General features: G+C 39.9%; 90 protein-coding genes, 3 tRNA genes and 2 riboswitches (1 of these 95 running past the window's edge). Of the genes, 70 read left to right on the top strand and 23 right to left on the bottom strand.

Features of this window, described 5'->3' with window-relative positions; all coding sequences use genetic code 11:
- Nucleotides 1-736, bottom strand: partial view of a glycosyltransferase family A protein gene (locus BMX21_RS10375; protein WP_092044013.1) — the 5' end (the start) only. 860 nt of this gene lie to the left of the window's left edge; 736 of the gene's 1,596 nt are visible here — the first part of the coding sequence; its start codon is at nucleotides 734-736; its stop codon lies off the left edge, out of view.
- A 467-nt stretch (nucleotides 737-1,203) separates the two neighbouring features.
- Here BMX21_RS10375 and BMX21_RS10370 point away from each other — a divergent pair, with 467 nt between their 5' ends.
- The 20 genes from BMX21_RS10370 (at nucleotide 1,204) to BMX21_RS10275 (ending at nucleotide 26,693) form a co-directional block, all read left to right on the top strand.
- Nucleotides 1,204-2,379, top strand: a complete 1,176-nt coding sequence (locus BMX21_RS10370) for a hypothetical protein (protein WP_092044010.1) — start codon at nucleotides 1,204-1,206, stop codon at nucleotides 2,377-2,379.
- Nucleotides 2,380-2,581: 202 nt separating this feature from the next.
- Nucleotides 2,582-3,409, top strand: a complete 828-nt coding sequence (locus BMX21_RS10365) for a transporter substrate-binding domain-containing protein (protein ID WP_092044007.1) — start codon at nucleotides 2,582-2,584, stop codon at nucleotides 3,407-3,409.
- Between the two features lie 10 nt (nucleotides 3,410-3,419).
- The gene (locus tag BMX21_RS10360; RefSeq protein ID WP_022754190.1) at nucleotides 3,420-4,076 is read left to right on the top strand and encodes an amino acid ABC transporter permease; all 657 of its coding nucleotides are present in this window, start codon (nucleotides 3,420-3,422) and stop codon (nucleotides 4,074-4,076) included.
- A gap of 114 nt (nucleotides 4,077-4,190) precedes the next feature.
- Nucleotides 4,191-4,943, top strand: a complete 753-nt coding sequence (locus BMX21_RS10355; RefSeq protein ID WP_027207151.1) for an amino acid ABC transporter ATP-binding protein — start codon at nucleotides 4,191-4,193, stop codon at nucleotides 4,941-4,943.
- A 533-nt stretch (nucleotides 4,944-5,476) separates the two neighbouring features.
- The gene (recQ, locus tag BMX21_RS10350; protein ID WP_092044037.1) at nucleotides 5,477-7,765 is read left to right on the top strand and encodes a DNA helicase RecQ; all 2,289 of its coding nucleotides are present in this window, start codon (nucleotides 5,477-5,479) and stop codon (nucleotides 7,763-7,765) included.
- A 61-nt stretch (nucleotides 7,766-7,826) separates the two neighbouring features.
- A riboswitch (cobalamin riboswitch) is annotated at nucleotides 7,827-8,089 on the top strand.
- 132 nt (nucleotides 8,090-8,221) lie between these two features.
- Nucleotides 8,222-9,862: a sirohydrochlorin cobaltochelatase gene (locus tag BMX21_RS10345; protein WP_242830956.1), complete on the top strand. Its 1,641-nt coding sequence runs from the start codon at nucleotides 8,222-8,224 to the stop codon at nucleotides 9,860-9,862.
- A gap of 9 nt (nucleotides 9,863-9,871) precedes the next feature.
- Nucleotides 9,872-11,422, top strand: a complete 1,551-nt coding sequence (locus tag BMX21_RS10340) for an ABC transporter substrate-binding protein (RefSeq protein ID WP_143057241.1) — start codon at nucleotides 9,872-9,874, stop codon at nucleotides 11,420-11,422.
- Nucleotides 11,423-11,468: 46 nt separating this feature from the next.
- Nucleotides 11,469-13,010, top strand: a complete 1,542-nt coding sequence (locus BMX21_RS10335) for a cobyric acid synthase (RefSeq protein WP_092044000.1) — start codon at nucleotides 11,469-11,471, stop codon at nucleotides 13,008-13,010.
- An 85-nt stretch (nucleotides 13,011-13,095) separates the two neighbouring features.
- Complete coding sequence (locus BMX21_RS10330; RefSeq protein WP_022754196.1) at nucleotides 13,096-13,725, top strand: precorrin-8X methylmutase; 630 nt, start codon at nucleotides 13,096-13,098, stop codon at nucleotides 13,723-13,725.
- Between the two features lie 58 nt (nucleotides 13,726-13,783).
- On the top strand, nucleotides 13,784-14,920 hold the full coding sequence (cbiD, locus tag BMX21_RS10325; RefSeq protein ID WP_092043997.1) for a cobalt-precorrin-5B (C(1))-methyltransferase CbiD: 1,137 nt from the start codon (nucleotides 13,784-13,786) through the stop codon (nucleotides 14,918-14,920).
- A gap of 97 nt (nucleotides 14,921-15,017) precedes the next feature.
- Nucleotides 15,018-15,788: a precorrin-4 C(11)-methyltransferase gene (gene cobM / locus BMX21_RS10320; RefSeq protein ID WP_022754198.1), complete on the top strand. Its 771-nt coding sequence runs from the start codon at nucleotides 15,018-15,020 to the stop codon at nucleotides 15,786-15,788.
- On the top strand, nucleotides 15,772-16,869 hold the full coding sequence (locus tag BMX21_RS10315) for a FecCD family ABC transporter permease (protein WP_242952906.1): 1,098 nt from the start codon (nucleotides 15,772-15,774) through the stop codon (nucleotides 16,867-16,869). Before cobM ends, BMX21_RS10315 begins: the two co-directional genes overlap by 17 nt.
- 1 nt (nucleotide 16,870) lies before the next feature.
- On the top strand, nucleotides 16,871-17,623 hold the full coding sequence (locus tag BMX21_RS10310; protein ID WP_051199263.1) for an ABC transporter ATP-binding protein: 753 nt from the start codon (nucleotides 16,871-16,873) through the stop codon (nucleotides 17,621-17,623).
- A 29-nt stretch (nucleotides 17,624-17,652) separates the two neighbouring features.
- Entirely contained in the window at nucleotides 17,653-18,645 is a 993-nt protein-coding gene (locus BMX21_RS10305) for a cobalt-precorrin 5A hydrolase (RefSeq protein WP_092043994.1), read from the top strand.
- 15 nt (nucleotides 18,646-18,660) lie between these two features.
- Nucleotides 18,661-19,416, top strand: a complete 756-nt coding sequence (gene cobJ / locus BMX21_RS10300; RefSeq protein WP_034488996.1) for a precorrin-3B C(17)-methyltransferase — start codon at nucleotides 18,661-18,663, stop codon at nucleotides 19,414-19,416.
- Nucleotides 19,406-21,655 carry a precorrin-6A reductase gene (gene cobK, locus BMX21_RS10295; protein ID WP_092043991.1) on the top strand — a complete coding sequence of 750 codons (2,250 nt, stop codon included), beginning with the start codon at nucleotides 19,406-19,408 and terminating at the stop codon, nucleotides 21,653-21,655. Before cobJ ends, cobK begins: the two co-directional genes overlap by 11 nt.
- 2 nt (nucleotides 21,656-21,657) lie before the next feature.
- The gene (locus BMX21_RS10290; RefSeq protein WP_034488994.1) at nucleotides 21,658-23,040 is read left to right on the top strand and encodes a cobyrinate a,c-diamide synthase; all 1,383 of its coding nucleotides are present in this window, start codon (nucleotides 21,658-21,660) and stop codon (nucleotides 23,038-23,040) included.
- Nucleotides 23,041-23,270: 230 nt separating this feature from the next.
- Nucleotides 23,271-23,834, top strand: coding sequence for an RNA polymerase sigma factor (locus BMX21_RS10285; RefSeq protein ID WP_027203179.1), 564 nt, complete (start codon nucleotides 23,271-23,273; stop codon nucleotides 23,832-23,834).
- The gene (locus BMX21_RS10280; RefSeq protein WP_092043986.1) at nucleotides 23,831-25,171 is read left to right on the top strand and encodes a DUF4179 domain-containing protein; all 1,341 of its coding nucleotides are present in this window, start codon (nucleotides 23,831-23,833) and stop codon (nucleotides 25,169-25,171) included. The genes BMX21_RS10285 and BMX21_RS10280 overlap by 4 nt, the downstream gene beginning before the upstream one ends.
- Nucleotides 25,172-25,274: 103 nt before the next feature.
- Nucleotides 25,275-26,693 carry a GGDEF domain-containing protein gene (locus BMX21_RS10275; RefSeq protein ID WP_092043983.1) on the top strand — a complete coding sequence of 473 codons (1,419 nt, stop codon included), beginning with the start codon at nucleotides 25,275-25,277 and terminating at the stop codon, nucleotides 26,691-26,693.
- Between the two features lie 39 nt (nucleotides 26,694-26,732).
- On the opposite strand, the gene BMX21_RS10270 is transcribed toward BMX21_RS10275, so the two are convergent.
- Complete coding sequence (locus tag BMX21_RS10270) at nucleotides 26,733-27,923, bottom strand: SLC13 family permease (RefSeq protein ID WP_092043980.1); 1,191 nt, start codon at nucleotides 27,921-27,923, stop codon at nucleotides 26,733-26,735.
- A gap of 530 nt (nucleotides 27,924-28,453) precedes the next feature.
- Here BMX21_RS10270 and BMX21_RS10265 point away from each other — a divergent pair.
- The gene (locus BMX21_RS10265; protein WP_092043977.1) at nucleotides 28,454-29,185 is read left to right on the top strand and encodes an IspD/TarI family cytidylyltransferase; all 732 of its coding nucleotides are present in this window, start codon (nucleotides 28,454-28,456) and stop codon (nucleotides 29,183-29,185) included.
- A gap of 17 nt (nucleotides 29,186-29,202) precedes the next feature.
- On the opposite strand, the gene BMX21_RS10260 is transcribed toward BMX21_RS10265, so the two are convergent.
- Entirely contained in the window at nucleotides 29,203-30,495 is a 1,293-nt protein-coding gene (locus BMX21_RS10260; protein ID WP_092043974.1) for an ATP-binding protein, read from the bottom strand.
- Nucleotides 30,496-31,033: 538 nt separating this feature from the next.
- On the opposite strand from BMX21_RS10260, the gene BMX21_RS10255 reads away from it, so the two are divergent.
- Complete coding sequence (locus BMX21_RS10255; protein WP_092043971.1) at nucleotides 31,034-31,489, top strand: hypothetical protein; 456 nt, start codon at nucleotides 31,034-31,036, stop codon at nucleotides 31,487-31,489.
- 475 nt (nucleotides 31,490-31,964) lie between these two features.
- Nucleotides 31,965-32,222 (top strand): hypothetical protein, encoded by a 258-nt coding sequence (locus tag BMX21_RS10250; RefSeq protein WP_092043968.1) that lies wholly within the window; start codon nucleotides 31,965-31,967, stop codon nucleotides 32,220-32,222.
- Nucleotides 32,223-32,350: 128 nt separating this feature from the next.
- Here the strand turns inward: BMX21_RS10250 and BMX21_RS10245 are convergent, their stop codons facing one another.
- Nucleotides 32,351-34,459, bottom strand: a complete 2,109-nt coding sequence (locus BMX21_RS10245; protein ID WP_022755945.1) for a GGDEF domain-containing phosphodiesterase — start codon at nucleotides 34,457-34,459, stop codon at nucleotides 32,351-32,353.
- 174 nt (nucleotides 34,460-34,633) lie between these two features.
- On the opposite strand from BMX21_RS10245, the gene BMX21_RS10240 reads away from it, so the two are divergent.
- From BMX21_RS10240 to BMX21_RS10210, 7 genes are all read left to right on the top strand, one after another.
- A complete protein-coding gene (locus BMX21_RS10240; protein ID WP_022755946.1) occupies nucleotides 34,634-35,506 on the top strand; it encodes a class I SAM-dependent DNA methyltransferase in 873 nt (290 codons plus the stop codon).
- A gap of 33 nt (nucleotides 35,507-35,539) precedes the next feature.
- Nucleotides 35,540-36,406 (top strand): Hsp33 family molecular chaperone HslO, encoded by an 867-nt coding sequence (hslO, locus tag BMX21_RS10235; RefSeq protein WP_034464675.1) that lies wholly within the window; start codon nucleotides 35,540-35,542, stop codon nucleotides 36,404-36,406.
- Between the two features lie 284 nt (nucleotides 36,407-36,690).
- Nucleotides 36,691-38,718 (top strand): methyl-accepting chemotaxis protein, encoded by a 2,028-nt coding sequence (locus BMX21_RS10230; protein WP_092043965.1) that lies wholly within the window; start codon nucleotides 36,691-36,693, stop codon nucleotides 38,716-38,718.
- A 198-nt stretch (nucleotides 38,719-38,916) separates the two neighbouring features.
- Nucleotides 38,917-39,780: a diaminopimelate epimerase gene (dapF, locus tag BMX21_RS10225; protein WP_092044031.1), complete on the top strand. Its 864-nt coding sequence runs from the start codon at nucleotides 38,917-38,919 to the stop codon at nucleotides 39,778-39,780.
- A 639-nt stretch (nucleotides 39,781-40,419) separates the two neighbouring features.
- Nucleotides 40,420-40,875 (top strand): ACT domain-containing protein, encoded by a 456-nt coding sequence (locus tag BMX21_RS10220; RefSeq protein ID WP_022755950.1) that lies wholly within the window; start codon nucleotides 40,420-40,422, stop codon nucleotides 40,873-40,875.
- 147 nt (nucleotides 40,876-41,022) lie between these two features.
- Entirely contained in the window at nucleotides 41,023-42,231 is a 1,209-nt protein-coding gene (locus BMX21_RS10215) for a homoserine dehydrogenase (RefSeq protein ID WP_092043962.1), read from the top strand.
- Nucleotides 42,232-42,245: 14 nt separating this feature from the next.
- Entirely contained in the window at nucleotides 42,246-43,565 is a 1,320-nt protein-coding gene (locus tag BMX21_RS10210; protein WP_022755952.1) for an aspartate kinase, read from the top strand.
- A gap of 220 nt (nucleotides 43,566-43,785) precedes the next feature.
- Here BMX21_RS10210 and BMX21_RS10205 read toward each other — a convergent pair whose 3' ends face one another.
- A complete protein-coding gene (locus tag BMX21_RS10205; protein ID WP_092043961.1) occupies nucleotides 43,786-44,688 on the bottom strand; it encodes a hypothetical protein in 903 nt (300 codons plus the stop codon).
- 718 nt (nucleotides 44,689-45,406) lie between these two features.
- Here BMX21_RS10205 and BMX21_RS10200 point away from each other — a divergent pair.
- The 4 genes from BMX21_RS10200 (at nucleotide 45,407) to BMX21_RS10185 (ending at nucleotide 50,304) form a co-directional block, all read left to right on the top strand.
- Nucleotides 45,407-45,925 (top strand): DUF6106 family protein, encoded by a 519-nt coding sequence (locus tag BMX21_RS10200; RefSeq protein ID WP_022754956.1) that lies wholly within the window; start codon nucleotides 45,407-45,409, stop codon nucleotides 45,923-45,925.
- 95 nt (nucleotides 45,926-46,020) lie between these two features.
- Nucleotides 46,021-47,478 carry an IMP dehydrogenase gene (gene guaB / locus BMX21_RS10195; RefSeq protein WP_022754957.1) on the top strand — a complete coding sequence of 486 codons (1,458 nt, stop codon included), beginning with the start codon at nucleotides 46,021-46,023 and terminating at the stop codon, nucleotides 47,476-47,478.
- Nucleotides 47,479-47,728: 250 nt separating this feature from the next.
- Nucleotides 47,729-49,423 carry a glutamine--tRNA ligase/YqeY domain fusion protein gene (locus BMX21_RS10190; RefSeq protein ID WP_027203168.1) on the top strand — a complete coding sequence of 565 codons (1,695 nt, stop codon included), beginning with the start codon at nucleotides 47,729-47,731 and terminating at the stop codon, nucleotides 49,421-49,423.
- Nucleotides 49,424-49,437: 14 nt separating this feature from the next.
- Nucleotides 49,438-50,304 (top strand): DUF2225 domain-containing protein, encoded by an 867-nt coding sequence (locus tag BMX21_RS10185; protein WP_092043958.1) that lies wholly within the window; start codon nucleotides 49,438-49,440, stop codon nucleotides 50,302-50,304.
- Nucleotides 50,305-50,613: 309 nt separating this feature from the next.
- Here the strand turns inward: BMX21_RS10185 and BMX21_RS10180 are convergent, their stop codons facing one another.
- Entirely contained in the window at nucleotides 50,614-50,901 is a 288-nt protein-coding gene (locus BMX21_RS10180; RefSeq protein ID WP_022754960.1) for a hypothetical protein, read from the bottom strand.
- A gap of 159 nt (nucleotides 50,902-51,060) precedes the next feature.
- Between BMX21_RS10180 and BMX21_RS10175 the strand changes: the two genes are divergently transcribed.
- The 11 genes from BMX21_RS10175 to BMX21_RS10125 all read left to right on the top strand — a co-directional run bounded on the left by BMX21_RS10175 (nucleotide 51,061) and on the right by BMX21_RS10125 (nucleotide 63,224).
- A complete protein-coding gene (locus BMX21_RS10175) occupies nucleotides 51,061-51,660 on the top strand; it encodes a TetR/AcrR family transcriptional regulator (RefSeq protein ID WP_022756995.1) in 600 nt (199 codons plus the stop codon).
- A gap of 60 nt (nucleotides 51,661-51,720) precedes the next feature.
- A complete protein-coding gene (locus tag BMX21_RS10170; protein ID WP_092043956.1) occupies nucleotides 51,721-52,671 on the top strand; it encodes a carbohydrate kinase family protein in 951 nt (316 codons plus the stop codon).
- An 88-nt stretch (nucleotides 52,672-52,759) separates the two neighbouring features.
- A complete protein-coding gene (gene malQ, locus BMX21_RS10165) occupies nucleotides 52,760-54,298 on the top strand; it encodes a 4-alpha-glucanotransferase (protein ID WP_022756993.1) in 1,539 nt (512 codons plus the stop codon).
- Nucleotides 54,299-54,573: 275 nt separating this feature from the next.
- Entirely contained in the window at nucleotides 54,574-55,113 is a 540-nt protein-coding gene (locus tag BMX21_RS10160; RefSeq protein ID WP_330369408.1) for a CYTH domain-containing protein, read from the top strand.
- Between the two features lie 76 nt (nucleotides 55,114-55,189).
- Nucleotides 55,190-56,644: a trigger factor gene (gene tig, locus BMX21_RS10155; protein WP_092043953.1), complete on the top strand. Its 1,455-nt coding sequence runs from the start codon at nucleotides 55,190-55,192 to the stop codon at nucleotides 56,642-56,644.
- Nucleotides 56,645-57,008: 364 nt separating this feature from the next.
- Nucleotides 57,009-57,629, top strand: a complete 621-nt coding sequence (gene clpP / locus BMX21_RS10150; protein WP_022754966.1) for an ATP-dependent Clp endopeptidase proteolytic subunit ClpP — start codon at nucleotides 57,009-57,011, stop codon at nucleotides 57,627-57,629.
- A 25-nt stretch (nucleotides 57,630-57,654) separates the two neighbouring features.
- The gene (gene clpX / locus BMX21_RS10145) at nucleotides 57,655-58,920 is read left to right on the top strand and encodes an ATP-dependent Clp protease ATP-binding subunit ClpX (protein WP_022754967.1); all 1,266 of its coding nucleotides are present in this window, start codon (nucleotides 57,655-57,657) and stop codon (nucleotides 58,918-58,920) included.
- Nucleotides 58,921-59,019: 99 nt separating this feature from the next.
- Nucleotides 59,020-59,607 (top strand): ribosome biogenesis GTP-binding protein YihA/YsxC, encoded by a 588-nt coding sequence (gene yihA / locus BMX21_RS10140; protein ID WP_022754968.1) that lies wholly within the window; start codon nucleotides 59,020-59,022, stop codon nucleotides 59,605-59,607.
- An 88-nt stretch (nucleotides 59,608-59,695) separates the two neighbouring features.
- Entirely contained in the window at nucleotides 59,696-59,989 is a 294-nt protein-coding gene (locus BMX21_RS10135) for a hypothetical protein (protein ID WP_027203161.1), read from the top strand.
- A gap of 273 nt (nucleotides 59,990-60,262) precedes the next feature.
- On the top strand, nucleotides 60,263-62,851 hold the full coding sequence (gene clpB, locus BMX21_RS10130) for an ATP-dependent chaperone ClpB (RefSeq protein ID WP_092043950.1): 2,589 nt from the start codon (nucleotides 60,263-60,265) through the stop codon (nucleotides 62,849-62,851).
- A 178-nt stretch (nucleotides 62,852-63,029) separates the two neighbouring features.
- Nucleotides 63,030-63,224: a DUF4250 domain-containing protein gene (locus tag BMX21_RS10125; protein ID WP_074758059.1), complete on the top strand. Its 195-nt coding sequence runs from the start codon at nucleotides 63,030-63,032 to the stop codon at nucleotides 63,222-63,224.
- A 339-nt stretch (nucleotides 63,225-63,563) separates the two neighbouring features.
- Here BMX21_RS10125 and BMX21_RS10120 read toward each other — a convergent pair whose 3' ends face one another.
- Both BMX21_RS10120 and BMX21_RS10115 read right to left on the bottom strand, forming a co-directional pair.
- A complete protein-coding gene (locus BMX21_RS10120) occupies nucleotides 63,564-64,319 on the bottom strand; it encodes a response regulator (RefSeq protein ID WP_092043947.1) in 756 nt (251 codons plus the stop codon).
- 101 nt (nucleotides 64,320-64,420) lie between these two features.
- Complete coding sequence (locus BMX21_RS10115; protein ID WP_092043945.1) at nucleotides 64,421-67,600, bottom strand: response regulator; 3,180 nt, start codon at nucleotides 67,598-67,600, stop codon at nucleotides 64,421-64,423.
- Nucleotides 67,601-67,741: 141 nt separating this feature from the next.
- On the opposite strand from BMX21_RS10115, the gene glmM reads away from it, so the two are divergent.
- The 4 genes from glmM to BMX21_RS10095 all read left to right on the top strand — a co-directional run bounded on the left by glmM (nucleotide 67,742) and on the right by BMX21_RS10095 (nucleotide 71,593).
- Nucleotides 67,742-69,130, top strand: a complete 1,389-nt coding sequence (gene glmM / locus BMX21_RS10110) for a phosphoglucosamine mutase (protein WP_092043942.1) — start codon at nucleotides 67,742-67,744, stop codon at nucleotides 69,128-69,130.
- Between the two features lie 209 nt (nucleotides 69,131-69,339).
- Nucleotides 69,340-70,710, top strand: coding sequence for a replication-associated recombination protein A (locus BMX21_RS10105; protein WP_092043940.1), 1,371 nt, complete (start codon nucleotides 69,340-69,342; stop codon nucleotides 70,708-70,710).
- Between the two features lie 94 nt (nucleotides 70,711-70,804).
- Nucleotides 70,805-71,332 carry a DUF4364 family protein gene (locus BMX21_RS10100; RefSeq protein WP_022754975.1) on the top strand — a complete coding sequence of 176 codons (528 nt, stop codon included), beginning with the start codon at nucleotides 70,805-70,807 and terminating at the stop codon, nucleotides 71,330-71,332.
- 188 nt (nucleotides 71,333-71,520) lie between these two features.
- Nucleotides 71,521-71,593 (top strand) — tRNA-Thr (locus BMX21_RS10095).
- Between the two features lie 144 nt (nucleotides 71,594-71,737).
- Here BMX21_RS10095 and BMX21_RS10090 read toward each other — a convergent pair.
- The gene (locus BMX21_RS10090; RefSeq protein WP_092043938.1) at nucleotides 71,738-74,488 is read right to left on the bottom strand and encodes a transglycosylase domain-containing protein; all 2,751 of its coding nucleotides are present in this window, start codon (nucleotides 74,486-74,488) and stop codon (nucleotides 71,738-71,740) included.
- Between the two features lie 137 nt (nucleotides 74,489-74,625).
- On the opposite strand from BMX21_RS10090, the gene BMX21_RS10085 reads away from it, so the two are divergent.
- Nucleotides 74,626-75,303: a YigZ family protein gene (locus BMX21_RS10085; RefSeq protein WP_092043936.1), complete on the top strand. Its 678-nt coding sequence runs from the start codon at nucleotides 74,626-74,628 to the stop codon at nucleotides 75,301-75,303.
- A 440-nt stretch (nucleotides 75,304-75,743) separates the two neighbouring features.
- Here BMX21_RS10085 and typA read toward each other — a convergent pair whose 3' ends face one another.
- Both typA and BMX21_RS10075 read right to left on the bottom strand, forming a co-directional pair.
- On the bottom strand, nucleotides 75,744-77,594 hold the full coding sequence (typA, locus tag BMX21_RS10080) for a translational GTPase TypA (protein ID WP_022754979.1): 1,851 nt from the start codon (nucleotides 77,592-77,594) through the stop codon (nucleotides 75,744-75,746).
- A gap of 409 nt (nucleotides 77,595-78,003) precedes the next feature.
- Nucleotides 78,004-79,188: a polysaccharide pyruvyl transferase family protein gene (locus BMX21_RS10075; RefSeq protein WP_092043934.1), complete on the bottom strand. Its 1,185-nt coding sequence runs from the start codon at nucleotides 79,186-79,188 to the stop codon at nucleotides 78,004-78,006.
- Between the two features lie 625 nt (nucleotides 79,189-79,813).
- Nucleotides 79,814-79,990, top strand: a riboswitch (Lysine riboswitch).
- A 110-nt stretch (nucleotides 79,991-80,100) separates the two neighbouring features.
- On the opposite strand from BMX21_RS10075, the gene dapA reads away from it, so the two are divergent.
- The 3 genes from dapA (at nucleotide 80,101) to hisA (ending at nucleotide 82,671) form a co-directional block, all read left to right on the top strand.
- Nucleotides 80,101-80,985: a 4-hydroxy-tetrahydrodipicolinate synthase gene (gene dapA, locus BMX21_RS10065; RefSeq protein ID WP_092043929.1), complete on the top strand. Its 885-nt coding sequence runs from the start codon at nucleotides 80,101-80,103 to the stop codon at nucleotides 80,983-80,985.
- Nucleotides 80,986-81,119: 134 nt separating this feature from the next.
- Nucleotides 81,120-81,881 (top strand): 4-hydroxy-tetrahydrodipicolinate reductase, encoded by a 762-nt coding sequence (gene dapB / locus BMX21_RS10060; protein ID WP_027203154.1) that lies wholly within the window; start codon nucleotides 81,120-81,122, stop codon nucleotides 81,879-81,881.
- Nucleotides 81,882-81,897: 16 nt separating this feature from the next.
- Nucleotides 81,898-82,671, top strand: coding sequence for a phosphoribosylformimino-5-aminoimidazole carboxamide ribotide isomerase (gene hisA, locus BMX21_RS10055; RefSeq protein ID WP_092043926.1), 774 nt, complete (start codon nucleotides 81,898-81,900; stop codon nucleotides 82,669-82,671).
- A 243-nt stretch (nucleotides 82,672-82,914) separates the two neighbouring features.
- On the opposite strand, the gene BMX21_RS10050 is transcribed toward hisA, so the two are convergent.
- A complete protein-coding gene (locus BMX21_RS10050) occupies nucleotides 82,915-83,115 on the bottom strand; it encodes a cold-shock protein (RefSeq protein WP_022755461.1) in 201 nt (66 codons plus the stop codon).
- A 281-nt stretch (nucleotides 83,116-83,396) separates the two neighbouring features.
- Between BMX21_RS10050 and BMX21_RS10045 the strand changes: the two genes are divergently transcribed.
- A complete protein-coding gene (locus BMX21_RS10045; protein WP_022755462.1) occupies nucleotides 83,397-83,681 on the top strand; it encodes a YerC/YecD family TrpR-related protein in 285 nt (94 codons plus the stop codon).
- Nucleotides 83,682-83,839: 158 nt separating this feature from the next.
- On the opposite strand, the gene BMX21_RS10040 is transcribed toward BMX21_RS10045, so the two are convergent.
- Both BMX21_RS10040 and BMX21_RS10035 read right to left on the bottom strand, forming a co-directional pair.
- Complete coding sequence (locus BMX21_RS10040; RefSeq protein ID WP_092043923.1) at nucleotides 83,840-84,277, bottom strand: bactofilin family protein; 438 nt, start codon at nucleotides 84,275-84,277, stop codon at nucleotides 83,840-83,842.
- A 43-nt stretch (nucleotides 84,278-84,320) separates the two neighbouring features.
- Nucleotides 84,321-85,115 (bottom strand): murein hydrolase activator EnvC family protein, encoded by a 795-nt coding sequence (locus BMX21_RS10035; RefSeq protein ID WP_022755464.1) that lies wholly within the window; start codon nucleotides 85,113-85,115, stop codon nucleotides 84,321-84,323.
- A gap of 251 nt (nucleotides 85,116-85,366) precedes the next feature.
- Here BMX21_RS10035 and BMX21_RS10030 point away from each other — a divergent pair, with 251 nt between their 5' ends.
- From BMX21_RS10030 to BMX21_RS10020, 3 genes are all read left to right on the top strand, one after another.
- Nucleotides 85,367-85,879, top strand: a complete 513-nt coding sequence (locus BMX21_RS10030) for an SEC-C metal-binding domain-containing protein (protein ID WP_022755465.1) — start codon at nucleotides 85,367-85,369, stop codon at nucleotides 85,877-85,879.
- Between the two features lie 446 nt (nucleotides 85,880-86,325).
- On the top strand, nucleotides 86,326-88,164 hold the full coding sequence (gene thrS, locus BMX21_RS10025; protein ID WP_027203152.1) for a threonine--tRNA ligase: 1,839 nt from the start codon (nucleotides 86,326-86,328) through the stop codon (nucleotides 88,162-88,164).
- 307 nt (nucleotides 88,165-88,471) lie between these two features.
- Nucleotides 88,472-90,532 carry a beta-galactosidase gene (locus BMX21_RS10020; RefSeq protein WP_092043921.1) on the top strand — a complete coding sequence of 687 codons (2,061 nt, stop codon included), beginning with the start codon at nucleotides 88,472-88,474 and terminating at the stop codon, nucleotides 90,530-90,532.
- A gap of 49 nt (nucleotides 90,533-90,581) precedes the next feature.
- Here the strand turns inward: BMX21_RS10020 and BMX21_RS10015 are convergent, their stop codons facing one another.
- From BMX21_RS10015 to BMX21_RS10000, 4 genes are all read right to left on the bottom strand, one after another.
- Nucleotides 90,582-91,103, bottom strand: a complete 522-nt coding sequence (locus BMX21_RS10015; protein ID WP_092043919.1) for a flavodoxin family protein — start codon at nucleotides 91,101-91,103, stop codon at nucleotides 90,582-90,584.
- Between the two features lie 150 nt (nucleotides 91,104-91,253).
- Nucleotides 91,254-91,952, bottom strand: a complete 699-nt coding sequence (locus BMX21_RS10010) for a J domain-containing protein (RefSeq protein ID WP_092043914.1) — start codon at nucleotides 91,950-91,952, stop codon at nucleotides 91,254-91,256.
- A 52-nt stretch (nucleotides 91,953-92,004) separates the two neighbouring features.
- A complete protein-coding gene (locus BMX21_RS10005) occupies nucleotides 92,005-92,853 on the bottom strand; it encodes a DUF5685 family protein (RefSeq protein WP_092043909.1) in 849 nt (282 codons plus the stop codon).
- Nucleotides 92,854-92,870: 17 nt separating this feature from the next.
- Nucleotides 92,871-93,302, bottom strand: a complete 432-nt coding sequence (locus BMX21_RS10000) for a zinc ribbon domain-containing protein (RefSeq protein ID WP_022755471.1) — start codon at nucleotides 93,300-93,302, stop codon at nucleotides 92,871-92,873.
- Nucleotides 93,303-93,573: 271 nt separating this feature from the next.
- On the opposite strand from BMX21_RS10000, the gene trkA reads away from it, so the two are divergent.
- Nucleotides 93,574-94,938: a Trk system potassium transporter TrkA gene (trkA, locus tag BMX21_RS09995; RefSeq protein WP_092043904.1), complete on the top strand. Its 1,365-nt coding sequence runs from the start codon at nucleotides 93,574-93,576 to the stop codon at nucleotides 94,936-94,938.
- Between the two features lie 119 nt (nucleotides 94,939-95,057).
- Entirely contained in the window at nucleotides 95,058-96,509 is a 1,452-nt protein-coding gene (locus BMX21_RS09990) for a TrkH family potassium uptake protein (protein ID WP_330390197.1), read from the top strand.
- Between the two features lie 66 nt (nucleotides 96,510-96,575).
- Here the strand turns inward: BMX21_RS09990 and BMX21_RS09985 are convergent, their stop codons facing one another.
- Nucleotides 96,576-97,442, bottom strand: coding sequence for a TraX family protein (locus BMX21_RS09985; RefSeq protein WP_092043899.1), 867 nt, complete (start codon nucleotides 97,440-97,442; stop codon nucleotides 96,576-96,578).
- Nucleotides 97,443-97,543: 101 nt separating this feature from the next.
- On the opposite strand from BMX21_RS09985, the gene BMX21_RS09980 reads away from it, so the two are divergent.
- Nucleotides 97,544-98,413: an SEC-C metal-binding domain-containing protein gene (locus tag BMX21_RS09980; RefSeq protein WP_092043896.1), complete on the top strand. Its 870-nt coding sequence runs from the start codon at nucleotides 97,544-97,546 to the stop codon at nucleotides 98,411-98,413.
- Here the strand turns inward: BMX21_RS09980 and BMX21_RS09975 are convergent.
- Nucleotides 98,391-99,041: a trimeric intracellular cation channel family protein gene (locus BMX21_RS09975; protein WP_092043893.1), complete on the bottom strand. Its 651-nt coding sequence runs from the start codon at nucleotides 99,039-99,041 to the stop codon at nucleotides 98,391-98,393. The genes BMX21_RS09980 and BMX21_RS09975 overlap by 23 nt on opposite strands.
- A gap of 261 nt (nucleotides 99,042-99,302) precedes the next feature.
- Between BMX21_RS09975 and BMX21_RS09970 the strand changes: the two genes are divergently transcribed.
- From BMX21_RS09970 to BMX21_RS09950, 5 genes are all read left to right on the top strand, one after another.
- Complete coding sequence (locus tag BMX21_RS09970; RefSeq protein WP_092043891.1) at nucleotides 99,303-99,929, top strand: cyclodeaminase/cyclohydrolase family protein; 627 nt, start codon at nucleotides 99,303-99,305, stop codon at nucleotides 99,927-99,929.
- Between the two features lie 21 nt (nucleotides 99,930-99,950).
- Nucleotides 99,951-100,805 carry a bifunctional 5,10-methylenetetrahydrofolate dehydrogenase/5,10-methenyltetrahydrofolate cyclohydrolase gene (locus BMX21_RS09965; RefSeq protein ID WP_092043888.1) on the top strand — a complete coding sequence of 285 codons (855 nt, stop codon included), beginning with the start codon at nucleotides 99,951-99,953 and terminating at the stop codon, nucleotides 100,803-100,805.
- Nucleotides 100,806-100,976: 171 nt separating this feature from the next.
- Nucleotides 100,977-102,404, top strand: coding sequence for a pyruvate kinase (gene pyk, locus BMX21_RS09960; RefSeq protein ID WP_022755479.1), 1,428 nt, complete (start codon nucleotides 100,977-100,979; stop codon nucleotides 102,402-102,404).
- 239 nt (nucleotides 102,405-102,643) lie between these two features.
- Nucleotides 102,644-103,858, top strand: coding sequence for an EAL domain-containing protein (locus BMX21_RS09955; RefSeq protein WP_177173996.1), 1,215 nt, complete (start codon nucleotides 102,644-102,646; stop codon nucleotides 103,856-103,858).
- A gap of 80 nt (nucleotides 103,859-103,938) precedes the next feature.
- On the top strand, nucleotides 103,939-105,030 hold the full coding sequence (locus BMX21_RS09950; RefSeq protein WP_092043883.1) for an endonuclease/exonuclease/phosphatase family protein: 1,092 nt from the start codon (nucleotides 103,939-103,941) through the stop codon (nucleotides 105,028-105,030).
- A gap of 95 nt (nucleotides 105,031-105,125) precedes the next feature.
- Here BMX21_RS09950 and BMX21_RS09945 read toward each other — a convergent pair.
- Nucleotides 105,126-105,198, bottom strand: a tRNA-Gly gene (locus BMX21_RS09945).
- Between the two features lie 43 nt (nucleotides 105,199-105,241).
- Nucleotides 105,242-105,314, bottom strand: a tRNA-Gly gene (locus tag BMX21_RS09940).
- 243 nt (nucleotides 105,315-105,557) lie between these two features.
- On the opposite strand from BMX21_RS09940, the gene BMX21_RS09935 reads away from it, so the two are divergent.
- From BMX21_RS09935 to BMX21_RS09915, 5 genes are all read left to right on the top strand, one after another.
- Entirely contained in the window at nucleotides 105,558-107,159 is a 1,602-nt protein-coding gene (locus BMX21_RS09935; RefSeq protein ID WP_092043880.1) for an MBL fold metallo-hydrolase RNA specificity domain-containing protein, read from the top strand.
- Nucleotides 107,160-107,390: 231 nt separating this feature from the next.
- Nucleotides 107,391-108,428 carry a thymidylate synthase gene (thyA, locus tag BMX21_RS09930; RefSeq protein ID WP_022756030.1) on the top strand — a complete coding sequence of 346 codons (1,038 nt, stop codon included), beginning with the start codon at nucleotides 107,391-107,393 and terminating at the stop codon, nucleotides 108,426-108,428.
- Between the two features lie 33 nt (nucleotides 108,429-108,461).
- Nucleotides 108,462-110,957 (top strand): EAL domain-containing protein, encoded by a 2,496-nt coding sequence (locus BMX21_RS09925; protein WP_092043877.1) that lies wholly within the window; start codon nucleotides 108,462-108,464, stop codon nucleotides 110,955-110,957.
- Nucleotides 110,958-111,056: 99 nt separating this feature from the next.
- A complete protein-coding gene (locus BMX21_RS09920) occupies nucleotides 111,057-111,560 on the top strand; it encodes a dihydrofolate reductase (protein ID WP_092043874.1) in 504 nt (167 codons plus the stop codon).
- 344 nt (nucleotides 111,561-111,904) lie between these two features.
- Nucleotides 111,905-113,383: a S1C family serine protease gene (locus BMX21_RS09915; protein ID WP_092043871.1), complete on the top strand. Its 1,479-nt coding sequence runs from the start codon at nucleotides 111,905-111,907 to the stop codon at nucleotides 113,381-113,383.
- 444 nt (nucleotides 113,384-113,827) lie between these two features.
- On the opposite strand, the gene BMX21_RS09910 is transcribed toward BMX21_RS09915, so the two are convergent.
- Entirely contained in the window at nucleotides 113,828-114,628 is an 801-nt protein-coding gene (locus BMX21_RS09910; protein ID WP_330390195.1) for a class I SAM-dependent methyltransferase, read from the bottom strand.
- Between the last annotated feature and the right edge of the window lie 715 nt (nucleotides 114,629-115,343).

Genomic DNA, 115,343 nt, shown 5'->3' with positions numbered 1-115,343 from the left:
TATCAAAATCAGAACATGTCTGAATACTTAGATGATTAAGAATTCGTTCAAGGTAGAAGGCGTGGTTGCAGGTAGGTATAGCAACTGTAAGGCGCTCACTTTTTATCTTACGTCCCAGCTTTCTGAATAGGCATTCATCATGTCTTAGCTTAGTCAGTGAATCAGAACTCTTGGCAAAGCTGCTTTTTTCTCTGAAGAAAAAACAGTTCTTGCTGGTGACACAGGTGTAGCCAAAACGCTGGATAGAGAGGGCAAGATCTGCCCCCTGATATAGACCGGACTGGAGTTTGGTGCATACACCTGTTGCTGTTCCGAAGAGCTTCTTGCGAAGAGATCCTCTAACAAGAACACAGTAATCATGGAAAAAGCGAACATCTGTCAGACAGTCTCCTTCTGATATCCCAAGAAAACCTGCGTATTCAGCGCACTCTGCGAACAGCTTATTAGTGGGTTCACATTCAAGAGACCTCATTACGTAGCTTGTCTGAGGCTGAACTGCTCCTATGAAATACGATGAATATAAAATGTTTTGAAGTCTTAGAAGATTTGAAGGCTCAAGAATAATATCCGGATCAATGATAAGAAGATCATTGTCAGGATGGGTATCATCTTCAAGATTATCAATAACATCAGTAATCTGCGGGATATCGCAGACGAGTTTCAGAGATTTTTGGTATGCCGGAATGTCAAATTTTTTGCCGCTTGGCCACTTGAGAAGAATTGAGATGCCATTCATAAATGCTCCCCCACACAGATGTAATCAGTTCAAACTTCTCTGGCTGACATTGTGTTGTACTTAGAGGATTTATATTCTGTCAGCCCAAAGCTGCCTACCTCTGTAAATCCCTTTAGGATATTGCGGTGTCAGTAAGAGAAATCTGCACTATTAATAATTATGTCAACAGGTATATCTATTACATGAAAAAAATGCGAAAGGTGTATAAACAACTGAATCCCCTAAAGAAATAATTAACACAAAAGCATCAATCTGATTATTATTTTAACACATATTTGCAGACGGTGGCATCTGCTATAGATAATAAATATCGGAAAGAAGTGAGGCATGGGAGCCGAACGGCGATATTTATGTGCATGACAGGATGTCATTATAATAAATATCGGAGAAAAGTGAGGCATGGAAGCCGAACGCCGATATTTATGTTATACTTTAGCTCTAAGTATAATTTTTTGAAGAGGTGTTGTATGACGAGATTATTAAATAAAAAAATTATTACAAAAAGCATAGGAGTTGTATTAGCAGTAGGTATTACCGGATGCAGCTCTCCTGATATTGGATCAAAGTCAGAAAGCGTCAATGATTCAAGCACACAGGAAATTTCCGTAGTAGATACGGCAAATGAGGAAATCTCAGAAGATAGTAACAGCGCTGCAACTGCAAGCACAGACGAATCTGAACAGACCAAGGGATCAGAGGAGCTGTATGAAGAATTTATAAATGGAGATATCAGTGCTACATGCATTTATGAAGGTACTGAAAGTCAGATATGGTTCAAAGACCTTCCTCAGGATCCCGAAGAGTGGGATAGCTACAGCGTTAGCGATGAGAAAGTTGATCTTGATAATGACGGCGAAGATGAACTTATATTAAATGGACCATATGGTGGAATGTATCTTGATGCCAGGGACGGACAAGTCTATGTACTGGCTCAGGGTGAGGGAACTGCCGGAGAACTCAGCTATATAGAGTATGAAGATAGTATATATATCATTCATAGGGATACATCTCATGGGGGACGCAAGATATACAGATTTGATCTTTATGACGGAAGCGGCGAAGCAGTCGAGTCATTTGACTTGTCAGCTGAGTACTGGGATGCAGAATATGACATGTATGACAGCGATAGTGATTTTACCTTTAAAGGCGAATCAATAACTATGGAAGAATATGAGAAGCTCATGAAGGATATATTCGATATACCAACAAAGATCGAATATGGAGCCCAACTTGCTTCTTTGGAATTCCAGTATGATGATGACAGTGAGAAAATAATTAATGATGGCAGTGATACTTTCTATGATGCAATGGAAGCTTTTTATGCAGAAGAGTATACATATAAGCAGTCAACTGACGGACTTGACGGAACATTAAGTATCATTCAGGAGCCTGATAACAGTAGAGAATACAGCATAGATGACAATAACAGCAATGGGTACAGATTCATGGCTCTTGGAAGTAATGTTGAGTACATTAAGGGTGACAGATTGTATCTGAAGTATCCTGAGACTGTATATGAAGACGGAACAGCTGTATATACATACTATATAATAGCGCATCATGGCGGCTATATATTCTTGTTCGAGACCGATGAAAACTATGAGAATCCGGAATATATCTATACAGCATGGTACAAGTACTGATTGTGATGGTGTATTAAGGAAAAGTGCGAAGTTAGAATAAATAATTAGTTGAAATTTACAGGCGGGAAGAGATTCCCGTCTTTTTGTATGTAGGCGTAGGTAATAGAAAGCTCTTTACACATTTGATTTAGTATGGTACAGTGGTAAATAACTAATTAATGAAAGTGTACGATCAAAGAAATCAATCGGAGGATATAAATTTATGAAAAAGAAAATCTTAGCACTTATCACAGCAATGACAATGGCCACTTGCATGAGCGCTTGTGCGGGTTCTAATAGTTCAGGTAATGATAATACCGGTAATGTCAGCTCAGAAGATATTGTGAGTGATGTAGAGTATATCAAAGACAAGGGTACACTCATTGTCGGAATAACTGATTTTGCACCTATGGATTATAAGGATGACAACGGTAACTGGATTGGCTTTGATGCTGATATGGCAACTAAGGTTGCACAGTCTCTTGGAGTAGAGGTTCAGTTCGTTGAGATAGACTGGGATAACAAGATATTAGAGCTTGAGAATAAGTCCATAGATGTTGTATGGAATGGAATGACTCTTACAAACGAAGTTACAAATGCTATGGAGTGTACCAATGCTTATCTTAATAATGCTCAGGTAGTTGTTGTATCTAAAGACAAAGCTGATCAGTGCAAGACACTGGATGATGTATCAGGCTTTAGCTTTGCCGTAGAGTCAGGATCAGCCGGAGAGCAGGCTGCTATTGATAATGGTTTTGAATATACTTCCCTTACATCACAGGCTGATGCTGTTATGGAAGTTGCAGCCGGCACATCCGATGCCTGCATCATAGACCTTCTTATGGCAGGAGCTATGGTAGGAGAAGGAACAAGCTATGAGAATCTGACATACACAGTAGAACTTACAACAGAAGAATATGGTATCGGATGCCGTAAAGGCTCTGACCTTGCTTCATATATTAATGAACAGCTCAAGACTTATTATGCTGATGGCTCTATGGAGACAGTTGCCAAGCAGTACGGCGTTCAGGAAGCGATCATAGCACAATAAGGAGTAAGGGATGTTTTTAACAGTAACATTATCCCTTCTTGAGGGATTTCTTGGGACAATTAAATTATTTGCCTTAACGCTTCTTTTTTCATTGCCACTTGGCCTGTTTATATGCTTTGGTTCTATGAGCAAAGTTTCAGTTGTAAGGCTCCCGATCCGCTTCCTTATCTGGGTGATAAGAGGGACACCTCTTATGCTGCAGCTCCTTATCATCTACTATGGGCCTGGTATATTTATGGGTATCAACATCTGGGGAAGTAGTACAGACGGAAGATTTATAGCAGCTCTTGTAGCTTTTGTTATCAACTATGCATGCTATTTTTCAGAGATCTACAGAGGTGGGATCCAGTCTATACCTTATGGTCAGTACGAAGCCGGAATGGTTTTGGGACTTACTAAAAGGCAGATATTTAATAAGATCATCCTTCTTCAGCTTATTAAGCGTATAGTTCCGCCTATCTCCAATGAGATAATAACTCTTGTCAAGGATACTTCGCTTGCCAGAGTCATAGCAGTGTACGAGATCATCTGGAATGGTCAGGCCTTTATCAAAAGTAGTGGAATAATCTGGCCGCTATTTTATACAGGAGCGTTCTACCTTGCATTTAGCGGACTCCTTACATGGCTGTTTGGATATATTGAGAAAAAACTGGGATATTTCAAATAAACAGTCGTTAGTTTCAAAAGGGACTTTTGGAACTGGTGTGCTGACTCGTACATATTTGATCAAATATGAATGAGTCAGTATACCAGCCTAATATCATCATTATAGGAAAAATATATGCCAATTTTAGAAGTTAAAGATTTAAAAAAGAAATTTGAAAACACACAGGTCTTAAAGGGAATAGATTTTGAACTTGAAAAAGGCCAGACTATATCTATAATAGGATCTTCAGGAAGTGGCAAGACAACACTTCTTAGATGCCTCAACTTCCTTGAGACAGCTGATGAAGGTACGATATCAGTAAATGGTAAGATTATATTCGACGGAAGAAATCCTGTTACAGATCCCAAAGAGCTTAGGAAGATGAGACTTCACTTCGGACTTGTTTTCCAGCAGTTCAATCTTTTCCCGCAGTATACAGCACTGGAAAATGTAACATTGGCGCCGCTACTTGGCGCTGATACAGCAGACAAAGATGCCATCATAGAACATGGTAAAGAGCTTCTTGACCAGATGGGACTCTCAGATAGGATGAGCAATTATCCACATCAGCTATCTGGCGGGCAGCAGCAAAGAGTTGCCATAGCAAGAGCTCTTGCTCTAAAGCCTGACATACTGTGCTTTGATGAGCCTACATCAGCACTTGACCCTGAACTTACAGGCGAAGTCCTTAAAGTTATAAGAGGCCTTGCAGACAAGAAGACGACCATGATAATCGTAACCCACGAGATGGCATTTGCCAGAGATGTGGCAGATACAGCTATCTTCATGGACGATGGCATCATATTAGAACAAGGCCCTGCAAGAGACCTCATCGATAACCCTAAGAAAGAACGAACTAAGCAGTTTCTTTCAAGCCTCTCAAAATGACACCCCAGGGACAGAGACAATGTCATTTAGATAAGAGTTCACTATCTCCACCTAACATTTAAAATTAAATATTTTCCCGAAATCAGAGGTGAAATACCCTCTGATTTTTTTTACATTTTTCTGCGAAAAATGCTTGACAAGTCAGCCCAAAAATGTTGCCGCGCCTTGATTATAAGACATTTTTATGGAGGTGCTGACATGTCATTTACAGTTGCTGAAATACGCAAAAATCTTGTCTTTGTCCCTGGGGGCATTTTGAGATATTTACTCGCACATACAATAGAACTTGTTGTATTATAATTGGAGTGTAATTGAAGGAGAATTATTTGGTATGAAAAAAGTAATAGCTGAAATACTACTTGGATCATTGCTGTTATCAGGATGTTGTATATGATGTTGATGGTAATGAACTGGTATTCACAATTCTCCCTGATATGACTATCTTTAATATCATGATTGATTACAAGAACTAAAGGATGAGGACAATATCACATGTTTCTCAGGAACCAAAAAAGGATTTTAAGATAAAAACTATGGATGCAAAAGAAGTATTAAAAACATATTTTGGATATGACTCATTTAAAAAGGGTCAGGATGAGATAATAGAAGCTATATTGTCAGGCCGGGATGTACTGGCAATCATGCCTACAGGTGCCGGTAAGTCTATCTGTTATCAGGTTCCTGCACTTATCATGCCGGGGATAACGATTGTAATCTCACCCCTCATATCCCTAATGCAGGATCAGGTCAAGTCACTTAATGATGCAGGAATCCATGCGGGATTCATCAACTCGTCACTTACAGACAGGCAGATTCAACTTGTATATTCAAGAGCAAGTGAAGGCGCTTATAAAATACTGTACGTAGCACCGGAACGACTTGAGAGCAGTGATTTTATCGAGTTCGCCAGTAAGACAAAGATATCAATGGTCACTGTGGATGAAGCTCACTGTATATCCCAGTGGGGGCAGGATTTTAGACCCAGCTATCTTGGGATAGTGAATTTCATAGATCGCCTTCCCAAAAGACCTGTTGTAAGTGCGTTCACGGCTACTGCTACAATGGAAGTCAAGGAAGACATCTCCTGCATATTAAAGCTTCAGGATCCTAAGATAGTTATCACAGGCTTTGACAGAGAGAATCTATACTTTGATGTTGAGATTACTAAGCAAAAAGATGATTATGTCCTTGACTATATCAAAAAACATCCTGATGAAAGCGGCATAATATACTGCGCGACCAGAAATAGCGTAGATACTTTGTATGAACTACTGTCAAAAGAAGGAGTGCCGGTGGCAAGATATCATGCAGGGATGACTAATCAAAGCAGAAAAGAAAGCCAGGATGATTTTATCTATGACAGATGCCCCGTGATCATAGCAACCAACGCATTCGGAATGGGTATCGACAAATCCAACGTAAGATTCGTCATTCATTACAATATGCCCCAGAGCATGGAGAACTACTATCAGGAGGCTGGTCGTGCCGGCAGAGACGGCGAGTCTTCAAGGTGTATACTTCTTTTTTCTCCAAAAGATATAATCATTAACAAATTCCTGTTAGAACATAAAGACTTTACAGATATACCGAGTGAAGACGTTATTCTTATCAAGGAAAGAGATATGAGAAGGCTCAATGTCATGGAGGGGTATTGTAAGACGACAGGATGCCTTAGGAATTATATACTTGAATATTTTGGAGAAAAAAATACAGAGCCCTGTGATAATTGTGGTAACTGCCATAAACATTTTATTGAAGAAGACAGAACAGAAGATGCCAAAAAAGTAATAAACTGCGTATTCGAGACAAGAGGAAGGTACGGCCTTAATATCATATTAGGGACACTTCTTGGTGCTAACAGAGCAAGACTCAAAGAACTTGGCATCGTGAATTACAGAACTTATGGCACACTTAAAGACAGGTCAGAAGCTGATCTTAGGATTCTTATAAATCAGCTTATCCTGGACGGGTATCTGTGCCAGACTGCTGACAAATACAGTGTGATCCAGTTGGGTGACATAACCCCGTTAAAAGATCCGGCTACCCGTGTCATAGTCAGGACCACGCAGGCTAAGGAACCTGATAGTAATAAAATAAGACAGATCAAGAAGAAAACAGATAGTCTTACCAAAGCTGGTTACGATCTTTTTGATATACTTAAAGCACTTAGAACTCAGATTGCCAGAGAAGAAGGCATGCCGCCATATATCGTCTTTAGTGATAAGACTCTCATCGATATGAGCGCCAAGACTCCTCTTGACAGGGCATCAATGCTAAATGTATCAGGTGTAGGCGAGATGAAATATGACAAGTATGGTCAGAGATTCATAAACGCTATAAGTTCATATTTAGATGAACATGAGGGAGTAGTAACCGCTATAACAGATAGCCAGGACGAAGCTGCAGATAATACTAAGGATGCAGCACCAGCACCTGCTAAAACTAAGGCCAAAGGTTCAAAAGGTTCAACAGCTCCAAAGGGGCATAAAGTCCCCTTTTATCTAAATCCTGAAGATGAAGATAAATATGAGTCCAAAGACCTGTGCCTTGTATCTGAGATCAAAGATGAGCTTAACAGGATATCAACAGCAGACAATGCCAAGAATATATTCGGTACAGATATAACGAAATTCCTTACAGAAATGGGTTATATCGCAGAGAAAAATATAGGCGGAAGATTTATGATGGCTCAGACTGATGAAGGCCTTTCTAAAGGTATAGTTACTACTGAGAAAGTCAGTCAAAAAGGCAATACCTATCCGGTTCTGCTATACCCAAAGCAGGTTCAGATGGAGATAGTAAGGCATTATGTGAAGTTTTAGTAAAATAACTGATGATAAGAATCTTTGCCCTTATCTATTACTTATGTTATTATATCCATGAAAATTTAATGAGACGGAAGGTGTTTACGGGTAGCTATACTTGCTACTGCGTAAGTGAAAAGGGAAGCGGGTGCAAATCCCGCACGATCTCGTCACCGTGTTTTGTCTGGAATATATGCGTTCTTGCAAGTTGATCTTATATTGATGAACCTGCGTATAGGACTGCATAGCATCCAAGTCTCTTTCAATATGCCACTGGATAACCGGGAAGGCGAAAGAGACCATGCAATCAGCCGGGAGACCTGCCTGTCGTCGTACAAGGGTAACCAAGTCACGAGGAATTGACTGTACGAAGCTTTATGGTAAATGCTATTTTGACATTTGCTTTAATCTTGTGTGCAAAAAAGTCTTCGCTTCTTGGTGAAGGCTTTATTTTTTTATCTAGGAGGAAATATTATGAAGAAAAAATTTCTGGCAGTACTTCTGACTGCAGCGATGTCATTTACAGCTGTTGCCTGCGGACAGAATAGTTCAGGACAAGATGAAACTGCTTCTAATGAAGCATCTGTAGAAAACACTGCACAGGCAGATGAAAATGCTGATGCTACTCAGGCAGAAACAGCTGCGGCAGATGCTGATGAAAAAGAAGGCGTTTTGGAAGACGGAACATATCAGGCTACATTTACTACAGACAGCACCATGTTCCATGTTAATGAAGCATATGATAATAAAGGAATCCTTACCGTAGAAGACGGCGAGATGACTATCCATATCACACTTCCATCCAAGAATATAGTAAATCTATTCCCTGGAAGCGCTGAGGATGCTCAGAAAGAGGGTGCAGAGCTTCTCGAGCCTACAATAGATACTGTAACATATGCAGATGGAACTACAGAAGAAGTTAACGGTTTTGATGTTCCTGTACCATACCTTGATGAGAGCTTTGCACTTGCACTTATAGGAACTAAGGAAGTATGGTATGACCATCAGGTAACAGTATCTGATCCGGTACCTTACGAAGGAGATGAAGATCAAATGGCAGCAGATAAGGTGGCTGATCTTATAGATTCTATCTATGTTCAGGAATATACAGATGATACATATGAAAACTGCGAGAAAGCCAAAGAAGCCTGGGACGCTCTTACAGATACTCAGAAAGAGCTTGTAGAAGGCGAGTATGCTGATCCTGATTACTTCGGAAGAGATACAGGAGATGCTTCCAAGGACGATCCGCTCAACGGCGATGATATAGGAGATAACGAGATCCTTGTAGTTAGCTTTGGTACATCCTTCAATGATAGCAGAGTCAAGGATATAGGCGGAATTGAGAAGGCTCTTCAGGAGGCATATCCTGACTACTCAGTAAGAAGAGCATTTACAGCTCAGATCATCATCAACCATATCTATGCAAGAGATGGTGAGAAGATCGACAATGTAGACCAGGCACTCCAAAGAGCAGTAGATAATAATGTTAAGAATCTGATAGTTCAGCCTACACACCTGATGCACGGCGCTGAGTATGACGAGCTTGTTGAAACTCTCGCCCAGTATGAAGATAAATTCGAATCAGTAGCTGTAGCACAGCCCCTTCTTGGAGAAGTTGGTGATGATGCAACAGTTATCAATGAAGACAAGGAAGCTGTAGCCAAGGCTATAACAGCTGAAGCTGTAAAAGAGGCAGGATATGCAGACCTTGACGAAGCTAAGGAAGATGGAGTTGCTTTCGTATTCATGGGACACGGAACATCACATACAGCTAAGGTTACATACAGCCAGATGCAGACTCAGATGGATGAACTTGGCTATGACAACGTATTCATCGGAACTGTAGAAGGTGAGCCTGAAGAAACAGAGCTTTCAAACATAATCGAAGCTGTTAAAGCTGCAGGTTATACTAAAGTAGTTCTTCGCCCTCTTATGGTCGTAGCAGGTGATCATGCTAACAATGACATGGCAGGCGATGAAGAGGATTCATGGAAGAGCGGCTTTGAAGCAGATGGAAGCTTTGAAGAAGTAAGCTGCCAGATCCTTGGACTTGGCGGCATCAAGGAAGTTGAAGATATCTATGTTGAGCACACAGGTGCAGTTATAAAATAATAAAACTTTATGGGAAAAAAACTAAAGCATTTATTTGAAATAACAAAATGGTTGTTTCTGATCATCTTTTCCCTATGTCTGGTTGGATGCGGTGGGATTTCCGATGGGGAATACACCGCATCTGTTGTAATGACAGGCGGAAGCGGGAAAGCGTATATAGAAAGCCCTTGCAAGGTTACTGTCACAGATGGACAAGCGACGGCACACCTTGTATGGAGTAGCCCAAACTATGACTATATGATAGTGGATGGCGATACATATTATCCTGTTAATAAGGAGGGTAACTCTGAATTCGATATACCTGTGTCTTTGGGCAAAGAGATGAAGGTTCAGGCAGATACTACTGCCATGAGTACCCCTCATCTTATTGAATATACCCTTCTCATAACCCTTGATGACAGCGTTTCTGATGAAACTATGGATTCATATAGTGAGAGCGCAGATGGTACAGATAGTGATAGTCAGATCATAAAGACTTCCATGGATCCTCCTAATATAGAAGGACTGACCTATATAGAAACAGATAAGAATGCTTATGCCACCTGCTTTAAGATCCATAGATATGAAGACGGGTATCTTGTCATAAGTATAGATGATGGAAGGCATTACCTTCTTATACCTGAGGGGAAAGATATTCCTGATGATATATCTGCAGACATTAGCATGGGATCTTCAGATTCACAGGAACGGATAATCCCTCTATATATGCCACTTGACAGTATATATCTTGCAGCATCGGGAGCTATGTGTCATTTTGACTCCATAGGAGCAGTCAGTGCTATAACAATGTCAGGAATAGAAGCAGATGACTGGTATATAGACAGCGCAAGAGAAGCGATGAACAGTGGAAGCATAGTATACGGTGGTAAGTACAGCGCTCCTGACTATGAACAGATTGTGATGTCGGATATAGATCTTGCAATTGAGAATACCATGATACTACATGTTCCCAAAGTTCAGGAGAAACTCGAACAGCTTATGATACCTGTATTTATAGACAGATCAAGCTATGAAGAAGATCCTCTTGGAAGATGTGAATGGATCAAGGTATATGGAACCATGACCGGACTTGAAGATGAAGCAAGTTTGTTTTTTGATAAGCAGGTTCAGAGCGTAGAAAGCCTTGATCTTGATAATATTAATGGCAAAAAAGTTGCTATCTTCTCTATAAACTCTAATCATCAGATAGTTACAAGAAGCAGCGAAGACTATTTTGCCAAAATGGTTGAAATGGCAGGTGGAACATATCTTGGTCCTGAATCTGAGATGAATAGTACATCACAGATGACCATAAGCATAGAGGCTTTCTATGAATACGCACTTGATGCAGATATTCTTATATATAATCAGGCGATCGAAGATGCGCCGTCTTCACTTGAAGAGCTTATAAAGACAGATGCCACATTTGCGGACTTTAAAGCAGTGAGTACAGGTGATGTCTGGTGTACATATAAGTCAATATATCAAAGCTCTGACAAGACAGGAACGATTATTGAAGATTTATACGCAATTATCATGGACCAAAAAGAAGAAACAGATTTTTTCTATATGCTGAAATGATATCGTAGCAACAAAACTTGAACTATAAAAATACAGGAGTGACACGTTGGCCAAGAATTTGATGATCCAGGGCACTATGTCCGGAGTAGGCAAGAGCATATTGACAGCAGGAATACTTAGAGTTTTGAAACAGGATGGATATAAGGTTGCCCCCTTTAAGTCGCAGAATATGGCTCTTAATTCGTATGTGACAAAAGAAGGAAGGGAGATAGGGCGGGCGCAGGCTCTTCAGGCACAGGCTTGTGGACTTGACCCATCATCAGATATGAATCCTATCCTTATAAAACCCATGGGAGATACTACGTCTCAGATAATCGTGAACGGACTTCCCCTTGGCAATATGAAAGCAAGAGACTATTTTAAAAATAAAAAAAGTCTTATTCCTGATATACAGGCTGCATATGACAGGTTGTCTAAGGATGCCGATATCATAGTGATAGAAGGAGCAGGGAGCCCTGTAGAGATCAATCTAAGAGACAATGATATAGTCAATATGGGACTTGCTCAGATACTTGATGCACCCGTACTTCTTGCAGGAGACATAGATCCCGGCGGAGTATTTGCCCAGCTCCTTGGAACAGTCAGCCTTATGTCACCGGAAGAAAGAAATAGAGTCAAGGGACTTATCATTAATAAGTTCAGGGGAGATGTAACTTTATTAGAACCCGGGCTTTCAATGTTCAAGAAATATTGCGACATCCCTTTTGCAGGAATTGTTCCTTATACGAAGCTGTCGCTTGATGAAGAAGACTCAGTCTCCCAAAGACTTACTGTAAATAATAAGTTCAAAAATAAAAACTTAGTGATAAATACATATAGCCGCGTTATAAACAAAAGTATTACTGACAGAGATGATAATACAAGGAATCTTATCATAGCAGTAATAAGACTTCCCTATATCAGTAATTACACGGATTTTACCATATTTGAAAATATTGACGGAGTAGATCTTTATTATATAGATGATCCGGATAGCCTTGATAAAGCAGATCTTGTCATAATACCAGGGACCAAGAATACTATAGAAGACCTTGAATGGCTTAGAAAAAAAGGCTTGTCTGATAAAATACAGGAGCTTTCCTGTAAGGAAGTTCCTATCATCGGTATCTGCGGCGGATTTCAGATGCTTGGAAAGAGCATAGCAGATACAAGCGGCGTAGAAGGCGGCGGAGTAGTCAAGGGACTTGGACTTCTTCCTATAGAAACAGAATTTACAAGTTACAAGAACCTAAGACAGGTAAGTGCTATAACGCCTAAGTTAAGCGGATTCTATGAGCCTGTCTCAGATACTCCCATATCAGGATATGAGATTCATATGGGAAGCAGCATTTTGGATGATAGTACTGATCACGAAGACTGCGTTATAACCCGCAAAAATGTACTTGGAACCTACATCCACGGAATCTTTGATACGCCTTCATTTACACAAAAGCTAATAAAGCTATTATATGAAAAAAATGGAATAGATAGAGATATCCCTGTCGTAGAAGAACTATCTGTAACGCAGGACAGAGAACTTGACAGACTGGCAGATGTATTAAGGCAGAGTCTTGATCTTGAAATGATATACAGGATTATAGGCTTATAGGATATCCACTATCTTTAGATGAAAAGAAACTTATCGATTCTACGAAATTGATTTTGAAATGGATCATGAATTTTAGAGGACCATTATGGAATTAAAGCATATACTTCCTTCTGATATAGAGAAGGAGAGTTTTAGAATTATAAAACAAGAGCTTGATATCATGGGTAAGAGTATATCAGGCGATCTTGAACCTACGGTTATCAGGGCTATACATACAACAGCAGATTTTGACTATGCTGATACGCTTGTCTTTTCTGATAATGTTATAGACAAGGCCAAAGCTGCAATACGAAATGGAGCTCATATAGTAACAGATACCAACATGACTCTTGCAGGTATCAATAAAAAGACACTGTCAAGATATGGCGGAGAAGTTCACTGCTTTATGGCTGATGAAGATGTAAGTATGATGGCCAGGCAGATGCAGGTCACAAGAGCTGTTGTCAGCATGGACAAGGCGCTTAAGATAGATGCTCCGCTTATCTTTGCAATTGGAAATGCACCAACTGCTCTTATAAGACTAAGAGAACTGATCGATGAAAAGAAGCTTCGTCCGGAGCTTATAATAGGCGTACCTGTTGGATTTGTAAATGTGGTAGAGGCCAAGGAACTGATTCTTGAAACAGATATCCCTTACATTATAAATAGAGGCAGAAAAGGCGGAAGCACAGTTGCTGCAGCTATATGTAACTCAATCTTGTACAACATGACGTAAGAGCCCCAAAACCTTTACAGGGCAGGCAGTATATAAAGGCTTTTTGGAAAAAACTACTATGAACGATCATTATATAGAAAAATCCGGCAAAAAGTTAAGATACGGTTTTACTACAGGAAGCTGCGCAGCAGCTGCCTCCAAGGCTGCTCTTATCATGCTTATCACAGGCAGTGATATTCATACTGCCTGTATCTCTACGCCGGGAGGCATTAACTTTAATGCAGAGATAATAGATATACATAGAGAAGAAGACTATGTAAGCTGCGCTGTAGTCAAAGACGGCGGAGATGACCCTGACGTGACTACAGGATCAAAGGTATGCGTAAGGCTTAAGCTTACTGATACTAAAGGTATATTTATAGACGGCGGAGAGGGTGTTGGAAGAGTTACAAAGCCAGGTCTTGATCAGCCTATAGGTAATGCTGCCATTAACTCTGTTCCAAGGAAGATGATAAAAGAAAATCTTGAAAATATACTTATAGAATATGGCATTGAGGATAAAGGAGTATCCGTTATCATAAGCGTTCCAAATGGAGAAGTGCTTGCCGAAAAGACTTTCAATCCAAAGCTTGGAATAGTGGGAGGTATATCCATCCTAGGAACTACCGGAATAGTCGAACCTATGAGCGATAGGGCTGTAATTGATACGATCCGTGTTGAGACCAAGGTAAGAAAAGCTCAAGGAAGTGACATACTAATGGTAGCTCCCGGCAATTATGGACTGTCATTTCTAAGTGAAGTTTACAAGATAGATGCTACAGATGTAGTCCTTTGCTCTAATTTTGTCTATGACGCTGTTAATATCGCTGCAGATGAGGGCTTTTCCAGACTTCTTTTTGCAGGTCATATAGGTAAGCTTGTCAAGGTTGCAGGAGGCATCAAAAATACTCACTCCATGTATGGAGATCACAGGATGGAGATTCTATCTGATATTTGCAAGAAGCTCCTTGATGCACAAACATATGAGTCTATAAAAGCTGATCTTATGGAATGCGTCATGACAGGTGAAGCTGTGAGGATCATAAATACAACAGGTAAAGGCGATATTATTTTTGACAATATGGCACAGTCTATCAAAGATCATATGCAAAAATGGTCAGGTGATACTCTGGAAGTTGAAGTAATAGTCTTTGCCTGTGAAAATGAAGAACTTGTTGCAACAAGCCATGCACATGAATGGATAAAGGAATGTTAAGTTTGAAAGTGTTCCACTTTCAAACCCAAATTGATGTCGCGAGCTCCATCAATTTGAACCATTAGTCACTCGCTTTGCTCGCGATATGAGGTTAAATATGGTACATTTTGTAGGAGCTGGCCCCGGAGCCGCTGATCTTATAACCATCAGAGGAAAAGAGCTTATAGAAAAAGCTGATGTAATAATATATGCAGGATCTCTTGTAAATCCCAAGCTTTTGGATTATGCCCAAAAAGGCTGCGAGATCCATGACAGCAGCAGACTGGATCTTGATGAAGTAATAAATATTATACTTAAAGCTGAGCAAGATAATAAAACAACAGTCAGACTCCATACAGGTGATAGCAGTATCTACGGTGCCACAAGAGAGCAGATGGATATCCTTGATAGAAAAGGGATTGAATATGATACAACTCCCGGTGTCAGCTCCTTTTGCGGAGCGGCAGCAGCTCTTAACATGGAATATACACTTCCGGGGATAAGTCAGAGCGTTATCATTACAAGAATTGACGGAAGGACAGGCGTTCCTGAAAGGGAATCTGTAGAAGCTCTTTCGAGTCATGGTGCGACTATGGTATTTTTCCTTTCTGCAGGTCAGACGAAGAGGTTATCAGACAGGCTTATAAGTGCAGGAGTTTCCAAGGATACACCATGTGCTCTTGTCTATAGAGCAACCTGGCCTGATGAGCAGAAATATGTATGCACACTTGAACAGCTCCCCCAGGTCGCCAAAGAACACAACATAGACAGACAGGCACTTATCATAGTAGGACAGGCCGTAGCCCAGAGCGGATATGAGCTGTCAAAGCTGTATGCACCTTCATTTACTACCGGCTATAGAAAAGGTAAAGATGTTTATGAAAAGTGAGCTTAATAAAAGAGATCCTAACAAAAGTAAACCTAATAAAAGTGAGTATGATAAAAGTAACCGGATAAGTAGTGATCAAAGGATCATATTAGTATTTATATTTTTGGTATTGGCGGCTTTTGCTGCTTTTGTACTTAATCTTTTCATAGGCAATGTGAGTATCGGTATAGATGATATGATAAGGATACTGACAGGTATCTCCAGAGATACAAAGAAGGTAAATATCATAATGAATATAAGGCTTCCCAGAACCATTATGGCATTTATACTTGGGGGAGCTCTTGCTGTGGCAGGTTTTCTGCTTCAGACCTATTTTTCCAATCCAATAGCAGGGCCATATATCCTTGGAATATCCTCCGGAGCTAAGATGGTAGTTGCTATTCTTCTTATAGTTGTAGCAAGGACAGGCTTTTATGTCAGAGGGTATATGCTGGTACTGTCAGCATTTGTAGGTGCGGTCATAGCTACAGGTTTTATCATAATCATATCAAGAAGTGTTAAGAATATGGCTGCTTTACTTGCTGCAGGCATTATGATCGGATATATCTGCAGCGCTGTAACGGACTTTCTTATAGCTTTTGCAGATGACTCGGACATAGTCAATCTCCATAGCTGGTCTCAGGGCAGCTTTTCAGGCGCTGATATGGAAGGTGCAAAATACTGTCTTGTAATAGTGACAATATCTTTTGTTTTAGTAATGCTTTTGTCTAAGAGTCTTGATGCCTTTAGATTAGGCGAGTCCTATGCAAGGAGCGTTGGAGTTAATGTAAGGCTGTGCAGATTTATTATCATCACCTTGTCAAGTCTGTTGTCTGCCTGCGTTACAGCATTTGCAGGTCCTATCTCTTTTATCGGGATAGCAGTTCCATTTCTTATGAGAGAGGCGCTTAAGTCTTCTAAGCCGGTCATACTGATCCCTGCATCCTTCATATCAGGAGCGATATTCTGTCTTTTTAGTGATCTACTGGCAAGGATGCTGTTTGCACCTACGGAGCTTAACGTATCAGCGGTGACCTCTCTTTTTGGAGCACCGCTAGTTGTATTTATGATAATGAAAAGGCACGGGAGAAGTGAGTACTGATATGGATATAAAAATAGAAGGACTTACGGCTGGCTATCGCGATCATATAGTTATAAAAAATATGTCTCTTGATATCGATAGAGGCGATATAGTATCCCTGATAGGCCCAAACGGAGGCGGCAAGTCTACAGTTTTGAAGACTATATCCGGCGAGCTTAGGTCTCTTGGCGGAGTAGTTTGTATAGGCAAAGAGGATATAAGAGAGATTCCTTTAAGACAGTTATCAAAGACCATGTCCATTGTAAATACCACAAGGGTTAATCCGCAGCATATGAGCGCATTTGACGTAGTCTTATCAGGCAGACTTCCCTACAGTGATTTTGGACTTTTTAAGAAAGAAGATACAGAAGGCGCCATATCTGCCTGTTACATGATGAATATAGACAAGCTGAGCAGTAAACCTTTTTCATCCCTTAGTGACGGCCAGAAGCAAAGGACACTGATAGCAAGAGCAATCTGTCAGGATCCAAAGATATTGATAATGGACGAACCAACATCCTATCTTGATATAAGACATAGATTTGAACTTATGGATGTTTTAAGGAAGCTGTCTGACAAAGGTGTTAGCATCATCATGTCCCTTCATGAACTTGACCTTGCACTGGAGATATCAGACAAGGTACTACTTGTCAGAGATGATGGGACATGCACTTTTGAAAGTCCTAAGGAAGTTATAGACAAAGAGCAGCTTAAGGACCTCTTTGGATTATCAGATGATATGTATAAAAAGGTCAGACGGCAGTTTATGAATTGACATAGTAAAAACGTCGGAAGGTACCAGATATGTATACAGCTAATACAGGAATATACAGATTTATATGCTTCACAGATGCAGGAAGAGAGCTGATGGAACGTTTGTGCTCTAGTATAGAACATCAGTCTGAACCTGAGGAGTATCCTGTAAAGGAATATTCATCTGAATTTAATGAGCATTCTGTGAAGGAATATTCTTCTAAATCTAAAAATTCAAGCCTTTCGGACTGGACTTTTGATAACTTTAGTAAAGGTAATATCCTTGTATTTATAGGAGCAATAGGTATAGCAGTAAGAGCCGTTGCCCCTTTTATCAAGGACAAAACCACGGATCCTGCCGTAATCGTAATAGATGAAAAGGGAAGATTCGTTATCCCTGTTTTGTCAGGGCACCTTGGAGGCGCAGTTGATGCTGCAAGGTACCTTGCCGGGATAATAGGAGCAGCACCTGTACTCACAACTGCAACAGATGTTAGAGATGAATTTGCTATAGATGTCTTCGCTTCTTCCAACGATATGGCCATAGGTGATATGCATAAGGCCAAGGAATTTACAGCCAGGATCCTTGCAGGGAGTGATGCGCAGTTTACAGTGACACCATATGTCAAGAAAGACGGCGGCATGTACCTTATTCCTAAGATGCTGGTAGTAGGAATGGGCTGCAGGAGAGGGAAGAGTTTTGATAAGCTATATGTATTTTTAAAAGAAATACTTGATATTAATAACTATGACATAAGATCAGTCAAAGCCTTGGTATCTGTAGATAAGAAAAAAGATGAAGAAGGACTTATCAAACTTTCTGAGTATCTGAATATACCTTTTGTAACATTTTCGTCTGAAGTTTTGATGGAGCAGGTAGGAGATTTTGACCATTCAGATATGGTCATGAAGACGATCGGAGCTGATAACGTATGCGAAAGGGCAGTGAAGGCTTATGGTTGCAGGCAGTTAGCTCTTAAGAAGACTACTAGGGATGGTATGACGATCGCTCTAGGACTTACAGATGTTGATATCGTATTTTAGATTATGAGGTTGTATATGAAATCAAAAAAGCTATGGGTTGTTGGGATAGGCCCGGGAAGTAAAGAAAATATGACATTAAGGGCTATAGATGTCCTTGAATCTTGCGACATAATATGCGGATATACTGTGTACTGTGATCTTGTAAAGCCTTATTTTCCTAACAAAGAATATCTAAGCACACCTATGATGGGCGAAGAAAAGCGCGTTGCAATGGCGCTGCAAAAAGCTGATGAAGGCAATCACGTAGCTCTTATCTGCTCAGGAGATGCCGGCGTATACGGAATGTCAGGACTCTCGTATGAACTTGGAAGAGACTTTCCTGAAGTTGAGATAGAAGTAGTCCCCGGCGTAACTGCAGCTATATCGGGAGCGGCTATACTTGGAGCTCCTCTTATACATGACTTTAGCGTTATAAGTTTAAGTGACAGACTTACTTCAATGGAGCTTATAGAAAAAAGGTTAAGAGCAGCAGCTAGGAGTGATATGGTCATAGTCCTGTACAATCCTGAGAGCCGGTCCAGAAAAGGTTACCTGTCCCATGCCTGCGATATCCTACTTGAGACTATACCTGGAGACAGAGTATGCGGTATAGCAAGGAATATAGGAAGAGATGGCCAGAGATATGAAGTCATGAAGCTTTTAGAATTAAAAGATGCTGATGCAGATATGTTCTGTACTGTTTTTATAGGTAACTCTTCTACAAAGAATATTAGTGATGTGATGGTAACTGCAAGGGGCTATAGGGGTGAAAAGAGTGAAAATGTCAGATAGATGTAAAGTTCTTGTATTTGGCGGAACAACAGAAGGACGTATACTTACAGAACATCTTGTGAGGATGCACATAGACCATGAAGTCAGCGTAGCAACCAAGTACGGCAGGGATATATTAAAAGATATTGACGAAGATAATCTCCTTGTTGGGAGAAAAGATGAAGAAGAAATAAGGAAAGTCATTATAGACGGCGGTTTTAATCTTGTGATAGATGCGACTCACCCTTTTGCAACCGAAGTATCCAGGCAGATCAAAAGCGCTTGTAAAGAGCAGGGCGTTACATATCTAAGGCTTCTAAGAGATACAGGCAAAAAGGCATCTTGCAGCGCGGATCATCATGAAGATTTTTCTGCTGAAGTAGATACAAAGGGGACGTCTGATGTTGTCTATGTAGATGATATTCATAAAGCTATAGAAAAACTTAAGAGAGTATCAGGCAATATACTCCTTCTTACAGGCAGTAAGAACCTTGCTGAGATTGCCGGAGGTATTCCTGATAGCAGTAAGAGACTCTATGCAAGAGTTCTTCCAAGTGAAGATAGCATCAGAAAGTGTACTGACGCCGGGCTTTCAGGCAGACAGATAATAGCTATGCAAGGGCCCTTTTCTAAAGAGATGAATATAGCAACTATAAGGGAAGTTGACGCCAAGGCTATACTGACCAAAGAAAGCGGCAGAACAGGCGGATTTGATGAGAAGATAGAAGCAGCTTACAGCTGCGGTATCAAGGCTATCGTTATAAGAAATCTTGAGTCCGTAACAAAGGACTCTAATAGCTATAGTATGGAGGAAATCTTAGATATTATAGAGGACAAGCCTGGAGATGACCTTGACTATAGTCATAATAACAATAATAAGATCATAACCCTTGCAGGGATAGGACCTGGCGGATCTGAATACTATACACGCGAACTGCTAAAAGCTTTGGAAAGTGCAGATATTATATTTGGAGCTGAAGCTGTGTTAAGAAATCTGGATTCTTCAGTTACAGATAAACTAAAGAATGCAGGTATACCTATTGTAAAGGAATATAATGGAGAGGTAATATACCAATTATTAACTAAAGATATAAATGGTATCGTCAATAATAGATATACTAATCCTGTCATTTTGTTTTCAGGAGATATAAGCCTTTGCAGCGGAGCCAAAAAGGCTACAGAAGTTTTTGAGCAAAAGGGATATGAAGTAAGAAGAATAAGTGGTATATCTTCAGTTGCGCTTTTTGCCAATAAGCTGTTTTTAAGTCTTGAAAATGTAAAGATCGTAAGTGCGCATGGCAGGAAGGTTAATGTAAGGGATTATGTAGAAACAAATAAAGAGACTATAATACTTCCTTCAGATGCAGATGATGCACGAAATATCTGCAAGGGTTTGTCTGATCTAAATATCAGGATTGTTGCAGGATGTAATCTTGGATGCAATGATGAGAAGATCGTTGAGATAAGATCTATTACTAATAAGATTACTAATGATAAAGATGATATAGATGAAGACAAAGGTGATATAGATAAGGATAAATTAAATAAAGATGATATAGATAAGATGGTTTTACTATGCAGCCAGGACGATACGAACAATAATATTCTAAATAGTATTGAAGGTAAGACTTTACTATACGTATACAATGAAAATGCTGATAGCAAAATCTATGCAGGCGGTATTTGTGATTCTGACATTATCCGTGGCAAGACACCTATGACCAAGGAAGAGATCAGAGCGCTTTCTATAAGAAAACTGTCATTGTCACAAGATGCTGTTGTATATGATATAGGAGCAGGAACAGGTTCTATATCTTTGGAAGCAGCTTTGTCATCGCCTGATATTAAAGTCTTTGCCATAGAAAAAAATGAAGAAGCTATATCACTACTTTCTCAAAATAAAGAGAAGTTTCATGTGAGCAATATGGAGATAGTCAAAGGTATAGCGCCGGATATCTTAAATGATCTTGCTACTCCGACACATGTATTTATAGGCGGCAGCAGCGGCAATATGAGAGATATATTAAAACTTGTCTATGACAAAAACAAGAATGCGAGGGTAGTTATCAATACGGTTACAGCAGAGTCTTTTGCCGAAGTTATGGACTTATTGAAGGACTATCCTTATTTAGAGCCTGATATAATACAGGTCAGTGTTACAAGATTTAGAAAAGCCGGAAGATATCATCTGGCTGATGCTCTTAACCCTGTATATATTATAACGCTTTGTACTGATCAAGATATTCTATCCAAAAGGTGAGTATGATTAAAGCAAAAGATTTTCCAAGATTTATGGTATGTGCTCCATCAAGTGGCAGTGGCAAGACGCTTATAACCTGTGCTTTATTAAGAATCCTTGAAAAGCACGGATATAAATGTGCATCTTATAAGTGCGGGCCGGATTATATAGACCCTATGTTTCATAGTAAAGTCCTTAATATTCCTTCAAGGAATCTGGATCTTTTTTTGATGGGACATAATGGGATAAAAAAGGCGATTGTTAAGGGAAGCATTGATAAAGATATAGGTGTCATGGAAGGAGTCATGGGATTTTATGACGGAATGAAAGCTGATTCTGTTAAAGGATCTTCCTATGATATCTGCGCTATAACCGGTTCACCTGCTATACTTGTTGTTAACTGTAAAGGAATGAGCAAGTCTGTGATAGCTCTTATAAAGGGCTTTGCTGATTACGACAAGAAAGGCCTTATCAAAGGAGTCATCCTTAATAATATTTCATCAATGGTTGCAGATAGTCTTAAGAAAGATATTGAAGATGAGCTTAATATACCGGTTATAGGGATGCTTCCAAAACTTGCTGAAAGCTTTCTTGAAAGCAGACACCTTGGACTTGTAATGCCATCTGAGATAGAGGATATTCTGGCAAAGATTGACAGGGTCTCGGGTATCCTGGAACAAAGCCTTGACATGGATAAGCTTATAAATATAGCACGATCAACAGGTGATATCCTAAGACCTGGGGATGTGGATGAAGAGACAAGTTATAGTATCAAGGCAGCAGGACTTTCACATGCCACAGAGCCTGTCAGAGTAGGCGTTGCCATGGATGAAGCTTTCTGTTTCTACTACGAAGACAATCTGGATCTTCTTAAAGAGATGGGAGCAAGTATCACATTTTTTTCTCCGATTCATGATCCAAAACTTCCTGAGGTATCAAGGATCATCTTGGGAGGCGGTTATCCGGAGCTGCATGCCGGAGAGTTATCCCAAAATGCATCCATGAAGGAAGATATATTAAGAGCTGCTAATAATGGTATGCCTATCCTTGCCGAGTGCGGAGGCTTTATGTATCTGCAGGAAAGATTGTCTTCTCCTGATAAAGAAACATATGAGATGGTCGGAGTTTTAAAAGGAAGCGGCAGTATGAGAGACAGACTGGGCCATTTTGGATATGTAACTGTCAGAAGCACATCTGACAATCCTTATCTAAAGGTGGCCGAGGAGATAAGAGCCCATGAATTTCATTATTATGATACGTCGGACAATGGAGATACCTGCCTTCTTACTAAGCCTTCCGGAAAGTCCTGGACGGGGATTCAGGTTTACAAGAATGTTTTTGCAGGATTTGCTCATTTGTATTATCCGTCAAGACCTGAGATGATAGCGAGATTTCTGGCGCTTTGACGAAATGATACCAGGGGCTGGCGAAATGATACCAAGGGACGGAGTAAGGGATTATTTTTGATCTTCAAAATAGTTCCTTACTCCGTCCCCTGATATCATTTCGCCAGCCCCTAGCATCATTTTGCAAATTCCGTTATCATTTCAAAAGCAATTTTCAAAAAAGTTGTAATAATCCTCAAAATCTTACGGCTATATATATGAAAGACAAAAATAAGTCGAAGGGAGCAGATATGGAAGATAGAAATATTGTTGAACTCTTCTTTAAAAGAGATCAGCAGGCAATCAGAGAGACAGACAACAAGTATGGAAGCTACTGTAAGATGATTGCCGGCAATATCCTAAAAAGCTTTCAGGATGTAGAAGAATGCATTGATGACACCTACATAAAGCTTTGGAACAAGATACCGCCCAGTAGGCCCATAGCATTCAAAGGTTTTATCGGTAAGATAACCAGAGAACTTGCATATGACAGATACCGCGCAGGAAGTGCCAAGAAAAGAGGCGGCGGTGAGATAGAAGCCGTTTTGGAAGAACTTGATGAGTGCATTCCTGATTCAGGCAGCGTAGAAAGCAGCATCATGGGAAATGAACTCGCAGGCATAGTTTCAGACTTTGTGGGAAAACTTCCAGAGAAAGAAGCATATATATTCCTGGGCCGTTATTTCTATGCTTATGATATAGCTTTTATAGCTGGGAAGTTTGGAATGACAAAAGGTAATGTCAGTGTGACGCTTACAAGGATCAGGAACAAACTAAAGGAAAGACTTATGAAGGAGGGATATCTGGCCGTATGAACAGTGAGAACTTATTCTTAGCATTGGGTAATGTTGATGACAGACTGATAGAAGACTGCGCTGATTTTTATGCAGATGCTGATATGCGTAGAGGAAGAAAAGTTAATAATACAGCATCAACTGGCAAAACATCAGATAATACCTCGCAACATAACAGATCACTATATATCAAAGACTCAGACAACAGGGGGCAAGACCATATGACATCAGGAAGAAAAAAATCAGTATTTACAAGAGGCAGGATAGCCTTTATAACATCAATAGCAGCAATACTCGCACTAGTGATATTTTCAGGACTATGTATATCACATCCTGCTTTTGCCAAGGATGTTCCGCTTGTGGGAGATATTTTTGCCAATATAGGTTATAAGCTTGGATTTGGCGGATCTTATGACAGCTATGCTACACCTATATCCTCCGATGAAAATGGTAATCCAGGTGAGCTGTCATCAAGCATAAATAAAACCACAGTAACACTTCAGGATATATACTGCGATGGTAAGTCTATGTATATAAGTGTTGCGGTAGAATCCAAGGACGCATTCCCAGTTGACCAGATCTATGAAATTGATGGCCTTAAGAGACTTGAAGTTTATGATTCAAAGGTTGACTACAGCTTTGCAACAGACAGTACATACCAGAGCTACTGTTTTGACTATATAGAAGGAGAGTTCAAAGACGAGCATACATTTGTAGGCTATATCAAGACTGACCTTGAGAGCGTACTTAGATACGTTCCGGATGATGTCGCTCAAAGCAGTGATCAGCTGTGCGACTCTGATGTAGAGTGGAAGTATTATGAGCTTCCTGATACATTTACAGTAGATGTTACTATCAACAAGCTAGTGACAAGTATCGATAACCCCGAAGCTGCTAATCTTTCAAGTGATGATATTGCCAGCCTTACATATCCAAACGAGTATGAGAACTGGTGGATAGATGGACCATGGAACTTTACATTTGATGTAAATGTTGATCGTACAAACTCTGCAAGTAAGACAATAGCATTAACAGGTCTGGACAGCGGATTTGATGAACTTACAGCAACGCTTACTCCTTTTGAACTTGTGCTTTCATATGATCATGATGCAGCCATGGACTATGTTGTAGTTGCTGTTGATGCAAATGGTGCATACATGCCTGGCGAGACTGATATGGATACGATCCCGGTACAAGGCTTTGATACAAGCAGCGTGACAATATATGTATGCGATTATTATGACTTTATGGATAACTTCAAAGGTCAGCTTCTTGATAATGGAGAGCCTTCATCCAAGGATTGCCGCGATATACTTGAATCCCACGCACTGTTTAGTAAGACTATAGCTTTCATTTAGGGTATTGAGAATCATAGATGTTCCGATATATAAGATAAGAGTTTTTGTAGCTATGTTGCTTTATATATCGTTTTGAAGCTTGTTCAAAGGAGGCATAATTGTCATGCCATCTAATAGAAAGCCGCTAAAAAGAAGCGTATTCATAGGATGTACAGCTTTTATACTGATTCTGTGTCTTATACTTAGTACTCTTACATATTTTACCTATACAGACTCTTTGTATGAATCCTATGAGAAGCGAATGTCGGATATCATAGACTATGTACAAAGCCATATTGATATTGAAGATCTGTCGGAATGTGTAGAAACAGGTGTGGAATCCAAGAAGTATAAAGAGCTTATGAATTTTATGGACGCAATTATGGAGGATTTTGACATCCACTATCTGTATATCGTATATCCGATTATTGATGAAAAACCCGGCATGCTTAACATATTGTCTGCTGATACCAAATACGGAAGGCAGTATGAACCTGATGGGTATTATCTTGGTTCGATCTCTTATGATGACTATGCAATTGACGAACTTAAGCTGTATTATGATGCCATGATGACCAATGATGGCAGAGACATAACCTTCTTTAAGGATTTTAGCTCCTGGGGATATGATTATACAGGTGCCAGAGCTTTAATAGATTCTAAAGGCAACAAATTTGCTCTCCTGTGTGTAGACATAGAAATATCAGAACTTCTCAAAGACATCGGAAACTATACTTTTGCTAATATTATGCTAATTGTAGCTCTTGGAACTATATTTATAGCTCTCTTTTTGACATGGATCAACAGAAACTTCACAGATCCTATAACCAAGCTTGAAAAGAGTGTAGTAGAGTTTGCAGATATTGCCCATGAACAGAAAGATCCTAAGAAGCTTATATACCATGCCCCTGATATAAGTACAAAGAATGAAGTCGAATCCTTAAAAGATGCCATAGAAAGGCTCTCTGTTGATATGCGGGAATACGTTACAGACATGGTCGATGCTCAGGGCAAGGTTGAAGATATGAAGAGTAAGGTCAGCCGCATGGACATGGTCGTTTATCAGGATGCACTTACCCATGTCAAGAATAAGGCATGGTATGACAATATCAAAAAAAGAGTTAACGATGATATAGCTGCCGGCAAAGCAGTCTTTGGAATTATAATGCTGGATCTTAATAATCTAAAAAAGATCAATGACAATTATGGCCATGAGCATGGTGATGATTATATTTCCGGCGCATGTCATGAAGTATGTATCATATATGACCATTCTCCTGTATTCAGGATAGGGGGAGATGAGTTTGTGGTTCTTTTGGAAAAAAACGATTATGAAAATAGAGAGGGATTGTTCCAAAAACTGATAGATACTTTTGATAATATATTCAAAGATGAATCTAAAGAACCATGGGAGCGTTATAGTATTGCCGCGGGAATGGCTATATATGACAGTGCTATAGATAAGTCCATGGACGATGTCTTCAAAAGAGCAGATGAACTCATGTACCATAACAAGATAGAATCCAAGATGGCAAGAGAGTGATCTGTTGCTGAGATTTGGCAAGTTTTATAAAGATAGAAACTATCCTAAAGCTATTAGCACATTCATTGATGCAAGAATAGCAAGAAATACCACATTTAACAGTGTAAATACAGCTACATATCTTCCTTTTTGGCAATCCTTCATCTGTCCATAGAACTTAAACGATATAAGGCTTGCCATAGAAGCTATAAGAGTTCCAAGGCCGCCGAGGTTAGTACCTACTATAAGCAGGCACAGTTTATCAGTCATTCCTGATAGCAGGATCGCAGCAGGAACGTTACTGATGAACTGGCTTGCTATTATTGATGTGATAACTTCACGCCCGCTTAGGACGTTCTGAAGAGCATCTCTAATGGGCTCTATTCTTTTGATATTACCTACGAATATGAACAGGAAGATGAATGACAGAAGAAGGAAATAGTCCGCCTTAGTGATAGTCTGCCTGTCGATAAGTAGAACTACTGCGATGGTAACAGCCAGTACCACCTGATATGGAAGGACATGGACTACTACCAGAAGGCTTAGTAAGAACAGCACTAGATAGGATGTTATCATCTTTTTGGAAAAAGATGCGCTGGTCTTTCTATCAGTACTTTTGCTTGTGGATGATACAGATTCTTCTTTACTATTAGCATCGTCAACTTCTTCCATGACAGTTTCATCAGGTGTACCCTTTTTAACAGGGAACATGAATATCCCGAATAACAGCAGTAATAGAAGAGATGTAAGGCTATAAGGCAGCATTATCTTTATAAAGCTTATAATACTGATACCGGACAGAGAGTACAGATACAGGTTCTGAGGATTGCCGATAGGAGTCAGCATACTTCCAAGATTGGCAGCTATAGTCTCAAGAACTATAAGTTTTATGGCAAGAGATCCTTTATTCTCATCATGCATCATGTTTATAAGCTCTATGGAGAATGGCACGAAGCTTATAAGCGCAACATCATTGGTGATGAGCATACTAAAGAAAAAGCATAGAGTTATAAGGACAAGCGCAAGACCTCTTTTTGTAGAAGTACGTGCAAGGAGTTTTTCTCCAATATATTTAAAAACACCCTCCTTACGAAGTCCTGCCATTACAAGCATAAGGCAAAGGAGTATACTAAGTGTCCTAAAATCTATATAGGAAATATACTCAGCATCAGGATGTACTAAGAAAGCGCTTATTATTGCAAGTATAAGTGATATGATTGTTACAGGTTCTTTTTTTAATATATTAAACATAGTGAGTGACCTCGTTTTCAGAACTGATTAGTCTGATATTTTGCGGTTATATATTAAGTACTGAAACTTCGCACTTGCCAAACATACGCCACCTTTTGAGGCAGCGCCGATGCGGATAGTTTATAATGCATTTTCATATCTTGAAGGTGTTATAATTCAAGGCATGATATCTGGATTTTTATATTCTAGGGTCTGAAACTCGCTTCGCTCAGACATGCAGACCCTAAGAAGAATATAAAAATCCATCTCTCATGCTCCTGAATTTTATAACACCTTCAAAAGATATGAAAATGCATTATAAACTATCCGCATCGGTGCTGCCTCAAAGGGTGGTGTATGTTTGGCAAGTGCGAAGTTTTAGTTAAGTAGTAAATGTTGGAAAAGCGTAACAGACCGAAAAATATAATACTACAAAAATATTGCTTGCTCAAATCAAGAATTAGGTTTAAGAATCTATATAAATATGTCGAAATATTATTCGGTTAAATCTTTCAACTGGTTGCATTATTTTTAAAATAAAGGGGGTTATTATGAGTGTTATTTCGTGTTCAGCTATTATTCTTGCAGGCGGTGTCGGTGCCCGTATCAGCAGTACCAATACTCCCAAACAGTATATTGAGATCTGTGGAAGGCCTATCATTTCTTATGTTATAGATACAGTGATCGCAGATCCTGTTATATCAACAGTAGTCATCGTATGTGCTGACCAGTATAGGCAGCTTGTGAGCGAGTGCTGCGCAGAAAGTATCAGAGACAGCGGCAGACACGGCGTAGAATTTAGGTATGCAAACCCAGGGTTCAACAGGCAGATGTCTGTTTTAAGCGGGCTTAAGAAACTGGAAAACTCTATAGGAGAAGGTGACCTTGTAGCCATAATAGATGCTGCAAGGCCATGTATGACGAGGCAGATGCTTGATGCATGCATAGAGGCTGCAGACGGCGCAGACGGCGCTATTCCTGTTCTTAAGATGAGAGATACTGTATATATGTCAGAAGATGGAAAACATATAACTGATCTTTTGGAAAGGTCCAAAGTCCTTGCAGGGCAGGCTCCTGAAGTCTTTAGATTTGGAAAGTATCTTGCCGCCAACAATAAACTTTCAGAAGCTCAGATGGACCACATCCACGGAAGCAGTGAACCGGCTATCATGGATGGCATGAAGATTGTAATGATACCCGGAGATGAGAACAACTACAAGATAACAACAGATGCTGACCTTGCCCGTTTTAGGAATGAATGCGAATGGAAGCAGGAGATGTGATTGATTATAGTTTGTGGCTAATTTTTCAGACATCCAATAGGAATAACATATACGCCGTCTTCACGCTTATAACCATATTCAGTCGCGGTTATGACAAGCTTAAGATCCGGCAATCTTAGCGGGACCTGTTTTTCCTTTTTGTTGTACTCTCCAATGAGTCTTTCTATCTTGCATAGATGTTCGGCGCCCATATCAATTTCTTTACTTCCGAGTTTGAATTCTATCAGAGCATATCGCCCATCCTTAAGATGGAGTACTGCATCCGCTTCCAAACCATAGCGATCATGGTAATATGAGACTTCTCCGTTCATTCCGGAGGAATAAATCTTTAGGTCTCTGATACATAATGATTCAAAAAGGAAACCTAATGTCTTGAAATCGGTATTGAAGTATTCAGGCGAAAGACCAAGTGCTGCTACTGCTATGGATGGATCCACTAGATTTCTTTTGTTACCGGATCTGATTGCTTCTTTTGAACGGATTGCGGGACACCATGCAGGAAGTTCGTCTATTATGTATAAATCTTCAAGATCATGGAAATAATCATAGAAAGTAGGCTTTGATATTCCCGTTGCCTGCGAAGTATCTGAAAAAATGGTTTTTGTTTCTGCCAAAGTACATATATTTCTTGAATAGGATCTTAGCAGACGTTCTGCCCATAAAGGATTCCTTTTTACATGGCTGATATTAGAAATATCAGTATGACAAGTCTGGTAAAAGAGATCAGATGCGATAGAAAGCGCAGCTTCCCTGTTCTCGACATCAATACTTTGCGGCCATCCGCCACGACAGATAGCATAGATCAGGTCGTCAATCGTCAGCTTAGACTCTTCCCATTCGATATCCTTTCCTTCAAAAAGATCCATAAGAGAAACGGTACCCGAAGACTCGCCGCTCTCATACAGACTCATAGGAAACATACGAAGTGTTGAAATCCTCAGTGTTCCGGTATGAGCCGTTTCAACCTTCTGGGAAGATGAGCCGGTAAGGATATACTGACCTTTTAACCCGGAGTCGTCCACGCTTTTACGTATTGCTCCCCAAATCTTCGGAGCATCCTGCCATTCGTCAAACAGCCTTGGTTTATCTCCGATCAGAAGCTTTGAAGGCATGTTTTCGGCAACGGACAAAAGCCTTTCTCTGGTATCTTCATCTTGAAACTCTATATAGCTATTTGCATAATGCTTTGCAGTTGTTGTTTTTCCACAGCCCTTTGGTCCCACGATTAATGTTGCACCAAAAGCCTCGAGCTTTAGTTCTAACGCGGAATCAGTTATTCGGTTGCGATATATCTTTTCTGTATTATCCATATGTTATTCACCTCAAGGATGATTATACCTCATTTAACATATATGTGCAATTCTGTTTTACATTTATGAGGTAGGGTGCATTACATATATGTGATATAATATTTTACAGATTTGTGACAGCAATTTAAGGGATTTGACCGACTGAAAGAGTATGCTCCCGCGACGGGAGAAGTACGATTCCTACGACTTACCGAAAAACAATATGCCAATATTACTTATTTGACCGGCTGTCCGGATGAACAAGAAAAAAACGTTGGTACGAACTGTCACATCATACTATAATGAATCCATGAACATGATGCTGTGGTATCAAACTGATCAATATTTTGAAGAAGGTTGTATTTAAAATACAAGATATGCTACAAATACGACCTTCCAAATTTGGAGGGTCGTTCAACAGAGCTTGAAGACTATATATACAACGAAATGATGTAGGAGGAAACAATATGTCACTTTTGATGATAGTTTTTTTGCGATCATTTTCTTAGTATATAGTTCGGTAAAAATCATAAAAGGCGAAGAAGATGCAGATTCCAAAATGTTTTGGGGATCTTTTGTTATCGTTCTAGCTTATTTTGCTTTGTACATATATCCAAATGCTGAACCATTAGGGGTATATCCTGTAAATACAGAGGTGAAATATTATGATGATACGTATTCGGTAATTGTTGACATAGAAGTTGGGTATGGTGGCGAATATTTTGACTATGATGATTTCTATTCTAAAACATATATCCCCAGAACTATACACTGGCCTAATGGTGGATATACTGCTCTTGATCAAGAAAACCCATCGTATACAAAAAAGCATGGGAAATATTTGAACGTACATTCGGCAGATGAGGAAGACCGTTATGAAATATTGATACCTCAAATCCAATATCTACCAACTGATAAATTATTATCTTTAGGATGGATGGGAGTTGTTTTTATCGGATCTATTGGAGTGGGCGTATTTACAATTATATATGCATTAATTAAAAATAAAAAATAGGCGGTAATTAACACTCGCTAATACCCACGGGCAAGCCCGTGGGGGGTGTCTAACAACCCTAAGTGAGTAGCCTAAGCCTTGAGACAGAGGCTACGTTACCGGAGAATATATAGGCACCTTGGGACGTAATACCTAATCCCATGCACTTGCGGTCAGTGATTAAACAGTCCTGTGGTATAGGGGCGGTGTTGCTGATATAAAACCTCCGGATAACATTGGCAAATGTATACAACCACCCTTCGCAAATACGACCCTCCAAATTTGGAGGGTCGTTCAACTTATTTTTTATATATGACACTAATAAAAGATTTCGAATAGATTAACAAGCAGCCCGTCTGTGCGCCGAAGCGATTGATGGTGTACTAAATAAAGTGTATTATTTATATATATGCATTGTAATACCATTAGAACGCATTTTTGGACACCCTGAATAATCGGCGTTTGAAACTTTTGTCTATAACAGGAGGCAAATAATATGAGCATTGTTATATCCATTGCTGTTTTTGTCGTATCATGGATTCTTGGTGTGATTGGCTGGGCACAGATAATTGGCGGATTACAAAACCTTAAGAGCCGAGGCGTACCAATGATAATCACAATCGTTTTGTGGAGTGCAATTATATTCATAAGCTTCTTGTGTGTTAAACACTTCTTAAGCACTCGTATATTAGTATGGACTATTGCTATGGCAATTTCTTTAATACAGGTTTTACTTCAAGGAAAAATCCAATAATATTTCACATGTTATAAGGAGCTGGTATGATTCAAATACGACCCTCCAAATTTGGAGGGTCGTTCAACCAACCAAACGTTCCTACCATTAATGTTGTGGTTGATAAGTTAGCACAAAAGATTAAAATGTTAAAAGTGCTTTTCATAATCCGGCGGATATTGCATATTTCTGGCAAGTGACAGGTATTTTTGTCTTTGATTGATCTTAAAAGGAAGAAGTATGTATATCTGTGTACGATCTTCAAACTCTGGAACAATGGAGTGATAGAAGCCTACAAGATACTCAACGTTATTTTCTTTTAATCTGCTTTGTACAGTTGTGATGTCATAATAGTTTTTAAAATTGTCACGCTCATCTTCGGGAAGGTAATTATCTGCATACATAGATACAGCTTCTACAGCGTCAGTACTTTCATCAGTTATTCGGTTCTGACTGGAATTAAGATATATGTTCTCTACACTTCCATCTTCATCATACAGATCTATCCTGAAATATAGTGTAAGCATATGGCGCATAGAGGCTTGAATATTTTGAGCCTGTTGTATGCTCTTTTGTGAAGACAGATTTGTACTAGATAGAAGGAAGGTTGCTTTGTCTCCGCTTCTTGCAAGAAACTTAAGTCGTTCATTTATAATAGCACCATTTATGATAAGGTCGGTTGACTCTATCTTGCCGGTGTTCTCAGCTTTTTTTGCAAGTTCAAAGAACATGTCGTTTTCACGCATGCCGGATTCCTTGGCTCTGTCTTGCGCCTGTTCTTTAGAATGAATATTGAGATGTGCAAGAAGGTCTTTAAAGGTATCATTATAAAAGATATATCTTAGATTTCTTTCACCTTCTATTTCGCATATGGCTATGGCCTCTTCACTGAATATCCTTGTCATAGAGGTATCAAATGGAGACGGGGAGATAACATTAACTTCACCCATCTTATCATAATAGTTATGAAGATCAGATTCTTCACAGTTATAATCCATCTGAACGTTAAGATCGCAGGGTTTGGGCTTTCCAAACAGAAATCCCTGTATCTTTTCGCAGCCTATAGAACTAAGGAAGTTAAACTCTTCCTCGGTCTCTATACCTTCTGCCAGGGTATGCATCTTGAGCGTTTTGGCCATGTTGATAACACTGGCGAGGATTATCCTTGATCTTGGATTATCATTCATATCCTTAAGGAACATTCTGTCGATCTTGATGACATCGAACTGATATGCCTGAAGGTTGTTAAGAGAGGAGAATCCGCTTCCAAAATCGTCCATCCAGATCTGATAGCCGGCTTTTCTGAAGTTTTCAACACCTGTTTCAAGGGAATTGTTGGCCTGGGCAAAAGCTCCTTCTGTAACTTCTATATTGATGAGCTTTATTGGAACTTTATGTTTTCTTCGCAGGTTGTCAACTTCCTCAAAAATATCACATAGTAGGAAATCAAGGCGTGATAAGTTGACAGATATAGGCTGCACAGGAAATCCGTTGTCGATAGCAGCTCTTTGAACCTGACATACCTGGTCTATGATACACAGATCCAGTTTGTGGATGAGTCTGGCATTTTCAAGAATCGGAACGAAGACTCCCGGAGATACGAATCCGTAAGTGGGATCTATCCATCTTGCCAGTGCTTCATAGCCGCAGATCTTCCTTGTAAGAGATCTTACTTCGCATTGAAAATAGGGCTGTATATAATGATTTTTGACAGCCTGTTCGAAGCCTGTGATTATATAATGCTTAAAATCAAGCTCCTGTTCGATGTTTTCATTGTAGATCATTATATAATTATCAAGGTTATCTTCTATATAGTCGCAGGCAAGCTTGGCGCAGTCTATCATCTGAGTGGGCTTTTTGTCTTTTTTGTCATTAATATATATTCCGCAGTTTATATGAAGCGGAATTGTGGATTTATAACTTAGAATATCTTCCTGTATTCTGGCAAGGCTGCCCGTTATCTTGTCAGTATCAATAGTCTTGACATAGAGTAGGAATCTGTCACCCGAGACCCTTCCCAGAAGATCTGTAGGGAATGCATCATGAATTTTGTCTGTTAGGAAATCAAGAAACTGATCACCCTGTGCAAAACCATAATTTTGATTAAAAGACTTAAAATTGGACACGTTAATAAAAATGAAAGCGCAATCCTCTTTAGATATAGTCTCAGCGTTTTCATTTATTTTATTCAAAAAAATTGCGATGGTCACACAATGAGTTTTTGATCCTAATTCCTTTTCATTAAGGATTTCAACCATATATAGCCCCCTGAAGTTTTGTTGTTATTCTGACGTTATACATAGATATAAACATCCAGAATCGCATATGTAATTTCGGAATATTTAGCTTAAAACTTTATAGGAAAAAAGCATGGAAGCCGAGCGCCGATATTTATGTTAGAATTGTGAGAAGATGAAAGGATGTGACTTATTATGGATTCATATACTGATTTTGCACTTGTATACGATACATTTATGGATGAAACCCCATACAGCGAATGGGCGGATTTTATAAGTGATCTTATTCAAAAATATGGTATTACAAAAACTAAAAAGCAGGATAAATCCCCGCAGGATTCTAAAGAATCAGATGGACTAGACGGCGGTGATGAAAAACAGCTTCTTTCGCAGGAGCGTGACCTTGTAGTAGAACTTGGCTGCGGCACGGGTTCTTTTGCCCAGGAGATGGCAGGGAGAGGCTATGATATCATGGGTATAGACAATTCTGAGCAGATGCTGCAGATTGCGATAGACAAAAGGGACAAATCCGGTTATGATATCATGTACCTTGAACAGGATATGAGAGAGTTTGAGCTTTACAGCACAGCAGGAACCTTTTTAAGTGTGTGTGACAGTGTCAATTATCTTACAGATCCGGAAGATGTTGTTAAGATGCTAAGACTTGTCAATAATTACCTGTTTCCGGGTGGTATCATCATCTTTGATTTTAACACAGTTTATAAATACCGTGATGTTATAGGCAACACAACTATAGCCGAAGACAGGGATGATTGTGCTTTTATCTGGGATAACTGGTATGACAGTGATACCTGTATCAATGAGTATGATCTGACTATCTTCGTACATGAAGAAGGTGACAGATACAGACGTTTTAACGAGACTCATTTTCAAAGGGGATATACTCTTGAGGAGATGATAGGCATAGTAGAAGCATCCGGCATGGATCTTGTTACGACTATAGATGCAGATACACACGAGGATCCTACAGATGAGAGTGAGAGGATATATATTATTGCCAGGAAGAATTCTGATAATAATATAACAGTTTATAAGGAAGAGGAATAAGAAGTGGATAATAGTACAAATTATAACGACTATATGGTGCGTGCAACAGCTGCATCAGATCAGATAAGAGCATTTGCAGTTACATCAAGAGATCTTGTGGAGACTGCAAGGAAGGCTCATGATATAAGCCCTATAGCTACAGCTGCTCTTGGACGTCTTATGTCAGGAACTATCATGATGGGATCCATGATGGAGCATGAGAAAGATCTTATAACAGTCAAGATTGAAGGTGATGGTCCTCTTGGAGGAGTTCTTGCAACAGCCAACAATATAGGTCAGGTCAAGGGTTATGTTAATAACGGTGATGTTGTCCTTCCTCCCAACAGTGCAGGGCATCTTAATGTTGGCGCAGGCATTGGCAAGGGTACATTCACTGTTATCCGGGATATGGGTCTTAAGGATCCTTATGTAGGGCAGGTTCCGCTTTATACCGGCGAGATTGCAGAAGACTTCACATACTATTTTGCCAAGTCCCAGCAGACTCCCTCATCAGTAGGTCTTGGAGTTCTTATGAACCATGACAATACTGTTAGAGAGGCAGGAGGCTTTATAGTGCAGCTTATGCCTTTTGCAGACGAGGCTGTTATATCACATCTTGAAGAGAATCTTAAGAAGTTCACTACAGTTACAGATGTGTTAAAACAAGGCAAGACTCCCGAGCAGATGCTTGAGATAGTACTTGACGGTTTCGATATCAAATGGAACGGCCGTATGCCTGTACAGTGGCACTGCAACTGTTCCAAGGACAGAGTTTCAAGAGGACTGGTTCTTCTTGGCAGAGCCGAACTTGATAATATCATCAAAGATGGTAAGCCTATAGAGACTAAGTGTCATTTTTGTGGCAAGAAATATGATTTTGATATAGACGAACTCAAAGAGCTTTATAAAAGCGCAAAGTAAGAATTTGCTATTAACGAATACACGATCTATAACCTAAACAGAAGACTTCGCCCATGTTAACGTAGTTGCAAGGGTGAAGTCTTTTTTTTGGTGTTACGATTTTAGTCACGCGCTTAATTGCATTTTCCTTCATAAAGTTTTTTGTTTTTTTGGCCGATAAGAATTATTGAGAGTGTGTTGTCTTTTTTGCCACTCTTACCTTTGCCCACTTGGCTCTGGCATAGGTTTTTTATCAGGATGATCCAATTTAATATGAATGCTTTGGATACTGGAGGTTATTGTCTATGAGCAAAGATTCTAAAGGAAAAGCTTCTTTGAAACCAACAAAAAGCGTTAGTGGCAAACTTATGATGGTTGTAATTCCGATCATTGCAGTTGTTATCGTAGGAGTTATTGCACTTATTACGATCAACGCAAGGAGTATCATAACAGTTCAGGCTAGTAACAGACTCATAGAAGAGTCAAGAGCTAATGCCAATTCTATCGGAGTAGAGATTACAGAGCTGGTAAAATATACTGAATCTGTTGGTGATTCGTTGCAGGTTGCTGATATTGATTCTGATGATGATATCATGGCCTTTATGGAGATAGTAATAGCTAACAATGAGAATGCATCAGATGCATATTTGGCCATAGGAAGTGATACCTTTATAGACGGTTCAGGGTGGGTTCCGGATGAAGGTTATGATCCTACAACAAGAGCCTGGTATCAAAGAGGCATAGAAAGTGACTCTGTTCAGATTGGGACTCCTTCACTTGACCTTACAACAGGTCAGATGGCAGTGGTTCTGTCTAGAAAAGTTACGCTTGCAGATGGGAGAGAAGGTGTATTTGCTGTAGACATGCTTATAAGCAGTATAGCAACTCAAGTTGGCGAATATAAGCCGCTTGAAACAGGCGGAAGTATGATGCTTGACGGCGATATGATAATTTCATACTTCACTTCAGATTTTAATGGAACCAGCGTAACTGAGCATTCAGACGATACCTTCCTGACACAGGCTTATGAATATGCTCAGACAGGTTCTGAAGAACTTACATTGATAAAATCATATACTGGTGATACATATGGTGTTGTTGTTTCCAAGGTACCTGGCACTTCCTGGTCACTTATATCTTCTGTGTTAGAAGCTGATGTATTTGCAGAACTCAACAAATTTATATATCTTGTTGCTGCAGTTGCTGTTGTAGTTATATTAGGAATCGCAGCTATAATGTTCACTCTTATCAATTCTATAGTTGCAAAGCCTGTCAAGAGGCTTACAGGTGATATTGCCAAGATCGCAGAGGGAGACTTTAGAGTTGATATTAAGACAGGTGGCAATGACGAGATAGGTAAGATGAACAATGATATGAGTGAATTTGTCGTTAATATGAGAAATACACTCGGAGATATTCAAAATGAGGTTAACAAACTCGCAGGTGAAGCATCTTCCAGTAAAGATGCATCATACAAGCTCACCAATGAAGCTACTGAACAGGCTCACGGTATGCAGCAGATCAAGGATGCTATGAGTGGCATGGCTGATGCCGTTACAGAGCTTGCCAATAATGCAACAGAGCTTGCAACAGAAGTATCCGATCTTACAGAAAGGGGCCAGGCTGCCAACGGTACTGTTACCAATCTGGTAGAAAAAGCTAAGAACGGTAAAGAAGATATGGAAGCTGTTCAGAAGGGTATGAGTAATATCTCAGCTTCCATGACAGATATGAATGAAGTAGTAGAAGTAGTAAGAGACTCTGCACAGAAGATCAATTCTATTATTGAGATGATCACATCTATTGCAGAACAGACCAATCTTTTGTCACTTAATGCTTCCATAGAAGCTGCACGTGCAGGAGAGGCCGGCAAGGGATTTGCTGTTGTTGCTACAGAGATCGGTAGCCTTGCCACAGACTCTGCTGACTCCACAACTCAGATTGCCAAGATCCTTGAAGAGATAACCCAGCAGATCAATTCCCTGTCAGAGAAGTCTCAGGTCAATATGCAGGAGATCGATACCAATGTTGAGGCGGTGTCCAAAGCCGGCAATACATTCGCAGAGATATTCCAGAGTCTGGATGAGACCAGCGCTACTGTTAACGAGATGATCGACAAGATTGGCAAGGTTGATACTATTGCAACATCTATGGCAGCAATTTCGGAAGAGCAGTCAGCTAGTACTCAGGAAGTAAGTGCAACTGCCGAGAATCTTGCAGAAAGTGCTCAGGCTGTATCAGATAGCAGTAAAGGTGTTGATGAAAGTGCAAGTACTGTTACTGAATCTGCCAACTCTATTGAAGGCTATGTAAGGAAGTTCATAATAAATTAAAATAATATATTGCGGCAGTAGCGAGTAAATTCGCTATTGCCGCTTTTTTTATTACTTGTATAATATGACGTAAGGAATATGAAGAACAATCAGATCACTACACTGATATGTGGTGATCAGAAGATGGTTCGATTTGGACTTGCCCTGAACAAAATATATCAAAAATAATAAAAGGATGGAAATAATACTATGTCGTTGATTGAATTTACCAAGATGCATGGCGCCGGCAATGATTATATATATATCGATGGAGCCAAAAATGTGATACCTGAAGTTATAAAGCCTGAAGTTGTAAGGAAGTTGTCCGACCGGCATTTTGGTATCGGCGGTGATGGTGTTATTTTTATAAACCCAATTGAGGGCGCCGATTTTGAGATGGAGATGTACAATGCTGATGGTTCAAGAGGTGAGATGTGTGGCAATGGTATCAGATGCGTTGCCAAGTATGTTTATGATCATGGCATGACAGACAAGACCAAGGATCTTGCGATAAGTTCTTTTGGAAGGAATCGTTATCTTGATCTTACTGTAAGTGGTGGCAAGGTTACTATGGTAAGAGTCAATATGGGTGCTCCTATATTAGAACCTGCAAAGATTCCTGTAGAAGAGTCGAAGTTTCGTGATAAGGATAGAATAGTGGATTACCCTATACCGATTGAAGACAGGAATTTCAGAATGACCTGTGTATCTATGGGCAATCCTCATGCAGTTGTTTTTGTCACAGATCAGGATAATCTTAGTGAGTTCCCTTTGGAAAAATATGGAAAGAAATTTGAAAACCATCCTTATTTCCCGCAGAAAACCAATACAGAGTTTGTTCATGTAGATGACAGAAAAAATGTACATATGCGTGTATGGGAAAGAGGATCAGGAGAGACTCTTGCATGTGGGACAGGGTGCTGCGCTACAGCGGTTGCCTGCATTTTAAACGATCTTACAGAAGATGAGATTACGGTTCATGTTCTCGGCGGAGATATAATCTGCAGATGGGACAGACAATCAGGCAATGTCTATATGACAGGCCCTGCAGAAACAGTTTTTGAAGGAAGCATTGAGATCTGAAATATAGAATGCAGGAACATAGCCATATTCAACCTTTGAACAAGCGTGATCGATTTGTATATTGTTAATTTTTTACAAAAAATTTATCAAAATTATGGAAACTTTGAAGTGCCAAAAAGTCTTGATTAGATAGAGATAATCGGTTACATTATAGAAGACGCTTATAGAAGTGAACCACGGATTGATCACCATCGTAGTGTACGGGTTGGGGAACCGGTATTAAGCGATGCAATCAGCTTCAGGACCAGGGAGGTATGAATGTTTATATAATTATCGCCTATGTAGTGGGAGGCGGTATCTATATATAAGTTGCATGGCAGCATGTGATGAATGACGTTTAAAGACCTGAAATACTGACTTACATCACGGGCATGGTGTTGATCTATAAGTTTGAAGGAGCACTTGCGACAGGGAGTTGCAAGATGCTTCTTTTTTTGTAATAGTTTCCTGTATATTCTACTTGAACACTGACTTTCATGTATCACATTCGGTTTTTTGGTCAATATTTATGTATCTTTATGCATTTTGAGAAAATGTTTGGACAATATTTCTGATTGCCTCTGCCACTTTAGTGTGATAGAATATCTTTCATGGACGTACAAATGTCCGCGTAGGGCAAACTATCATGTAGGAGATATCATGAAAGAACATTCCGGATATTACATTGTTCAAAGACAGGCTATACCAGAAGTGCTTATTAAAGTCGTCGAAGCCAAGAAACTTCTTGAATCCGGCAGAGTCCGTACTGTTAACGAGGCAGTTGCCAAAGTTGATATCAGTAGAAGTTCTTTTTATAAATACAAAGACGATATATACGAATTCCATGATTCTCTTTCGGGATCCACATTCACACTTACATTTCAGATAGATGATGAGCCGGGACTTTTGTCAGATGTCCTGGGGATCATTGCAAGATCAGGAGCCAATATCCTGACCATTCATCAATCTATACCTATTGACGGAGTAGCATCTCTTTCTGTCAGTCTCCAGGTAATCGATGAAGGCGTTAGTGTTACAGATCTGTCTGCAGCAATAGGTCAAAGGTCCGGGGTACACAAGGTTCAGATAAGCGGACGTGGTAACGGTGTTTCCTAATAACTGTCATCTATTCAATAATTTAAATTTTTTTATATAAATATATCCTTATACAGTTTTTATGTGCTATACTTTCGAATTATAAGGATTTTTACATTTTTTTGCATAAATATGCGTGGGCATCCATGCGGATCAAAGGGAGGCAATATGGCCAAGGCAGCAGTATTAGGTTATGGAACAGTTGGAAGCGGTGTGGTTGAAGTTCTTGATACTAACAGCGCAGAAGTTGAAGCTAGTGCCGGCGAGAAAGTCGAAGTTAAGTATATTCTTGACCTTCGTGATTTCCCGGGAGACAAACATGAAAGTCAGATCGTTCATGATATAGAAGTTATTTTAAACGATCCTGAAATAGATGTTATCTGTGAGACTATGGGTGGCCTTGAACCGGCTTTTACCTTTGAAAAAAGAGCACTTGAGAAGGGTATTAGTGTATGCACCTCCAATAAAGAACTTGTGGCAGCACATGGTCCTGAGCTTGTAAGGATCGCCAAAGAGCACAACTGCTCATATCTTTTTGAAGCATCTGTTGGCGGCGGTATCCCTATCCTTCGTACACTTAATACTTCTCTTAAGCATGAGAAGATTGATTCTATTACCGGAATCTTAAACGGAACAACCAATTATATTCTGACAAAGATGGACAGAGAAAAGATTGGATTTGCAACTGTTTTAAAGGAAGCTCAGAACAAGGGCTATGCTGAGAGAAAACCTGAAGCAGACATTGATGGATATGATGCATGTCGTAAGACAGCAATACTTGCTTCACTTATGTCAGGTCAGTATGTAAAGTATGAGGATATAGAGACAGAAGGCATTACCAAGATCACTCAGGAAGATTTTGCATATGCAAGAAGCCTTGGAATGTCCATTAAGCTTCTTGGAATGATCAAGAAGAACAATTCCGGCTTTTTTACTATGGTATCTCCATTTCTTATTCCATCAGAGAATCCGCTTGCATTTGTTAATGATGTATTTAATGCGATCGTAGTTCACGGCAATATGCTTGGAAGCACGATGTATTATGGTAAGGGCGCAGGCAAGCAGGCTACAGCCTCTGCTGTAGTTGCTGATCTTATAGATCTTGTGATCCATAAAGGAAGTCATATGGATGTTAACCTTACAGATTCTCCGGCAGACCTGTCAGATAACGGAAGCTATGTTCATAGATTTTTTGTAAGGGTTGATGAGAATAGTGAAGATCAAGCCAAAGAACTCTTTGGATCATCAATTGAAGTCGCCAGGAGCAAGGATGTATTTGGAGAATTTGCATTTGTTACAGATCTGATCTCAGAAAAAGATTTTAAGGCAAAATATGCGCAGCTCGTGAAAGCAAAAGGATTCCTTCGTGAGCTTTAAGGAGAATACATAAAATGAAAAAGGTAGTAAAGTTTGGCGGTAGTTCACTTGCCAGTGCAAAGCAGTTTGAAAAAGTTGGAAATATCATCAGAAGTGATGAAGGCAGAAGATATGTTATTCCTTCAGCTCCCGGCAAAAGAAATTCCGGTGACAGGAAAGTTACTGATATGCTCTATGCCTGCTATGCACTTGCAGAAGAAGGTAAGGATTTTAGGGTTAAGCTTGCAGAAATAAAAGCTCGTTATGATGAGATTATCACAGGTCTTTCCCTTGATTTCTCTCTGACAGAGGACTTCAAGGAGATTGAAGAGAAGTTCAAGAATAAAGCCGGAAAAGATTATGCTGCATCAAGAGGTGAGTATCTTAACGGCAAGATAATGGCGCAGTACCTTGGATACACATTTGTTGATTCAGCTACTGTTGTATGCTTTGACAAAAAAGGCGAGTTTGATGCAGAAAAGACCAACGAGAAAATGTCTGCAAAGCTTTCTAAAACAGAGCGTGCAGTTATTCCGGGATTCTTTGGTGCTATGCCTGACGGAAGCATCAAGACTTTCTCAAGAGGCGGATCAGATATAACAGGTTCTATTGTTGCCCGCGCTGTTAAAGCTGATGTATACGAGAACTGGACAGATGTGAGCGGATTTATGATCGCTGATCCCCGTATTATCAACAAGCCACAGTCGATTGAGATCATCACATATACAGAACTTCGAGAGCTTGCTTATATGGGAGCATCCGTACTTCATGAAGATTCTATCTTCCCTGTTCGCAAAGAAGGTATTCCGATCAATATCAGAAATACTAACAAGCCTGAAGATGAAGGAACTTGGATCGTAGAATCCACAGCCAGAAAGTCCAAATATACTATTACAGGAATCGCCGGCAAGAAAGGCTTCTGCTGTGTGAACATATCCAAAGATATGATGAATTCCGAAATCGGTTTTGTCAGAAAAGTACTTCAGTCATTTGAAGATCATGATATATCTATAGAGCATGTTCCTTCCGGAATTGATACTATGACAGTATTCGTTCATGAGGATGACTTCATAAGCAAGGAACAGGCAGTAGTCAGTGAGATTCACAGACTTGCAAAGCCTGATATGCTTGAGATTGAATCTGATCTGGGACTTATCGCAGTCGTAGGTCGTGGTATGAAGTCTACAAGAGGTACTGCAGGAAGGATCTTCTCAGCTCTTGCTCATGCCAATGTTAACGTTAGAATGATCGATCAGGGATCATCTGAGCTTAATATCATCATAGGTGTTGAGAACAGAGATTTTGAAAAGGCTATAAGTGCTATCTACGATATATTTGTAGAGACACAGTTATGATAGTCCATAAGTCTTGAATGTAGCGGACTTGTGGCAGGTAGGTATATACCTTATAAATACCTACATCCTAATATTGTTAAGAACAATTTGATCAATTGATTCTTATATGCTTATTCCTAAAATGGCACCTTATCCGTGTTGGATGAGGTGCCATTTTGATGAGAAAGTTTGAGTTAAAAGCTGAATTTAAATAGTTCACGCTGATCATTGCATAGAATTATCAGCTTTCTGAAGGGGCATATTCATTCAAATATTCAAGGAACTTAATAGCCAGGTCTGTTCTACTGGAGTTTCCTATTATTCCAAATATTGGTACTGATCCGGCATAAGTATTGGTGCTTTGCATGAAAGCTGTATCTGATAAGATGATGCCTACAGGAACAGGATCTTCCATGCTGTCAGGATCCGGAAGTACGAAATCATCTTCTGAGACGATGGAACTTGGTGATGATATTCCGAGCATATAGCTTATCTCTTCATCGGATATAGTTTCATCAGTAGCTGCAGAATTCGAGCCAGCTACTGAAGGATCATCTTGTGAGTCTTGGCTTTCATTATCTGCGGTGTTTTCTGAAGATGCTTGTTCATATGTTCCGTCTTCAATAGCTTTTAAGATAGCACCGTCTACATAATAGATATAGCCATCATATTTTTTGAGCTCATCTTCTGACATAAGATCACGAAGATCTGTCATATAGCTGTTTCTTGCATATTGCTCAAATACTGACTGATCAGCGATCATGACATCCAGATCACCTGCAGCGGTTATCGCCATGATACGTTCCTGAGTTGACACGTCATAAGTATTGTAAGAGCTTGTGCTAAGAGTCTGATTGGTATCGATAAGAACGTTGTAGCTGCTTGTATCAATTCCGGCATATCCTGCAAAATCTTCTCCGATAACTTCTCCATCAGGATGCATCGTAGAATTGATCATCATTGCATAGAATCCGTACGGAAGGTTTGAAGCCATATCTCTTATAAGATAAAAAGAAAAAAGTGCGATTACAATGATAACTGCTGTAGGAACTTTATAATAATCCCAAAAGTATGAGACCATTGCCTTGAATCCTTTTTTCCTTACCTTCTTATGCTGCTTTTTAATATCATCCCAAACTGCCATCTTATACCTCGCAACTAATATTTCAGCAGGCTATAATGAGCTGCTGAATAATTCTTTATATATGAATTTTGTTAATACGAATTGTTAGAAGTTCTAAAAAAAGACCTTTAGTCATAATAAATAAAATATCACTTGTGGTCAATTAAAAAAGTATGAATTCTTGAAAGCGTCTTCTGTCATATATCATGTATCATGTCATGAATTATAAAATTCAAACTTCGCACTTGCCAAACATACGCCACCCTTTGAGGCAGAGCCGATATGGACCGTTTATAATACATTTTCGTATCTTTTGAAGGTGTTATAAAATTCAGGAGCATGATATCTGAATCTTTATATTCTTCTTAGGGTCCACCTGTCTGAGCGAAGCGAGTTTGGACCCTAGAATATAAAGATCCAGATATCATGCCCTGAATTATAACACCTTCAAGATACGAAAATGTATTATAAACGGTCCATATCGGCTCTGCCTCAAAGGGTGGCGTATGTTTGGCAAGTGCGAAGTTATTGTGTCTGATACATACAAATTACATAATAAAAACTGTTTTAAGACCGTTTATTTACAATTTTTATATAAAATTAATCAAAGTACGGCTATATCGAGTTGAAAATGCTTGCAAGTTTGGTTAAAGTAATATATCATTACTGTCAAATATTTTTTTGAACAAATATTCTAAAAATATTTGACAATAAAATATTATTACACGGAGATGCGACAATGAACGAACTGGATTATGTTGAATGTATGGTAAAGAGAAAAACATCACCACTTTTTGTTTTTCTTAAATTTGTATGTATTATTCTTGCTGTTATCAGTGCACTTGGTTTTATGACAGGAATAGGTGCTATTATTGGCATGATCGTTACACTTGCATTTACTGTATTTTTTGGTTTTATGGCTTTTCTTTGCAATCTTAATTCCAATATTGAGTACGAGTACCAGTATTGTGAGAAGGAAGTTACTGTAGATAAGATTCTTAACAAGAACAGCCGTAAGCGTGTAGGTAAGTTCGAAACAGAGCGTATGGAAGCTTTTGGCCCCATTAACTCATATCATCTTGACGAATTTAAGAACAAGAACTATCAGGTTCTTGATTTTTCAGACGGTGAAGTTCACCAGCCTGATACAAGATATGCTTTATATTATGACGGACGTCAGAAGCTTATCATGAACCCGGACGAGAGACTTGTTGCTGCTGTATATCAGGTAGCACCTCGTAAGACATTTAAAGATTGATCATTTTGATGCAGGCGCACAGTACTATCGGCACCTGCATCATTCTTAAATAAAGGTAACAATTTAAGTTTATATATAAGAATTAGGAGAATAAAATGGGCAAAATTATCGGTGAAGGAATTACTTTTGATGACGTATTACTGGTACCTCAGTATTCACAGGTCATCCCAAATCAGGTTCAGCTTGGAACACAGCTTACTAAGAGAATCCATCTCAACATTCCAATGATGAGTGCCGGAATGGATACAGTTACAGAACATGATATGGCAATTGCCATGGCTCGTCAGGGTGGTATCGGCATCATCCACAAGAACATGTCAATTGAACAGCAGGCTGAAGAAGTTGATAAGGTAAAAAGATCTGAAAACGGTGTAATTACTGATCCGTTCTCACTTTCTCCGGAACATACACTTGCTGATGCAGATTCACTTATGGCTAAGTTCAAGATCTCAGGTGTTCCGATCACAGAAGGCAAGAAGCTTGTAGGTATAATTACAAACCGTGATCTTAAGTTCGAAACAGATTACAGCCGTAAGATCAAGGAAGTTATGACTTCTGAGAATCTCATCACAGCTCCTGCAGGAACAACACTTGAAGAAGCTAAGAAGATCCTTGGTCAGTCCAAGAAAGAAAAGCTCCCTCTTGTAGATGAGAATTTCAATCTTGTAGGTCTTATCACTATCAAGGATATTGAAAAAGCAGTTAAGTATCCTCTTGCTGCCAAAGACAGCCAGGGAAGACTTGTATGCGGCGCCGGTGTTGGTATTACAGCCAATGTACTTGACAGAGTACAAGCTCTTGTTGATGCCAAGGTTGACGTTGTAGTTCTTGACTCAGCCCATGGTCATTCACAAAATGTTCTTAACTGTCTTCGTATGATCAAGGAGAAATTCCCTGATCTTGATGTTATCGCAGGTAACGTGGCAACAGCCAAGGCTACAAGAGATCTTATTGAAGCCGGAGCTGATGCAGTTAAGGTTGGTATAGGACCAGGATCTATCTGTACTACTCGTGTAGTTGCAGGTATCGGTGTTCCTCAGGTTACAGCAGTTATGGAATGTTACTCAGTAGCAAAAGAGTATGGTATTCCGATCATCGCTGATGGTGGTATCAAGTTCTCAGGTGATATCACAAAAGCTATCGCAGCAGGCGGAAGCGTAGTAATGATGGGTTCAATGTTTGCTGGATGCGATGAGGCTCCCGGTGCAACAGAACTTTTCCAGGGTCGTAAATATAAAGTTTACAGAGGAATGGGTTCTATCGCTGCTATGGAGAATGGCTCCAAGGACCGTTATTTCCAGGAAGGTGCCAAGAAGCTTGTTCCTGAAGGTGTTGAAGGTCGTGTTGCTTATAAGGGAATGCTTGAAGATACAGTATTCCAGCTTATCGGCGGACTTCGTTCCGGTATGGGATATTGCGGATGTAGTACTATCAAAGAGCTTCAGGAGAATGCACAGTTCGTTAAGATCACATCTGCAGCTCTTCGTGAGAGCCATCCTCATGATATCCATATCACCAAGGAAGCTCCTAACTATTCTGTAGATGATAATTGATCAGTAATGCTGAAAAGGCGATTTACTGTAGATAATAGTAGCATGATTAAAGCGGACGGATGTTTATAAGGCATCTGTCCGTTTTTTCTAACTAATAGCAGGATCTAAAGATATTTGTTTTAAAATGTGTATTGCAAGTTGTTTTCTAAAAGTGACAAACGTGTTATGATAAAATAAGCTATGCATAACTGTTAAGAATATGGTCATGTATGGCGAAATATATTTATAGATAAGGATTGGATAATAGGAAATGGCAGAAGTAGTGAATAGTTCCGAAGAGTCAAAAGAAAATGCTCCTTCCAGGAACTTTATTGAAGCAGAGATTGACAAGGATTTGAAGGAAGGAGTCTATGATCACGTTCAGACGAGATTTCCTCCTGAACCTAATGGATTCCTGCATATAGGACATGCCAAGAGTATCATCATTAATTCCGGTATTGCTAAGGAATATGGCGGCAAGTTCAATATGAGATTTGATGATACAAATCCAACAAAAGAAAGATCTGAGTTCATGGATTCTATCATAGCTGACGTCAAGTGGCTTGGTGCAGACTATGAAGATCGTCTTTTCCATGCATCGGATTATTTTGATCAGATGTATGAATATGCAGTTAAGCTTATCAAAAAGGGTAAGGCTTATGTATCTGAGCTTACAGCTGAGCAGATGCGTGAATACAGGGGAACTCTTACAGAGCCCGGCAAGGATGATCCAAACAGAGACAGAAGTATAGAAGATAACCTTCGTATGTTCGAAGAGATGAAGAGCGGCAGCGTAGAAGATGGCGCTATGACACTTCGAGCTAAGATTGATATGTCATCACCTAACATTAACATGCGTGACCCGATCATATATCGTGTAGCTCATATGACACATGCACGTACAGGTGATAAGTGGTGCATCTATCCTATGTATGACTATGCTCATCCTATAGAAGATGCTATTGAAGGTATAACACATTCGCTGTGTACACTTGAGTTTGAAGATCACAGACCGCTTTATGACTGGGTTGTCAGAGAATGCGAATTTGCTAATCCTCCTCGTCAGATAGAGTTTGCCAAGATGTATCTTACCAATGTTGTTACAGGTAAGAGATATATCAAAAAGCTTGTAGAAGATAAGGTAGTAGACGGATGGGATGATCCTCGTCTTGTTACTATTGCAGCTCTTAGAAGAAGAGGTTATACACCTGAGTCTATCAGGAAGTTCGTAGAACTTCTTGGTGTATCCAAGGCTAACTCTTCAGCTGAGATGGCAATGCTCGAGTATTGTATCCGTGAAGATCTTAAGCCTACTGCTAAGCGTATGATGGCTGTCCTTCATCCTGTAAAGCTTATAATCGACAACTATCCTGAAGGACAGACAGAGAAAGTTACTATTGAATATAACAAAGAGAACCCTGAGATGGGAAGCCGTGAAGTTACATTCGGAAGAGAACTCTATATTGAAGCAGAAGACTTCATGGAAGAGCCTCCTAAGAAATACTTCCGTATGTTCCCTGGCAATGAAGTCCGTCTCATGAACGCTTATTATGTTAAATGCACAGGATGCGAAAAGGATGCAGATGGCAATGTGACAGTTGTTCATGCTGAGTATGATCCTACTACAAGAGGTGGTGACAGTGCTGATGGTCGTAAGGTCAAAGGTACTATCCACTGGGTATCTGCAGCAGGAAGCAGAGACTGCGAAGTTCGTCTTTACGAGAATCTTACAGATGAGGAAAAAGGCGTATACAACGAGGAAGACGGATCACTCAACTTAAATCCTAATTCGATTACTGTGATCAAAAATGCTAAAATAGAAGAAGAGCTTGTAAGTGCACAGAAATATGACAGATTCCAGTTTGTAAGAAACGGATATTTCTGCGTTGACAGTAAGGATTCCAAAGACGGTGAACCGGTATTTAACCGTATCGTTTCACTCAAGAGTTCATTTAAACTCAGTTAAAGGAGTGTGCTGCTATGTCATTATTTTCGGGACTTGAGAAATTCGGATTAGGTAGTCTTAAAAGTGAGAAGATATTCGACGATTCAGAAAAGAAAGTTGAAGAAAAGCCCAAAGAAGAGCCCAAAACAGTATCTGTTGCTGATGAGCTCCCTGAAGAAAAAACTCTGGTTTTTGAAAAGAAGTACGTATGTCCTGTGTGCGAGACCAGCTTTACATCGCTAACAGTCAGAACCGGTAAGGTTCATGTCAAGGAACAGGAGATAGATCTTCATCCTATCTATGATATTATGGATGAGATCAAATATGACATAGTTGCATGTCCGGCTTGTGGATATGCTGCTCTTGCCAGATATTTTGATATGATAACCAAAAGGCAGAAGGATGCTGTCCGCGAAAAGATAAGTCTGAATTTCAGACCTATAAAGCATAAGTATGAAATATATACATATGATGATGCTCTTGAGCGTTATCAGCTTGCACTTGCCAATGCTATAGTCAAGGATGCCAAGGCTTCTGAGAAGGCATATCTGTGTCTTAGATATGCCTGGCTTATAAGGCAGATGCTCCGTGATCCGGTAACAATGTCGCTGCCTCATTATGATGAGCAGCACCAGAAGGAACTTAAGGACGAAGAGAAAGAGCTTTTGAAAAATGCTCTTGAAGGCTTTGTTACAGCTAAGCAGAGTGAGTCCTTCCCTATTGCCGGGATGAATACTATCACGCTTGATTATCTTCTGGCTGCTCTTTATATGGAAAATGAAGATTATACTCCTTCATTGAAACTTATAGGAGAGATTCTTGTATCCAGATCTGCCAGCAATCATACCAAGGAGAAGGCACGTGATCTTAAGGATATGATAGAAGATAAGATGAGGGCATAATCTGTATTAAAATATATTAATGCTTTAAGTAAAGTTAAAGATGATTTCAAATAATATAAAAGGCATCCGCTTTGTGCGGATGCCTTTTTGAGACTTTTCATGCAGGTAATAATATTATGAGGTAGGTGTCAAAAGTTCCTTTTGACACCATATGACTACCGGATTGTTCCGTTTCTTCGAAACTCTCACAATCCTCAAACATTCGCAAATCCGCACTGCGTGCTACTTTGCTCATGTTTGGCGGATCATAAATTCATATTCGATTTCGAGCAAGCTCGAATCGAAATGACTTTTGACCCTTACGTCATATTATTTCTCATCATCGAAGAATTCTTCTGTTTCAGATTCAGCGGCTTTTTCCTCTTTTTTATCGTCTTCATTGGAAGCACGATCAAGGTTAACATATCCGCGTTCATTTGATGAGCCTTCTTCTATATCAGCATCATCAAAATCATCGAAATCATCGAAATCATCATCTTCGAGATCATCGTCGAATTCACTGTTCTTCTTGTTGAGGTAATAGTAAATACCTGCAGCGGCTGCAGCTGTAGCAGCACAAAACATTACAAATTTACCGAAACCGTGTGATTTAGACATTGTAAGCCACCTTCCTGTGCCACCGGGCACATTAACTTATTTCTACACGTGATTTTATTTTAATACATTTTGAGCAAATGGAAAAGAGGAAAAATCCTACCAAATTAACAGATTTGTGGCATAATGGTAATATAATTATAGATTTGGGAGATATAAGGCATGGACGATAAGTTTTTTGACCTGAAAAAAGAGAAACAGGACAGAATACTAAATGGGGCACTTAAGATATTTGCCTTGAATGGATATAAGAATGGAAGCACGGATGTGATAGTTAAGGAAGCCGGGATCAGTAAGGGACTTCTTTTTCACTACTTTGGAACTAAGCAGGAACTTTACCGCTTCCTTCGTGATTATAGTATACGTTTTCTTCAGTTGGAGATAAGGAGCAATGTATCTGCATCTGAGACAGACTATTTTACTATTTGGCGTCAGATCATTGCTTCAGAAGAGTCTATCATGGATCAGTATCCGTATATGATCGCTTTTTTGGAATCTGCAGAAACCGAGACTGACCCTGATACTTTTGAACCTGAAGATGAAAAAAAGAAAAGTCGTGATGTGTATTCCAAAGCTTTGCAAAATGCAGATTTTGTTCATATAAATCCTGAAGTTGATATCAAGGCTATTGAAGAAATGCTCCACTTTACAAGGAACAATGTTCAAAGAAAACTCATGTTTAAAGATATGATGGATGCGGGAATATATGTCCAGCAGGTATCTCACTATTTTGACATGATGGCTAAACTTACATACGTATGATACCGAAAAACATAATATGAGACTATGATCCGAAAACCGCTAATGGTGAAAGGAGTGGCCATGAGTAAAATTGTCATAGCAGGTATAACCCAGTTTGAAACTGTAATCAAGGTTGACAGTATTCCCTTTGACATGGATAGGATGATACACGATTCACCTATTTATGTCGGAGGCGGAGGCGATGCTATGAATGAAGCATTTGCCCTGACCACTCTTGGGGATCAGGTATATTTTATGTCTGTTGTCGGACAGGATCAGAATGTTGAAGTATTCAATCCGCCTGATTTTAAAGTTCATATTAATACGGATTATATACTTCCTGTTATGAAATCAACTCCTTCAGAGATTATTTTTTTTGATAATGATCAGCACCAGCTTATATTCCAGGATCTAAAGGATATAAGGGAAGCCAAGTATGATATGTCAATGGTAAGACCTATCATGGCTGAAGCTGACCTTTTACTTGTTTCTAATGCAAATTTCTGCAGACCTTTCATTCACTATGCTCTTTCAGCCGGCAAGAAGATTGCCCTTAATATGCGCTCATATTCCAAAGAAAAAGAAAAGTATAACGCTGACTTTTTGGAGAATGCAGACATCATCTATATAAGCGATGATACTATTGAAGGCGATCCATATGAATTTATAGATGACTTTGCAAGGCGCTATGATCCTGAGATCATAATCCTGGGTCAGGGCAAGACTGGTCTTATCCTGTATGATAGAGACAGGCATGTCAAATTCCACTACAACTCAGTTAAGACCAATGAAGTTGTCAATTCACTAGGCGCCGGTAATGCACTTATTTCCTGCTTTATTCACTATTATCTGGAAACTAAAGACAGCGTCAATGCCATCAAGAATGGACTATTATATGCTTCCTATAAGACAGGATTTATGAGAACCTGCGAAGGCTTCCTTACTCCTGAACAGGTTGAACAGTGGCGTGATCTTATATGGAAGACTCAGTCCGTAACGGATATGTATGGCGTTGAGGTTCCTGAGAACTGATTTGGAAAATAATATTTGCAAATATAATGATATGTGATATTATACAAGAAAACGTTTTCCTAAAAATTTGAATGCAGGGGGTCATATAATGTCTAAAAAGACTGAAAAAACATTAAAAACAAGAAGGAGCGGGGTGCTGCTTCCTGTTTCAAGCATTCCTTCACCATATGGTATAGGTACCTTTGGAAAGGAAGCTTTTAATTTTATTGATTTTTTAAGTAAGGCCGGTCAGAGCTACTGGCAGATCCTGCCGCTTGGACCTACAAGCTACGGGGATTCTCCGTACCAGTCTTTTTCTACATTTGCAGGTAATCCTTATTTTATTGATATTGATATTCTTATAGAAAGAGGCTTTTTAAAAGTAGAAGATCTCAAGGGCTTTGACTTTGGCAAGGATCCTTCATGTGTTGATTATGAAAAGCTTTATAAAGGTCGCTTTAAACTTTTGGAGATAGCTTTCAGAAACAGCGGACTTTCTTCCAAAAGTTCTAATAGTGCAGACCCTGCGTATGTAAAGAGATTTGCATCTTTTATTAAAACAAATGCATGGTGGCTTGATGATTATGCTCTTTTCATGGCGCTTAAAAATGTTCATGATGGTCAGGGCTTTAATAAGTGGCCTGATAATGAAAGACTAAGAGATAAGGCTACTATAGAAAAGTGCATGGACAAATACGATGATGAAGTTAACTTCTATCGCTTCCTGCAATTTGAATTTGCTATTCAGTGGGCAGAAATCAAAAATTATGCTCATCAGAAAGGCGTTGAGATAATCGGAGATATTCCGATCTATGTAGCTTATGACAGCGCAGATACCTGGGCCAATCCCAAGTTGTTCCAGTTTGATAAGGATAATGTTCCTCTGGGAGTTGCAGGATGCCCTCCGGATTCCTTTAGTGCTACGGGACAGCTCTGGGGCAATCCTCTTTATGACTGGCCATATCACAAGAAGACAGGCTACGAATGGTGGATGAAGAGAATCAGCCACTGCTTCGAACTTTATGATGTAGTCAGGATCGATCATTTCAGAGGATTTGATGAGTATTATTCTATTCCTTATGGTGATCCTACAGCAGAGTTTGGCCATTGGGAGAAGGGACCCGGATATGATCTTTTCAAGACCATGAAAGATAAGTTTGGCGATAGCCTTCGCGTTATTGCAGAAGATCTGGGATTCCTTACACCTTCTGTACTAAAGCTGGTTCAGAAAACAGGTTTTCCCGGCATGAAAGTGTTACAGTTTGCATTTGACTCAAGAGAGGAGAGTGACTACCTTCCTCACAACTATCCTCACAACTGTATCGTATATACAGGAACTCATGACAATGAGACTACAAGGGGCTGGTATGAGACCTGCAATTCCAAGGACAGAGCTTTTGCCAAGAAGTATCTTGATATTCATACACGTAAGGATATTGCATGGATCTTCATAAGAAGTGCGATGGCATCCGTTGCAGATACCTGTGTTATTCCTATGCAGGATTATCTGAATCTTGATGATAGCGCCAGGATCAATACTCCTTCAGTGCTTGGTGGCAACTGGCAGTGGCGCCTTAGTAAGGATGCATGCACAGACGAACTTGCACAGCGCATGTATGATATGACCAAAACATATGGAAGAATCTGATCTTGAAATAAATATATAGAATGCTTGCCTTAGCGGCGTGGTATCCTCGATGGTTGTACAGGTGGATACCACGCCGCTTTTTACCTAATGTCGCGAGCAAAGCGAGTGACTAATGGTTCAAATTGATGGAGCTCGCGACATCAATTTGGGTTTGAAAGTGGAATACTTTCAAACTTTGACCTTTGCGTAAAGACATTATAAAATCAAATACGGCTGATGAATTGTTTGCAAGCAAAATAAAAAATATTAACTGATTTTTATAAAGAGGTATATTTATGGGTATGGAAATTGAGAGAAAGTTTACAGTTAGAAAGCTCCCGGATGAGCTGGAAAAGTATGATTATCATTATATAGAGCAGGGGTATCTTAATGTACATCCTGCTATCAGAGTCAGGAAAGAAGATGATCACTTCTATATGACATATAAAGGAGCTGCCGGCGTTGTTGCAAAAAAAGAGTATAATATGGAGCTTGATGAATCTTCATATGATCATCTTCTGAAGAAGGCTGATGGTAATATTATTACTAAGAAAAGATATCTGATCCCAATCAATGAAGATGCATTTTCTAAAGAATATCTTGATACACATGCAGATGATGCCAAGGCTTTTTATGAGGGCGGGATCAAGATAGAGCTTGATATATTTGAAGGCTTTTTTGAAGGGCTTGTGATTGCAGAAGTGGAATTTCCTTCTATTGAAGCTTCAGAAAATTATAATCCGCCTCACTGGTTTAAAGAAGATGTAACAGGGCGTAAAGAATACAGTAATGCTCAGCTTACAAAGCTTGATAAATTTGTTGTGGAAAAAGCTTGACACATGTGGTACAATTCATAAATGGCTGTGTTTATGTTTATTATGCACATATTTTTAAGGAGGATTTATTCATAAAATGAGCGTACAGGTAGAAAAATTAGAAAAGAGCATGGCGAAGCTTACTATCGAAGTTCCTGCAGAAGAACTCGAGAAGGCTATTCAGAATGCTTATAATAAGGATAAAAACAAGATCCAGCTTCCTGGATTCCGTAAGGGTAAGGCTCCTCGTAAGATGATCGAGCGTATGTACGGTGCAGGCGTTTTCTATGAAGATGCTGCTAACGAGCTTATCAACAACGAATATCCTAAGGCTGCAGAAGAGAGCGGTGAGGCCATCGTATCTAATCCTAAGATCGAAGTTGTTCAGATTGAGTCTGGCAAGCCTTTCATTTTCACAGCAGAAGTTGCTCTTAAGCCACCGGTTGGTCTTGGAAAGTATAAGGGAATCAAGGTTTCTAAGCAGGATACAGAAGTAACAGATGCTGATATCGATGCTGAGATCAAGGCTGAGCTTAACAAGAATGCAAGAGTTGTAGAAGTTACAGATCGTGCTGTTAAGGCTGATGACCAGATCACACTTGACTTCGAAGGATTTGTTGATGGTAAGGCTTTCGAAGGTGGTAAGGGAACAGATTATCCTCTTACAATCGGTTCAGGTTCATTCATTCCTGGTTTCGAAGATCAGCTTATCGGTGCTGAGATCGGCAAGGAAGTTGATGTTAATGTTACTTTCCCTGAAGAGTATCAGGAGAAGTCACTTGCAGGCAAGGCTGCAACATTCAAATGCACTGTAAAGGGCATCAAAGAGAAGCAGCTTCCTGAATTAAATGATGAATTCGCTTCAAACGTTTCTGAGTTCGAGACACTTGCTGAGTACAAAGAGAGTGTTAAGAAGAAGCTTGAAGATAGAAAGAATGCAGAGGCTAAGGCTAAGAAGGAAGACGAGGCTGTTAAGGCTCTTATCGATGATTCAGAGATCGAGCTTCCTGAAGCTATGGTTGAGACACAGCAGAGACAGATCGTTAATGATTTCGCTCAGAGAATGCAGTATCAGGGACTTACAATGGAGCAGTATCTCCAGTACACAGGTACAACAGCTGAGAAGATGCTCGAGCAGGTAAGACCTCAGGCTGAAGAGAGAATCAAGAGCCGTCTTGTTCTTGAAGAAGTTGCTAAGGCTGAGAACATCGAAGTTTCTGATGACGAAGTTAATGCTGAGCTTCAGAAGATGGCTGATCAGTATAAGATGGAAGTTGAGAAGGTTAAGGAGATCCTTGGTGAGAATCAGATCAAGACTCTTCGTGAGGACCTTGCTGTACAGAAGGCTGCTGAGTTCATCGTAGAGAACGCTAAGGAGTCTGCTACTAAAAAGACAACTAAGAAGGCTGCTGAGAAGGCTGACGCTGAAGAGGCTACAGAAGAAAAGCCAAAGAGAACAAGAAAGACTGCAGCTAAGAAGGCTGATTCTGAAGAGACTACAGAAGAAAAGCCAAAGAGAACAAGAAAGACAACAAAGAAGACAGAAGAATAATTCTTTAATTTCTTGAACTTGAAAAAGTAATATAAAACATAAGATGATCCTCCATAAGTAGACTTCTTTATTTATAGCTGCTTGTGGAGGTGATTTTGTATATTTGACTATATAAAAGGTAAAGTCAATGACTTGTAATGACGATATAATAATTGGTTTTATGCTGCTCGTGTACTAACTCATTCATATTTGATCAGAGTACCTGGCTTTAGCATAATTGTCAGTTATAGGTTTCGATTATTACGATTTTATAGTTATTTCATTGATTTAACCCCTTAGAAAGCGTAAACTGATATTGTGATGCTATAGTGCACCATTATTTTTATTTTACTAATTGACATAAAAAGATTGGAGGACAATTAAAATGAGTTTGATCCCTTATGTCATTGAACAGACAAGCCGTGGAGAACGTTCATATGATATATATTCACGTTTGCTTGAAGACCGTATTATCTTTCTTGGTGAGGAAGTTAATGCTACATCAGCAAGTGTAATAGTAGCACAGCTGTTATTTCTTGAGGCAGAAGATCCTTCTAAGGATATCCACCTTTACATCAACAGCCCCGGTGGAGAGATTACATCCGGTATGGCTATCTATGATACAATGCAGTACATCAAGTGTGATGTGTCTACTATCTGTATAGGTATGGCAGCAAGTATGGGTGCATTCCTTCTTACAGGCGGTGCCAAAGGTAAGCGTCTTGCACTTCCTAATGCAGAGATCATGATCCACCAGCCACTTGGCGGAACTCAGGGTCAGGCTACAGAGATCGAAATTGCTGCTAAGCATATCATCAAGACACGTGAGAAGATGAATACTATCATGGCTGAGAATACAGGCAGAACATACGAAGAGATTGCAGCAGCAACTGAGCGTGATAACTGGATGTCAGCTGAGGAAGCGCTTAAGTTCGGTCTTATCGATTCTGTTGTAACTGCAAGAACACAGTCCGGTGAAGAGAAGGACAAGAAAGATAAGAAATAATTACTATCACTTATAAGGAGTAAGAATGGCAGGTAAAATTTCCGGAGAAATCAGATGCTCTTTTTGCAATAAGACTCAGGATCAGGTCAAGAAGCTTATAGCTGGACCTGCAGGTGTATATATTTGTGATGAGTGCGTTGAGATATGCTCAGATATAATTGAAGAGGAATTTGAAGAAGAGCCGGAAGAGAGCATTGATCACAATATCAATCTCTTAAAGCCGGTTGAGATCAAAGAGTTCCTTGATGAGTATGTTATCGGACAGGAAGAAGCTAAAAAGGTTCTTGCTGTGTCTGTATACAACCACTACAAGAGGGTCACAAGCCCCAGAAATTCTGTCGATGATGTAGAACTTCAAAAGAGTAATATCTGCATGATAGGACCTACCGGTTCTGGTAAGACTTATCTTGCTCAGACACTTGCAAAGATCATTAATGTTCCTTTTGCAATTGCAGATGCGACTACTCTTACTGAGGCTGGTTATGTCGGAGAAGATGTTGAGAACATTCTTCTGAAGCTGATCCAGGCTGCAGATTATGATATTGAGCGTGCTCAGTATGGAATTATCTACATCGATGAGATAGACAAGATCAGTAAGAAGGGTGAGAACGTATCTATCACCAGAGATGTATCAGGTGAAGGTGTTCAGCAGGCTCTTCTTAAGATTATAGAAGGTACGGTTGCAAGTGTTCCTCCTCAGGGCGGACGTAAGCATCCTCATCAGGAAGTGATTCAGATCGATACCAGCAATATCCTTTTCATATGCGGTGGAGCTTTTGATGGTCTTGAGAAGATCATTGAAGCTAGAATTGATCATAAATCAATTGGATTTAATGCTGAAATCCTTGATAAGTCAGAACGTGAGATAGGACAGGTGCTTGAGCATGTAACACCTCAGGATCTTGTTAAGTTCGGTCTTATCCCTGAGTTTGTAGGTCGTGTTCCGATCACAGTAACTCTTGAAGGACTTACAGAAGAATCTCTTGTGCGTATTCTTAAAGAGCCTAGAAATGCTCTTGTTAAGCAGTATCAGAAGCTTTTCGGACTTGATGATGTACAGCTTACATTTGAAGATGATGCGATCATGAAGATAGCTTCTATGGCTCATGAGAGAGCTACTGGTGCTCGTGGCCTTCGTTCTATCATGGAGAAGGCTATGATGGATGTTATGTACAAGATTCCATCTGATGAGAATGTAGAAGAGTGTATCGTTACGAAAGCAGCAGTTGAAGGTGAGAGCCAGCCGCTTCTCGTCTACAAGGATCAGAAGAGACTTAAGACTGCTAAATAATAGCACAGCCTGATTGCGAATATTGGCAATGCAGACAGTGCAGGTGACTGATAATACAGGCAGGGGTGCAAGCTCCTGCCTTGTTTTTGGAGAAATATAATGGAATTTAAGATCAAGAATGCTGAACTTGAGATAGTATGTGGTATAACCAGTAAGCTTCCTAATAACTCTCAGCCTGAATTTGCTTTTGCTGGTAAGAGTAATGTTGGTAAGTCTTCACTTATCAACGGACTTATGAATCGTAAGAATCTTGCTCGTACGAGTGCAGAACCCGGCAAGACGCAGACTATCAATTTTTATCATGTTAATAATGAATTTTATCTTGTGGATCTTCCTGGATATGGATATGCCAAGAGAGCCAAAGGTGAGGTTGAAAAGTGGGGTAGGATGATAGAGAACTATCTCCATACATCCAGAGTTCTTAAGAATGTATTTCTTTTGATAGATATAAGACATGAGCCTTCTGCCAATGACATCCAGATGTATGAATGGATAGTTCATCAGGGATTTGAGCCTATCATAATTGCCACTAAAGCTGATAAGCTCAATAAGTCACAGCTTCCCAAGGCTATCAAGCTCATACGTCAGACACTTAATATGCCTGAAGATGAACTCCTCATTCCATATTCAGCTGTTACCAAAAAAGGGAGAGAAGAAATCTACGATATCATAAATGATAGAATGTAGAAAATAATATGTTAAAGCGTTATAATTATTTTAATAAGAGTATTATTTTATAGAATCCGGATTGATTCCAGGGAGAAAGGAAGCATTTATGAGATGTATCAGAACTCCTATTAAATCAACAGTCTATAAGTATGAGCTTGGCAAAGGCTTTGAGGATGGTTTTGAACCATATTCTGAAGTTGTGACCAAAGGCTGGTTCGTGACAGATAATCTTGTTAAAGTAACGCGTGATAACGGTCTTATAGTATGTCCATACATCAATCACAGGAGAGGTCGTACTTTTGTCTGTGAGAATGATTATGTAATAGTCGATGATGACGGTACCAAGCATCTATGCGGTCATGATAAGATCTTTGATAGGTATGATATCATTGAAGAGTAGTCTGGATTATGCATAGGATGTATAATTTCAAAAAAGCAGTTATTTACGCGGGAGCACGAAAGTGTTTCCGCTTTTTTTATATTTATTTTATTGACTACAGATGTTATAGTGTTATAGTTGATATAGAACAAATGGAACGGATATGGTTTGTACTATGAGCCGGCAACCAGTATCCATAGAAGAGTTGTTCAAGATCATGGTAAACATAAGAGCTATTCAGAATTATGATAAACTCTTCAATTTAGTATAGGCTCGTAGCATGAGGGAGATATTATGAATATTCAGAAATTCACACAGAAGTCTCTGGAAGCTGTTAACAATTGTGAGAAAATCGTAAATGAATATGGCAATCAAGAGATAGAGCAGGAACACCTGCTGTATTCGCTTCTTACAATTGATGATAGCCTTATTGCAAATCTCATAGAAAAGATGGGAATAGATCTGCAGACTTTCGTTGGAAGAGTTGAGAGGCTTATTCAAAAAAGACCTAAGGTTCAGGGTGGCCGAAGTTATGTAGGAGACAATCTCAATAAGGTTTTGATTAATGCCGAAGATGTAGCTAGGTCTATGAAAGATTCCTATGTTTCTGTAGAACATCTGTTTCTTTCTATGATCAAGTATTCCAATAAAGAGATAAAAGAACTTTTCAAAGAATTTGGAATTACAAGAGAATCATTTCTTAAAGCTTTATCTGAGGTTAGAGGCAATAGAACAGTAGATTCTGATAATCCGGAAGCTACATATGATACCCTGTCAAAATATGGTGAAGAGCTTGTGGAGAAAGCAAGAAATCAAAAGCTTGATCCTGTAATAGGCAGAGACTCTGAGATCAGAACAGTCATCCAGATCCTGTCACGTAAGACTAAGAACAATCCTGTACTTATCGGCGAACCTGGTGTTGGTAAGACTGCAGTTGTAGAAGCACTTGCAAGACGTATTGCAGATGAGGATGTTCCTGGGTCACTTAAGAACAAGAAGATCTTTTCACTGGATATGGGAGCGCTTGTTGCAGGTGCCAAGTATAGAGGAGAATTCGAAGAAAGGCTTAAAGCTGTTCTTGAAGATGTAGCTAAGTCTGATGGCGAGATAATCCTCTTTATAGATGAGCTTCACACTATTGTTGGTGCAGGTAAAACGGACGGAGCCCTTGATGCAGGTAATATGCTTAAGCCAATGCTTGCAAGAGGAGAGCTTCACTGCATAGGTGCAACTACGCTCAATGAATATCGCCAGTATATAGAGAAAGATGCTGCGCTTGAAAGACGTTTCCAGCCTGTAATGGTTGACGAGCCCACTGTAGAAGATACAATTAGTATACTAAGAGGCATCAAGGAACGTTATGAGGATTTTCACGGCGTCAAGATAATGGACAATGCCCTTGTTAGTGCTGCTACACTATCGAATCGGTATATATCGGATAGATTTCTTCCTGATAAGGCAATAGACCTTGTTGATGAGGCATGCGCTCTTGTTAAGACCGAGCGTGAATCCATGCCTGCCGAAATGGATGAGATGAACCGCAAGATCATGCAGATGCAGATAGAAGAGACAGCTCTTAAGAAAGAAGATGATTCTCTTTCCAAAGAGCGTCTCAATAATCTTCAAAAAGAACTTGCAGAACTTAATGATAAGTATACTGCCATGAAATCCAAATGGGAAAATGAAAGGGACAATGCAGATCGTCTGTCCAAACTTCGTGAACAGATCAACAGTGTAAAGTCTGACATAGAACTTGCTAAAAGAAATGGAGATCTTGCCAAAGCAGCAGAACTCCAATATGGCAAGCTTCCTTCTTTAGAAAAAGAGCTTGAAGAAGCAGAACAGAAAGAGCAGGAAAAGGAAGACTCCATCGTAAGCAGCGGCGTCTCCGAAGACGAGATAGCCCGCATAGTATCCAAGTGGACAGGCATTCCTGTAGCCAAGTTATCTGAAAGCGAGAGAAGCAAGACCCTTCACCTTGCTGATGAACTTCACAAGAAAGTTATAGGTCAGGATGAAGCGGTAACTAAAGTTTCAGAAGCTATCATGAGATCCAAGGCCGGTATCAAGGATCCATCCAAGCCTATAGGTTCATTCCTTTTCCTTGGACCAACAGGCGTTGGTAAGACAGAACTTGCCAAGTCCCTTGCTGCATCACTTTTTGATGATGAAAACAATATAGTAAGGATCGACATGAGTGAGTATATGGAGAAATACTCAGTGTCAAGACTTATAGGAGCACCTCCCGGATATGTTGGATACGAAGAAGGAGGTCAGCTTACAGAGGCAGTTCGAAGGAAGCCTTTCTCAGTAGTTCTTTTTGATGAGATCGAGAAGGCACATCCTGATGTATTTAATGTTATGCTTCAGATACTTGATGATGGGCGAGTTACAGATTCTCAGGGACGTACTGTTGACTTTAAGAATACGATCCTTATCATGACATCTAACCTTGGCGCGCAGAGCCTTCTGGAGGGTATTAGAGACGATGGCACGATAGAAGAGAGTGCTCAAAACGAGGTTATGAATGAACTTCGTATGCACTTTAGACCGGAATTTCTTAACAGACTTGATGAGATCATTATGTTCAGACCTCTTACCAGAGACAATGTTTTTGGTATAGTTGATCTTATTGTGGATGATCTTAACAGAAGACTTGAGGAAAGAGAGATAAGTATCAGGATTACAGATGCTGCCAAGAAGTATATAACAGATCAGGCGTATGATCCAAGCTACGGAGCTAGACCTCTTAAGAGATATATACAAAAAAATGTTGAAACAATGTCTGCAAAGCTTATACTTGAAGATAAAGTAAAGCCTAAAGATGTGATAGCATTTGATGTATCAGATGGCCAGCTTACAGCCTGGGCAGAACATGAGTAAAGCAGTATATAATGCGGATTTGCAAATGATTGAGAATTGTGAGAGTTTTTAAGAAAAGGAACAATCCGGAAGTCATAAGATGTCAAAAGGAACTTATGAACACTGCATCATCTGATAATACAATTTTAAGTATAATACTGCCGGCTATAGATTCCGGCAGTATTTATAAGGAGAACATATGTCACTTGAAAATATCCCAAAAGATCCTGTAATGCTCATGTCTTTTTTGAACATGAAGCTAAGAGACCACTATTCATCTCTGGAAGCCCTTGCAGATGATATGGACATAAATGATCAAGAGCTAAAGAATATACTAGACAAACTACAAAACGCCGGCTTCACATATAACAATGCCAGAAACCAGTTTGTGTAATACCACTTGACAAGTGCAGTATCCTCAAGTTTTTTGCGGGGGCGTAGATTTTGGGCGAGCAGTATATAAATCATTGCCACGCTTTTTAATTGGTTTATAAAATTCATGAGCGTGATAGATGGGACTTTTTGTTCTGCAAGGGGTCCGCATGTTTGAGCGAAGCGAGTTTCGGACCCCAGAACAAAAAGGGCCAGATATCATGCCATGAATTTATAAAACAATTATAGCGTGGCAATGATTTATATACTGCTCGTCCAAAATCTACGTCCTCGCAAAAAACTTGAGGATACTGCACCTCACAATCGCATCTCACAATCGCTCCAACCAAAAAGGAAGGTCCTAAGACCTTCCTTCAAAGAAATCATTGATCTGTTGTACGAGTTCCGGTGGCGGCATTGATTTAAGCAGGTATTTTTCGGGCTTAAGTGCCGCTACTTTTAGTACGGATGTTTTATCACTCTTGGCTGTGAGGAACATAACAGGTATGCTCTTGGTCATAGGGTCATTACGAAGCATCGCAAAGACCTGAGGCCCTGATACTACAGGCATCATATAGTCAAGAAGTATGAGATCTACCTTGTTGTTGGCAAGGAAAGTAATGGCATTCATTCCGGAATTGGCGATATATACTTCGTATTTTATTGAAAGCCATTCTTTGATGGTCCTAAGCATTACGCCGTCATCATCTACGACCAGGATTTTCTTTTTTTCTGAAGTAGAATCCAGAAGTGAATGAAATACCAGATCATTCATCGCACTTGCGAGCATTTTGACATTAAGAGGGCGCTCGAATTTACGGGTGATCTTAGCTTCAGGAATCACCTCAAAGGCTGAATCGAATTCGTTATTGCTGCCAATAAGGAACAGCATGATATGATCAGTGTCTATGAGTTCACGAAGCACTTCCATAACATCGGCAGGGACAGGATCTTCCAGATACATTATATAAAGCGGAGTACGTCCCGTCGTTGCTTTGATAAGGTCAGGCTCAGGATTAACGCCTATAACTTCATACCCTTCGGCCTCAAGCCCTTTGACAACAGCTTTGACCATGAACTTTTTGGAATCGCCTATTAGAATAGCCTTCTTTTCCATGGAGTGTTTCCTTTCAGAAAAGGCACAATAGCTATATTTTCATAAAGTGTTGTACTATAATCTATGATACCATATTTTGACAGCTTGATGACGCGATTTTGTTATTTTTGCAAAATCTTAAGAATCCCGTCGCGGTTGACTGCCTGAAGCATTATCCTTATTTTTTCAAGTAATTCTTTAGATTCTTCAGGAATTTGATAGTTTTCGTATAGTTCGTTTATAGCAGCATCTGCGCTGTCAAAATCGAATGCCTCTACAAGTTCTCTTATTCCGTCTTTATATTCTTTTAGTTCTTTATCTGATATCAAAGGAAGTTCATTATTATCAGGATTGTCACTGTTTTCTTCGTTTAGTATAGGAGATAGTTTGTCTTTGTATCCATAGAATAGAGCCAGAAGCTGGGGGGTCTTTGTAACTATCTCACTTTCGTTCTTTTCATCACCACATTTTTCCAGATATTCTGCATCCTTCGAAAGTTTCAAAGCTCCTATAAGCCTGGATGAGCTCTTAAGAGAATGAACCTGAATAGTGTAGTTCTCATAGTCTTTAGCCTTGGCATATTCTTCAATGAGCTTACCTTTGTCTTTAATTGATGAATAGAAATCTTTTATAACTTTTAGTAATATATCAGGGCTCCCGCAGTTTTGAATAGCAACCTCAATGTCAATTCCTGCAGAAGCTCCAAGACCCTTTAATTCTTTAAGTGGATATTTTCGTCCGTTTATTATGATATATTCAGTTTCGTCTGCATCTGATGCTTTGACAGGGTCTTTTTTCATATCTTGAATATCAGCTGCATATTCAGGAGTTCCGAACATATGAACATATTTGGCAGGTAGATAGTCGATAAGCATTTTTTCCAGCTTTAGAGTATCAACCGGTTTTGACAGATAATCTGAGAATCCGGCTTCAAGGTATTCTTCTCTTGCTCCAGCTATGGCGTTGGCGGTAAGGGCTATACAAGGTGCATTAATAGACAAGTTGCGCTCTCCCATATTCCTAAGCCTGTGAAGCGTCTCGACGCCGTCCATCTCCGGCATTCTATGGTCGATAAATATTATGTCATAAGGACTCTTTTGAACCATCTCAAGGCACTGTGCACCCGAAGATGCTGTATCAACGGTGATCTGAGTATCTTTTAACAGACCTACTATCACAGTCAGGTTCATAGCAGTATCGTCAACAACAAGGATCTTTGCATCAGGTGCATGGAAAGCGGTGTGGTATTTCTTGTGGGATGATACATTCTTTTTAAAGGACTGCGCTATATCACCTACAGGTTCATTTGATATGACTCTTTGCTTTATGGCAAAATAGAATTCACTTCCTACACCGTACTGGCTGCTGACTTCAATATGTGAATCCATCATCCTTAGAAGATTCTGAACGATACTTATCCCAAGACCGGTGCCTTCTACTGTACGGTTTTTGATCTCATCCATGCGCTCAAAAGGAGTGTACAGGCGGCTCATTTCTTCTTCTTTCATGCCGATGCCTGTATCTTTGATCCTGATCTTAAGTGTGATGTTCTCAGTGTCAGCTTCTTCATAATCAATATACAGGGTAACGGATCCTTCATTGGTATACTTGACAGCGTTGGTTAGGATATTCACTATACACTGCTTGATCCTTATATCATCACCGTAGAGAGTGTTGGGGATATTAGGATCCACATGTATTATAAAGTCAAGGTGCTTCTCCTGAGCTCTTATGGAGATCATATTATAAAGGTCTACGATCATGGAACCAATATCATATTCGACCGGTATGATCTCCATCTTACCGGCTTCTATCTTGGAGAAGTCAAGTATATCATTGACCAGCGACAACAAGGTTCGCCCGGACGACTGTATGCTAAGGGCATAGAGAGTCAGATTTTCATCGTTGTCATATTCTCTGAGTATCATCTCATCCATTCCAAGGATGACATTGATAGGCGTTCTAAGCTCATGAGACATGTTTGATAGAAAAGAGTTTTTGGCAACATTGGCCTGAGTAGCAACTCTAAGGTCTTCTTTTAGCTTTTGCTCCTGACGTATTGAATTGACATAGTTCACAAGATATTCTGTGGTCTTTTCAATGCTGTGATACAGACCTTCTACTTCGTTTCCTGTATCAATATTCAGTTCATGTATAGCGTTGACTTTTTCGACTATGTTATGGTCATATTCACCTTTTATATCAGATCTTATTTCAGAGCCTGTAACCTCGTTGTCATAGGAGTCATCCACGAAATCGGATGTAGCCTTAGTCAGTCGTACAATAGGAGCGGCTATCCTTTTTTGAGAAAAATAATTTGTAAATATACCGGTAGGTATTGCTATGTTCATGATGAACATGATGAGTCTTATATTATAGGCAATACCATTTCTGTTATATACAAAAGTGTTGTAAGAAGTGGGTTCAAGAACATTGGACAGATTAAAAGTAGCTCCGTTGTCGTATAATTCTGCGTTGTTTATATCATCATCATTATAACCGGCTCTGTCAGAGCTTATGTCAAGAACATCAAGGATTCCGCTTACAGCCCCTGCTTTATCGGAAGGGACTATAACATCCGGTTCGATTGACGGGATCAAAAATGCAGATGCAAAAGCAGCGCCAATACTGAATATGATACAGTCAAGAGCTATAAGGGTTGTAAGATGCGTACTTATAGTAGACTTCTGGATAGTCTGATAATCTTTGTTGGTATAGTAGACTCCGTAAGGAATCTTGGATTTAAGAAAGTCAGGAAGATACTTGAAGATCTGATGTAATAAGGCAAAAGAAATAAGAGCTTCAGGCAGTGCTCCGATCATATAAAGAGCATATGTTTCGGACATGGGCCTTAGAAGCTGTATATTTCTGATCCTGCATACCAGAAACCACCATAAAGGACCGAGGTTGAATGCAGTGATAAGAGCACCGATAAGAGCAACAGTTCTTTTTAAAAACCATCTGTGGGATGACATATATCCTATTGCAAAAACTGTCGCAGTAAAAATAAACATCATGTAAAGGTATCTTGTATCTGAAATCGCTTTATAGATGAAAATAGTATATACAAGAAGTATTCCCCAGAAATAGCCGTGAAGACCAGTAAGGAGTATAAGCGGGATATCTTTGAATGTGATCTCGAAGGTTACATTGCCAAGATCTACCGGTATCCCGGAATCAACAAAGCAGATAGAGATGATCGTAGCACAAATATAGCAAATAAAACTGATAAAGTGCTTCAGTATTTTTTGCTTATCGATCGTACCTATTATGTCAAAAATCAGTAGTCTTCTATTAGACATGCTCGCTCCAATTATAAAATAATAGATGGATCAGATTTTTTATCGGCATTTTTTTCCAAAAAGAATAGTGTGTGGTATAATCGCTAAGTGAGATGATGTTCTCGCAAATTGTTTTCTAAACGAGAAAGGATGTTCATAAAAATGGGCAGATATTTTGGTACAGATGGTTTCAGAGGAGAAGCTAACGTAGGACTTACTGCTGATCATGCATATACAGTAGGACGTTTTCTGGGTTGGTATTACGGCGAGCTAAAGCGCCAGAAGGGAGATGCTTCAGCTCCCAGAGTTGTCATCGGCAAGGATACAAGACGTTCAAGCTATATGTTTGAGTACAGCCTTGTAGGCGGACTTGTTGCTTCAGGCGCAGACGCATACCTGCTTCACGTAACAACTACTCCTTCAGTAGCCTATGTTACTAGAGTTGATGAATTTGACTGCGGAGTAATGATCACTGCCAGCCACAATCCATTTTATGATAATGGAATAAAGCTTTTAAATGGCAACGGAGAGAAGATGGATGAGAAGACCATCGGACTCGTAGAAGATTATATTGATGGTAATCTGACAGCATTTGGCAAGAAGTGGGATACTATTCCTTTTGCTACCAAGGATTCCATTGGATGTACAGTAGACTATGTATCTGGAAGGAATCGTTATGTAGGATACCTTATCTCTCTTGGTCTTTATTCATTTAAGGGCATGAAGGTAGGCCTTGACTGTGCTAATGGTGCTTCCTGGAATATTGCTAAGAGCGTATTTGATGCACTTGGTGCTACAACTTATGTTATAAATGATGAACCTAACGGAACCAATATCAACAACAATGCCGGCTCTACTCACATTGAAGGCCTTCAGAAATTCGTTGTTGAGAAGGGACTTGATGTCGGATTTGCATATGACGGCGATGCAGACAGATGTCTGTGTGTTGATGAAAAGGGCAATGTTGTAAACGGTGATCATATTCTTTATGTATACGGTAAGTATATGAAGGATAAGGGCGAGCTTGTAAATAACACAGTTGTTACAACAGTAATGTCCAACTTCGGTTTGTACAAGGCTTTTGATGAAGCTGGTATAGATTATGCCAAGACAGCAGTTGGTGATAAGTATGTATATGAATATATGACTGAGAATAATTGTGTAATAGGCGGTGAGCAGTCAGGCCACATCATCTTCAGCAAGTATGCTACAACAGGTGATGGTATCATGACATCTATTAAGATGATGGAAGTTATGCTTGCAAGGAAGAAGAAGATGTCAGAGCTTTGCTCTCCTCTTACTATCTATCCTCAGGTACTTGAGAATATCAGAGTTACTGATAAGACAGCAGCTCAGAACGATCCTGATGTTGTAGCTAAGGTTGATGCTGTAGCCAAGGATCTTGGTGACAGCGGCAGAATCCTTGTACGTGAATCAGGTACAGAGCCTGTAGTACGTGTCATGGTTGAAGCTGAGGACAAAGAGATTTGTAGGAATTATGTAGAATCCGTAATCCGAGTTATCAAGGATAAAGGATACGCTGCAAAATAAAACGGGTAGATTATATCTGTCAGATTTACTTATTTCGGGCCATTAGATTATGTCTAATGGCCTTAACATGAGGTTGGTGTGAAAAATTGTATCGATATGACAATTTTTCACACGGCTATTTGAGACGAGCCCAAATAGCCATGGTGGCAAATCCGAATCTGATATTCGGATTGCACGACTTACACAAGTGCTCGTCATGAAGGAATAATATGGATTTATTTGAGTATGCAAGGGCTAAGACTGCTGAGTCAGAATCGCCTCTTGCTGCACGTATGCGCCCTACAACTTTGGAAGAAGTAGTGGGACAGCAGCATATAATAGGACATGATAAGCTTTTATATCGCGCGATCAAGGCTGATAAGATAAGGTCTATCATTCTGTACGGCCCTCCCGGAACTGGCAAAACTACACTTGCCAAGGTTATAGCAAGTACTACTAAGGCTGAGTTTATGCAGATCAATGCTACCATTGCCGGCAAGAAGGACATGGAAGATGTTGTAGCCAAGGCCAAAGATAATTTTGGCATGTATCAGAAGAAGACCATTCTATTTATAGACGAGATACACCGCTTTAATAAAGGGCAGCAGGATTATCTCCTGCCTTTTGTAGAGGACGGGACAGTTATACTTATAGGAGCTACAACAGAGAATCCTTATTTTGAAGTTAATGGAGCTTTGCTGTCAAGATCAGTCATCTTCGAGCTAAAGCCTCTGTCCAGAGAGGATATTGCGGTACTTATAAAACGTGCTGTATATGACAATACCAAAGGCATGGGTTCTTTTAATGCAGTGATAGATGATGATGCTATAGAACTTCTGTCAGATATGGCAGATGGGGATGCAAGACATGCCCTTAATGCAGTAGAGCTTGGTATCATGACTACAGACAGAAGTGAAGATGGCAAGATTCATATCACACTCGATGTGGCAAGAGAATGTATTCAGAAGAAAGTTGCCCGTTATGATAAGGACGGTGACAATCATTATGATACGATATCAGCTTTTATCAAGAGCGTTCGAGGATCAGATCCGGATGCTGCTGTATACTATCTTGCAAGGATGATAAGCGCAGGAGAGGATCCTAAGTTTATCGCAAGACGTATGATGGTCCTTGCTTCAGAGGATATAGGCAACGCAGATCCTCAGGCTCTCCAGGTCGCAGTTGCAGCTTCACTTGCTGTAGAGAGGCTTGGAATGCCTGAAGGAAGGATAACTCTGTCTCAGGCTGCCAGCTATCTTGCAACAGCACCTAAGAGCAATGCTTCTATTGTAGCAATAGATGATGCAATGAAAGAAGTATCTGATACCGGTAATCTGCAGATCCCGTCCCATCTTCAGGATGCTCATTATAAGTCTGCATCCAAGCTTGGACATGGAATAGGATATAAGTATTCGCATGACTATCCCAATCATTATGTGAAACAGCAGTACCTTCCGTATGAGCTTAATGGCAAGGAATTCTATTCACCCACAGGTAATGGCTATGAACTCAAGATAAGGGACCATATGAGGGCTTTGAAGGCTGCAGAAGAAAAGCGCCTTAAGGAAACTGAAAAAGAATCAGAAAAGTCGTCAGAATAGTCGTAGGAAAAGTAATCATATAAAGTGATCTATAAATACTTTTATTAAAGTAAGTTAGTGATTATAGAGCTTAAAATATTCAGGAGATATACATTTGGCATCGCAGTATTTAACTTTATACAAAATAATAGTTCTGTATATGCTTAAAAGATCAGACGTAGAGCTTTCCAAGTCTCAGATATATGACTTTATACTTGGAAATGAATATACCACGTTCATGACCCTCCAGGAGGCTTTTGGAGAGCTTAGCGATCAGAAACTTATAAATGAACACAAGAAGCGTAACAGGACCTTCTTAGAGCTTACAGAGGCTGGAGAAGAGGCATTGCACTTCTTTATAGGTCAGATGAATCCTGAGATTCGTCTCCAGATAGATGCTTATCTTAAGGAAAACAAGATAAAGCTTCGTAATGAGTCATCTATAATTGCGGATTATAACAAGCGTGCTGATGGACAGTACGTTGCAAGACTCGTAGTCAAGGAGATGGGAGAAGATCTTATCAATATAGAGCTTACAGTTCCTACTGAGAGCATGGCAGATCGTGTATGCGCAAGATGGCATGACAAGAGCTCAGGCATATACTCATATATTGCTGATCAGCTCCTTAATGACTCTGACTAAGGAATCTAATGATAGTAGCAGAGGTTCTGCCAATTGGCCTGGGCGTGAATTTTGAGATACTAACAATATGAGATGAGATGAATTTAGAGTTTTTCAAACTTTCAGTTTGACATTGCTCTAATCTACTAGTATAATAACATTCGTGGCTTGCAAAGAGAGGATTTATCCTAGATTTGCATATGTGCCAAGCTGTTGTAGCACAGTCGGTAGTGCGTCGCATTGGTAGTGCGGAGGTCACGGGTTCGATTCCCGTCAGCAGCTTTATTTTTTTGCTCTATAAGCTCAGTATTCATAAGACTTTTTATAAGTCGTATGAATACTGAGCTTTTTGTTTTTGAGTATTATCATTTTGCATAATAAAAAGGACTGTCTGTGACAGTCCTTTTTGTGTGATCATAAAGACGATCAACCGCCGTTTTGTTGATCATCAGTAGGAGGCGTAGCCTCTGTTGTGGCTGGTTCCGGAGTTGTTCCTGTTGCATTTGGATCTGTAGCAGCTGCATTAGGATCTGCTGCTGCATTTGGATCTACCGCGGCATTCGGGTCTACACCGGCAGCAGCGGCATTTCTGTTTATGATCTCCTGATTCTGCTGTACCAGGATTTCCTGTGCATTGGGCTGTGCGAAGAAGCTCTCGTTATGAGGACATAGTACATTAGGATCTACCAAGGTAGAGGAGCCTGCACCACTTCCTGCTGATTGCTTCAATATGTCCGGTTCTTCAGGAACTACAGTTACAACCTGCTGCACCTTGAAAGGACACAGATCTGTTGCAGCAAGACCTGAATAGTTACATATTGTCTGATAGATATGTACGTTACAGCTTTCTGTAGGAACTGTACCATTTTCAAAGTATTCAGTTCCAAGTGAACCATCGCACAGGCCTGATGTAGGTAGAAGTCCGGAGTCCTTACATACAGTAGCTGTAGTTATACCGCTTGGCACTGAGAATGAAGCTGATGGAAGATCTTCATGTATCTGCGACATAACCTTACGCCAGAGAGTCTTGGCAAGGTGTGTCTCTTCAGAAGTAGAGAGGTCTTCGTTGTTATCATAGCCTGCCCAGCAAGTAGCTGTGTAGTAGTTAGTGAATCCGCAGAGCCATACATCATTCTCATCAGATGTAGTACCTGTTTTGGCTGCTATAGCTGTTCCACCGAAGTTTACTGCAGTACCTGTACCGGATGTTACAACATCCTGCATGGCACTTGTCAGAAGGAATGCAGTTGTTTCCTTTAATACCTGTTCACCTTCTATAGATGTATTATCGATGATAACATTGCCATCATGATCCACAATCTTGGTATAAAGCTTAGGCTTAATGTAATATCCGCCGTTGGCGATAGTAGCGTAGGCAGAATTGATCTCGATATTCTTGACACCATATGTGATACCGCCAAGACACAGTGTCTGCTGTATGTCTGAGTATACCTTGCCGTTGCGTTCCTCACGTTCTACAAGAGTAGAAATATGGAATTTGTTGACAAGATAGTCATAACCAAGCTGCGGAGTTATAAGTGTCATAAGTTTTACTGTTACAACATTCATGGAATCACGGATACCGGATCTTAATGTAGAGAGTCCGCGATAACTGTTGTACCAGTTTCTTACAGGTGTTCCGTTGGAATAATTGAACGGAGCATCATTGATAACTGTTGCAAGTGTATATCCTGCACTATCAAGAGCCGGAGCGTATGCTGCAAGAACCTTGAAGGCCGATCCGGGTTGTCTCTTGACATCTGTAGCTCTGTTAAGGGTTCGGCTGGCTGTCTTAGTTCCTCTACCACCTTCCATAGCTACAATATAACCGGTGGCCTGGTCTTCAATAGTCAGAGATACCTGAGGCTGAGGTGTCAGAGTATACTTTTCATCAATGATAGTTTCATCTTCGCCTACAACTTCTGCTTTGTACTGCTCGATAGCTTCTTCTGCAGCTTCTGTAGAAGAGAAAGTCAGGTCAAAAGACTTGTTAGACTGCTTGAAGTAGGTCTCCATCATCTCATCGCTGTAGTTTATATATTCGCCTGCAGCGTTCTTGGTGGTAAGAGCATAATCAAGAAGATAACTTGTGTTTGAAGGGAAGTTAGATTCATCCTGGAAGACTTCATCACATATTCCCTGAATCTTTGGATCCATAGTTGAATAGATCTTAAGACCACCGCTGTAGAGAAGTGAATAAGCCTGTGTTTCTGTATATCCGGCTTCTACAAGATCATCAAGTACGACATCTGTAAGAGCATCTACAAAGTATGAATTAACTGTATTGTCTTCAGTTTCAGAATCTACAACCTGTATTCTGGAGTATGGATCATCAGCCATGGCTTCGTCATATTGAGTCTGAGTTATGAATCCGAAGTCCAGCATATTTCCAAGAACCTTTTCACGTCTTTCTGCATTCTTGTCAGGGTGAGTTATCGGGTTGAATTTACTCGGGTTCTGAGTGATACCGGCGATAACGGCACATTCTGAGAGAGTCAGCTCACTGACAGATTTATTAAAATATCGAAGTGAGGCTGCCTGAACGCCAAGCGTGTTCTGACCAAGGTTGATGGTGTTCATATAGTTTAGAAGTATATCTTCCTTGGACATTGTTTTTTCAAGCTGGATAGCAAGGTATTGTTCTTGTATCTTACGCTTGAACTTGGCTACAAGGGTGTCCTCTTCGGTCCAACCGGTGAAGACATTGTTCTTGATAAGCTGCTGGGTGATAGTCGAAGCACCTTCGGAAAAAGATCCTGTAGTTACTGCAACATATCCGGCACGGATGATACCTTGGATATCAATTCCGTTGTGATCATAAAAACGAGCATCCTCGATAGCTACAAAAGCATTCTGAAGATCCTTTGGTACCATATCCATAGTTACAGGAATACGGTTTGAATCTGTAGATACGAGCTTAGCTATCTGATTGCCTTCAGAATCATATACGAATGTACTGAATCCTGAAGGAGTTACATCAATATTGCTTATATCAGGGGATGAATCAATGATACCCTGAAATGCGCCAAGGCCGGCACTTATAAGTAATATAACTACAGAAAGTATAGCAAGCAGGAACACTTTGAACAAAATAGTTCCGAACTTTTTGCCCCATCGTCCGGTTCCGTTACGAAGCGCAGATTCTTGCTTTCTGACGCCTTCTTTACCATAATTCATAATAAAATTCCTCCAATTTATCAGTCTATTATAGCAAATATGGGCGCATGAATAAAGAAGGTAAGCGCAAACTTAATAATTTGGCACAAATCATCAGTTTTCGAATTTTTTTAATATAAGCCTTGTTTAAAGTGTTTATGTTCGTTTACTATATCCTTATGGACAAGAATAATGAAATTGAAAAATCATACAAAATAATAGTTGAAGGCGGCGAGGAAGAGATTGAGATCAAAAAATCCCGCTTTATAGGACAGGCTTATCCTATAGAAAGCGCAAGTGATGCAGAAGAGATCATCAAAACCGTAGAAAAAAAGTACTGGGATGCCCGTCACAACTGTTATGCTTATATACTTGGCGAAGGAAGCGAAGTTCAGCGTTTTTCTGATAACGGAGAACCATCAGGAACTGCCGGTAAACCCATACTTGAAGTCCTTCAAGGAGCCGGGCTTACCAATACACTCATTATAGTGACAAGATATTTTGGCGGAACCCTTCTGGGAACAGGAGGTCTTGTAAGAGCATATACCCAGGCTTCTCAGGCTGCTATTGCTGCATCAAAGAGTGCGGTTATGACTTACGGACAGAAGATTACATTTAATATCGGCTATGACATGGTAGACAAGATCCAGCATGCCTTTACACAGATGGGTATCGCTCTTGAAAATCCTGTATACGGAGCTGATGTAAGTTATGATATAGTGGTTAGCGCCGGCAATATTGACATGGTAATAGATAAGATCACACAGATAACAAGTGCAAGAGCAGTGATAACAGAAGGTGAGAAGGGATATTATCCGATTACCTGTGCAGAATAATTACTAACTCAAACTTCCCACTTGGACGGACCGGCACCCCCCGAAGTCTTTACAGGGGCAGGCAGTATATAAAGCATTGCCACGCTTTTTAATTGTTTTATAAAATTCATGAGCGTGATAGATGGAGATTTTTATTCTGTATGGGGTCCGCATGTTTGAGCGCAGCGAGTTTCGGACCCCAGAATAAAAAGCTACAGATATCATGCCATGAATTTATAAAACAATTAACAGCGTGGCAATGCTTTATATACTGCCTGCCCCTGTAAAGACTTCGGGGGTGCCGGTCCGTCCAAGTGGGAAGTTTGAGTTACTAAAGTTTAAATCAAATTAAATAGTATAATAAAAAAACCATCGATGTATTCAAAGTTTTCTTTGAATATCCGATGGCTTTTTTGTACTAAATAAACTGACTAAAAATATTAATCAAGTAATTGTTATGATTACTTATTCTGAGCCTTGTTCTTGGCAGCGATTCCTGCTCTCTTACGCATTGTAGGATCAAGGATTCTCTTACGAACACGAAGTGTTGTAGGAGTTACCTCAAGAAGCTCATCTGTATCGATGAATTCGATAGCTTCTTCAAGAGACATAACCTTAGGTGGTACAAGACGAAGTGCTTCATCTGAAGATGATGTACGTGTGTTAGAAAGGTGCTTGGTCTTACATACGTTAACTTCGATATCTTCGCTCTTACCGCTTGAACCGATTACCATTCCTGAGTAAACCTTATCACCTGGCTTTACGAACAGAGTACCACGCTCCTGAGCATTGAAAAGACCATATGTTACAGCTTCACCAGACTCAAATGCGATAAGTGAACCCTGCTTACGATAAGAGATCTCTCCCTTGAATGGAGCATATCCTGAGAACTCTGTATTCATGATACCGTTACCCTTGGTATCTGTCATGAAGTCATTTCTGTAACCGATAAGACCACGTGAAGGGATGTTGAACTCAAGACGGCTGTATCCGCCATTAGCTGTTCCCATGTTTACAAGCTCGCCTTTACGCTCTGAAAGCCTTGAGATTACTGTACCTGAGAATTCTTCAGGTACATCTACATAACATTTTTCCATAGGCTCAAGCTTCTTGCCGTTCTCGTCTGTCTTATAGATAACCTCAGCCTTAGATACTGCGAACTCATAGCCTTCACGACGCATGTTCTCGATAAGAACTGAAAGGTGAAGCTCACCACGTCCTGAAACTTTGAAAGTATCAGTTGATTCTGTATCTTCAACTCTGAGAGATACATCAGTATTAAGCTCTCTGTAAAGACGATCTCTGATCTGGCGGGAAGTTACGAACTTACCTTCCTGACCTGCAAGAGGAGAGTCGTTGACGATGAAGTTCATGCTGATAGTAGGCTCTGAGATCTTCTGGAAAGGAATAGCTACAGGATTCTCAGGAGCACAGAGAGTATCACCGATCTTCATATCGCCTATACCTGAAATAGCAACGATAGAACCGATACCGGCTTCTGTTACTTCAACTTTGTTAAGACCATCGAACTCGTAGAGTTTGCTGATCTTGGTTTTTACAAGTCTGTCAGGCTCATGGTGGTTGACGATAACAACCTCATCATTAACCTTAACCTTACCGTTATCAACCTTACCAACACCGATACGACCTACATATTCGCTGTAGTCGATTGTAGAGATAAGAACCTGAGTATTAGCTTCAGGATCACCCTGCGGTGCAGGAATATAATCTATTATTGTATCAAGAAGAGGCTTCATATCTGTTCCCTTGTCATCAAGTGACTTGGAAGCAACGCCTGCCTTAGCTGATGCGAATACGAACGGGCAGTCAAGCTGTTCGTCGTTGGCACCAAGATCCATAAGAAGTTCAAGAACTTCATCTATAACATCATTAGGACGAGCTTCAGGACGGTCAATCTTGTTGATACATACTACAACAGGAAGACCCAGCTCCATGGCCTTACGAAGAACGAACTTGGTCTGAGGCATAGGACCTTCGAAAGCATCTACAACAAGTACTACACCATTAACCATCTTAAGTACACGCTCAACCTCGCCGCCAAAATCAGCATGGCCGGGAGTGTCGATGATGTTGATCTTAACACCGTTATATGAAATGGCTGTATTCTTGGACATGATAGTGATACCACGCTCTCGCTCGATATCATTAGAGTCCATGACTCTTTCTGCAACTTCCTGGTTCTCACGGAAGATTCCGCTCTGATGTAAGAGAGCGTCAACAAGTGTTGTCTTACCGTGGTCAACGTGAGCTATAATGGCAACGTTTCTAATGTCATCTCTTGTCTGTATCATACTGGTACTCCTTAAAATATCCATGAGCCCTTGATGGCGCGTGTAACTTACTTATAAAAACAGTCATCACACTTACAAGGACCGTATTCATCTAGTATGCAGTCTGCGTTCTGGCGCTTTCTGATACCTAAAACAGTAACTTTAACTCTTGATCTGTTAATTCAAAACCAACATATTTTAGCACTCATAACAGAGCGATGCAACAATGATATCAAAAAAACATTCATAAATCGATGTAAAATATACACTAACTATGATCAAAATACAAGAATATATTATACAAAATAACGTGTAGTAGCAATTATAACTATACCAATATTTCATATTTACCAAATATACGCCACCCATTAAGGCATCGGCACTGCCTCAATGGGTGGCGTATGTTTGGTAAATGCGAAGTCAGAATGTATTATTGATTGAGCAGATCCATTACAGCGCTTCCATTTCGTCTTGCTTTGATAATATATTCAGGAACTGATTTTTTAAGCTTTTGTGTAATGTCATCAGCATGGTCATTTAGCCATTCATAGCCTTCGATAAGCTGCTTTGTAGTTTTTAGATCCTGAACAGGAAGTACGTATTTATCCTCGGTTCCGAACAGATCTCTTGCTATGCCCCTTGCTTTTACTGAATATCCTATTACAAGAGTAGGAACACATGATGAATATGCAGCGATAGTCGCATGAGTTCTGGCTCCTATAAAGAGTCTGCATCTGGCAATAAAGCCTTTTAGCTGAGTTGCATTATGGTCCTGTAACAGAATAACCCGTCCTGTATCCTTGAACTTCTCATAAAGGCTTGTAAGTGGTATGAAGTCGTTGCTCCTATCCCAGACAACATGAGGGATAAGAGCTATATTATTGTCTGTGGTATCGATGATATGCTGTATAAGACCTTCGTAGCATTTTAGTGCGATATCCTTATCCTCAGCATACATACCTATAAGAGGACTTAGGTTTAGACCTATCATCTTACCTTCTTTCCAACCATCCGGGAGAGGGAGATATTGCGTATCAAGAGTGAATGCAGGATCTGGAGCAAGCTCAAGCCTTTCTTTTGAAACTCCGGCGTCTAACAGAGCATTATAAGTGATGCTTTCTCTTGCAAGAATCTTGTCATAAAGCTTCATGTCAGCTGCAACATCACTCCTTTTGACAAGCTCAGGTTCAACGCTGCATCCAAGGAGTATAGTCTTTGTACCGAGCTTATGAAGCATACTGTTGGTAAGCATTATCTCTTCAACCATATAGTCGTAGCAATAAGTATCTCCGCCTATTGACACACCTACCTTCGGGGGATTCTTGTACATATCCTTGAATCTGTATCTAAGGAATGACTCTTTATCCCCTGTTATCATGCGATATACGTAATATAGGGTGTGGTTTAAGACATTCCTGTCCATATGTTTTTCTTCGACAAAATGGCATATATCCTCAGGAACATACCTAAGATCCTCAGCTCTGTCATTGGTCATGACATCCGGTTTAATCGAAGGATCCTGACTATTGATAAGCCCTGTAAGAGACCTTACTATAGCCTCGCATCCATGATTACCACTTCCTGAATGCATATATAAAGTAACTTTATTGTTCATAAGTAAATGCCCAGAATATTCCGGCCGTTCCTTTCTTGTTTTTTGATAAAAACTTATGTTGTATGACGTATCGAACGTAAATTACAGAAACGCGCATTTACTGCGTGTTTCGTGATTCCATGAATCAGTTGGTAATAGAGCCTTCGACGAAGCCGAACTCAATTGGCTCTATTGCTTCATTCTTGAACTTTATGTTCAAGAATGTATCTAATATTTTAATTGTTATAATGTAACTTTTGACCTTTACGTCATATTATAGCATAGAGTAGAGAGCCGTTTTACCAAAATCCTAAATTGTGATACATGACAGCTGTTCTATTAGATAATATCTCTTTCTAAGCGATAACTTCCAGTTCGGAGATTTGATAATGATATTATAAGCCGATTTTGAAAATGTTCTTGATTTTACTTAGGGGCTTCGAAGCTGCAGTATAGCATGTCCACGAAAGCTGAGAAGCCCCTTAGAAAAATCAAGGTTATTTTCACATGAGACTTATGATATCATTATCAAATCTCCGAAGGCAAAACCTCCATAAAAGCGATAGCCAATCCACCTATTGCGCTATACTTGGCAAATCATGCGTTCGTGTTGACACTGTAAAGTGGCAGTGTTATGATGTTGCTGTTTAGAGATAGAGGTTGCGTGTTTTATAAGTACATTCTTGGATGCTGCAGCAGTAAAAGAAGAGAATGGAAAGGAAAGCGCGCCGAAAGGTTCGGAAGCAGCTGCATTCCGGATTCTTGGGCATACATTTAATAGGTGTATGACTGTCATCAGTAATGATGGGGCGCTATCCGATAATCCGTATTTGGACGATTGTAGGGTGAGCGCACAAAGGGCGCTCACCCTTTTGTGTAGATTGGCCGGGAATTAGAGCAAGGCCCGGTAGTTTTATTATTAAGGAGGCCACTATGGCAGTATTTAAGGGAGCAGGAGTTGCTATAGCAACACCATTTTATCAGGATGGATCAGTTAACTATGATGAGTTCGGACGACTCATCGAGTTCCAGATCTCAAACGGAACAGATGCTATCATCGTATGCGGTACAACGGGAGAAGCTGCAACCATGAGCGAGCAGGAGCATATGGAAGTCGTTAAATTCTGTATCGACAAAGTTGCTCATCGCATTCCTGTTATCGCTGGTACAGGTTCTAATTGTACACATACAGCTGTTCAGCTTTCTAAGGAAGCTGAAGAGTATGGCGCTGATGCAGTTCTTTCTGTAACACCATATTATAACAAGGCAACTCAGGACGGACTTGTAGCTCATTTTTCTGCAGTTGCAGACTCTATCAAGATCCCCGTTATCATGTACAATGTACCAAGTCGTACAGGCTGCAATCTGCTTCCTTCCACAGTGGCAAAACTTGTTAAAGACAAGGCCAATATCGTTGGTATCAAGGATGCAACAGGCAATATCTCCCAGACAGCTGAGATGATGCATCTTACACAAGGCAATATAGATCTTTATTCCGGCAATGATGATCAGGTTGTTCCTATTATGTCGCTTGGCGGAATCGGTGTTATTTCAGTTCTTTCTAATGTAGCACCAAAGAAAACTCACGAAATGTGTGAACTTGCTCTTAAAGGCGATTTTGCAGGCGCAGCAGCTATTCAGCTTAGTGCCATCCCGCTTATCAAGGCTCTTTTTTCAGAAGTAAACCCTATTCCTGTAAAGAAGGCTCTTGAGTATATCGGCTTTGAAGCAGGCCCTCTTCGCCTTCCTCTTACTGAGATTGGGCAGGAGCATGCATCACAGCTTAAACAGGCTATGCAGGAATTTGGTCTTATCTGATAGTTAATATAATGATTGAGAATAATGAGGTATAAAAGTTTGAAAGTGTTCCACTTTCAAACCCAAATTGGTGTCGCGAGCTCCACCAATTTGAACCATTAGTCACTCGTTTCACTCGCAACATGAGGTTAAATATGATCAAAGCTATAATGAACGGCTGCAATGGCCGTATGGGACATGTTATTGTAGATATAGCAGGTAATGACAATGATATTGAGATTGTTGCAGGCGTAGATAAGTTTGGGGAGAATAATTATTCTTTTCCTACATTTAAGAGCCTTGCTGAGGTAGATGTAGAGTGTGATGTAGTCATAGATTTCTCTAATGCATCAGGAGTAGATGAGCTTCTTGATACCTGTGTTTCCAAGAATCTTCCTGTAGTACTGTGTACTACAGGCCTTTCTGAGCAGCAGATAGCTCATGTCAAGGAAGCATCTTCTAAGATTGCTATTCTTAAATCTGCCAATATGTCCGTTGGCGTCAACGTACTTATGAAAGTTCTCAAAGAAGCTGCTAAGACTCTGGCAGGATCAGGCTTTGACATGGAGATAGTTGAGAAGCACCACAATCAAAAGCTCGATGCTCCCAGCGGAACAGCTATGTCACTTGCAGAAGTTATCAATGAAGCTGCCGGTGGAGACTATGAGTTCGTTTATGACCGTTCTTCAAGAAGAGAAAAAAGACCCGAGAAAGAGATCGGTATCTCTGCAGTAAGAGGCGGAACTATAGTAGGAGATCACGATGTTATCTTTGCAGGAACAGATGAAGTAATAACATTCTCACACAGAGCATATTCACGTGCTATCTTTGGTAAGGGTGCTGTAGAAGCTGCTAAGTTCCTTGCTGGCAAGGCCGCCGGAATGTATGATATGGCAGATGCTCTTTATCTTAACTGATATAAAGGAGCCATAGATGATATTCAGACCCTGTATAGATGTTCATAATGGCAAAGTAAAGCAGATTGTAGGTGCCAGCCTAAGTGACAGTCATGATGCGGCTCAGGATAACTATGTGTCTGAACAAGACGGAGCATATTATTCTGATATGTATTATGATATGGGGCTTAAAGGCGGCCATGTCATAATACTTAATGCTAAGGACAGCCCTTTTTATGAGGAAAGTAAAGATCAGACAATAGCTGCTCTCAAAGCTCATCCTGGGACACTTCAGATAGGTGGAGGGATAGACCCTGATAATGCAGAGGTTTTCCTTAACGCAGGAGCATCCCACGTAATAGTAACATCCTATGTGTTTAAGAATGGTCTGATTGCCTGGGACAGGCTTGAAGCAATGAAAAATACTGTGGGTAAGAAAAGACTTGTTCTTGACCTCTCCTGTAAGAAAAAGGGCGATGACTATTATATAGTCACTGACAGATGGCAGAAGATGACAGATACAAGACTGTCTATAGAAACTCTTGATGATCTGGCGGACTTTTGTGATGAATTCCTGATCCATGCAGCAGATGTCGAAGGCAAGCAGGGCGGAATAGAAGAAAATGTCGCAAGGCTTTTGGGGAGCTGGGGCAAGATTCCTGTAACATATGCAGGAGGTGTTCACAGCATCGAAGATATTACCAGGCTAAAAGAAATCGGTAATTCCAAAGTTGATGTCACAGTTGGATCAGCCCTTGAGATATTCGGCGGAAGCTTAAGCTTAGAAGATGTAATAAATGCTTGTGGCTGATCGGATGTAAACCGGTTCAGTGAATCACGAAACACGCAGTAAATGCGTGTTTCTGTAATTTGCGTTCAAGAAGTTATACTCTTGCTATTTGGTGAAGAAGTTCTTATAATACAAAACCGGAGCAGCTTGGCTGCTCCGGTTAATTGTTGGAGTAAAATAAATCTTTGCTTTATGTTAAGGCGGACCTTACTTAAAAGCTAACATCCGTACTATAGATGGGATGTCTTTGATATTATTTTAATATCAAAGCTTGTTTACGTTTACTGCCTGAGGTCCTTTTTCGCCCTGGATTACATCATACTCTACAGAAGCGCCTTCGTCGAGAGACTTGAAGCCTTCCATGTTGAGTCCTGAATAGTGTACGAATACATCGTTACCAGCTTCATCAGAGATGAAACCATAGCCTTTCTGATTGTTGAACCACTTAACTGTACCTTTGTTCATTGTAATACCTCCACTGGATAATAAAAAAGTAATCACTACGCTGTCTGATGTTTGTATAAAGTCTATAGCCAACATACTTACTCAAACAACAAATCTAGGTTATCACAAATATAAACAAAAGTAAAGATGATTTTTTGCATCTTTTTAGAAAATTATAACAAAAGAATAAAGTAATAACCTAAAACAACTCTTGACTTTACTTTATAACTTTACTATGCTAAAATACTCAAGGAATAAAGCACATAATAATCAAGTAAATCAAATTGGAGGAATACCAAAATATGAATAAGAAAATTCATACCGATTCTGTAGATCATCTGTTTGAAGCAATTCTTTGCTTGCAGAATAAGGAAGAGTGTTATAGCTTTTTCGAAGACCTTTGTACTGTGAATGAACTGTTATCTCTTTCACAGAGATTTGAAGTAGCATCAATGCTCAGAGACAAAAAGACATATCTTGAGATTGCAGAGAAGACAGGCGCTTCTACAGCTACAATAAGCCGTGTTAACAGATCACTTAATTATGGCGATGACGGATATGAGATGGTCTTTGAAAGACTTCAGTGAATTGACAGAGTATGTCAGCACAATCTTGATGTAATGCTATATGCTATATAAAAACCCAAAAGAAGACCGGTCAGGTCTTCTTTTGGGTTTTATGATTATAATGTCTTATCTTTGTATTGAAGCGCTATATATAAATTAATCCGGTTTTGATATATAGCTTAGTTCTTGTCAGTAACTGTAGCAGCAGCTCTTTCTTTGGCAGTAGTTGCTGAGTTGATATCTGTAGTCATGGTACATTTGCCCTGGAAGATAGCATTTTCATCGATCACGATGCTCTTGGTCGTGACATCGCCTACAAGCTTGCCGCTGTCACTAACTTCGAGTTTGCCTGAGTTACAGTCGATGTTGCCGTTGATCTCTCCTGCAAGGAATACATTCTGGGCTGTTACATCACCGTTGATCTTGCCGCTTTGGCCTACGATAAGACTTCCCTCGATATGCACAGGACCATTTATGGTTCCGTCGATCCTTGTGGTGTCACGCGCGCTGAAAGCTCCTTCACAGGTTGCGCCAGAGCCTATCAAAGTTACAACTTTCTGAGCTTCATCCTCATAGGTACTGATGGGGGGTGTCTTTGTTTTACTACTGTTGAACATTTTATGTTCTCCCTTCACTTAGTCTTTACTTTAGATTTAGCCGTTAACCGTTGATCTCGATCATATCTTCCGGGTTAACATATTCATCGTTGTACTGGATCTGATAACCGAGTGTAGCCCCTTTATCCCCTATAAGGAAAAGAGCAGTACCGCGGCTCACAGTATCGCCTTCTTCTACAAGCACAGTACCGGATAGACGGTATATACTTTTGTATCCGTTGCCATGATCTATAGTGATACATTTGCCATATTTGGAATCTGATGTAATAGTCAGAACTGTTCCTGTACCGGAAGCTACTACATGAGATCCTGCACTTGCATTAAATACAAGAATAGGATTGCCTTCCTTGGCAGTATCTTTGGAGTCAGAAGACGGATCGTCTATGCGGGACTCATATGATGCCTGACTCGATAGAGGGAACCCTTTTGGAAGAGCGGCTTCTATCTGTGCAGCTTCATTGGCTTCCTCATCGTCAACCATTATATTAAGAGCTTTGCTGACCTGCTCATATCCTGCCTGAAGTTCAGAATTGGCAGTCTGCAGACTTGAATTCTGAGCAGACAGATCACTTATCATCTGCTGCTGATTATCTATAACTGCCTGCATACTTGACAGAGTTTGAGAATTAGAACTTTGTAAATTTTTAAAACGAAGCGTAATATATGCGATATAACATACGATTGCAACAAGTATTGCAAAAAGAGAAAATGCCAGCACCTGTGTTGCCACATGCCCCAGATGAATCTGCTTGCTTTTCCTGTCAGAATCACCAGAAATGATCATAAATGTATAGTGTCTTTTATGGCGGTGCTTACGCGGCTGTAGTACTTTACCCATCACTCATTAACCTCCACCCTTACGGACCTGTAGTTCGTATTCTAGCACACGTCAGGGGTTATGGCAACAAATCGTAAATTTTATGTAATAATGTCATAAAATTTCGACTTTTTTTTAGGCAGTTTGTAGGGTGAAGTTATAGGTTGTTGATATTTTGAGCTTAATAGAGTATGATAATGAAAGCCTTAATGTGGGACATTGTCTACAGGCGAAGATTATCAAAGATTATATAAGAAAGCAGGTTACAGAATATGGCATTACTTAAACAGTGGAGAGACATGGCTTATTCAGAGACAGCCAATAAGGGTGATCTCCAGAGATTATGGACAGATTATTTTGGCAAAGAAAAAGATATTTACGCACAGCTTCTTAAGAACCCTGATGAAGAAGTAAAGGGAACAGTTAAGGAACTCGCTGACAAATATGGTATTGATATTATGACAATGACAGGTTTCCTTGATGGTATCGATGAAAGCCTTAAAGTTGCCAATGATATCGAGAACATGGAAGAGGATACTGTTGTAAGCCTTGCATTCGATAAAGAGAAGCTTTATAAGAACATGGTTGCAGCAGAAGCTGACTGGCTCTATGGCCTTCCTGAATGGAATGATATCTTCGATGAAGATAAGAGAAAAGAGCTTTACAAAGAGCAGAAGAACTCACGTACAGTTCACAATGCTCAGAAGATCTATCCTAATGATCCATGTCCATGCGGAAGTGGCAAGAAGTATAAGAAGTGCCATGGAAGAAACAAAGCTGAATAATAGCTAACCTTTTAGCTTTTTATAAAGCTGAATTAAAAAGCTTATGATGATGTCTTTACAAATGAATTTTAAGGGCATATAATCATAGAAATTCAAGATATAGTTTCAGTATATGTATATTGAACTGTATTATTAAATCGTTGACGAGAAGAGTAAGCTGCTGTAATTCCTCAGAGAATGACACCGGGATATCCCGTGCTGTGAGTGTCTGGAAGGAGGCTGTCTGAAAACTAACTCTGAGAGGCCCCAATCCGGCACGGTGATTCCGTTATAATCCCAATGAGATATCCTTTTTAGGATAAGCAAGGTGGAACCGCGTTAAATACGCCCTTTGCATTACGTAACAGTAGTGCAAAGGGCTTTTTTGATCTTAAAGATGATCCTCATCTTAGCAAAGATCATCCCTTGCACTCGAAACACACAAAGTGCAGAAAAGGAGATTTAGAATGGAAAAAGAAGAATTCCTGCAGGTATATCGTCATTCACTGGCTCATATTCTTGCAAAAGCAGTTATTGAAATCTATGGCAAAGAAAATGTTCAGTATGCTATAGGACCTCAGATTGATGATGGTGCTTATTATGATTTCGTTCTTAATAAGTCAATAAGCCCTGATGATTTCAAGACTATCGAAGACAAGATGCGTGAGATCATCAAGAGAAGAGAAGACTGGACTAGAAAAGAAGTCTCAAAGGCAGAAGCTCTTGAAATATTCAAAGATCAGAAGTTCAAGACAGAGCTTATCCAGGATCTTCCTGAAGATGAGACAATCACAGTTTACTATACAGGTGAGGATTATGTAGACCTTTGCCGTGGACCTCACGTTGCCAACTCTCAGGAGCTTATGAACTGCTCATATCAGGTTAAGTCTGTATCAGCAGCTTACTGGAGAGGCGATGAGAAGCGCGATCACATGCAGAGAGTATACATCTATGCATTCCCTGATAAGAATCAGCTCAAGGCTCACCTTGCTATGATCAAGGAAGCTATGGAGCGTGACCACAAGAAGATCGGTAAGGACCTTGATCTGTTCATGTTCAATGAGACAGCACCGGGTATGGCTTACTGGCTTCCAAGAGGTTGGAGGATGTATCAGGAACTCCTTAAATTCTCAAGAGAGATCCAGGAAAAGCATGGATACACAGAGATCTCTGCTCCACTTATCAACAACAAGAAGCTCTGGCTTATCTCAGGTCACTGGGCTCATTATGTTAACAACATGTTTATGGTTCCTGGTATTACAGACGGAACTAAGGCAGAAGATACAATCTCAAGTGATGAAACAGCAGCACGCTTCTCACTTGAAGCAGAAGATACAATGGCAGCTAAGCCTATGAACTGCCCTAACGCTATGATGGCTTATAAGAGAACAAATCACTCTTATAAAGAGCTTCCTATCCGTTACAGTGAGTATGATGTACTTCACCGTAAAGAGAAGTCAGGCCAGATGAACGGACTCTTCAGAGTACAGGAGTTCCGTCAGGATGATGACCATACATTCGTAACAGAAGAGCAGATCAAGTCTGAGATCAATGATGTTATGAATATAGCTGATGAGATCTATGGAACATTCGGTATCACATATCGTGCAGAGTTCTCTACAAGACCTGATGACTTCATGGGCGACATAGAAGTATGGAACAAGGCAGAAGCTGCACTTAAAGAGATTCTCGATGACAAGTACGGCGAAGGCGGTTATGAGATCAATGCCGGTGACGGTGCTTTCTATGGCCCTAAGATCGACCTTCAGATCAAGGATGCTCTTGGACGTGAATGGCAGTGCGGTACTATGCAGCTTGACTTCCAGCTTCCTCACAACTTCGAGCTTACATATCAGGACAAGGATGGTACAATGAAGCAACCAGTAGTAATTCACAGAGCTATCTATGGTTCACTTGAGCGTTTCATCGGTATCATCACAGAGCACTTCAAGGGCGCATTCCCATTCTGGCTCTCACCTTATCAGGTTGGTATCGTTCCGATCAGAGAAGAGCACAACGAGTATGCAACTAAGATCGCTAATGAGCTTACAGCCAACCATGTTCGTGTAGAGCTTGATACAAGCGATAGCAACATGAAAGAGAAGATCAAGAAGTTCAAAAACTACAAGGATCCGTATATCCTTGTAATCGGTGACAAAGAAGCCGCTGAAGGAACAGTTTCTATCAATGTTCGCGGTTCTAACAAGCAGATTCAGAATGTACCTTTCAAGAAGTTTGTTGAGATGTGTAATAAGATGAATCTCGAAAGATCACTTGAACTTATCCAGTCTCTTGATGAAGAGTAATGATCATAGATAAGTAAAAATTTGTAAAGACATTGAGCACAGCTGTGTATATGGCTGTGCTCTTTTGGTGTGCAGAAAAAACACTTGACCAATATACGTTTTCTTTGCAGCTACGATCCTGCGGACAGTATTGCAAGGCCCTCACAACACGGTATTTACGTATTGTAGATAAGACCTTAATGGATGTAAAATTATTTTAACCTGGTGCGCTGGCTTGTTTATATTTGATCAAATATGAATGAGTCAGTACACTGATAAGTAACTTAGTCGTATATTCTAAATGCCGTTTATTACAAAGGGGAGACATATGAATTCATTACTTGATGGAAAGAAGATTACGATTGGAACCTGCTATTATCCTGAACACTGGCCAAAAGAAATGTGGGAAGATGACCTTTTTAGGATGAAGAAAACAGGTATTGAAGTTATAAGAGTAGGAGAGTTCTCATGGAATCTTACAGAACCGGTAGAAGGAACTTATGTTGATGATTTCTGGGATGAGTTCCTTGATCTGTGCAGTCGCACGAATATGAAGGTCATATTCTGTACTCCTACAGCAACACCTCCTGCATGGCTGACTGAGAAATATCCTGAAGTACTGAATGCCAAGAGAGACGGAAGTCTTGTCTATCATGGTGAGAGATGTCATGTTAATCACAGCAGCATAATATACAGACAAAAGACTGCCCTCATAACAGAGCATCTTGCCTCTCACTTTGCTTCCCATCCTGCGATCATCGGATGGCAGATTGATAATGAGATTAACTGCGAAACCGATGAATTCTATTCTGAAAGTGATGATGCTGCATTCAGAAGCTGGGTACAGAATAAGTATGAAAATCTTGAATCTCTCAATGATGCATGGGGCACCAGATTCTGGAATCAGACCTATTCTTCTTTTTCTGAAGTACATATCCCACGTCAGACCAACCACAATGTAGGTAACCCGCACCAGAACCTTGATTACAGAAGGTTCGTATCAGATACTGCAAGAAGCTATATTAAGCTTCAAAGTGATATTATCCGCAAGTATTTAAAAGAAGGAGATTTTATCACTACCAATGGAATGTTCAACCTTGATAATCATGCGATGAACAAGGAGTCACTTGATTTTTATACTTATGATTCATATCCTGATTTTGCATATGATGAATATTATGAGAAAAGAAGCTCAAGAGATATCCTTGATCGTATGTGGAGTAGGAATCTTACTGAAGTAAGAAGCATCTCACAGCCTTTTGGAATAATGGAACAGCAGTCGGGAGCCGGCGGCTGGACTACCAGAATGATAATGCCATGTCCAAGACCAGGTCAGATAAGACTGTGGACCATGCAGTCTATTGCACATGGTGCGGAGTTTGTTTCATATTTTAGATGGAGGACATCTACTATAGGAACAGAGATATATTGGCATGGAATACTGGATTATTCAAATAGGGACAATCGCAGGATCAGGGAGGTAAGGCATGTCTGCGAGGATGTTAAGAAGCTTTCAAGAATATGTGGAAGCAGATATGTTGCTAAGGTTGCTGTTGTCAGGACCTGGGATAATCAGTGGGATGCGCAGTGCGACAAGTGGCATAGTATGCTTGAAGATATAAGCCAAAATGGCATATATGCTGCAGCTGCAAGGACTCATACACCTATAGACTATATCTATCTGGAACCGTATACTTCTGCAGAGAGTCTTGAGAAGTATGAACTGCTTATATTCCCTCATGCCGTAGTTGTTGATGACAAAGAAGCAGGTATACTAAAAGAATATGTTCAAAATGGTGGAAAACTCCTTCTTGGCTGCAGGGCAGGACTCAAGACCAAGGAAGGTCATGTGACTATGGACGATCTCCCAGGAGTGTTTAAGGAGATGACAGGATGTATCGTTACAGAGTTTACACCTGAAGCTCCGGATGAAGAGAATATATATGTTATCAAACAAGGTGACAGTCCCCAGAAATACAGGATTCCTGCCAAGTGCTTCTTTGATCAGTTTATGGTTACATCCGATACAGCGCAGATTAAAGGTGTATATGACAGTACATATATAAAGGATGAGCCGGCGCTTATTAAGAATATATATGGCAACGGTCGTGTTTACTCATTTGGAAGCACATTCTCAGAAGAGGCAGCAATGGGACTTTTTAAAATGTTAGGCGTAAGCAGTCCTTTTGAAGAATTCATAGATGTTCCGCAGGAATGCGAGCTGGCAGTCAGAACTGACGGCGCATGGAACTGGCTCTTTGTTCTTAATTTTGACAAGTCAGATGCTACTATTGAACTAAAGCAGGATATGGTAGATGTCCTTAATGGTCAAAGCGCAAAAGGAGCATATAAACTTCCGGGGTACGGAGTAGCTGTGTTCGAAATATAGAACAATACAAAAAGACAATGCTTACATCTATTTATAAGCATTGTCTTTTTTAAAATGATTTTATTTTTTTGATCATCTCACATGTGAATACGTTGGCTTTTAATAGATCCTGTCTGTCTGGATGTGCTTTTGCCTTATCATAAGCATCTATCACTATCTGAAGCTGCTCATCAGAACATCTGCCACGGCAGGCTTCATATTTTTGTCTGAATTCAACAGGCATTCGCCCCTGACAAAAATATGATCCCAGAACTCTGTTATCGCTTGGAAGCCAGGTGGTAGCTGCAAGTTCAAGCTTCTTGTAGTAAGCATCTGTATTGCCAAGACCACATGTTCCGAATATAGCGACGTTTTTGCCATGAAGCGAGGACAGAAGATCTATTATCTCCATGGAACAGGTCCCGCAATTGGCCCAGTATCCGATAAAATAATTCTCAGCTTCATGAAAACCTACAAAAGAGCGTACATTGATCATCTCTTTGCGGGTATCAGGTATGGCTTTATATATTTCCTCGGCAATTTTCTGAGTATTGCCGGTTTCGCTTGCATAAGCGACAAGATATTTAAGCATTTAAGATCACCTCTTCTATATCATGTCACAGTAATTACCGTATATTTCTTTGATCAACTATATAATGCCTTATCTTTTGTAATTTGACCAAAGATTAATGTACTGATTCGTTCGCTTTTGATCAAACATGAACAAGTCAGTACACTGGTATCAGATGCAGAAAAACGGGACGAAGCAACCGCCTCCTCCGCAGCATACATTACAAAGTATCATGGTCATGCAAAGCCTTGAACAGTCAACGCTTCCTCCAAATGGATAACCATAGGAAGAACTCTTTTGCATATACCAGCTACCGCCTGAACTTAAGATCTGTACAAGTTCCTGATAATTGCGATTACCGGGCTCCATATTAAGAGCTGTCTGGGCATGCTGCAGGGCAGTAGCATTGTTGCCCACACCGTTATTGGCAACTGCACTGTAGTAGTACCACATTGCAGATTTGTTTTTTATAGTATCAAGTACATTTAGAGCTTCTCTAAAATGACGGCCTTGTATATAATTGACTGCTGCTCGAAGGTGGATAGCATCTTCATCATCTTCACCGGCAGCTCTCTGATTGTTAAAACCACCAAATCCAAAGTCGCTAAAATCTCCAAAACCACCAAATCCGCCGTATCCTGATCCGTATCTTCCGGATGGACCGGAACTTGAATAATCTCCGGATCTTTCTTTCATGATCTGCTGGTAAGCCTGTTGTACAAGCTTGAACATTTCCTCGGCTTTGTCTTTATTGGGATTATTTATATTGGCATCGGGATGATATTTTCTGGACATGTTTCTGTAGGCTTTTTTGACCTCATCATCACTGGCATCTCTTGTTATTCCCAACACCTTATAAGGATCTGACATTATTCTTAGTATTCTCCTGATAGTTTTTTATACGCATATAAAAGTAGCATAATCAGCTGTTTTTTGAAAGCTTTTTGATTCTGGTTCCATGAATTACTTCGTATTTGACCCAGACACCTGAGTACAGAATATTACGAAGTATAGTAACATTCTCAATTATAGGGAGCATTTCAAAAGCTTTACAGCACTCCGAGATCATCATGGTCAGAAGCTCAGAGCAGAATGTATCGAAATTCTCAGGATCTTTTTGCCACATTTCTTTGAAAGGATTGTAAGTTCCTTTTTCCATATCCTTCTCTATGTCATCGCAGGCATCTAATATGTATATGAACTTTCCCAGGAAAAAGCCTATTTTCCTGAGAGCAGAAGCCCAGTCGTCCTCTTCATAGCAGAAAATCTCGGCGAATATCTCACCAAATAATCCGGAGATCTTATCGACATTCTGTTCGCCTGATTCTTCGCATTCATTGATACGGCGAAGTCCTTCTTTGATAAAAGAGGCTTTCTGTGGATGCCTTTGTTCGGCCTTATGAACGGCACTTAGAAGGAGTTTTGAGTATAGAAGCTTGGATACTTTGTGCTCATCCTCCCAGTCATCTCTGCATTTGTAGTAGGCAAGGAGAACATTCATATCAGCAGCATATGTGGAGAACTTGTTGATCCTGGTTGATTGCTTGACTATAGGATGAACTATGCAGTGTGTCTGACCGATCTTTTCTTCCGGCTCATATAAACCTGACAAGAGCATGATAAGAAAAGTAAGGTCATAAGTAAGCGTAGCCTGACCGGACAAGCCGTACTCTTTTTTGAGTATACGGCAGAATCCGCAATAGTAAGCATGATATATATCAAACTCTTTAAACTTGATCTCGGGTTTGTTTATGGTAATATAACCGAACATAGATGATCTTTCCGGGATTATGCCCTTTTCTTGAATTCAGTATTACATTTTGGACATCTTACCATTATGTTGCCCTTGCCGCGTGGGATACGTATCTTCTGACCGCAACCTGGACACTTGTAGATGTGATAGTGTCTTGCCTGATCAGCATTGTATCTGAAGTTCTTGAAAAAACCTACTACCTTGTTCCTGATACTGATATACTGCTCATTCTCTTTATACCTTTCAGGTATTTTCTTGGAAAGAAGCCGATAATAACAATATATGATGAGGAAAAGAGTAATAAGACTTATAATTCCGCTTGAAGCTATTATATTTACGAATATGAGTATCAGAGTAATTCCAAACAAAAATTTGGAAAGGGCATCGTAGCCATATGTTATGTATCTTCCCTGCATATGGGTATACATGAAATTGTTGAATTTAATAAGATAATCCCTAAATCGCATTTATATTAATCACCTTTCTGATATTTGCAGACTAACCCCTGTGGTACTATAATGACGTATGGACTTAAAAATAGCAGTTTTTTCTTTTGTCTAAGAAATATAGGAAAAATCATTAAGTACCAATAAAAAAGCAGTTGTTTAATACTTTTTTCTATAACAAATTCTATAATTCATATGTATAAAATACAATGATACAAGAATAAATAAATATAAAAAAACGCTAAACACTGTGCTTGAATATCAAGAATGGATAAAAGGGAGCATTTAAAAAATGCAGATAGTAATTGTAGGATGTGGTAATGTAGGACGTTCACTTATCGAGCAGCTTAGTAAAGAAAACCACAATATAACTGTAATAGAAGAAGACAGCGATGTAATACAGAATGTTGTCAATAATTATGATGTAATGGGAATTGTTGGTAATGGTGCCAGCTATTCTATCTTAAAGGATGCAGGTATTGAATCTGCAGATCTTATGATCGCTGTAACAGACTCTGATGAGATCAACCTTTTATGCTGCCTCATCGCAAGGAAGACAGGACATTGCCACACTATAGCCAGAGTACGTAATCCTGTATATTCACGTGAGATCGATTTTATCAAAGAAGAACTTGGTCTTTCTATGGTCATAAATCCTGAAGAAGCCTGTGCCAATGAAGCAGCAAGACTTTTGAAATTCCCATCTGCCAATAAGATAGATACCTTTGCGAAAGGAAGGGCAGAGCTTATAAGACTTACTGTTTCCGATGATTCCAAGCTTTGTGACAAGTCTGTCAAGGATATTGCTCAGGAACTTAAGCTTCCTGTTCTTATTGGTATAGTAAGAAGAGGAGATGAAGTATTTATTCCAAACGGATCTTTTATCATAAGAGCCAAGGATGAGATATCCGTAATAGGAACCCCTAGGAAGATGCTTGCATTCTTTAAAAAGAACAATATGCCTACAGCAGGAGTCAAATCCACTATTATAGTAGGCGGTGGTCAGACTTGTTACTATCTTGCTCAGCAGCTTATTACATTTGGCATTGACGTTAAGATATTTGAATCAAATGCAGATAGATGTGATGAACTTGCATCTCTCCTTCCCGAAGCTCTGATAATCCATGCAGATGGTACAGATAGAGCCGAGCTTTTGGAAGAGGGTCTTGTAGGTGCAGAGTCATTTGTAGTTCTCACCGGTGTTGATGAAGAGAATATAATGCTCTCTTTGTACACAGCGACTGTTTCTAAGGCTAAGCGTATCATAAGAGTTCACAGAGCAGGATACAACGAGCTTATAGGAACTCTTGACGTTGGAAGCGTATTAAACCCAAGAAACATTACTGCTGACAAGATCGTTCAGTATGTAAGAGGCATGACCAACTCAATGGGATCTCAGCAGCTGGAGTCTCTCTACAAGATGGATGATGATAAAGTAGAAGCACTGGAGTTCATCATTCCTGCAGGCAGTCCTGTTATAGGAATACCTCTCCAAGAGCTTCCTCTTAAGAAGGGTACACTTATTGCATGTATCAATCATCATGGTGAAATAACACTTCCTACCGGTCAGAGCCAGATCCAGGAGGGTGATTCAGTGATCATCATTACAACATGCACCGGATTTGATGAGATAGAAGATATTCTTGCGGACAGATGATGGATTTTTTGCATAATAGTTTCAATTATATTTGATTACTTATGTTATGAACGAGGAGGACGCACCTTGATATAGGTGCCACAATCATGAACTTTTCTGTTATAAGATACATTTTATGTATGCTGGTAGAATTTATGGCAGCGCTGCTTGCTGTTCCAACACTTGTGTGCCTTTTTTACGGTGAATGGAAGGATGCTCTTATTTTTGCCGTGATAGCACTTTTGTGTTTTTCATTTGGCTTTGTGTTCGGTTATCTTAGAAAACCTGTCAACAGAACGTTCTATGCAAGAGAAGGCTTTGTTATTACAGCTCTTGCATGGATCATACTTTCACTTATAGGAGCAGTTCCTTTTACAGTAACAGGAACTATTCCCAATTATCTGGATGCTGTATTTGAGACTGTATCAGGATTTACTACAACAGGTGCTACGATCATGACTGATGTCAACTCTCTTACAGATATGCATAAGGGAGTTCAGTTCTGGAGATGTTTCACTCACTGGGTAGGAGGTATGGGAATTTTGGTATTCATGCTGGCTATACTTCCTATGGCAGGCGGATATTCTATGCACCTTATGAAAGCAGAAAGCCCGGGACCTTCAGTCGGTAAGTATGCGCCCAAAGTCAAGGATACAGCCAAGATCCTGTACAGTATATATATTGCGATCACACTTACTGAGATGATATGTCTTAAGATAACAGGACTTTCTGTATATGAGTCTATGACGCTTACTTTCTCTACAGTAGGAACCGGTGGATTTGGTCTTCTTGGAAGTAGTATTTTGGAATATTCCTATGCGACTCAGACTGTGATCATAGTATTTATGGCACTTTGCGGTGTTAATTTCAGTGTATATTATTTCCTTCTTACTAAGAAGTTCAAAGAAGCGTGGCATATAGATGAGATGCGCTGGTATTTTATCGTAATGTTTGGAGCATCCGTTCTTATTGCCTGGAACGTTGTAAGAAATGGTGTAATTGGCTCTTTTGGCGAGGCTTTTCATCATTCGCTCTTTACAGTTACATCTATTATGACAACTACAGGATTTGCGACTCTGGACTATAATGTATGGCCGCAGTTTTCAAGAACTATGCTGTTCCTCCTTACCTGTATAGGAGCGTGCGCAGGATCTACAGGTGGTGGTTTTAAGTTCTCCAGGATCATAATACTTATAAGAAATGCCAAGAATGAAGTCATTAAGACTATCCATCCCAAGAGCGTACAAAGAGTATATATGGATGATCATGTTGTGGAAGATACAACTGTCAAGGGCACCAATGCTTATCTTGCTATATATACTATTACCTTTTTGACTTCATTTTTGCTTATTGCATTCTTCGAATCTTTCAACGTTATAGACCTTGAAGTATTTGACTTTGAAACTAACCTTACGGCAGTTGCAGCTACTCTCAACAACGTAGGCCCTGGTCTTAACATGGTAGGCCCTACCGGAAGCTTTTCTGAATTCTCATGGGCTTCTAAGGTGGTTCTTATTTTCGATATGCTTGCAGGAAGACTTGAACTTATGCCTGTTCTGATCCTCTTTTACAGGAAGACGTGGCGCAGGTGATCCAAAACTTGATCCAAAACTTAGATGAACGTGCCAGATAATGTTCTGACACGTTCATAAGATTTTTTAATGAAGCAGAAAGTACCTTAAGAAGAAAATAAGTAGTAAATGTGCGGGATAGAAAATATAGAAAAAGTATTTAAAGTTTTTCTTTATAAATCCCCTCTGACCATTATACAGATTGATGATCATAAAGGCGGGAAGTGACCATTCTTCCATGCCTCCGTTTATTGGTGTTGACATAGTAAACGTAAGGAAAATATAGGCAAGAAGTGTTGCCAATATGCATATACTGTGGAAGTAGTAAAGTATAGCTATAACTGCTATGCCGCAGGCATTGTAGTCGGTTTTCATATAATATGCTAGCCATGCTGCAAGTCCGAAAGGTATTATAGAAGCGGCATAGGCAAGGACTATATTGATGCCTTTTAACTTCTTTAAGATACTGTCAGCAGCCCACATTGCTATAACACCTAGAGCCAGAGTGAAGTATACATTCTGAGATTCCCAGATCTGTGTTTCGTACTCTGTATAGATAGTATTAAGATTCAAAGTATCATAGGCTTTATAAGTTATAAGTCCAAGATCAAAAGGAATCTCTGATATAAGAGCAAATGCTGCAAGTGTGATAGAATATCTGGCTTTACTATGGGTATGCATGAAGCCTTCTACCAATAGATAGCAGAATATCGGAAAAGCCTGTCTGCCCACACCTCTTAGAAAGACATAAATCTGTATCTCAAGATCAAGTGTAACATCGATACCAAAACGGCTTAGAAAGTCGTACATATCACCTGAGATGATGGAAGGAAGTACGAGACCTGCCGCAAGATGGTCTATTAGCATTATCACTATGGCGCATATCTTTAGGAATGAGCCTGATAAGCACTTATAATTTAGTTTGTTTTGATTAGAGTAAGTGGAATAATTCAAAGACGCCTCCCAAAATATAAAGATTTATATACATTCTAGAATTGAAAAGATTGTTTTGCAACCAAGAAACAGCCCAAGGGCGCCGGCCACGGAGGAATAGTATGAGCTTTGCAAGCGAGATAAGAAGGCATTTTGGCAAAGAAGATGAAAGCGGGATCAAAAAGCTGCAGGAAGATATACGAAAGATATATAAGGATATAAATGATGAGAAAAAAAGTGATTGTATATCTGATATAGAGAACGTATGCAAAGATCTCAATGAAATATACATGGATGAAGATAATGAAAACATGGTGATAGAGACTATAAGATCACTAAGCTTTTATCAGAATCTCCCATGGTTCAGGGAAGATTTTAAAAGACTTTTGTCTTTCCTTGAAGAAGATTATTATCTTAGAACAGATGCTATGAGGAATGTCCTTGACAGCGGATGGGCATCCAATGAATCCTATGCTTTTTCTGAGGATGACAGAGGGGATGCTTTTATCAAAAAGTTACTCCCTGATATAGTAGAAGAATTTTATCTGGATCTGCCTGAGGATGTTCTTGAAGATGAGCTTTTGAATCTAAAAAGAGACGCATTTATCAAGCGCTTTTTTCTTGGAAGATATATATTTAGAAATCCGGATAGCCTAAAAATACTGGAAGATGAGTATCAGTATCTATATAAAGTTGTGGAAAAAGAGATACAGCTTATCAAAGACAGACCCGGAAGTTATGAAAAAAAGCTTATGGAAGATATCTTAAGGATATCTCAAAAGATTGCGGATGCAGAAGGCATAAGGACATATAGCAGTATATCAACACTTCAGGAAAGCCTTATAGATACATATTACAAGAATCTTATAGCAGAATATCCTGATGAAGCAGATGATCTTAGAGATGAACGATCCAAATGGCTTAAAATAAGGGGCAATGACACCTGCCCCTGTGGTAGTGGCAGAAAGTTCAAGAAATGTCACGGTGCTTGATACGTGGTAGATTCCACTGATAGTGGATTGCAAGAAGCCTTATGATTATAACAGTCGCAGTACCTATGAGCGTTGCGGCTTCCTGTCCTGAGAAATCCCATAACAGTGCGCAGATAAGTGCACCTGCAATAGAAGCACAGGCATATATATGTTTACATAAGATATATGGCTTATCGCCAACAAGAAGATCTCTGATGACGCCGCCACCTACACCGGTTATAGTACCAAGGAATACTGTCAAAAAGAGCTTTGGCCCATCACCTGCCTTAAAAGCAACTTCTACGCCCAGTACAGAGAATGCAGCAAGACCTACAGTATCAGCAAGAAGAACTATCTTCTGAAAAGCTGCCCCTGATATCTTTTCAAATCCGGATGCTCTGAAATACACATATGCAAATACAACAACAGCTGTAATAAAAGCAATCAGAACATAAGAAGGATCAGTAAAAGCGTCGGGCGGGATTTTGCCAATGATGATATCACGCATGATACCTCCTCCTACAGCTGTTACTGCGCCTACAATAGTTACTCCCAAAAGGTCCATTTCCTTCCTTATGGCAGTCATAGCACCGGATACGGCGAAGGCGACTGTCCCTATTATATTCAGAATCAAAAGAAGTTTATCCATTTATATTCCCCCATAGATTTATTTACTTTGTGTTTATTATCTTAAGTTTAGGATCTTCGTTAGCAAATGACAGGTAAAGTCTTAATTTACCTGTCACTTGTAGTTTATCATATTTAAATTGAGATATATTATCTCAATCATTGTATTTTATGCTATTATTATTCAGGCAAGTTAAAACGTTTCATTATGATCATATAGATTAGACCCAAAGAAGCCTGGGTATAGTATTTGGTCTATGAATATATTGGGGAGGACTTGTATATGGATAGCAGGATTACAGATTACAGCTGCAACGAATTTGCAAGGCAGCTGTCTGATAAGGTATCGGTTCCCGGAGGAGGCGGAGCTGCAGCGCTGGTAGGTGCTCTTTCTATGGCGCTTTGTTCTATGGCTGGTAATTTTACAGTGGGCAAGAAGAAATATGCCCAGTATGAAGATGAACTTAAGGCTATATTAAAAGAAGCAGATGATATAAGAGCTGCTCTTTTAGACCTTGTAGAAGAGGATGCCAAGATTTTTGAACCTCTTTCTAAAGCCTATAGTATTCCGAAGGATGATCCTGATAGAAATGATAAGCTTCAAAAGGCTACCCTTGATGCACTGGTTCCGCCAATGGAGATGATGCGCATGATCAAAAGGGTTATAGAGCTTTTGGAGCGTATGGAGAAGATAGGTTCTGTCATTATGATATCTGATGTCGGATGCGGAGCTACTCTTGCAGAAGCAGCGCTTAAAAGCGCAAGTCTTAACGTTTTTATCAATACAAGATCTTTAACAGACAAGGATAAAGCCTTAGAGTTTGAATCCGAAGCTGATGCTATATTAAAAGAGTATTCTCAAAGAGCTGCTATAGTATTTGAGAATGTGGATCGAAGACTCAGACAATAAAGCTATATAGGGAGGAGTTTAATGGCAGAACTATTAAAGGGTAAGCCGGTAGGAGACTTACTTGATGAAACTACCAAAATTAAGGTTACTATGCTTAGAGACAAGGGTATAACACCTACTCTTGCAATCCTTAGAGTTGGTGAAAGGCAGGATGATCTGTCTTATGAGCGCGGTGCTACCAAAAGATGTGAGAAAAACGGCGTAGCAGTAGTTAATAAAATACTACCTGATACCTGCAGTCAGGAAGAACTTATGACAGCTATCAAAGAGCTCAATGAAGATGACAATGTTCATGGTATATTAATGTTCCGTCCGCTTCCCAAGACTCTTGATGAGAAGGCTGCCTGCAATGCGATCCTTCCTTCTAAAGATGTTGACGGGATCACACAAGGTTCTATGGCTTATATATACAGCGGCCAGGGCGATGGATATGCTCCATGCACCTCTCAGGCAGTTATGGAGATTCTTAAGTTCTATGGTATAGATCCTAAAGGAAAAAAAGCTACAGTAGTAGGAAGAAGTCTTGTTATAGGCAAGCCTGTATCAATGCTCCTTATGAACGCCAATGCAACAGTTACTATATGTCATTCCAGAACAGAAAATATGGAAGAGGTAACACAAAATGCCGATATAGTTGTAGCGGCACTTGGCAAAGCTGAAATGCTTGGAAGAGAGTATTTCAAAGAAGGACAGACAGTTATTGATGTTGGCATCAATTATAGCGAAGAAAAGCAAAAGCTTGTAGGTGATGTAAAACTTGATGAAGCCGAAGGTGTGGTATCAGGAATAACCCCTGTTCCCGGAGGCGTTGGCTCAGTTACAACGGCAGTACTTGTAAGTCACGTTGTTGAAGCGGCTCAGAAGAGTGCTTTATAATTTTTTGAAAAAATAAGTCTTAAAAAAGCACTATTAAGAAAGCACTATTAAGAAAGGTTTATTAAGAAAGCTGTATTAAAGAAGCTCTATTAAATAAGCAAATAATGAAGTTTTAATTAGGTTTTAATTTTTGAAGTATTTTATATAAAAGCAATAAAAGGAGTAATGCTAATGCGTAAAACAAAAATCATATGCACAATCGGTCCTGCAAGTTCATCAGAAGAAGTTCTCACACAGATGTGTGAAGCCGGAATGAACGTTGCAAGACTTAACTTCAGCCATGGTGATCATGAGGAGCAGCTTGGCAAGATCAAGGTTATCAATAAGGTTCGTGATAAGATGGGACTTCCTATCGCTATCATGCTTGATACTAAGGGACCTGAATATAGAATCGGTGTCTTCAAGGATCATAAGGCTACACTTGAAGAAGGCCAGGAGTTTACTTTTACTGTAGATGACATAGTAGGTGATAATCAGAAGGTATCTGTAAGCTATAAGGGCTTTGCACAGGATCTTAAGAAGGGCGATACTATACTTGTTAATAATGGTCTTGTTATCTGCGAAGTTACAAAAGTTAAAGGCAACGACGTAATTACCAAGGTTATCGCAGGTGGAACATTATCAGATAAGAAGAGCATGAACTTCCCTGGTAAGGTCCTCAAGCAGGCTTATCTCTCAGATCAGGACAAGGCAGATCTTCTCTTTGGTATAGAGCATGATATTGACTATGTAGCAGCATCATTTGTATCAACACGTCAGGATGCTCAGGACCTTCGTGACTTCCTTGATAAGAACGGCGGAAGAGATATCGACATCATCGCTAAGATCGAGAACAGATCAGGTGTTGAGAATATAGAAGAAATCTCTGAAGTAGTAGATGGCATCATGGTTGCTCGTGGTGACCTTGGTGTTGAGATTCCATTCATGGAAGTTCCTTCTGTTCAGAAAGAGATCGTTCAGAAGTGCAGACTCCTTGGTAAGAGAGTTATCATCGCAACAGAGATGCTTGAGTCTATGATAACTAATGTACGTCCTACAAGAGCAGAGATATCTGACGTAGCTAACGCGGTATATGACGGCGCTTCGGCTATCATGCTCTCAGGCGAGTCAGCTGCAGGTAAGTACCCTGTAGAAGCTGTTAGGACAATGTCAGAAGTTGCAGAATATACAGAACAGCACATCAACTATACCAAGAGATTCAAGAACATGGACTTCAGCATCAGAAATAACCTTGATGCTATAAGCCATTCTACATGTTCTATGGCTATAGACGTTGATGCCAAGTGTATCGTAGTAAGCTCTATCAGCGGCCTTACAGCCCGCATGGTCAGCCGTTTCAGATGCCCTGTCGAGATCATCGGCATGACAACATCTGTTAAGGCATTTAGAAAGCTTGCACTTTCATGGGGAGTATATCCTCTGCTTTGCGACGAGTTTGAATCACTTGATGTTTTATTCTTCCACGCTATGCAGCAGGCTACCAAGATTCTTGACCTTAAGATGGGAGATAATGTAGTCCTTACAGGTGGTAAGATCGGAGGAACATCAGGCCATACTAACATGATCAAGGTTGAGACTATACATAAGATCTATTCTTGATCAAAGACATATAGCAATGCATTTAACATTGAGGGAGCAGATCATGCAGGATCTGCTCCCTCGAACTATATAAAAATATATCTGATGGGCTTTGTTTTATGTCTTAATTATATTGTATGTAAACCGTAAACATCATGATAAACGTAAAAGTGATAAAATAATATTGACATATCATAATCATCATATTATAATTAAAAATTGCGTCAACAAATTATAGTTGTGATTTTTAGAGGTTGATGATGAAAAAGAAATATCTGCTAAATGATATTGTAGATGCTATGGAAACAGGTGAGCTGCAGGCTTATTACCAGCCGCAGTACAATGCTAAGAAAGGTGTTATAGGCGGAGCTGAAGCACTTGTAAGATGGATCAAAAAAGACGGAACAGTGGTTCTTCCGGGAGAGTTTATACCTGTCCTTGAAGAAGCAGGACAGCTTTCACTTGTAGACTGGTTTGTCGCAGAGGATGCCTGTAAGACTATAAAAGAACTTAGCGATAAAGCTATACGAATAAGTGTCAATTTTGGTAGAGAACATGCCAAGGATGATCAGTTCGTAGATAAATTAGATAAACTTGTCCAGTCCTATGGCATAGACAAGAACTTTTTTGGCGTAGAGATCACAGAATCAGACGTTGTAGCTGACAAGAAAGAAGTTATAGAATGGGTTTGCAAAATAGAAGCAGCAGGATATATGGTTTCTATTGATGACTTTGGTTCAGGTATGTCTTCCCTTTCTTTTGTCAAAGATGTTCCTGCAAGAGTACTTAAGATCGACAGATCATTCCTGAATGATAACTGTCTTACAGAAAAAGGCAGGATCACCTTGGAGTCAGTATTTTATTTTGCCCACAGACTTAAGCTTCTTACAGTGGTTGAAGGCGTAGAGACTCAGGAACAGCTGCAGTATATAAATACCTGCGACTGCGATTATATACAGGGATTTCTTTTTTCAAAGCCGGTTCCAAAGAGTGAATTCTTATGGATGTGCCGCGAAGAAGCACCTGTTGAGATTGAAGCAATTGATCCTTTCGATAGCCAGTCTGCAGTATTCGAGCAGGTCAGAGTTATGATCGAGTCTGTGTACAAGAAATTCCAGCTTGTGAAGTTTGCTAATATCAGCAAGAATTCATATACGCTGATGAGACGTGACAATTTCCTTGGTACAGAAATACCTGAAACCGGAACGTATGATGATTGCCTTAAGCAGATCGTTGATAAGACAGTTCCGGAATCTCGAGAAGAAGTGGAGAATGCCTTTAATAGAAAGAGTCTTCTTGATGCATATGCTGCCGGCAAGAAGAAAGTCCTTCGCATAGCGAAGCAGTTCGATGAGAATGGAGAGATTCACAGAGTAGGTATAGAAGACTATTTTATGGAGAATGAAGGAAGCAAGGATGTATTTATAGTGTCATTTTTGCAGATTCTGGATTTTGATGATAGTACTTATGTTTGATTGTTGAGTATATGATAAAATGTAAAAAAGCCGGAAATATTTGTCCGGCTCATTTACTGTGTAGATAAGGAGGACTATTGGTGACTGTAGATAACAAGAATAAAAGTTTTGCAAAAAAGATTATAAAAGCCCTGCTTTGTATAGTTTTGATATTTATCATTGTAGTAGCAGCCGGAATAGGTGTTTTGACTGTTTTTGAATATAGACCGGAAGATAAGGAAGATATTGAACTTACAGGAACTGCAGATAAGACTTTATCTGCAGGAGATTCATTTACTGTTCTGACTTGGAATACCGGATATGGAGCACTTTCAGATGATTCTGATTTCTTCATGGATGGCGGCACTATGGTATATACTGCCGACAAGGACAGAGTACAAGAGAATCTTGAACAGATGGCTGTAGAGATAGAAAGTATAGATCCTGACATAGTATTCTTGCAGGAAGTAGATAAGGTAGCTGACAGATCTTATAAGATTGATGAGGTATCTTTTTTTCAGGAAAGTAATAATGATAAGGTAAGTTCATATGCTCTTAATATGGATGCAATATTTATTCCATATCCTATTCCGCCTATTGGAAGAGTAAAGGTTGGAATACAGACATTATCTGCATACGAAGTATCATCATCTACAAGATTATCACTTCCTGTGCCATTTAAGTGGCCGGTTAGTACCTGTAATTTCAAAAAATGCCTTAATGTATCAAGAATACCTGTAGCGGGAACTGATAAGGAGCTGGTACTTGTGAATCTGCATCTTGAAGCTTATGACAGCGGAGAAGGCAAGATAGCACAGACCAATATGTTAAGACAGGTCCTTCAGGCAGAAGTTGATGCAGGTAATTATGTGATTGCCGGTGGTGACTTCAATCAGGTATTCTCCAATACTGATACTAGTGCATATCCTGTATATGATGGCTTATGGCAGCCCGGAAGTATAGATGTGGCAGAGTTTGGGGATGATTTTACGTTTATTACAGACAGTAGCGTCCCTACATGTAGGTCTCTTGATAAGGTATATCTTGGAGCCGATAAGGACAGCTTCCAGTACTATATTATTGACGGATTTATAGTATCAGGAAACATTGCGATAGATTCCTGCAAGACCCAGGATCTTGGATTTGTATGTTCTGACCACAATCCTGTTGTTCTTGAAGTGACATTAAAGTGACAAGAAAATCATAGAGGATACTGTAGTACCAGGATTGTAAGCTAATATAAAGAGCACTACGAAAAAGGACATCCAATCGGATGTCCTTTTTGAAGAGCGATAGACGGGGCTCGAACCCGCGGTCTCGACCTTGGCAAGGTCGCGCGTTACCAACTACGCCACTATCGCGTTTATTAAGTTGAACAAACAAAAGATAAGCTTTTATTTGAAGAGCGATAGACGGGGCTCGAACCCGCGGTCTCGACCTTGGCAAGGTCGCGCGTTACCAACTACGCCACTATCGCATTTACTCTGTCGCCGATCACCTCAGCGACAAGTAAGATGATAACTCAATTAACAATTGTTGTCAACGGATTTTTTTATTTTATCACAAAAACTTTTTCTTCTTATTTTCTTCTTAACCTAAGCTTAACACAAGATATGCTTTGCATATGACGATAAATACATATATTATTAATATTAGAAGTGTTGCACGCTGATTAGTATTGAGGGCTTTTTAAAACGTCATCATAGTGGAGGCATTGCTTATGAAACTGACATTTGTAGGTGCTGATCATGAAGTTACAGGAAGCTGTCATTGCCTGCAGGCTTGTGGCAAGACGATCCTGGTAGACTACGGTATGGAGCAGGGACGCAACATATTTGAAAATGTACCTCTTCCGGTTGCTCCGGCTCTTATCGACTATGTGTTCTTGACACATGCGCATGTAGATCACAGCGGACTTATACCGCTACTGTATGCCGGAGGTTTTAGGGGCAAGATCTATGCAACAACGGCTACAGCTGATCTGTGCGATATCATGCTAAGAGACTGTGCCCATATTCAGATGCAGGAATCTGAATGGCGCAGAAGAAAAGCAAAACGTAACAGTAAGTTAGAAGGAGCAGAGCCTCTTTATATTATGGAGGATGCAGAAGGCGCTATACGTCAGTTTATTCCGTGTGAATATGATGAGATCATAGATGTATGTGATGGTATAAAGATCAGATTTACCGATATAGGTCATCTTCTTGGAAGTGCCAGTATAGAGGTCTGGCTCGAAGAAAAAGGCCAGAAGCGCAAGATAGTATTCTCAGGAGATATTGGTAATACCCGTCAGCCTCTTATCAAAGACCCCAAGTATACTGAAGAAGCCGACTATGTTGTCATGGAGTCAACCTATGGAGATAGGCTCCATTCTACCGAAAGGCCTGATTATATCAAGGATCTTACTGATGTTCTTAACAGAACTTTTGAAAGAGGCGGCAATGTTGTGATTCCGTCTTTTGCCATAGGCAGAACCCAGGAGATGCTATACTTCTTAAGACAGATCAAAGAAGAGCACCTTGTCACAGCTGTAGAAGACTTTGACGTATTCGTTGACAGCCCTATGGCAGTCAGTGCTACAGGTCTTTTTGCTGATCATGAATATACCTGCTACGATGAGGAAGCTATGTCCTTTGTCAAAAGAGGTATAAATCCCATATCATTCCGCGGTCTTAAGCTGTCTATAACCCAGGAAGAGTCTGTTGCCATCAACTTTGATGATAAACCCAAGGTAATCCTTGCAGCTTCAGGCATGTGTGATGCAGGACGTATCAAGCACCATCTCAAGCACAACCTATGGAGACCTGAGAGTACCATATTGTTTGTGGGTTATCAGTCGGCAGGAACTCTTGGACGAGCTATCATAGACGGAGCCGAGAGAGTCAGACTCTTTAGTGAAGAGATTGATGTCAGGGCTGAGATTACCAAGATAGAAGGACTTTCCGGTCATGCAGACAGAGACGGACTTGCAGCCTGGCTTAATGGCTTTACCAAGAAAAGACCAAGGAAGGTCTTTATCGTACACGGAGAAGATACCGTTACAGTTGCATTTGCTCAGTATCTGAAAAATGAATACGGCTATGATACATATGCGCCTTATAGCGGTACTGTCTTTGATCTTGTGTCAGGACAATTCGACAAGGAAGGCGTACCTGTGCCTGCTGCTAAGAAGGCTGAAGCTATATCTGATGTATATGCAAGGCTTAAAGCTGCAGGAGCAAGGCTTATTGCTGTTATAGGCAAAGTTAGCGGCATCAGCAATAAGGATAAGGCTAAGTTCGCTGATCAGATCAATGCCCTGTGCGATAAGTATGACAGATAGTCACTTACTTTGCTCGCGGCATAAGGTTATTTATGATGGCCATGAAGACTCTCCACATGGATGTTACAGCGTCCATGCGGAGAGTTTTATAAAGTGATCTTTATGGCCTTGGGGATTAAAATTATTACCGGAAAAAGTCAAAATTGATAAGATTTGTTATCTTTATACATATATTTATGCGTACAGATAGATTATAATGATTGAAGTAATTAATTTGATGGGGGATTCTTTATGTCCAAAGCAGACGAAATTTTTATACAGATGTGCAATGATATCCTGACAAACGGTACTACAACCAAAGGTCAGGCTGTTCGTCCTCATTGGCCGGACGGTGAGAGCGCATATACTGTCAAGATCTTCGGTCAGGCACATACATACGATCTTTCTAAGGAGTTCCCGCTTATGACTCTTAGAAAGACAGGTATCAAGACTGCAACAGATGAAGTGCTCTGGATATATCAGAAGAAATCTTCCAATATTAAAAATCTCAAAGGCTCTATCTGGGATGAGTGGGCTGATGAAGACGGATCTATCGGCAAAGCCTACGGATGGCAGATAGCTGCGAAGTATTCTTATAAAGGAGTAACAGAAGAGGGAATAGACAGAGCTTTCCCTACATGGAATAAAGAAGTTGAAGGCAGCAAAGTTATGTACAAGTATGTCCCGGGCCCTGGTATTCCATCTATGGAAGAACGTCTTGTTCCGGGAACAGATGCTTACGAAAGACTATCTGAGCCTGATATTGTTTTTGACAGAGAGTCAGGAACTGCTGTAATGGATCAGATGAATAAGGTCATATACGACCTTAAGATAAATCCATTCTCACGTCGTATCATGACTACAACCTGGAATGTATCAGAACTTTCTCAGATGAACCTTGAACCTTGCGCATATAGCATGACCTACAATGTGACTCAGGATGAGAATGACGGAAAACTTGTACTTAATGCTGTACTTAACCAGCGTTCTCAGGATATGCTTGCAGCCAATAACTGGAATATTGTCCAGTATTCTTCACTCGTGCACATGCTGGCACAGGTTTGTGACATGAAGGTTGGTAAGCTCCTTCATGTTATCGCAGATTGCCATATTTATGACAGGCATATTCCTTATATTAAAGAACTTATTGGAAGGACGCCTCTTCCGGCACCAACCTTCCATTTGAATCCTGAAATCAAGGATTTTTATGATTTTACAAGAAATGACGTTAGTGTAGAAAACTATGAGGTAGCAGGAGACCAGTTCAAAGATATACCGATAGCAATCTAGTACCATAGGGCTACCTGGTCTTAAATATTGTAAATGAAAAAATTGCTGAAAAAAAAGTATCTAATATGCAGGATCGTAGCAACGATCCTGATTGTGTTGACCGCGGGAATATTTATTTATGCATCTGCAAATCCGGTGGATGATTTTAGGTTACATTATAAGTACTCGGATTTTTTCTCAGAGAGATGGCAGAACGAGCCGGATGGTGAGCTTATAAGTGATGATTATATTAATATAGCTCCCGGTGAGACTGTCCGTTTATATCACAGGTTACCTTATACGATCGCTCCTGATGAGGCGATAGCTATCTATGATCCCGGGATTTATGTGGCTGTATATGCCAATGGTACTTTTTTGGGAGATTTTGCCAAGGGTACTACAGATACCATCGGCATGGAAGTTGGGAATTCCTGGTTCATCATAGGTATTCCAATGTTCGCTCATGGCAAAGATCTGACGCTGGAACTTAAAAATACCACTCATAAAAATAAGCGCTTTTATTATTCTAATGCCATATTCGGGCAGCGCAATGACCTCAACAATGCGATATTTATTAAGAATATGAGCGCTTTTCTGAATGGATTCATGTTCATCATAATTGGATTTGTTCTGGTGATCTTTACTATTTTCTTATTCAAATATCAAATTGAATCTATGAAAAAACCGGCTGCTTATATGGCAGTTATATCACTTTTGTCCGGAATCTGGTTTTTGATAGACTCTAATCTGCCTCAGTTCATAAGTGGATCTGTTTCGATCAGGTACCTGTCATCTTTTTACCTGCTTATGATACTTCCGGTGTTCCAGCTTCTGTTCTTCTTGGAGTACCTTAATAATGGCAAAAATCTGATACAGTATATGCTACTGACATATATGGCATTTATGGCCGTTGTTGTCATATTGTATGTTGCAGATATCGTACATATTGCTATAGGATTTTTTGCACTGATGTCATATCTGTTTTTTATAACTGTCGTGATTATGGCACTCGAAGTCAGAGAGTTCTTCATAACAGAGAGCAGGTACTTGTTTGCATCTGTTCTTGGGACGACTTTTCTGGTGGGAGTAACGGCCAGGAGCTTTTTAAGGTACTATTTGGACAAGGGAGTTGATAATTCTAACTCATTCAGAATAGGATACAGTGTATTTCTGATAACGCTTACGCTTACGGTCCTTCTTAAATCTTTCCATGATATAAGAGGTGAGATGAATCTTAGAAGGCTCAAAGAGCTTGCCTACGTAGACACAGTAACAGGTGGCAATTCACTTGCATATCTTAATGAGAAGTTCTCTGAGATATCCTCAGAGCAAAGAGATGAATACTGGCTTTTGTATATGAATCTTGTGGGATTTAAAGCTGTAAACGAGATCATAGGCTGGGAGAATGGTAACAGGCTTTTAAAAGAGCTCTATGAAAAAAACCAGCTATCCCTTGAAGATGGAGAATCGCAAGGAGCTATGGGTCAGTCCAGCTTTGCAATGCTTATAAAAAGTGATGATAAAGCTCAGAATGTAAGAAGAAAGTGCTCTATGCTACGTGAAGGGCTTGAAAAGCTTCTTAGGGACAATTATAAGTCACTATCTGTAAGAGTGGAATTCTCAGCATGTCCTATAAGTGCCGGAGATGACAATTTTAAAGCGGTACTGGATCTTGCCAGAATCGCGTACAGGAATTCGGCAGCAGCTTATGACCTTGCATCAGACTGCTGGTTATATACTGAGATGTGCAAAGACAAGCTTCGCGTAGAAAAGACTATGGAAAACAGGCTTGAGAAAGCTCTTTTGAATAAAGAAATGGAACTCTTCCTCCAGCCCAAGGTTGATCCTCATACCGGCAAAGTCTCAGGTGCAGAAGCTCTTGTAAGATGGAGAAGAAATGACGGATCTGTACTAGGGCCGGTATATTTCATACCTGTATTTGAAAGAAACAGAATGATCGCAAGAGTTGATCTGTTTATGTTCAGAGAGACCTGTCTTTTTATAAAAAAGTGGGTTGATGAAGGCAATGAACCTTTTAAGATATCTGTGAACCTTTCAAGATACAGTATCCTTAATGCAGACAATTTTGAAAGTTATGAGCAGATTATAAGAGAGATAAAGCCGCCTATAGAACTTATAGAATTTGAGATCACAGAATCTATGGCATACAATAACGAAAGCGATATATCAGAGATCATCGACAGGATCCATGATCTTGGAGCGACAGTATCCATGGACGATTTCGGAAGTTCTTATTCTAATCTTGTAGCTATTCAGAGGCTTCAATTTGATACGGTTAAGATCGACAGAGGAATCTTCACTCACGGATTCCCTGACAATGAGAAGAGCTTCCAGATGGTAAGCGCTCTCATGCGTATGTTCACTACAATAGGTATATCTGTTGTAGCAGAGGGAATAGAATCGGAGAATCAGGTACAGGCGCTTAGAAAGCTTGGCTGCCATTCCATACAGGGATACTATTACTCAAGACCTCTGGATATAGCCAAATTCAAAGAATTCTTCGATGTTACCAATCGAAATGTATCGTGATTGGTAAGGCATCGTGACAATACGAATTAAAAATATGTAAAGAATAAGTTTTGGTAAAGATATATCAAGAAAATACATTTATAGAAACGGGGATAAAATATGAAAGCAATAGTAGCAGTCGATAATAACTGGGCAATAGGATATGGCGGTAATCTTCTTATAAGTATACCGGCTGACCACAAGATGTTCCGTAATGAGACTAAGAATAAGGTTGTGATCCTAGGAAGGAAGACACTTGCAACATTCCCGAACAGTCTTCCGCTTGATCAGAGGGTTAACATCATTCTTTCAGCTAATCCTGACTATACAGTTAAGAGTACGTCAACAGGAACTGCAATAATGGCAAGAAGCGTTGATGAAGTTCTGAAGATAGCATCAGAATATGATACTAATGACGTATATGTAATCGGTGGAACAAGTGTGTATACCCAGCTTCTTCCTTATGTAGATACTTGCATTGTAACCAAGGTGGATAGAGAGTTTACAGCAGATGCATACTTCCCTAATCTTGAAAAAGATCCTGAATGGGAGCTTGCAGAAGAGAGTGATGAACAGTACTACTTCGACAACTGCTACACCTTCCAGAGATGGGTACGCAGGTAATAGCAAATAGATTAAGTATCTCTGCCCGACGGTGTGTAATCCTCCGCAAAATATTCGAGGATTCTACACTTTGGAGTCCTAGAAGTTAGAGTTATAACAAATAGCATAGTAATAATAGCGAGTATATTTGCCAGGCGGTTCTTATTTTGGATTATAAACAAAATAAGAACTGCTTTATTTTTTTATAAGAAAGAGAACACAATTTGAGCATAAATAGAACACAGATTCATCACAATTGAATCCTAAACTGTAAAACATAAAAGAAAGACAGACAAGCCACATCAATATAAGTAGTAACGAAACCGCATTAAATAAAGCTATAGGGCTTAGAAAGAGGTAGAGATATGAATGATAATGAATTGTTTAATGATCTAAATACCGGCAACACAAATGAGCAGACCAGTAGTGATAATGACACTATGAATAAGAAAACTAAAAAGAAAAACAAAATAAAAAGTAAAAAGGCCGGTAAGGTAGCAGGTGCGATCGCACTTGCGGCAGTATTTGGAGTATGTACAGGTGCCGGAATATACGGAGCACAGAACTTTACATCACTATCGCTTAGCGATGATGCAAGCTCTTCAATCAGTATAGCTTCAACTCAGACAGTAAGTGATGATTCGGATTCACAGCTCAAGGTTACGACAACAAGTAATACTCAGGTAGTTACTACAGATGTTACAAGTGTAGTTGCAGCAGCTATGCCATCTATCGTATCTATCAATGTTAAGGCTACAACTACAACAACAGATTTCTTCGGTCAGTCTTATCAGCAGGAATCGGAAGGCGCAGGATCAGGTATCATAATAGCCCAGAGTGATTCAGAACTTATAATTGTTACCAACAATCATGTAGTGTCAGGCGCTAACTCTATGGAAGTATCTTTTGCAGATGGCAGCACAGCTACAGCTTATCTAAAGGGCACAGAATCTTCTGTAGATATCGCTGTTATAGCAGTAGAACTTGAAGATCTGTCCAAGGACACTCTTTCTGCTATAAGCATAGCTACACTTGGAGATTCCAACTCACTTACAGTAGGAGAGAGCGCTATAGCTATAGGTAATGCACTTGGATATGGACAGTCAGTAACGACAGGTGTCATCAGTGCTCTTGATAGAGAGATAGAGACTGAAGACGGAGAGACCAATACTTTCATTCAAACAGATGCTGCAATAAACCCAGGTAACTCTGGCGGAGCACTTCTTAATGCAGCAGGTGAAGTAATAGGCGTTACCTCCAGTAAGATCGGAGCTACAACTGTAGAAGGTATGGGCTTTGCAATCCCGATATCTGATGTTATAGATCTTATCAACGATCTTATGAATGAAGATACCAAGATCACTGTAGCAGAAGGCCAGCAGGGAGCTTTGGGAGTATCAGTAATGACACCTACAGGAATAGACGGAGCATACGTAGCAGCAGTAGGTGACGGAAGCGCTGCACAGAAGGCCGGAATACAGGCAGGTGACCTTATCACATCTTTTGATGGCAATGACATCACATCCGCATCAGATCTTACAAGCCTTATGTCCTACTATGCAGAAGGAGATACAGTTACAGTAACAGTCCTTAGAAGAGTAGACGGGCAGTATCAGTACGTAGATATAGAAGTGACTCTTGACAATGCATCTACACTTTCAAGTTCATCATCTACTGATGGAGGCAATACTCAGAGCTATGAATATGGTATGCCAGGTCAGTCAGGGGAAGAGCAGCAGGACAATGGCCAAGGTGAATCAAAGTCAGGATCAGCTTCTGATGATCAGCAAGGTTCCCAGCCGGAATCTAATGGTAATGGATTCGGATTTTCCTTCGGCGGCTGATCATATAGCTACAATTAACTTCGCTTAAAATCGCTAAAATCATCCCCCCGATTACATGATGTAATCAGAGGATGTCCAGAAGTACATGGATGTACTTCTATCCCCCCTCCACGCGATTTTAAAATAAATCCACAAAACAACACGACAAAAATGGGCTGTGAAAACAGCTCATTTTTGTTGTACATTTCAGGATATCCTGCTGGGATGCTTTGTGTTATTACCAAACGGAAGAAGAAGCTGTAGAAGCACTTCAAAAGGTTAATGATGCTATTGAGCAGGGCACGACTTTAATTGAATTATAATGTGTGAATCCAAACACACACTCACACAAAAAGAAGGCCTTCTGTGCGAAGACCTTCTTTTTGTAGTACGCCGCTAGGCGCACAACTAAAAAACCGGGTTAATTGAAATAGCTCAATTAACCCGGTTTTTAAGTCGGTAAAATTACTTTTTCTTAGCAACTATAAGATATCTGTGAATTGTTCCTTCGACAAAACCTTCTTTATCAATTATAGCTTGCATCTTTAGAAGCTTGTCAAAACACTTCTCTACAGAAAAGTCCGGAAACTCCCATTCGATGATGCGCGCAAACCAGACAAAAGCACCTACATCGTAGAATCTGATCGGTCTGAAGGCTTCTTCGGCGCGGATGATCTCAAATCCGGCTTCTTCAAAATTCTTCTTCTGAATAGATAATTCAAGTTCCGGGAACGGCTCCGGTGTTCCGGGGAGAACCATCTCAACAAGGTCTCTGTCGTTTCTGGCGCCTACCTGCTGTGTGATGAAGAGACCGCCTGTTTTAAGGAGCCTGTGCGCCTCAACAGGATCAAAGCTTCCGTGTCTGTTGATCATTATGTCAAAAGAGTTATCGCCAAAAGGAATATCAGACTCATTGTCGCAAGGCTTAAAGTCAATTCCAAGCGGCAGGAGAGTTTTCTTGCACAGCTCCACATTTGGTGGAAATCCTTCGGTAGCAGCGGTGTTCTTATAAGGATGACCCAAATATAAGAGAAACTCACCACCACCTGTATCAAAGTCCATAAGCTTCATGTCAGGAAGAAGATACTTGTCGATCTCAGTCTTGTAATCCCATGGAAGATCCTCTTCCTCGTCGTATCTGTCATGAATATGGGAGAAGTCCCATCCGTGGATATGAGCTATCTTTTCCTCAGCTTCCCACTCTTTTCTTAAACCGCTTATTCGATCTGCATTTATTGCCAATTCTGTATTCATTTCTGTATTCATATCTGCTCCTTTTCGAATCAATGATGTTTTTGTAAGTATGTGTCAAAAGTAAAAACTGCCTTTGCTACTTTTTCTCTGTAAATAAGATCAATCATTCAATCGGTGCAGTATGTGACAGCATGTAAGGACTTTTTCTATATATAAAGTCGTATAAATAAATCAATTGATTAACCTCGGTACAACCTGCTGTCAGCATTATAACTGCACCGAGTAATTACCTCGCATTTTCAAACTAACCTCCAATGTGATCTCTGAATACCACAGCACATCACGTTTTCCAGCATATCAGAACATGAGCACCTTGTAAATAAGCGTTGTTACAGAATTAAGGAATAATTTCTATAAATACTAACTATTTAACTCAGCATGCCATGAGTCAGATTGTGAATTGTTATGGCGCAAAAAAATTTGTAATTTATGGTTAAGTCATTCAAGATTGGATCCGATAAACTATTAGCTTGTGAATGAACGTTATTTTATAAAAATAGTGATGAAATGGTTAAAACATCATCTATAATAAACTAAATAACGATTTATTCAAAAAATGTTTGACATCGGGCCTGTAAAGACATATAATCAATTTCGCTGTCGCAAACAGCAGCTTTCCCTGAGGGTCGGGAGACCGCTTATATAGCTGCAAGGATAGCAAAAAAGATTATAAAAAAGTTCTTGACAATTACAAAGCAGCGAGTTAAGATATAACACGTTGCGGCGA

Source organism: Butyrivibrio sp. TB (assembly GCF_900110805.1).
GTDB classification, from domain to species: Bacteria; Bacillota; Clostridia; order Lachnospirales; family Lachnospiraceae; genus Butyrivibrio; species Butyrivibrio fibrisolvens_C.
This window is presented reverse-complemented; position numbering and strand designations above follow the sequence as displayed.

Coding starts and splice junctions, on each gene's coding strand:
- BMX21_RS10210 (WP_022755952.1), top strand. CDS start 42,246: ATGAAAAAGGTAGTAAAGTTTGGCGGTAGTTCACTTGCCAGTGCAAAG.
- BMX21_RS10220 (WP_022755950.1), top strand. CDS start 40,420: ATGAAAGAACATTCCGGATATTACATTGTTCAAAGACAGGCTATACCA.
- BMX21_RS10315 (WP_242952906.1), top strand. CDS start 15,772: ATGTTTATGAAAAGTGAGCTTAATAAAAGAGATCCTAACAAAAGTAAA.
- BMX21_RS10090 (WP_092043938.1), bottom strand. CDS start 74,488: ATGAATTATGGTAAAGAAGGCGTCAGAAAGCAAGAATCTGCGCTTCGT.
- clpP (WP_022754966.1), top strand. CDS start 57,009: ATGAGTTTGATCCCTTATGTCATTGAACAGACAAGCCGTGGAGAACGT.
- BMX21_RS10120 (WP_092043947.1), bottom strand. CDS start 64,319: ATGGAAAAGAAGGCTATTCTAATAGGCGATTCCAAAAAGTTCATGGTC.
- BMX21_RS10030 (WP_022755465.1), top strand. CDS start 85,367: ATGGCATTACTTAAACAGTGGAGAGACATGGCTTATTCAGAGACAGCC.
- hisA (WP_092043926.1), top strand. CDS start 81,898: ATGATATTCAGACCCTGTATAGATGTTCATAATGGCAAAGTAAAGCAG.
- BMX21_RS10205 (WP_092043961.1), bottom strand. CDS start 44,688: ATGGCAGTTTGGGATGATATTAAAAAGCAGCATAAGAAGGTAAGGAAA.
- BMX21_RS10170 (WP_092043956.1), top strand. CDS start 51,721: ATGAGTAAAATTGTCATAGCAGGTATAACCCAGTTTGAAACTGTAATC.
- BMX21_RS09975 (WP_092043893.1), bottom strand. CDS start 99,041: ATGGATAAACTTCTTTTGATTCTGAATATAATAGGGACAGTCGCCTTC.
- BMX21_RS10035 (WP_022755464.1), bottom strand. CDS start 85,115: ATGGGTAAAGTACTACAGCCGCGTAAGCACCGCCATAAAAGACACTAT.
- BMX21_RS09920 (WP_092043874.1), top strand. CDS start 111,057: ATGAAAGCAATAGTAGCAGTCGATAATAACTGGGCAATAGGATATGGC.
- BMX21_RS09925 (WP_092043877.1), top strand. CDS start 108,462: ATGAAAAAATTGCTGAAAAAAAAGTATCTAATATGCAGGATCGTAGCA.
- BMX21_RS10255 (WP_092043971.1), top strand. CDS start 31,034: ATGTTTTGGGGATCTTTTGTTATCGTTCTAGCTTATTTTGCTTTGTAC.
- BMX21_RS10230 (WP_092043965.1), top strand. CDS start 36,691: ATGAGCAAAGATTCTAAAGGAAAAGCTTCTTTGAAACCAACAAAAAGC.
- trkA (WP_092043904.1), top strand. CDS start 93,574: ATGCAGATAGTAATTGTAGGATGTGGTAATGTAGGACGTTCACTTATC.
- BMX21_RS10215 (WP_092043962.1), top strand. CDS start 41,023: ATGGCCAAGGCAGCAGTATTAGGTTATGGAACAGTTGGAAGCGGTGTG.
- BMX21_RS10280 (WP_092043986.1), top strand. CDS start 23,831: ATGAACAGTGAGAACTTATTCTTAGCATTGGGTAATGTTGATGACAGA.
- BMX21_RS10330 (WP_022754196.1), top strand. CDS start 13,096: ATGGAATTAAAGCATATACTTCCTTCTGATATAGAGAAGGAGAGTTTT.
- BMX21_RS10010 (WP_092043914.1), bottom strand. CDS start 91,952: ATGTCAGATCCTTATAAGGTGTTGGGAATAACAAGAGATGCCAGTGAT.
- dapA (WP_092043929.1), top strand. CDS start 80,101: ATGGCAGTATTTAAGGGAGCAGGAGTTGCTATAGCAACACCATTTTAT.
- thyA (WP_022756030.1), top strand. CDS start 107,391: ATGTCCAAAGCAGACGAAATTTTTATACAGATGTGCAATGATATCCTG.
- BMX21_RS09910 (WP_330390195.1), bottom strand. CDS start 114,628: ATGAATACAGAAATGAATACAGAATTGGCAATAAATGCAGATCGAATA.
- guaB (WP_022754957.1), top strand. CDS start 46,021: ATGGGCAAAATTATCGGTGAAGGAATTACTTTTGATGACGTATTACTG.
- BMX21_RS10265 (WP_092043977.1), top strand. CDS start 28,454: ATGAGTGTTATTTCGTGTTCAGCTATTATTCTTGCAGGCGGTGTCGGT.
- BMX21_RS10345 (WP_242830956.1), top strand. CDS start 8,222: ATGAAGAAAAAATTTCTGGCAGTACTTCTGACTGCAGCGATGTCATTT.
- thrS (WP_027203152.1), top strand. CDS start 86,326: ATGGAAAAAGAAGAATTCCTGCAGGTATATCGTCATTCACTGGCTCAT.
- cbiD (WP_092043997.1), top strand. CDS start 13,784: ATGAACGATCATTATATAGAAAAATCCGGCAAAAAGTTAAGATACGGT.
- BMX21_RS10075 (WP_092043934.1), bottom strand. CDS start 79,188: ATGAACAATAAAGTTACTTTATATATGCATTCAGGAAGTGGTAATCAT.
- BMX21_RS10020 (WP_092043921.1), top strand. CDS start 88,472: ATGAATTCATTACTTGATGGAAAGAAGATTACGATTGGAACCTGCTAT.
- BMX21_RS10340 (WP_143057241.1), top strand. CDS start 9,872: ATGGGAAAAAAACTAAAGCATTTATTTGAAATAACAAAATGGTTGTTT.
- BMX21_RS10275 (WP_092043983.1), top strand. CDS start 25,275: ATGCCATCTAATAGAAAGCCGCTAAAAAGAAGCGTATTCATAGGATGT.
- BMX21_RS10260 (WP_092043974.1), bottom strand. CDS start 30,495: ATGGATAATACAGAAAAGATATATCGCAACCGAATAACTGATTCCGCG.
- BMX21_RS10250 (WP_092043968.1), top strand. CDS start 31,965: ATGAGCATTGTTATATCCATTGCTGTTTTTGTCGTATCATGGATTCTT.
- BMX21_RS10310 (WP_051199263.1), top strand. CDS start 16,871: ATGGATATAAAAATAGAAGGACTTACGGCTGGCTATCGCGATCATATA.
- BMX21_RS10125 (WP_074758059.1), top strand. CDS start 63,030: ATGTCACTTGAAAATATCCCAAAAGATCCTGTAATGCTCATGTCTTTT.
- BMX21_RS10190 (WP_027203168.1), top strand. CDS start 47,729: ATGGCAGAAGTAGTGAATAGTTCCGAAGAGTCAAAAGAAAATGCTCCT.
- cobJ (WP_034488996.1), top strand. CDS start 18,661: ATGAAATCAAAAAAGCTATGGGTTGTTGGGATAGGCCCGGGAAGTAAA.
- glmM (WP_092043942.1), top strand. CDS start 67,742: ATGGGCAGATATTTTGGTACAGATGGTTTCAGAGGAGAAGCTAACGTA.
- BMX21_RS10245 (WP_022755945.1), bottom strand. CDS start 34,459: ATGGTTGAAATCCTTAATGAAAAGGAATTAGGATCAAAAACTCATTGT.
- cobM (WP_022754198.1), top strand. CDS start 15,018: ATGGTACATTTTGTAGGAGCTGGCCCCGGAGCCGCTGATCTTATAACC.
- BMX21_RS10365 (WP_092044007.1), top strand. CDS start 2,582: ATGAAAAAGAAAATCTTAGCACTTATCACAGCAATGACAATGGCCACT.
- BMX21_RS10360 (WP_022754190.1), top strand. CDS start 3,420: ATGTTTTTAACAGTAACATTATCCCTTCTTGAGGGATTTCTTGGGACA.
- hslO (WP_034464675.1), top strand. CDS start 35,540: ATGGTGCGTGCAACAGCTGCATCAGATCAGATAAGAGCATTTGCAGTT.
- BMX21_RS10160 (WP_330369408.1), top strand. CDS start 54,574: ATGGGTATGGAAATTGAGAGAAAGTTTACAGTTAGAAAGCTCCCGGAT.
- BMX21_RS09990 (WP_330390197.1), top strand. CDS start 95,058: ATGCTGGTAGAATTTATGGCAGCGCTGCTTGCTGTTCCAACACTTGTG.
- BMX21_RS10015 (WP_092043919.1), bottom strand. CDS start 91,103: ATGCTTAAATATCTTGTCGCTTATGCAAGCGAAACCGGCAATACTCAG.
- BMX21_RS10180 (WP_022754960.1), bottom strand. CDS start 50,901: ATGTCTAAATCACACGGTTTCGGTAAATTTGTAATGTTTTGTGCTGCT.
- BMX21_RS09955 (WP_177173996.1), top strand. CDS start 102,644: ATGAAAAAGAAATATCTGCTAAATGATATTGTAGATGCTATGGAAACA.
- BMX21_RS10355 (WP_027207151.1), top strand. CDS start 4,191: ATGCCAATTTTAGAAGTTAAAGATTTAAAAAAGAAATTTGAAAACACA.
- BMX21_RS10045 (WP_022755462.1), top strand. CDS start 83,397: ATGAATAAGAAAATTCATACCGATTCTGTAGATCATCTGTTTGAAGCA.
- clpX (WP_022754967.1), top strand. CDS start 57,655: ATGGCAGGTAAAATTTCCGGAGAAATCAGATGCTCTTTTTGCAATAAG.
- dapB (WP_027203154.1), top strand. CDS start 81,120: ATGATCAAAGCTATAATGAACGGCTGCAATGGCCGTATGGGACATGTT.
- malQ (WP_022756993.1), top strand. CDS start 52,760: ATGTCTAAAAAGACTGAAAAAACATTAAAAACAAGAAGGAGCGGGGTG.
- BMX21_RS09970 (WP_092043891.1), top strand. CDS start 99,303: ATGGATAGCAGGATTACAGATTACAGCTGCAACGAATTTGCAAGGCAG.
- recQ (WP_092044037.1), top strand. CDS start 5,477: ATGGATGCAAAAGAAGTATTAAAAACATATTTTGGATATGACTCATTT.
- BMX21_RS10040 (WP_092043923.1), bottom strand. CDS start 84,277: ATGTTCAACAGTAGTAAAACAAAGACACCCCCCATCAGTACCTATGAG.
- BMX21_RS09980 (WP_092043896.1), top strand. CDS start 97,544: ATGAGCTTTGCAAGCGAGATAAGAAGGCATTTTGGCAAAGAAGATGAA.
- BMX21_RS10305 (WP_092043994.1), top strand. CDS start 17,653: ATGTATACAGCTAATACAGGAATATACAGATTTATATGCTTCACAGAT.
- BMX21_RS10115 (WP_092043945.1), bottom strand. CDS start 67,600: ATGTCTAATAGAAGACTACTGATTTTTGACATAATAGGTACGATCGAT.
- typA (WP_022754979.1), bottom strand. CDS start 77,594: ATGATACAGACAAGAGATGACATTAGAAACGTTGCCATTATAGCTCAC.
- BMX21_RS10005 (WP_092043909.1), bottom strand. CDS start 92,853: ATGTTCGGTTATATTACCATAAACAAACCCGAGATCAAGTTTAAAGAG.
- pyk (WP_022755479.1), top strand. CDS start 100,977: ATGCGTAAAACAAAAATCATATGCACAATCGGTCCTGCAAGTTCATCA.
- BMX21_RS10370 (WP_092044010.1), top strand. CDS start 1,204: ATGACGAGATTATTAAATAAAAAAATTATTACAAAAAGCATAGGAGTT.
- BMX21_RS10285 (WP_027203179.1), top strand. CDS start 23,271: ATGGAAGATAGAAATATTGTTGAACTCTTCTTTAAAAGAGATCAGCAG.
- BMX21_RS10050 (WP_022755461.1), bottom strand. CDS start 83,115: ATGAACAAAGGTACAGTTAAGTGGTTCAACAATCAGAAAGGCTATGGT.
- BMX21_RS10135 (WP_027203161.1), top strand. CDS start 59,696: ATGAGATGTATCAGAACTCCTATTAAATCAACAGTCTATAAGTATGAG.
- cobK (WP_092043991.1), top strand. CDS start 19,406: ATGTCAGATAGATGTAAAGTTCTTGTATTTGGCGGAACAACAGAAGGA.
- BMX21_RS10000 (WP_022755471.1), bottom strand. CDS start 93,302: ATGCGATTTAGGGATTATCTTATTAAATTCAACAATTTCATGTATACC.
- tig (WP_092043953.1), top strand. CDS start 55,190: ATGAGCGTACAGGTAGAAAAATTAGAAAAGAGCATGGCGAAGCTTACT.
- yihA (WP_022754968.1), top strand. CDS start 59,020: ATGGAATTTAAGATCAAGAATGCTGAACTTGAGATAGTATGTGGTATA.
- BMX21_RS10240 (WP_022755946.1), top strand. CDS start 34,634: ATGGATTCATATACTGATTTTGCACTTGTATACGATACATTTATGGAT.
- clpB (WP_092043950.1), top strand. CDS start 60,263: ATGAATATTCAGAAATTCACACAGAAGTCTCTGGAAGCTGTTAACAAT.
- BMX21_RS10185 (WP_092043958.1), top strand. CDS start 49,438: ATGTCATTATTTTCGGGACTTGAGAAATTCGGATTAGGTAGTCTTAAA.
- BMX21_RS09935 (WP_092043880.1), top strand. CDS start 105,558: ATGAAACTGACATTTGTAGGTGCTGATCATGAAGTTACAGGAAGCTGT.
- BMX21_RS10085 (WP_092043936.1), top strand. CDS start 74,626: ATGTTCGTTTACTATATCCTTATGGACAAGAATAATGAAATTGAAAAA.
- BMX21_RS09965 (WP_092043888.1), top strand. CDS start 99,951: ATGGCAGAACTATTAAAGGGTAAGCCGGTAGGAGACTTACTTGATGAA.
- BMX21_RS10105 (WP_092043940.1), top strand. CDS start 69,340: ATGGATTTATTTGAGTATGCAAGGGCTAAGACTGCTGAGTCAGAATCG.
- BMX21_RS10200 (WP_022754956.1), top strand. CDS start 45,407: ATGAACGAACTGGATTATGTTGAATGTATGGTAAAGAGAAAAACATCA.
- BMX21_RS09915 (WP_092043871.1), top strand. CDS start 111,905: ATGAATGATAATGAATTGTTTAATGATCTAAATACCGGCAACACAAAT.
- BMX21_RS10175 (WP_022756995.1), top strand. CDS start 51,061: ATGGACGATAAGTTTTTTGACCTGAAAAAAGAGAAACAGGACAGAATA.
- BMX21_RS10290 (WP_034488994.1), top strand. CDS start 21,658: ATGATTAAAGCAAAAGATTTTCCAAGATTTATGGTATGTGCTCCATCA.
- BMX21_RS10270 (WP_092043980.1), bottom strand. CDS start 27,923: ATGTTTAATATATTAAAAAAAGAACCTGTAACAATCATATCACTTATA.